General features: G+C 48.9%; 103 protein-coding genes and 1 pseudogene (1 of these 104 cut by a window edge). 54 read left to right on the top strand and 50 right to left on the bottom strand.

Features of this window, described 5'->3' with window-relative positions; translation table 11 throughout:
- From flxY to B160_RS30495, 4 genes are all read left to right on the top strand, one after another.
- Window positions 1-1,284, top strand: the 3' portion of a protein-coding gene (gene flxY / locus B160_RS0107580) for a flexirubin biosynthesis putative acyl-CoA ligase FlxY (RefSeq protein ID WP_018627297.1). Its footprint begins 12 nt before the window's first position; the window shows 1,284 of its 1,296 coding nt (coding positions 13-1,296); its start codon lies off the left edge, out of view; it ends in the stop codon at window positions 1,282-1,284.
- 81 nt (window positions 1,285-1,365) lie between these two features.
- Window positions 1,366-2,901 carry a flexirubin biosynthesis tyrosine ammonia-lyase FlxA gene (flxA, locus tag B160_RS0107575; RefSeq protein ID WP_018627296.1) on the top strand — a complete coding sequence of 512 codons (1,536 nt, stop codon included), beginning with the start codon at window positions 1,366-1,368 and terminating at the stop codon, window positions 2,899-2,901.
- Window positions 2,902-2,970: 69 nt separating this feature from the next.
- Window positions 2,971-3,699 carry a flexirubin biosynthesis SDR family reductase FlxB gene (flxB, locus tag B160_RS0107570; RefSeq protein ID WP_018627295.1) on the top strand — a complete coding sequence of 243 codons (729 nt, stop codon included), beginning with the start codon at window positions 2,971-2,973 and terminating at the stop codon, window positions 3,697-3,699.
- A 166-nt stretch (window positions 3,700-3,865) separates the two neighbouring features.
- A complete protein-coding gene (locus B160_RS30495) occupies window positions 3,866-4,366 on the top strand; it encodes an RDD family protein (RefSeq protein WP_157557946.1) in 501 nt (166 codons plus the stop codon).
- A gap of 191 nt (window positions 4,367-4,557) precedes the next feature.
- On the opposite strand, the gene B160_RS0107555 is transcribed toward B160_RS30495, so the two are convergent.
- From B160_RS0107555 to B160_RS0107545, 3 genes are read right to left on the bottom strand one after another with little or no spacing between them, the layout of a single operon-like run.
- On the bottom strand, window positions 4,558-5,808 hold the full coding sequence (locus B160_RS0107555) for an alkaline phosphatase family protein (RefSeq protein ID WP_018627292.1): 1,251 nt from the start codon (window positions 5,806-5,808) through the stop codon (window positions 4,558-4,560).
- 10 nt (window positions 5,809-5,818) lie between these two features.
- Entirely contained in the window at window positions 5,819-7,615 is a 1,797-nt protein-coding gene (locus tag B160_RS0107550; protein ID WP_018627291.1) for a RagB/SusD family nutrient uptake outer membrane protein, read from the bottom strand.
- 23 nt (window positions 7,616-7,638) lie between these two features.
- Window positions 7,639-10,884 (bottom strand): SusC/RagA family TonB-linked outer membrane protein, encoded by a 3,246-nt coding sequence (locus tag B160_RS0107545; protein WP_018627290.1) that lies wholly within the window; start codon window positions 10,882-10,884, stop codon window positions 7,639-7,641.
- Window positions 10,885-11,201: 317 nt separating this feature from the next.
- On the opposite strand from B160_RS0107545, the gene B160_RS0107535 reads away from it, so the two are divergent.
- Window positions 11,202-11,813, top strand: coding sequence for a TetR/AcrR family transcriptional regulator (locus B160_RS0107535; protein ID WP_018627288.1), 612 nt, complete (start codon window positions 11,202-11,204; stop codon window positions 11,811-11,813).
- Here B160_RS0107535 and B160_RS0107530 read toward each other — a convergent pair.
- The 5 genes from B160_RS0107530 to B160_RS0107505 form a co-directional block, all read right to left on the bottom strand.
- Window positions 11,794-12,069, bottom strand: coding sequence for a CBU_0592 family membrane protein (locus B160_RS0107530; RefSeq protein ID WP_018627287.1), 276 nt, complete (start codon window positions 12,067-12,069; stop codon window positions 11,794-11,796). The two genes, B160_RS0107535 and B160_RS0107530, sit on opposite strands and share 20 nt — an antisense overlap.
- Before the next feature lie 231 nt (window positions 12,070-12,300).
- Window positions 12,301-12,537: a hypothetical protein gene (locus B160_RS0107520; protein ID WP_018627285.1), complete on the bottom strand. Its 237-nt coding sequence runs from the start codon at window positions 12,535-12,537 to the stop codon at window positions 12,301-12,303.
- A gap of 11 nt (window positions 12,538-12,548) precedes the next feature.
- Window positions 12,549-12,845, bottom strand: a complete 297-nt coding sequence (locus tag B160_RS0107515) for a hypothetical protein (RefSeq protein ID WP_018627284.1) — start codon at window positions 12,843-12,845, stop codon at window positions 12,549-12,551.
- Window positions 12,846-12,930: 85 nt separating this feature from the next.
- Entirely contained in the window at window positions 12,931-15,195 is a 2,265-nt protein-coding gene (locus B160_RS0107510; protein ID WP_018627283.1) for a hypothetical protein, read from the bottom strand.
- A 60-nt stretch (window positions 15,196-15,255) separates the two neighbouring features.
- Complete coding sequence (locus B160_RS0107505) at window positions 15,256-16,575, bottom strand: hypothetical protein (RefSeq protein WP_018627282.1); 1,320 nt, start codon at window positions 16,573-16,575, stop codon at window positions 15,256-15,258.
- A gap of 311 nt (window positions 16,576-16,886) precedes the next feature.
- Between B160_RS0107505 and B160_RS0107500 the strand changes: the two genes are divergently transcribed.
- The 3 genes from B160_RS0107500 (at window position 16,887) to B160_RS0107480 (ending at window position 22,581) form a co-directional block, all read left to right on the top strand.
- Window positions 16,887-19,040, top strand: coding sequence for a heavy metal translocating P-type ATPase (locus B160_RS0107500; protein ID WP_018627281.1), 2,154 nt, complete (start codon window positions 16,887-16,889; stop codon window positions 19,038-19,040).
- Window positions 19,041-19,479: 439 nt separating this feature from the next.
- A complete protein-coding gene (locus tag B160_RS0107490) occupies window positions 19,480-21,396 on the top strand; it encodes a RecQ family ATP-dependent DNA helicase (RefSeq protein ID WP_018627279.1) in 1,917 nt (638 codons plus the stop codon).
- Window positions 21,397-21,891: 495 nt separating this feature from the next.
- On the top strand, window positions 21,892-22,581 hold the full coding sequence (locus tag B160_RS0107480; RefSeq protein ID WP_040679539.1) for an SMI1/KNR4 family protein: 690 nt from the start codon (window positions 21,892-21,894) through the stop codon (window positions 22,579-22,581).
- 26 nt (window positions 22,582-22,607) lie between these two features.
- Here B160_RS0107480 and B160_RS0107475 read toward each other — a convergent pair whose 3' ends face one another.
- The 6 genes from B160_RS0107475 to B160_RS0107445 form a co-directional block, all read right to left on the bottom strand.
- Complete coding sequence (locus tag B160_RS0107475) at window positions 22,608-23,309, bottom strand: lysoplasmalogenase (protein ID WP_018627276.1); 702 nt, start codon at window positions 23,307-23,309, stop codon at window positions 22,608-22,610.
- Between the two features lie 134 nt (window positions 23,310-23,443).
- Entirely contained in the window at window positions 23,444-24,400 is a 957-nt protein-coding gene (locus tag B160_RS28600; RefSeq protein ID WP_169540011.1) for a 2-dehydro-3-deoxygalactonokinase, read from the bottom strand.
- Between the two features lie 17 nt (window positions 24,401-24,417).
- On the bottom strand, window positions 24,418-25,734 hold the full coding sequence (locus B160_RS0107460) for an MFS transporter (RefSeq protein ID WP_018627273.1): 1,317 nt from the start codon (window positions 25,732-25,734) through the stop codon (window positions 24,418-24,420).
- A 59-nt stretch (window positions 25,735-25,793) separates the two neighbouring features.
- Window positions 25,794-26,942: a galactonate dehydratase gene (gene dgoD / locus B160_RS0107455; RefSeq protein WP_018627272.1), complete on the bottom strand. Its 1,149-nt coding sequence runs from the start codon at window positions 26,940-26,942 to the stop codon at window positions 25,794-25,796.
- Window positions 26,943-26,952: 10 nt separating this feature from the next.
- Window positions 26,953-27,579, bottom strand: coding sequence for a bifunctional 4-hydroxy-2-oxoglutarate aldolase/2-dehydro-3-deoxy-phosphogluconate aldolase (locus tag B160_RS0107450; protein WP_245562164.1), 627 nt, complete (start codon window positions 27,577-27,579; stop codon window positions 26,953-26,955).
- 23 nt (window positions 27,580-27,602) lie between these two features.
- Window positions 27,603-28,616, bottom strand: coding sequence for an SMP-30/gluconolactonase/LRE family protein (locus tag B160_RS0107445; protein WP_157557945.1), 1,014 nt, complete (start codon window positions 28,614-28,616; stop codon window positions 27,603-27,605).
- Between the two features lie 171 nt (window positions 28,617-28,787).
- Between B160_RS0107445 and ispG the strand changes: the two genes are divergently transcribed.
- Complete coding sequence (gene ispG, locus B160_RS0107440; RefSeq protein WP_018627269.1) at window positions 28,788-30,785, top strand: (E)-4-hydroxy-3-methylbut-2-enyl-diphosphate synthase; 1,998 nt, start codon at window positions 28,788-28,790, stop codon at window positions 30,783-30,785.
- A gap of 50 nt (window positions 30,786-30,835) precedes the next feature.
- Here the strand turns inward: ispG and B160_RS0107435 are convergent, their stop codons facing one another.
- Both B160_RS0107435 and B160_RS0107430 read right to left on the bottom strand, forming a co-directional pair.
- Complete coding sequence (locus B160_RS0107435; RefSeq protein WP_026309615.1) at window positions 30,836-31,402, bottom strand: hypothetical protein; 567 nt, start codon at window positions 31,400-31,402, stop codon at window positions 30,836-30,838.
- A 52-nt stretch (window positions 31,403-31,454) separates the two neighbouring features.
- A complete protein-coding gene (locus B160_RS0107430; RefSeq protein WP_018627267.1) occupies window positions 31,455-31,844 on the bottom strand; it encodes a DUF1801 domain-containing protein in 390 nt (129 codons plus the stop codon).
- A 184-nt stretch (window positions 31,845-32,028) separates the two neighbouring features.
- Here B160_RS0107430 and B160_RS0107425 point away from each other — a divergent pair, with 184 nt between their 5' ends.
- Together B160_RS0107425 and B160_RS0107420 are read left to right on the top strand one after the other, a co-directional pair.
- Window positions 32,029-32,394, top strand: coding sequence for a nuclear transport factor 2 family protein (locus tag B160_RS0107425; RefSeq protein ID WP_040679602.1), 366 nt, complete (start codon window positions 32,029-32,031; stop codon window positions 32,392-32,394).
- Window positions 32,395-32,430: 36 nt separating this feature from the next.
- Entirely contained in the window at window positions 32,431-32,811 is a 381-nt protein-coding gene (locus B160_RS0107420) for a DoxX family protein (protein ID WP_018627265.1), read from the top strand.
- Window positions 32,812-32,932: 121 nt separating this feature from the next.
- Here B160_RS0107420 and B160_RS31050 read toward each other — a convergent pair whose 3' ends face one another.
- The 3 genes from B160_RS31050 to B160_RS0107405 form a co-directional block, all read right to left on the bottom strand.
- Window positions 32,933-33,127, bottom strand: coding sequence for a DJ-1/PfpI family protein (locus B160_RS31050; protein WP_281163363.1), 195 nt, complete (start codon window positions 33,125-33,127; stop codon window positions 32,933-32,935).
- Between the two features lie 304 nt (window positions 33,128-33,431).
- Window positions 33,432-33,785: a TfoX/Sxy family protein gene (locus B160_RS0107410; RefSeq protein WP_018627263.1), complete on the bottom strand. Its 354-nt coding sequence runs from the start codon at window positions 33,783-33,785 to the stop codon at window positions 33,432-33,434.
- Between the two features lie 11 nt (window positions 33,786-33,796).
- Window positions 33,797-34,180, bottom strand: coding sequence for a nuclear transport factor 2 family protein (locus B160_RS0107405; protein ID WP_018627262.1), 384 nt, complete (start codon window positions 34,178-34,180; stop codon window positions 33,797-33,799).
- Window positions 34,181-34,281: 101 nt separating this feature from the next.
- On the opposite strand from B160_RS0107405, the gene B160_RS0107400 reads away from it, so the two are divergent.
- Window positions 34,282-34,689: a winged helix-turn-helix transcriptional regulator gene (locus tag B160_RS0107400; protein ID WP_018627261.1), complete on the top strand. Its 408-nt coding sequence runs from the start codon at window positions 34,282-34,284 to the stop codon at window positions 34,687-34,689.
- Window positions 34,690-34,700: 11 nt separating this feature from the next.
- Here the strand turns inward: B160_RS0107400 and B160_RS0107395 are convergent, their stop codons facing one another.
- On the bottom strand, window positions 34,701-35,588 hold the full coding sequence (locus B160_RS0107395; RefSeq protein WP_026309614.1) for an alkaline phosphatase family protein: 888 nt from the start codon (window positions 35,586-35,588) through the stop codon (window positions 34,701-34,703).
- 311 nt (window positions 35,589-35,899) lie between these two features.
- On the opposite strand from B160_RS0107395, the gene nadB reads away from it, so the two are divergent.
- The 5 genes from nadB to B160_RS0107370 all read left to right on the top strand — a co-directional run bounded on the left by nadB (window position 35,900) and on the right by B160_RS0107370 (window position 42,195).
- Window positions 35,900-37,516: an L-aspartate oxidase gene (gene nadB, locus B160_RS0107390; protein WP_018627259.1), complete on the top strand. Its 1,617-nt coding sequence runs from the start codon at window positions 35,900-35,902 to the stop codon at window positions 37,514-37,516.
- Window positions 37,517-37,592: 76 nt separating this feature from the next.
- A complete protein-coding gene (locus tag B160_RS0107385) occupies window positions 37,593-38,474 on the top strand; it encodes a lysophospholipid acyltransferase family protein (RefSeq protein WP_018627258.1) in 882 nt (293 codons plus the stop codon).
- Window positions 38,475-38,580: 106 nt separating this feature from the next.
- On the top strand, window positions 38,581-39,852 hold the full coding sequence (locus B160_RS0107380; RefSeq protein WP_018627257.1) for a TlpA family protein disulfide reductase: 1,272 nt from the start codon (window positions 38,581-38,583) through the stop codon (window positions 39,850-39,852).
- The gene (locus B160_RS30485; protein WP_018627256.1) at window positions 39,849-41,420 is read left to right on the top strand and encodes a sensor histidine kinase; all 1,572 of its coding nucleotides are present in this window, start codon (window positions 39,849-39,851) and stop codon (window positions 41,418-41,420) included. Before B160_RS0107380 ends, B160_RS30485 begins: the two co-directional genes overlap by 4 nt.
- Window positions 41,421-41,448: 28 nt before the next feature.
- A complete protein-coding gene (locus B160_RS0107370; protein WP_018627255.1) occupies window positions 41,449-42,195 on the top strand; it encodes a LytR/AlgR family response regulator transcription factor in 747 nt (248 codons plus the stop codon).
- A 22-nt stretch (window positions 42,196-42,217) separates the two neighbouring features.
- Here the strand turns inward: B160_RS0107370 and B160_RS0107365 are convergent, their stop codons facing one another.
- The gene (locus B160_RS0107365; RefSeq protein WP_026309613.1) at window positions 42,218-42,553 is read right to left on the bottom strand and encodes a cupin domain-containing protein; all 336 of its coding nucleotides are present in this window, start codon (window positions 42,551-42,553) and stop codon (window positions 42,218-42,220) included.
- A 221-nt stretch (window positions 42,554-42,774) separates the two neighbouring features.
- Here B160_RS0107365 and B160_RS0107355 point away from each other — a divergent pair, with 221 nt between their 5' ends.
- From B160_RS0107355 to B160_RS0107345, 3 genes are read left to right on the top strand one after another with little or no spacing between them, the layout of a single operon-like run.
- Complete coding sequence (locus B160_RS0107355; RefSeq protein ID WP_018627253.1) at window positions 42,775-43,350, top strand: RNA polymerase sigma factor; 576 nt, start codon at window positions 42,775-42,777, stop codon at window positions 43,348-43,350.
- Window positions 43,351-43,360: 10 nt separating this feature from the next.
- Window positions 43,361-43,705, top strand: coding sequence for a hypothetical protein (locus B160_RS0107350; RefSeq protein ID WP_018627252.1), 345 nt, complete (start codon window positions 43,361-43,363; stop codon window positions 43,703-43,705).
- Between the two features lie 33 nt (window positions 43,706-43,738).
- Window positions 43,739-44,104 carry an Hsp20/alpha crystallin family protein gene (locus tag B160_RS0107345; RefSeq protein ID WP_018627251.1) on the top strand — a complete coding sequence of 122 codons (366 nt, stop codon included), beginning with the start codon at window positions 43,739-43,741 and terminating at the stop codon, window positions 44,102-44,104.
- Window positions 44,105-44,133: 29 nt separating this feature from the next.
- On the opposite strand, the gene B160_RS0107340 is transcribed toward B160_RS0107345, so the two are convergent.
- Window positions 44,134-44,721, bottom strand: a complete 588-nt coding sequence (locus B160_RS0107340) for a Crp/Fnr family transcriptional regulator (protein ID WP_018627250.1) — start codon at window positions 44,719-44,721, stop codon at window positions 44,134-44,136.
- A 45-nt stretch (window positions 44,722-44,766) separates the two neighbouring features.
- Window positions 44,767-45,492, bottom strand: coding sequence for a ThuA domain-containing protein (locus B160_RS0107335; RefSeq protein WP_018627249.1), 726 nt, complete (start codon window positions 45,490-45,492; stop codon window positions 44,767-44,769).
- Window positions 45,493-45,649: 157 nt separating this feature from the next.
- Here B160_RS0107335 and B160_RS32090 point away from each other — a divergent pair, with 157 nt between their 5' ends.
- Window positions 45,650-46,267, top strand: coding sequence for a helix-hairpin-helix domain-containing protein (locus B160_RS32090; RefSeq protein WP_018627248.1), 618 nt, complete (start codon window positions 45,650-45,652; stop codon window positions 46,265-46,267).
- Between the two features lie 9 nt (window positions 46,268-46,276).
- On the opposite strand, the gene B160_RS28580 is transcribed toward B160_RS32090, so the two are convergent.
- Entirely contained in the window at window positions 46,277-47,359 is a 1,083-nt protein-coding gene (locus B160_RS28580; protein ID WP_018627247.1) for a COX15/CtaA family protein, read from the bottom strand.
- 160 nt (window positions 47,360-47,519) lie between these two features.
- On the opposite strand from B160_RS28580, the gene serS reads away from it, so the two are divergent.
- From serS to B160_RS0107295, 6 genes and pseudogenes are all read left to right on the top strand, one after another.
- Window positions 47,520-48,794, top strand: a complete 1,275-nt coding sequence (gene serS, locus B160_RS0107320) for a serine--tRNA ligase (protein ID WP_018627246.1) — start codon at window positions 47,520-47,522, stop codon at window positions 48,792-48,794.
- Between the two features lie 201 nt (window positions 48,795-48,995).
- Complete coding sequence (gene pnuC / locus B160_RS0107315; protein WP_018627245.1) at window positions 48,996-49,610, top strand: nicotinamide riboside transporter PnuC; 615 nt, start codon at window positions 48,996-48,998, stop codon at window positions 49,608-49,610.
- Window positions 49,591-49,704, top strand: a pseudogene (locus B160_RS32535) (hypothetical protein); the annotation flags it as partial. The gene pnuC and the pseudogene B160_RS32535, both read left to right, overlap by 20 nt.
- A 3-nt stretch (window positions 49,705-49,707) precedes the next feature.
- A complete protein-coding gene (locus B160_RS28575) occupies window positions 49,708-50,130 on the top strand; it encodes a hypothetical protein (RefSeq protein WP_018627244.1) in 423 nt (140 codons plus the stop codon).
- A gap of 289 nt (window positions 50,131-50,419) precedes the next feature.
- Window positions 50,420-50,737 carry a c-type cytochrome gene (locus tag B160_RS0107300; protein WP_018627243.1) on the top strand — a complete coding sequence of 106 codons (318 nt, stop codon included), beginning with the start codon at window positions 50,420-50,422 and terminating at the stop codon, window positions 50,735-50,737.
- Between the two features lie 95 nt (window positions 50,738-50,832).
- A complete protein-coding gene (locus B160_RS0107295) occupies window positions 50,833-51,162 on the top strand; it encodes a c-type cytochrome (protein ID WP_018627242.1) in 330 nt (109 codons plus the stop codon).
- Between the two features lie 117 nt (window positions 51,163-51,279).
- Here the strand turns inward: B160_RS0107295 and B160_RS0107285 are convergent, their stop codons facing one another.
- From B160_RS0107285 to B160_RS0107270, 4 genes are all read right to left on the bottom strand, one after another.
- Complete coding sequence (locus B160_RS0107285; protein ID WP_018627241.1) at window positions 51,280-52,032, bottom strand: glycoside hydrolase family 25 protein; 753 nt, start codon at window positions 52,030-52,032, stop codon at window positions 51,280-51,282.
- A 98-nt stretch (window positions 52,033-52,130) separates the two neighbouring features.
- Entirely contained in the window at window positions 52,131-52,667 is a 537-nt protein-coding gene (locus tag B160_RS0107280; RefSeq protein WP_245562163.1) for a hypothetical protein, read from the bottom strand.
- Window positions 52,668-52,973: 306 nt separating this feature from the next.
- Window positions 52,974-55,331, bottom strand: a complete 2,358-nt coding sequence (locus tag B160_RS0107275; RefSeq protein WP_026309609.1) for an ATP-dependent helicase — start codon at window positions 55,329-55,331, stop codon at window positions 52,974-52,976.
- Window positions 55,332-55,385: 54 nt separating this feature from the next.
- Window positions 55,386-56,342, bottom strand: a complete 957-nt coding sequence (locus B160_RS0107270; RefSeq protein ID WP_026309608.1) for a UDP-3-O-(3-hydroxymyristoyl)glucosamine N-acyltransferase — start codon at window positions 56,340-56,342, stop codon at window positions 55,386-55,388.
- A gap of 551 nt (window positions 56,343-56,893) precedes the next feature.
- Here B160_RS0107270 and B160_RS0107255 point away from each other — a divergent pair.
- The 7 genes from B160_RS0107255 to B160_RS0107220 all read left to right on the top strand — a co-directional run bounded on the left by B160_RS0107255 (window position 56,894) and on the right by B160_RS0107220 (window position 66,974).
- A complete protein-coding gene (locus B160_RS0107255) occupies window positions 56,894-57,769 on the top strand; it encodes a YicC/YloC family endoribonuclease (protein ID WP_026309607.1) in 876 nt (291 codons plus the stop codon).
- 214 nt (window positions 57,770-57,983) lie between these two features.
- Window positions 57,984-58,460, top strand: a complete 477-nt coding sequence (locus B160_RS0107250) for a gliding motility lipoprotein GldH (protein ID WP_018627234.1) — start codon at window positions 57,984-57,986, stop codon at window positions 58,458-58,460.
- Between the two features lies 1 nt (window position 58,461).
- Window positions 58,462-59,451, top strand: coding sequence for a sensor histidine kinase (locus B160_RS0107245; RefSeq protein WP_018627233.1), 990 nt, complete (start codon window positions 58,462-58,464; stop codon window positions 59,449-59,451).
- 24 nt (window positions 59,452-59,475) lie between these two features.
- Window positions 59,476-60,183, top strand: coding sequence for a response regulator transcription factor (locus B160_RS0107240; RefSeq protein WP_018627232.1), 708 nt, complete (start codon window positions 59,476-59,478; stop codon window positions 60,181-60,183).
- 16 nt (window positions 60,184-60,199) lie between these two features.
- Complete coding sequence (locus B160_RS0107235; RefSeq protein WP_018627231.1) at window positions 60,200-62,599, top strand: hypothetical protein; 2,400 nt, start codon at window positions 60,200-60,202, stop codon at window positions 62,597-62,599.
- 122 nt (window positions 62,600-62,721) lie between these two features.
- A complete protein-coding gene (locus B160_RS0107230; protein ID WP_018627230.1) occupies window positions 62,722-65,649 on the top strand; it encodes a serine hydrolase domain-containing protein in 2,928 nt (975 codons plus the stop codon).
- Window positions 65,650-66,452: 803 nt separating this feature from the next.
- The gene (locus B160_RS0107220) at window positions 66,453-66,974 is read left to right on the top strand and encodes a porin family protein (protein ID WP_018627228.1); all 522 of its coding nucleotides are present in this window, start codon (window positions 66,453-66,455) and stop codon (window positions 66,972-66,974) included.
- On the opposite strand, the gene B160_RS0107215 is transcribed toward B160_RS0107220, so the two are convergent.
- Window positions 66,971-67,861: a LytTR family DNA-binding domain-containing protein gene (locus B160_RS0107215; protein WP_169540009.1), complete on the bottom strand. Its 891-nt coding sequence runs from the start codon at window positions 67,859-67,861 to the stop codon at window positions 66,971-66,973. The genes B160_RS0107220 and B160_RS0107215 overlap by 4 nt on opposite strands.
- Window positions 67,862-68,102: 241 nt before the next feature.
- Between B160_RS0107215 and B160_RS0107210 the strand changes: the two genes are divergently transcribed.
- The 4 genes from B160_RS0107210 (at window position 68,103) to B160_RS0107195 (ending at window position 74,857) form a co-directional block, all read left to right on the top strand.
- Window positions 68,103-68,585, top strand: coding sequence for a lipocalin family protein (locus B160_RS0107210; protein ID WP_018627226.1), 483 nt, complete (start codon window positions 68,103-68,105; stop codon window positions 68,583-68,585).
- Between the two features lie 11 nt (window positions 68,586-68,596).
- A complete protein-coding gene (locus B160_RS0107205; protein WP_157557941.1) occupies window positions 68,597-69,226 on the top strand; it encodes a hypothetical protein in 630 nt (209 codons plus the stop codon).
- Window positions 69,227-69,482: 256 nt separating this feature from the next.
- Complete coding sequence (locus tag B160_RS0107200) at window positions 69,483-70,697, top strand: DUF2062 domain-containing protein (protein ID WP_211218057.1); 1,215 nt, start codon at window positions 69,483-69,485, stop codon at window positions 70,695-70,697.
- A 323-nt stretch (window positions 70,698-71,020) separates the two neighbouring features.
- Complete coding sequence (locus tag B160_RS0107195) at window positions 71,021-74,857, top strand: 1-acyl-sn-glycerol-3-phosphate acyltransferase (RefSeq protein WP_026309605.1); 3,837 nt, start codon at window positions 71,021-71,023, stop codon at window positions 74,855-74,857.
- Between the two features lie 56 nt (window positions 74,858-74,913).
- Here the strand turns inward: B160_RS0107195 and B160_RS0107190 are convergent, their stop codons facing one another.
- A complete protein-coding gene (locus B160_RS0107190) occupies window positions 74,914-75,654 on the bottom strand; it encodes an SDR family NAD(P)-dependent oxidoreductase (RefSeq protein WP_018627222.1) in 741 nt (246 codons plus the stop codon).
- Between the two features lie 92 nt (window positions 75,655-75,746).
- Here B160_RS0107190 and B160_RS0107185 point away from each other — a divergent pair, with 92 nt between their 5' ends.
- Genes B160_RS0107185 through B160_RS0107175 form a run of 3 tightly spaced genes read left to right on the top strand, consistent with a single transcriptional unit; the run spans window position 75,747 to window position 79,309 of the window.
- Window positions 75,747-76,136 carry a winged helix-turn-helix transcriptional regulator gene (locus B160_RS0107185; protein ID WP_018627221.1) on the top strand — a complete coding sequence of 130 codons (390 nt, stop codon included), beginning with the start codon at window positions 75,747-75,749 and terminating at the stop codon, window positions 76,134-76,136.
- A 10-nt stretch (window positions 76,137-76,146) separates the two neighbouring features.
- Window positions 76,147-77,649, top strand: coding sequence for a phytoene desaturase family protein (locus B160_RS0107180; RefSeq protein WP_018627220.1), 1,503 nt, complete (start codon window positions 76,147-76,149; stop codon window positions 77,647-77,649).
- Window positions 77,642-79,309, top strand: a complete 1,668-nt coding sequence (locus tag B160_RS0107175; RefSeq protein WP_018627219.1) for a C45 family peptidase — start codon at window positions 77,642-77,644, stop codon at window positions 79,307-79,309. The genes B160_RS0107180 and B160_RS0107175 overlap by 8 nt, the downstream gene beginning before the upstream one ends.
- Window positions 79,310-79,447: 138 nt before the next feature.
- Here the strand turns inward: B160_RS0107175 and B160_RS0107170 are convergent, their stop codons facing one another.
- The 4 genes from B160_RS0107170 to B160_RS31565 all read right to left on the bottom strand — a co-directional run bounded on the left by B160_RS0107170 (window position 79,448) and on the right by B160_RS31565 (window position 83,310).
- A complete protein-coding gene (locus B160_RS0107170) occupies window positions 79,448-80,746 on the bottom strand; it encodes a glycosyltransferase (RefSeq protein ID WP_018627218.1) in 1,299 nt (432 codons plus the stop codon).
- 259 nt (window positions 80,747-81,005) lie between these two features.
- Window positions 81,006-81,851 carry a hypothetical protein gene (locus tag B160_RS0107165; protein ID WP_040679537.1) on the bottom strand — a complete coding sequence of 282 codons (846 nt, stop codon included), beginning with the start codon at window positions 81,849-81,851 and terminating at the stop codon, window positions 81,006-81,008.
- Between the two features lie 129 nt (window positions 81,852-81,980).
- Entirely contained in the window at window positions 81,981-82,772 is a 792-nt protein-coding gene (locus tag B160_RS0107160; protein WP_018627216.1) for a M12 family metallopeptidase, read from the bottom strand.
- A gap of 364 nt (window positions 82,773-83,136) precedes the next feature.
- The gene (locus B160_RS31565) at window positions 83,137-83,310 is read right to left on the bottom strand and encodes a hypothetical protein (protein ID WP_018627215.1); all 174 of its coding nucleotides are present in this window, start codon (window positions 83,308-83,310) and stop codon (window positions 83,137-83,139) included.
- Between the two features lie 237 nt (window positions 83,311-83,547).
- Here B160_RS31565 and B160_RS0107150 point away from each other — a divergent pair, with 237 nt between their 5' ends.
- Window positions 83,548-84,123 carry a DUF6580 family putative transport protein gene (locus B160_RS0107150; protein WP_018627214.1) on the top strand — a complete coding sequence of 192 codons (576 nt, stop codon included), beginning with the start codon at window positions 83,548-83,550 and terminating at the stop codon, window positions 84,121-84,123.
- A 134-nt stretch (window positions 84,124-84,257) separates the two neighbouring features.
- Window positions 84,258-85,547: a sugar MFS transporter gene (locus tag B160_RS0107145; protein ID WP_018627213.1), complete on the top strand. Its 1,290-nt coding sequence runs from the start codon at window positions 84,258-84,260 to the stop codon at window positions 85,545-85,547.
- 74 nt (window positions 85,548-85,621) lie between these two features.
- Here the strand turns inward: B160_RS0107145 and B160_RS0107140 are convergent, their stop codons facing one another.
- Entirely contained in the window at window positions 85,622-86,518 is an 897-nt protein-coding gene (locus tag B160_RS0107140; protein WP_245562162.1) for a helix-turn-helix domain-containing protein, read from the bottom strand.
- 212 nt (window positions 86,519-86,730) lie between these two features.
- Between B160_RS0107140 and lpxA the strand changes: the two genes are divergently transcribed.
- Together lpxA and B160_RS0107130 are read left to right on the top strand one after the other, a co-directional pair.
- Window positions 86,731-87,537: an acyl-ACP--UDP-N-acetylglucosamine O-acyltransferase gene (gene lpxA / locus B160_RS0107135; RefSeq protein ID WP_018627211.1), complete on the top strand. Its 807-nt coding sequence runs from the start codon at window positions 86,731-86,733 to the stop codon at window positions 87,535-87,537.
- Window positions 87,512-88,138 (top strand): ABC transporter ATP-binding protein, encoded by a 627-nt coding sequence (locus tag B160_RS0107130; RefSeq protein WP_245562161.1) that lies wholly within the window; start codon window positions 87,512-87,514, stop codon window positions 88,136-88,138. Before lpxA ends, B160_RS0107130 begins: the two co-directional genes overlap by 26 nt.
- Window positions 88,139-88,247: 109 nt before the next feature.
- Here B160_RS0107130 and B160_RS0107125 read toward each other — a convergent pair whose 3' ends face one another.
- Window positions 88,248-88,577, bottom strand: coding sequence for a hypothetical protein (locus B160_RS0107125; RefSeq protein ID WP_018627209.1), 330 nt, complete (start codon window positions 88,575-88,577; stop codon window positions 88,248-88,250).
- Window positions 88,578-88,856: 279 nt separating this feature from the next.
- Here B160_RS0107125 and B160_RS0107120 point away from each other — a divergent pair, with 279 nt between their 5' ends.
- The 4 genes from B160_RS0107120 to B160_RS0107105 all read left to right on the top strand — a co-directional run bounded on the left by B160_RS0107120 (window position 88,857) and on the right by B160_RS0107105 (window position 93,324).
- Window positions 88,857-90,533 (top strand): tetratricopeptide repeat protein, encoded by a 1,677-nt coding sequence (locus B160_RS0107120; RefSeq protein ID WP_245562160.1) that lies wholly within the window; start codon window positions 88,857-88,859, stop codon window positions 90,531-90,533.
- Between the two features lie 178 nt (window positions 90,534-90,711).
- Window positions 90,712-90,894, top strand: a complete 183-nt coding sequence (locus B160_RS0107115) for a hypothetical protein (RefSeq protein WP_018627207.1) — start codon at window positions 90,712-90,714, stop codon at window positions 90,892-90,894.
- 245 nt (window positions 90,895-91,139) lie between these two features.
- Entirely contained in the window at window positions 91,140-92,756 is a 1,617-nt protein-coding gene (locus B160_RS0107110; RefSeq protein WP_018627206.1) for a right-handed parallel beta-helix repeat-containing protein, read from the top strand.
- 160 nt (window positions 92,757-92,916) lie between these two features.
- A complete protein-coding gene (locus B160_RS0107105; protein WP_018627205.1) occupies window positions 92,917-93,324 on the top strand; it encodes a cobalamin B12-binding domain-containing protein in 408 nt (135 codons plus the stop codon).
- A gap of 62 nt (window positions 93,325-93,386) precedes the next feature.
- On the opposite strand, the gene proS is transcribed toward B160_RS0107105, so the two are convergent.
- Window positions 93,387-94,862 (bottom strand): proline--tRNA ligase, encoded by a 1,476-nt coding sequence (gene proS, locus B160_RS0107100; protein WP_018627204.1) that lies wholly within the window; start codon window positions 94,860-94,862, stop codon window positions 93,387-93,389.
- 314 nt (window positions 94,863-95,176) lie between these two features.
- Between proS and B160_RS0107095 the strand changes: the two genes are divergently transcribed.
- Window positions 95,177-96,262, top strand: coding sequence for a hypothetical protein (locus tag B160_RS0107095; protein WP_018627203.1), 1,086 nt, complete (start codon window positions 95,177-95,179; stop codon window positions 96,260-96,262).
- Between the two features lie 31 nt (window positions 96,263-96,293).
- Window positions 96,294-97,805 carry an OmpP1/FadL family transporter gene (locus B160_RS0107090; protein ID WP_018627202.1) on the top strand — a complete coding sequence of 504 codons (1,512 nt, stop codon included), beginning with the start codon at window positions 96,294-96,296 and terminating at the stop codon, window positions 97,803-97,805.
- Window positions 97,806-97,906: 101 nt separating this feature from the next.
- Here B160_RS0107090 and mutL read toward each other — a convergent pair whose 3' ends face one another.
- Together mutL and B160_RS0107080 are read right to left on the bottom strand one after the other, a co-directional pair.
- A complete protein-coding gene (gene mutL, locus B160_RS0107085; protein WP_018627201.1) occupies window positions 97,907-99,754 on the bottom strand; it encodes a DNA mismatch repair endonuclease MutL in 1,848 nt (615 codons plus the stop codon).
- A 126-nt stretch (window positions 99,755-99,880) separates the two neighbouring features.
- Window positions 99,881-100,093, bottom strand: a complete 213-nt coding sequence (locus B160_RS0107080) for a PDDEXK family nuclease (protein ID WP_018627200.1) — start codon at window positions 100,091-100,093, stop codon at window positions 99,881-99,883.
- Between the two features lie 99 nt (window positions 100,094-100,192).
- On the opposite strand from B160_RS0107080, the gene B160_RS0107075 reads away from it, so the two are divergent.
- Window positions 100,193-101,167, top strand: a complete 975-nt coding sequence (locus tag B160_RS0107075) for a deoxyhypusine synthase family protein (RefSeq protein WP_018627199.1) — start codon at window positions 100,193-100,195, stop codon at window positions 101,165-101,167.
- 110 nt (window positions 101,168-101,277) lie between these two features.
- Here the strand turns inward: B160_RS0107075 and B160_RS0107070 are convergent, their stop codons facing one another.
- The 10 genes from B160_RS0107070 to B160_RS0107025 all read right to left on the bottom strand — a co-directional run bounded on the left by B160_RS0107070 (window position 101,278) and on the right by B160_RS0107025 (window position 113,254).
- Entirely contained in the window at window positions 101,278-101,826 is a 549-nt protein-coding gene (locus B160_RS0107070) for a hypothetical protein (RefSeq protein WP_018627198.1), read from the bottom strand.
- Between the two features lie 135 nt (window positions 101,827-101,961).
- The gene (locus tag B160_RS0107065) at window positions 101,962-103,503 is read right to left on the bottom strand and encodes a M28 family peptidase (RefSeq protein ID WP_018627197.1); all 1,542 of its coding nucleotides are present in this window, start codon (window positions 103,501-103,503) and stop codon (window positions 101,962-101,964) included.
- Between the two features lie 32 nt (window positions 103,504-103,535).
- Entirely contained in the window at window positions 103,536-103,991 is a 456-nt protein-coding gene (rpiB, locus tag B160_RS0107060; RefSeq protein WP_018627196.1) for a ribose 5-phosphate isomerase B, read from the bottom strand.
- 11 nt (window positions 103,992-104,002) lie between these two features.
- Entirely contained in the window at window positions 104,003-104,851 is an 849-nt protein-coding gene (gene tatC, locus B160_RS0107055; protein WP_018627195.1) for a twin-arginine translocase subunit TatC, read from the bottom strand.
- Between the two features lie 63 nt (window positions 104,852-104,914).
- Window positions 104,915-106,162, bottom strand: a complete 1,248-nt coding sequence (locus tag B160_RS0107050) for a hemolysin family protein (protein WP_018627194.1) — start codon at window positions 106,160-106,162, stop codon at window positions 104,915-104,917.
- A 40-nt stretch (window positions 106,163-106,202) separates the two neighbouring features.
- Entirely contained in the window at window positions 106,203-106,829 is a 627-nt protein-coding gene (gene gmk / locus B160_RS0107045; protein WP_018627193.1) for a guanylate kinase, read from the bottom strand.
- A 118-nt stretch (window positions 106,830-106,947) separates the two neighbouring features.
- Window positions 106,948-108,348 carry a peptidylprolyl isomerase gene (locus tag B160_RS0107040; protein WP_245562159.1) on the bottom strand — a complete coding sequence of 467 codons (1,401 nt, stop codon included), beginning with the start codon at window positions 108,346-108,348 and terminating at the stop codon, window positions 106,948-106,950.
- Window positions 108,349-108,504: 156 nt separating this feature from the next.
- Window positions 108,505-111,399 carry a translation initiation factor IF-2 gene (gene infB, locus B160_RS0107035; RefSeq protein ID WP_018627191.1) on the bottom strand — a complete coding sequence of 965 codons (2,895 nt, stop codon included), beginning with the start codon at window positions 111,397-111,399 and terminating at the stop codon, window positions 108,505-108,507.
- An 86-nt stretch (window positions 111,400-111,485) separates the two neighbouring features.
- Window positions 111,486-112,733 (bottom strand): transcription termination factor NusA, encoded by a 1,248-nt coding sequence (gene nusA, locus B160_RS0107030; RefSeq protein ID WP_018627190.1) that lies wholly within the window; start codon window positions 112,731-112,733, stop codon window positions 111,486-111,488.
- 50 nt (window positions 112,734-112,783) lie between these two features.
- The gene (locus B160_RS0107025; protein ID WP_018627189.1) at window positions 112,784-113,254 is read right to left on the bottom strand and encodes a ribosome assembly cofactor RimP; all 471 of its coding nucleotides are present in this window, start codon (window positions 113,252-113,254) and stop codon (window positions 112,784-112,786) included.
- A gap of 221 nt (window positions 113,255-113,475) precedes the next feature.
- On the opposite strand from B160_RS0107025, the gene B160_RS0107020 reads away from it, so the two are divergent.
- Window positions 113,476-113,706, top strand: coding sequence for a hypothetical protein (locus B160_RS0107020; RefSeq protein ID WP_018627188.1), 231 nt, complete (start codon window positions 113,476-113,478; stop codon window positions 113,704-113,706).
- A gap of 66 nt (window positions 113,707-113,772) precedes the next feature.
- The gene (locus B160_RS0107015; protein WP_018627187.1) at window positions 113,773-114,468 is read left to right on the top strand and encodes a hypothetical protein; all 696 of its coding nucleotides are present in this window, start codon (window positions 113,773-113,775) and stop codon (window positions 114,466-114,468) included.
- Window positions 114,469-114,830: 362 nt separating this feature from the next.
- Here the strand turns inward: B160_RS0107015 and B160_RS0107005 are convergent, their stop codons facing one another.
- Window positions 114,831-115,232: a MerC domain-containing protein gene (locus tag B160_RS0107005; protein ID WP_026309602.1), complete on the bottom strand. Its 402-nt coding sequence runs from the start codon at window positions 115,230-115,232 to the stop codon at window positions 114,831-114,833.
- Window positions 115,233-115,343 lie beyond the last annotated feature (111 nt).

Here is a 115,343-nt window from a genome sequence, read left to right as displayed (position 1 = left end):
CCATCCCTATCCTTTCAGCCGGCAGCGCAGATCAGGGCCTACCAGGAACAAAAACTGGTGAACCTGATGCAGTATCTTAAGATCCACTCGCCTTTTTACAGGAATTTGTTCCGGGAAAACAAGATCGACCCGGATACCATCCGGCATATTGACGACCTTGTCCGCATCCCGCCTACTGAAAAGGAGCACCTGCAATTGCATAATAAGGACTTCGTTTGTGTACCACAGCACCAGGTTGTTGAATATATGGCTACTTCCGGTACGGTGGGCAGCCCGGTAACCATTGCGCTTACCGAGAACGATCTGCAACGGCTGGCTTACAACGAGTACAGCTCATTTGCCTGTGCAGGTGGCAGCGCTTCCGATATTTATCAACTGATGCTGACTCTCGACCGGCAATTCATGGCAGGGATTGCCTATTATCTCGGCATCCGCAAGCTGGGCGCCGGCCAGGTACGCGTAGGCCCTGGAGTACCATCCCTGCAATGGGAGGTCATTGAACGGTTGAAACCCAACGCCATCGTAGCCGTTCCTTCTTTTATCGTAAAGCTGATCCAGTATGCGCTGGAAAACGGTATCGACCTGAACGGGTCCTCCGTAAAAAAAGCGATCTGTATCGGTGAGAATCTGCGTAAAGAAGATCTCAGCCTGAACATTCTGGGCAGCAGGATCACGGAGCACTGGAATATACAACTTTATTCAACGTATGCTTCAACCGAAATGCAAACCGCGTTTACCGAATGTTCCGCTGGTAAAGGAGGCCATCAGAACCCGGAACTGGTGATCCTGGAGCTTATCGACGACCAGGGCCGGCCCGTACCCTCCGGTGAGATCGGCGAAGTGACCATTACGACGCTTGGTGTGGAAGGCATGCCCCTGCTGCGTTACAAGACCGGTGATCTCTGCCGTGCCTTTTATGAGCCCTGTACCTGCGGGCGGCATACAACCCGCCTTTCACCTGTGATCGGCCGTAAAAAGCAAATGATCAAGTTCAAGGGCACCACCCTGTTTGCGCCCGCCCTTTTTGAGATCATTCATAAAATAGATGCCATTAAAGAATATGTGGCGGAAGTGTACAGCAACGAGATCGGGACCGATGAAGTGCTCCTGTATCTATTGCCCGCCAATACCTCCGAGGAAACCGATGGCAAGATAAAAACCTACTTGCAGGCCCGTTTGCGGGTAATGCCCCATATCAAATACCTTACCCGGGAAGAGATGCAGCGCCTGCAATTTCCGGATGGAGCCCGTAAGCCTGTTAAATTTATAGACAAACGTCTGTAAGCCCTCCCCCTAACAAATTTTTTGATTCCAGTGATATATTTCGTTTTTTTGCGCCTTGTTTAATAAATTACGCATACAAAAATGATCAAAGTAGGGGGAAAACGGCTTTCATTGCAGGATTTTAATGCAATTATAATTGACAGCCAACCTATTACGCTTGACGAAGCTGCCTTACAGCAGGTAAACACCAGTTTTGAATTTCTGAAACAATTTTCCAGTCATAAACTGATCTATGGCATCAATACGGGCTTTGGGCCCATGGCACAGTACAAGATCAGCGATGGAAATATTTTAGAATTGCAGTACAACCTGATCCGCAGTCATAGCAGCGGCGGCGGCCAGGTGCTTCGCCCCCTGCAAAGCAAGGCAGTAATGCTGGCAAGGCTCAACAACTTAATGCAGGGCTATTCCGGCATTGACCCCGTCCTGCCGCAACTGCTGGCAGCCATGATCAATAACGACCTCATCCCCTGCATTTACGAGCACGGTGGTGTAGGGGCCAGCGGCGATCTGGTGCAGCTGGCGCACCTGGCGCTTGGGATCATCGGCGAAGGAGAGGTATGGTACGAAGGTACCGTGCAACCGGCCGGCGATGCATTTCAAAAAGCAGGACTGCAGCCGCTGAAAGTGCAGGTACGCGAAGGGCTGGCTCTGATCAACGGCACATCGGCCATGACCGGCACCGGACTGCTGAACCTGTTGCAGGCGCAACAATTGCTGAACTGGTCGATCATGCTTTCGGCCATCACCAATGAGCTCATGGAAGTTTATGACGACCACTATTCCCATGAGCTGAATATTGTAAAACATCATACCGGTCAGCAGCATATTGCCCGCCAGATGCGCGCCATACTGGAAGACAGTAAACTCATCCGCAGCCGGTCCGAACATTTATACAATCCGGAGAATATCCAGCACGATGTATTTGAAGACAAGGTGCAGGAATATTACTCACTCCGGTGCATTACACAGGTGCTGGGTCCGGTATATGATACCCTGGCACATACGGAAGAGACCGTAGTGAACGAGCTCAATTCAGTGAACGACAACCCGGTGGTGGACGTAGCCAGTCATAACATCTTTCATGGCGGTAATTTTCATGGCGACTACGTGTCTTTCGAAATGGACAAAATGAAAATCGCTATTACCAAGCTGACCATGCTGAGCGAACGGCAACTGAATTACCTGCTGAATGCACGGCTGAACCAGAAGTTCCCGCCTTTTGTCAATCATGGCGTGCTGGGGCTGAACTTTGGCATGCAGGGCATCCAGTTTACTGCCACTTCCACTACTGCAGAAAACCAGACGCTTTCTTTTCCGATGTATGTGCACAGCATTCCCAACAATAACGATAACCAGGATATTGTAAGCATGGGCTTCAATGCAGCACAGCTCGCCAGGAAAGTGATCGAAAATGCGTATGAGGTACTGGCCATACAGGCAATGACGCTGCTGCAGGCAGTTGATTACCTGAACCGTCATGACCAGATGGCTTCAAAGACAATGGCCGTCTATAACCGGTTGCGAAACGTGTTTCCTAAATTCAGCAAGGACTACCCGCTTTATAAAGACCTGGCCAAAGTGCGCGATTTTATGAAAGCACATCAGCCATTTTAATTTACAATTTGAGGTCTATTGTTTGATGTTAACCTCAGACCTGGAATTTCAAACCTTAAACTTTAATATATGAACTGGGCATTGGTAACCGGAGGATCCCGCGGCATCGGAAAAGCGATTTGCATACAGCTGGCCCGCCAGGGTTTTCATATACTGATCAACTATAAAGGCAATAAAGAAAAAGCAGCGGCAACGCTGGCTGAAGTAGAAAAAGCCGGCGTCAGCGGCGAATTGCTGGCTTTTGACGTGGCAAACCGGGATGCGGTGCAGCAAACGCTCGGGGGCTGGATGGAAGCCAACCCGGACAAAATAATTGAAGTGCTGGTAAACAATGCCGGCATCAAAGACGATGTATTGCTGATGTGGATGAAAGATGAACAATGGGACGGCGTACTGAACACCAGCCTCGGCGGTTTCTTCAATGTGACCCGGCTGGTGGTGAACAGCATGCTGCGCCAGCGCTATGGCCGCATCATTAATGTGGTTTCGCTCTCCGGGTTAAAAGGTTTGGCCGGCCAGACCAACTATTCGGCTGCAAAAGGCGGCGTAATTGCGGCAACCAAAGCCCTGGCACAGGAAGCAGGCAAACGCAATATTACGGTAAACGCAGTGGCGCCAGGCTTTATAAAAACCGACATGACGGAAGATATTGATGAAGGCCAGATGAAACAGCTCATTCCTGCCAACCGCTTTGGGACACCGGAGGAAGTGGCACATGCCGTGGGTTTCTTTGCTACCCGGGAAGCCGCTTATATTACGGGGCAGGTACTTTCCATTAACGGCGGGCTCTATACCTGATTTTACAAAACAGTGGAATGATTTCCCTATCTTTATGACCGGCGTTACCTTGTGTGTAACACGGAACATGCGTTATCCTGACATAAAAAACAACCTGCTCAATTGATAATTGCTTTATGCACGATTATATGAAAACAACAACCTGCAATCCAATAAACACAAATCCATGAACCAGGAATCCACAACATCTCCTGAATTTTCGTTATTTGAAAACGATTTTTCCTATATGCGCGCAAGTACGGGTAAGCGTTTGCTGAATTACATCATTGATGTAATCGTTTTTTACGTACTGATCTTTATCCTGGCCTTTCTGCTGGCAGCCCTGTCTCCGCAAATCGCCGCATTTCTTATATCCGATGATCCGGGGCCTTCTTTGCTCAGCACCCTGTTTTATCTGGCATTATATGCGCTTTATATGGGATCGGCCGAGTCCCTGCTGAAAGGGAAAACACTGGGGAAATATTTAACCCGGACACGGGCTGTGAACCTGGACGGTAGCCCTATCTCCACAAGAACCGCATTTTTGCGTGGCTTTAGCAGGGCCACCCCCTTCTGTGCATTTAGTGCGCTGGGCAGCCCCTGCGACCCCTGGCAGGACCGCTGGACAAAAACCCTGGTAGTTGATGAACAGCAAAGCAACCTGCCGGGAAGTGATCTGAACGCTTAAATGTCATCGCCTGATTTTCGCAGGTGCGTTCCGGTTCAGCCTGCTTACCCGTCCGGATTGCTGATCCGGTCCGGGATTTCCGATAACATAAAAAACGGAAATGGTTTGGATCATCTCACTTTATTTGCGTGGCATCGCTGCCGGCAGGATCATTATACCGCTCATTTACCTTTTTCCGACAGCAGGGTGCGCTACTTTTTATTGTCCGGCACCACCCAGCGATTCAGGGAGTTATGAGCGCCTTCCAGCACTACTTTGTAAAAGCCCGGCGACCTGTCTTTTACGCTGATGGTAATATGCTTCTGCCGGAGCGGGACTTCAGCAGCCTGCCGGTATTGATCAGCGCCGCCCATCTTTACATTATTGGTCGTGCTTATCCAAACTTTTACATTGCTGTTTTCTTTGGCATCAAGCGGAAGCCAGGTGATATCCAGCTTATCCTGGAAATAATTTACCTTCATATCTGCCAGTGAAACCTTCCCGATCATGGGAACGCCATCCAGCTCACGGTCAACTGCGGAGGGAATGGTAATGTTCATATACCGCGCAATGGTTGGAAAAATATCTACCACACCGGGGGTATGCAGCTCCGGATAAGCATTCAATCCGGGGTCGTTGGTGATCATCCAGGCGCTGCGCTGCCGGGGTGACTGGCCGCCGTGCCCTCTTCCATCTGTTTCCGAGCGCCCGTGGTCTGTGGTAATGAAGATCATCCAGTCTTCCTGAAACCGGCGCTGCCGGTAGCGGATGGCCTCCCATACGCGCCCCATCTGCCGGTCCAGCATTTTAACGGCTCCATAAAATTCCGGGCCATCCCCGTAACCATGTCCCATATCATCGGTGTATTCCAGGTAGATCCACGAAAGGTCCGGCGCCTGTTCCCGGATGCTTCGTACGGCCCTGTCGGTCACCTGCTCATCAATGCGGTGCATCCGGTGCACGGGCCCTGCTTTTGGAAACTGCAGGGTGTCCAGCTCGAAGCCATCTGCAGCAATATCCACATGGATCCCGTTGGTTTGTGCGAGTCCGTCGCCCACCAGTTTGGTGCGGTTATCCAGCCAGCTCGAAAACACGGCGATCTTTTTTTGCGGGTACTGGTCTTTCAACAACCGGAATATCGTAGGATAATGATAATTGGGCGCAGCAATATCGTTATCCCAAACATTGTGCTTGTTGGCCCAGGTACCGGTAAGCAGGCTGTTATACCCTACAGCAGAGATGGTGGGCGTTTCCGAATAAGTTCCCTTGCCACCGCCTACATAGGCTCTGAAATACGCACCGGCATGCGCAATAGCGTCCATATGGGGCGTGGTAACAGATTCGATAACATCAGCAGGGATACCATCGGCAATCACAAACACCACTTTCTTCGCAGGTTGCGCAAGCAGGGTTACAGCGCAGGATAGAAAGCCTGTAACCATCAAAATCATTCTCTTTTTCATACTATGGTCTTTATTCCCATCCAAACGGTTGTTTCAGCCGGGGATTTTGGTTGGTCTCCAAAACCGGGATGGGCAGGTAATAATATTTTGGTTCAATAAATGTTCTCGGCGTAACACCGGTAACAACCGGACCTCCGCTTTCACCATTTTTCAGGTAGATCGTGGCACCCCCCTCTTTATATCCGCCAACTTTGTAATACACCAGATTCACACCGAGTGTATTTTTAATCTTGGCATCCTCAGCCGGGATCGTGGCCGACTTACTGATCAGGATAATATCGGGGATATCATCCCCGGTAAGGTCATACTGCCCCAGTCCTGGAAAATAAAGCCCTTCTGCATAACGGGCAAACTCCCTGCCGGCATGCCAGCGCAGCAAATCATCATACCGCTGGCCTTCCAATGCAAACTCTACCCTTTTCTCCCGCCGGATCTCCAGGATCAGGCCCTTATTGGCTCCCGAAACATCGGGATATTTTGTCATCAGTACCGGATCCGGGTTTGCATTTGCAGCCGCCATGCTCAGCAACGGCGCCGTATCTGAGTTCCAGGCCCGTTTCCGCAGCAAACCGATACTGTTATCCAGGTCATCCTGGGTAATGGTGCCCAGCTCTGCCGCCGCCTCCGCATATATCAATAGCACTTCCGCATAACGTATTGCCGGAACATCCACACTTCCAACAATAATATTGTCTGTACTGTTAATGTATCCTTTCAGCTGGTGATACCCGGTAAAACTGGCGCTCAGCTCCTGTATATACGGTTTTGTATCCGGCAGCTTTATAAACCCGGGTGTCATGAATGTTGCATAAATGCGCGGATCGCGATCCTTAAACTCCTCCACAAATTGCAGGGCCTGATAACCGGCATGATCGGTAAGCCGGGACCCATCCTTCATCAGGTAGGTCTGCACCAGGTCGCGGGAGGGAGATTGCTCATAGTTACCGCCAATGCCGATATTGTTACTTCCCGAAACACCTTTATTGACATCATAAACCGTATTCAGCAATACTTCCTTGTTGCCACTCAGGTCCTGGCTGTTAAACAGGTCGGCATAAGCCGCGCTGAGCGCAAACTTTTTTGAGGCCATAACATCACCCGCCTGTGTGCGGGCTATTTCAAGAAATTTGCCGGCGGTATTTTGCAGGCTGAGCTCGGGATGATATTTCCGATAAGTGCCTTCAAACAGCGCCATGCGGGCATACATGGCCTTTACAGCCCACAACCCGGGCGTGCCTCCCGGCGCTTTCTCCTTTACATTTGCTATTGCAAAGTCCATGTCGGCCAGAATGCTGTCCACGATCAGGGTCCTGGGATCGCTGGCCTTATAAAGGAGGACCGAGTCGGTCGGGTTCAGTGTTTCACCATACCAGGGTACATCCGAATAGTTTTTTACCTTGCTTAAATAGAACCGGGCCCGGTAATATCTTGCCAGGCCGGCATAATGATTCTTCACATCCTCCGCAACCTGCGCCTTCGAATAATTCTGCAAAAAATAATTGATGGTACGCAGCCGGCCCCACGACCAGCCATTGGGAGCATTTTGAGCGCTGATATTGCCCGATAAGATATTCTTCATCGTTACATTGCCCGTAGTAGCATAGTCATCCGTAGCCTGTTCCGATCCGCTGGCATAAAGACCCGTTCCCGGCTGGTCCAGCAGTCCGTTAACGTACAATGCCAGGTCGCTCTCCGAATTGAAGTAAAGTTGCGGAGAGATCTCCGTGTGCGGATAGCGGTCTAAAAATCCCTTCTTGCAGGAAAGAAACAGAACGCCTAAACAAAGTATGCAGCAATATTTTTTCATATTTTCTCTTTTTCAGGTGAAGATTAGAAAGTAAGGTTTATGCCTACCGAATATTTACGCTGATAGGGGTAAGCCCATCCATAACCGTCGACGATGGATTCCGGGTCCACATATTTTTTTATTTTAGAGAACTCGAAAATATTCTCACCGGTAAAGAACAACCGCAGCCGGCTGATCCGGACCCGTTCGGTAAGGCGTGCCGGGAAGGTATAACCGGCGGTGATATTCTTTATCCGCAGATAGGCGGCGCTGAGCAGGTATCGGGACTGTGGTATATCCAGCCCCGCAGGGTTGCCATTACCATCCTGGTAATTATTATCGGCCAGCCAGGATTGCAGCACCGGGTAATAAGCATTCGGATTTGCATCCGCCAGGCCTGCATCGATGTAAGCCTGCGGGTAAGTGGCGCGCTCTGCATCTGTTGCCGCCGAGGGTCGGTAAAAATCAAGCAGCCAGGGATACACATTGGCATAAGGCTGCTGGTAAAGCCCCCAAAAGAGATAGTGGTGCGGATAATAATCCATTTTTCCGACTCCCTGAAGAAATACCGACAGGTCGATATTATTCCAGGCCATATCCACATTCAGCGAATAACGCAGCCTGGGTTGTGTATTGCCGATGATCCGCAGATCTTTCGGGTCCTTGTCGCTCAGCCCCAGCTGAATTTTCTTATTCCCGTCCAGGTCTTTATATTTTGGCCACCCCGGCACAATATCCAGTTCTCCCCAGGGTATGACGGCCGAATGGTCAATGCTTGCAATATCTTCCTCGCTGGTAAAGAACCCATCGCTTTCCAATCCCCACAGTTCGCCAACAGTTTGCCCCTGCCGCCATCCTGCCCGGAACAAACCCAGCGGATTGTCGTACCGGGTAATGGTGCTCTTGCTGTCCCATACCTGCACCTTTGTATTCAGTGCAAAAGGTTTACCGGCTACGTCAAACAACGTGTTGTAACCCATGGTAAATTCCCATCCTCTTGTAACCATGTCTGCTGCGTTCTGCTGAGGAGCCGCAGTACCCAATACCCCGGGCAATACCCTGGCCGGGCCAAGCATTCCCTTTGTTTGCCTGCTGTAATAGTCGAACGCGATATTTACACGATCATTAAAGAATCCCATGTCGGTACCAACGTTGGTTGTGGCCACCCTTTCCCAGGTATAATTTGTAGGATCCACTTTTAACAGGGGGGCCCCAGTAACCGGCGGACGAACGCCATCTACCAGGTAACCGGAAGTGCTCAACGGCAGGTTCTGGATATATCCGTAATAATCTACGGACTGATTGCCCTGTTTTGCATAGGAGGCCCTTAGTTTGAAAGTGGAAAATACAGGACCGATCCCTTCCCAGAACCGTTCTTTACTAACCACCCATGCGCCGGAGATACCCGGTGTAAAAGCCCACCGGTCTTCGGGCGGAAACCGTGATGACCCGTCGTTACGCGCAATCAGATCAATGATGTACCGGTTTTTAAAAGAGTAGTTCAGGCGGCCAAAATAGCTCTGGACCGCATAGTCATAATATCTGGAGCCGAAGCCCGTTTGCGCAATGGATGGCTCCGTGCCTACCGTCAGGTGAATAAAAGGAAGACCGGGTGAGATCAACTGGTTCCGGCTTACATTCAGCGGATCCCACTGGTAATATTCCTGGTTGTAGCCCACGGTGAACTTAAACTCATGATCCCCGAAGTTTTTGCTATAATTCCCAAAGAGATCATAGATATCCTGCTTTACCGTTCCGTTCACAACAGAAACCGCTCCGGGGTTATTCACGGTACGCACATCGTCCGGCCCGTAGCCTACTTCAAAGGGCAAACTGGAAGCATCGCTCTTCCACAACTCCCGTTTATGGCTCAATGTTCCCGTAAATACCAGGTCACCGTCCAGGAAGGTTGCAATCCCCCGGAGGATATTGGTAAACCCAAAGCGTGTTTCCAGGTTCCGTCCGCCGTCAACCAGGCCGCCGGCAAGGATCCCTGCGCTGTTATTGCCCCAGGTACCGTCCGGGTTTTTAGGCACATTCACCGGCTGTGTGTAGTACACGTCCGTAACGTTATAGGCCGGCATATCCTTCACCAGCTGGTAGGTCGTAATGTTGTCCTCCACTTTCAGCCACGACAAAGGATTGATGCCCAGGTTTGCCCGAAGACCATAGCGGTTCCAGTCATTCTTGGTGATCTTTATCAGCCCGTTCTCCTTTGTATAATCCGCAGACAGGAGGTAAGTAATGGGGTTTTTACCAGCGGAGGATCCGCTGAAAGACAGCGTATGATATTGCGAAAAATTGCTGTTGCTGAAAAAGTAGTCATTAAAATTATAGTTCCCCATATAAGCCCATTCTGTGGGTTTATCCGGATTGGGCATTGCCTCGGGTGCTGATGAAGGATCTTCAGACCGCTGCTTTGCCCAGGTCTGCTCCCAGGGCAGGAACGTACCGTAGTTGGGGGTATTCCAGGGCGAATTGTCGATCGCTACCTTGCGCAATTTTTTGTAGATGAACGGATCCGTAACAGGGTCTGGCATTACGGTGCGCCGGGACAGGGCAAAATAATTATTATAGGAAATCGTTTGCCGCCCGCCCAGTTTTCCTTTCCGTGTAGTGATCATCAGCACTCCAAAAGCGGCCCGTGCCCCATAGATCGCGGCAGAGCCCCCGTCGCGCAGCGTGGTAATGGATTCCACATCAGCGGGGTTCAGACGTAGCAGATCATCATTCTGGGCCGCCACACCGTCGATCAATATCAGAGGAGAACCGCCATTAATAGATCCCATGCCCCGTATATTGATGTTGGGCATCGTTCCCGGGGCTCCCCCCGCGTAGGATATGTTTAAGCCCGCGCTCAGGCCCTGAAGGCCTTGCAGGATATTGGCAACCGGCCGCTCAGCTATCTTCTTCCCGGCGATCTGGTCAACAGCACCGGACACATTGATCCTCTTCTGGGTACCGTATCCGACCACTACGACCTCCTCCATACCCTGTTCCGTTTTTTTAAGAACAATGGTCAGCGTTTCCGAAGGTCCTACGGTAGCCTCCCCGGCTTCATAGCCTACAGAAGAAGCCATAATCCGGTCTTTTTCCCTGGCCAGTAATGTAAACCGCCCTGCAGTATCGGCCAGCACTGTAGTGCCCGCACCGCTTACCGAAAGTGTTGCATTCACCACCGGGGCACCGGTTTCGTCCGTAACCGTACCGGTTATTTTCTTTACCTGGGCCAGCACAGGGGAAATGGAAATAAAAAAAAGCAGCAGTACAAGAAGAATGGGTCTGATCATTGCAATTTGTTTTTAAGTGGCAAAAGTATTTAGATACCGGTGTAGAAATTATTACCTTAATGTTACGTTTTTATTTCAAAAAGAAAATAGCAAACAAAAGTGATTCCTCCTCTTAAAGTCAGGCTCATCGCGGGTACAAATATATATAAGGATCTTTTTTAAAAAAATATTTTGAATGAACATTTAATTAATTTATTTTTATTCAGGTATCACGGGGACCGGTTGCACACCCTGACCCCCGCAGTTTCCTTCTTCACTGTTTGGAAACCGGGAAATTTTTCCTATCTTAAACGGAAAATCAAAAAAGCAATACACATATGGGGCGTAAAAGTCTTAAAGAAACCCGGCAGAAGCAGATCATTAAAGCTTTCTATAAACTTGCCAAAAAAGAGGGCCTGGAAAATGCTTCGATCGCAAAAACGGCGGATCTCCTAAAGATCAACCCCAGCCTGGTGATCCACTATTTTAAAACCAAGGAGCACCTGGTATATGGCCTTGTGGAATATATCCTGGACCGTTACCTGCTCATCTTCGAGGTTCCGGACGAACGGCAAACCAACCCCAAAAAGAAATTGCTGGCCGTTATTGACAATATTTTTTCACATAAATGGAACACGCTTTTTGATGACAGTGTTTCCTATAGCTGCTATTCACTCAACTTCCGGGATAAGACGATAAAGAAAAAATACAAGCTGTTGCTGGACAGCCTGCGTGCAAACCTCGAGGCCCTGATCATCGACTGCAATAAAAGCGGGTACCTGCAGGTAAGCAATACCGCCGCCGTTGCCGACCTGGTCTTCATCCTGGTAGACGGGGCCTATTATTACCTAAGCCTTGTGAGCGATAAAAAAGAGTACGAAAAAAAACTGACCATATATAAAAAACGGGCCCTCGGGCTGCTGAACTTTTCTACTTCGACGGCTTCCTGATAATAAATACCGCTGCGGTAACAGCAATAATCCCCCAGGCCAGGTTTACCACCAGGTTGGGGTAGTCCTTTAAGTCTAGTGCATGAAGGATCAGCCCCAGTGCCCCGATCATGTTCAGCAAATGATACAGAGGTCTTTCTGCCTTAAGTTTGTTCAGACTTAAGAGCAGGTAAGCCAGCAGGTAAGCAATACTGCCCACCCAGCCTATGGTCGAAGACATCTGGTCTCCTGATAAAAAAAGATAGTCCGGCACCATGCCCCTTTTATTAAATTGATTCGGTCATTTTAACCGGCAATGCGCGTACGCGAACCGCATCCCGCTCATTGGCATTCCGGCCATAAAATTAACAGAAACATCTTTCCGGCCATGAATTATCCCGGAAGAATTTCATTGCCGGTATTTCGTTATTTCAGCGGGATATATTACAAAAGCGCCCTTTCGGGGGCGCTTCCGGCAGATGCCGGCGGAACCGGCCATTTTCTTTTGCTATTTCCGTTTTAAAGAGGGGACCAAAAGCATTTTCGCCGCATCCCGGTAATCCACCAGCAACACGGCGCCCCGCACTGCAAACCGGTATATGCGCCCGGTGATGAATCCTTTTACGGTTATGGCCGATCGTCCGGTATATTCAAACCATACATCGCTCCACATCCCTGTTCCCGGCACCGCCGGCCGGCCGTTGCTGAACGCCAGCCGGCCCCTCTTGTCACCACAATTACACATATAGGTCGGTTTTAATCTTCTTTATAAAAGGGAGCGTCCTGCTTGTCCGTTGCCCGTTCTAAAAGGCAGGCCGCTCCCGAAACTGCGAACCAGTACAGCAACCGTTCCCACCAAACAGAGCCCAGCCAGCAGCCAAAAGGAAGCGCTACCCAAATGCCCGCGCAATAAAAACAATCCATCAGCTTTCCCCAAAAGCCGTTGCCGGCCTTTTTCCGAAGGAGGAACACCACATCAAACGGCCCGTCTTCTTTTACAACCAGATGTGTGATCCTCCACGCAGCTAAAACAGAAAGCAAAAAATAAAGCATGTTCTTCGGGTTTTCCGGCATCCTGCTAATGATCTGTATGCATCCTTATCCGGTGCAGACCGGGAGGTTCTTACCGATGCACTTTTCAGGGCTCCAGCGCAAACGCAGCTACCCTGTAGGGTGCGTCTTTCCCGCTCTGGCGATAAGTGCCGTCCGTCGCCATCGCAATCACGGAAAGCGTTTCCGCAAAAGCAGCTTTGCCATTTCCGCCGGCATAGCAGCTATCCAATAACTGAACGGGAGTAAAATGCCTGCGGTAGATACCACCCGCCAGCGCATAGCCGGAGGCATCATCGATCACCATTCCCGCGGCACCGGCACCGGCTACCCCGCCGCAGGTGCCTTTGGACACGCCAAAGCTAAACACGGCGAAATCATTCGGATGCGTGGCCAGGAACGAAAGTTCCAGGTCTGCCTCCACACCTTCCGGTTTGTATTTTACAAAACCACAACAATCCGACGCAGCCGGCGCCCCGTTTACATTTACGGTAAAGATCGCTGAATTGCAGGCACTGTTATCCACGCGAACCAACATCCTAAAGGCATCTGCTGTCGTTGCCGTAGCACCGGCCAATAATGCATCTGGCGCATTTGCGCTGGTATCCGTATCATCAAAGTCCGGAATCTTGAATGTTGTTTTCGGAATATTTGTCAGCAGGGCTCCGGACTGGTCAAACAATTCCAGCTTAAATGCGTACAGGCCATCGCCGCCCAAAGCCGCGCCATTCTTCAATTGCGAAGAATCGATGCCGATGCTATGGGTATGGTGTGTGCGCTCATACCACTGAGGATCCGTTTGCGGGACATTGAACGGAGCCTGGCCGGGCCGCTCCGGGGGAATGATGTACAGGTTGTTTTCGCCGCCGATGGTAAACGGCCCCAGCTTCACCTTGTCGTGCCCGATCTGCTGATCGCCGTTCCCATCAATAAAAATAAAATCGTAATTTTTGTATTCCGGGGTATCTATTTGCTCCGTGGTGCTGCTTACCGGGGTCAGATCCGCGGCATTTACCTGCCGGTAGCTCCACCGGTAATAGTAAATATCATTGCGCGGCAAACCCTGTCCAAAGCCCATATAAAAATGGAAGGCGCCACCAAAAGGGCGTTTATAATCCCCCACCGATGTGTTGAAGAACCCGTCGCCAATGGCCGCAGCATCCGTAAGGCCAATGCGGTTGTAAGAAACCGATTGCCCGCCAGGAGCCTGGAGAACGCTTTGCTGGTTGATGTGTGCAACACTGGTACCGCCGATGCTCCGGATCATCACCAGGTCGCCGGGGAGCGGACAATTGCAGCAGCAATCCACCGGAACACGCGGATCCGTAATGTGGATGGACAGTTCGGTTCCGCAATCATAATTCCAGTACGTATTACAGGGCCTGGGCGGATTGTACACCGTGGTCCATACCCCGTTCACCAGGTATTCTACCCAGATATATACATCCGGTTTGTCGCCAAAGCAGCGATAAGAAACAGCAGCATCAAAATGCCCGCCCGCATCCGTGTACACCACTTTCCGTTCCGTACAACGGTAGAGCCAGGGCCACCACCAGGGCCGCAAACAAAACCACGGATGCAGCAACTCATAATTACCCGCAATGGTATTCCGGATCAGGTCCGGGTTCCCGGACAGGAGCTTTTGCTTTATATCCGCGCCGATATCCGGGAGCTTTTCAGCAGCCTGTAACTGCAGCTGCTCCGGCGATTGCGTTTTAAAAATATGCGGGTCCGGCGCAGCCGCTGTTTGAGCTGTTCGCAAAAACGGAGGCGGGTCCGGAAGGGGAATGGGATGCCGGATTACTTCGGCCGGGTCGAGGAACAGCTCCGGTATCTTTGCAATAACCGGATCCGGTATCCGGTGGATCCAGTAAATGATCGGATCGATTTCACAGATATGTACCCGGGCCCGGCACACCGGACGATCTTCCCAGGTATCTCCAAACCGGAACCACTTGGAAACCTTGCCGGTGACCCTGCACTGGCAAACGGGCCAGAAGCGGCTGACGGCGGCAGGCACCGGCAATATGGAAACCTGCCCGTCTTCTGCTATGCCGTTCAGCAACGCCTCATAAGGCTGCAGTTTTTCAAGATCCGCAATGGTTTTTAGTTGCCGCAGTTCTTTATCTGTACCGGGAACCAGGAACAGGCGCAGCTCACTGGCGCGCAAACCATTTCTGTCCGTCCGGAGTGCAGCCGCCTTTGAGAGATCAAATTCCAACAGGCTGTTCCGCACAGGCTGCACCTGCAGCAGCGGCCCGTTGCAGTAAAACAGAAATCCAAAAACAGACAGCTCTTTTTCGGGCGGCTGTTCATAATATACCGCAAGGGATAATTTTTTTATTGCTTCCATAAAATTTATTGTTTTTTGAGATTTGGGAATTGGGAATTGAGAATTTCCACATGTGTTGACCTATTCCTCCTGGTTGTCGTCATCTGCTACCGGGCAGCAGCGGTACTCCTGCGATTTTTCCAGCAGCTCGATCTGCTTCCGCAACAGGTCGTTCTCCAGCTGCAGGCGCTCCTTTAACAGGGGCTCGCAAACATCGCATTCATCCAGACAACCCTTTACAATAATGCCGGGCGTAGGCAGGGAGAACTCCGCTTCAAACTCGATCGCCCGTTTTATTTCATTGCTTACTTTCCCGGTCTTATCGATCAGGTTTTTTGCTGCCAGCTGTTCATCCACCTCTTTGAGTGCCTTCTGTCTTGTAGCATCGTCCACAGGGCTTCCCAGCTCTGATTTAATGCCGGAGGCAACAGCCGTAGTTCTCTGTGCCTCAAAAAGGGCACTGAAGTTGGTATTTACAGACAGGGGGGTCAGGCGGCCGGCCACTGCCGTTTCCGCTGCCCGGTTCAGGGCCACGGTAGCCGGAATATCCTGCGGCACCAATGCCACAGGAAGCCTTGCTGTACCGGGTTTGAGCACTCCTCCAACGGGGGCGTTTTCATCCAGCACCCGTCTTTCTATGGCAACCAGCTCAAATTTTATCCGTTGCTTTTTATTCAGCCGGTAAAACATATAGGTCACCGCATGGCATTTGTTCAGGTTGCTGAACTCTCTGGAGGACGCTTCAAAATGATCCTCCGATTCCCCCTCAATGTGCGTACGGCTGCTGACCTCTCCGATGGAGACCGTATGTGCTTTTTTTGATGCCTCCGCCGCCTGGGAAGCTGCGCTTTCCATATGCGAACGTTGCTGATTGAGATAATCAAAAGTGGAATGACTGTTGTGACTGCCACGGGCATTGGTGCTGGCGCTGGCGCTCAGGCTGAAGGGGTTCACACTGCCGCTGGCATCCCCGTGAAAATCCCATTTTCCCTCGGAGGCACTGTCGGCCTCGCCCGATTGTGCGGCGGAAGCATCGGCCATGTATTTTTGTACAGCCGACATATAGTATTGCTCTTCAGAGATCTGCTCGCTCCGGTAGCTCAGCTTTGTTTCGCTGTCATAACTGAAAGTGCTTCGCCGGTCCGTCGTGGATAACCGTACCTTCTCTCCGGGAAGCAGGGTAGTACTGTACACGGGGTCGCCCAGTACCAGCCCCAGGGTACACCTGGAGAACTTAAACCGGAGGATCACTTCTACAACCACATTTCTCCTGCCCGCAACCAGCGCGGCTGTTGGATAAGTAAGTGCCCGGCTGAAGTTGACCACATCGCAATGATCGTCGGGAATCAGTTCCGGGCAGCAGGGGATCACCGGCTCCTGGGCCGAAATATGTTTCGCCATTTTTATGAGTTTTAAAGATTAAATAAAAACAATAAGGGCTACAGTTTAAAGAGAGGCAGCGAAAGAACAACCAACGGTCCGGCCGGAATAAGAAGCTCATCATGCCATTCTGATAACATTTGCAACGTCTTTCCTTAAAGGCAGCTTTATACAAAACTACGGTCCCGGGCAAGCCAAGTCAATCGCCAAATGGAGGGATAAGGCGGTTTTTGAAACTGCGTTACAATAAAACACGCGGCTTCTGCAACAAGGTTTTAATAATAGTCAGCGTTGAAGCGCGCTGCCGTTGGGAGTTGTAGTAATTTTGCGATATGGAGACAGCAGAAAAGATCAAATGGAAAGTGGATGGTATGGATTGCCCCACCTGCGCGCTGACGATCAATAAATACCTGGAAAAAGAAGGCATGGAGAACGTGAAGGTGAACTTTGCAACCGGCGATGTCAGTTTTGAGCTAAAAGGGCAAAAGAACGAATCGGCATTATCGAAAGGGTTAACCGGCCTGGGCTATAAAGTGGTCGAAAACCAGGAAGATCATGCGCGGGCCCATGATCATGCACATGATCATGGCAAAGAAGGCGGCTGGTTAAAGACCCATATGCAGCGCTTCTGGTTCTGCCTGCCCTTTACGCTGGTTTTAATGCTGCACATGATACCGGCATTACGGCACAGCTGGCTGATGCAGCCCTGGATCCAGTTTACCATTACACTTCCGGTGTTGGCTGTAGGCATGTCTTATTTTGGCGTCAGCGCCATTAAAAGCATCCGCAACCGGATGCCCAATATGAACGTGCTGGTGACCATCGGGGCCCTGGCAGCATTTGTTTATAGCCTGTATGGCACCCTCACCGGCCAGCATGATTATATTTTTTATGAAACCGCAGCCACCGTTATCACCCTGGTATTCCTGGGCAATTATATGGAGGAGCATACCGTGTCCTCCACACAGGCGCAATTAAAAAAGCTGGCGCAAACACAGGTGGTAATGGCCAACATGATCGCCTATGATAATGAACACAATGAAAATATTTTCCCGGTAGAAAGCAACGCCCTGAGAACGGGCGACCTGATCCTCATCAAAAGCGGCGAGCAGGTACCGTCAGACTGCAAAATATTGTGGGGCAATGTGCAGGTGAACGAAGCCATCATCACCGGGGAAAGTGTGCCCGTAAAAAAACAGGGCAAGGATAAACTGATCGGCGGTAGTATGGTCGTAGACGGAACGGTGAAAGCCCAGGTAACGGCTGTAGGACAAGATACCGTAATGGCCGGTATCATCAACCTGGTAAACGAGGCCCAGGGCGAAAAACCGCCGGTACAGCAAATGGCCGACCGCATCAGTGCTGTTTTTGTTCCGGTGGTCATCGGCATTGCGCTGCTTACATTCATTATCAACTGGTTTCTCTTACAGGATCTTACCCCGGCATTGATGCGGGCCATTGCCGTGCTGGTCATTGCCTGTCCCTGCGCGATGGGATTGGCTACGCCTGCTGCTATTGCCGTTGGGCTGGGGCGCGGAGCGCGCAACGGGGTGTTGTTTCGCAATGCAACAAGCCTGGAAAACTTTAAAGACATCCGGCAGGTGGTATTTGACAAAACCGGCACCCTCACTACCGGAAGTTTTACCATTGCCGGTTTCCGGATCCTGGACAGCGATATGACCGAAGAAGCCTTTAAGAACATTGTTTACTCTTTGGAAAAATACTCCAACCATCCCATTGCCAAAGGCATAACCCTGGCCTGGAAAACCCGGAACGAGATCCGCTGGAAGCATATCACCGAAGAAAAAGGAAAAGGCATGTTGGCAACCGATAAAGAAGGCATCGAATACCGGGCCGGGTCTTTTGAGATCGCCGGCGGGCAAACCAGCGAAGCACAGCACAATATTTATGTAACCCGGAACGACCGGCTGATGGGTACCATCGACCTGAAGGACGAACTGCGGCCGGAAGCAAAAACAGTGATCAAATATTTTCACAGCCGCAACATCAAAACCATTTTGCTCAGTGGCGACCGTTTTTCAAAGGCCAAACAGATCGCAGATGAACTGGGGATCGATGAAGTGATCGCAGAAAAGACACCGGAAGAAAAACTGCGGATCATCGGCGAAAAGAATGCACAGATTCCCACCGCCATGGTAGGCGACGGCATCAATGACGCACCGGCGCTGGCCAAAGCCACCATCGGTATCAGTATGAGCGATGCCTCGCAGATCGCCATGCAAACCGCACAGGTAGTGCTCACCAATCATGGCCTGAAGAACCTTCCCCTGGCAATGGGATTGGGCAAACACACGTATAAAACCATAAAGGAAAATCTCTTCTGGGCTTTTTCTTACAATATCGTTGCCATTCCCGTGGCCGCAGTCGGCCTGCTCACCCCCATGTTCGGGGCGCTCATCATGGCATTCAGCGATGTGGTGCTGGCGCTCAATAGCGGGAGGCTGGCCGTCAAGAAGGTGGCATGACACATTTGTTCCAGGTTTCACGTTTCAGGTTCCGGGTTGGTGCCCGTTCGCTGACCAAAGCGCATCTCCCGGTTCGGGGACTGGTGGCTGATAACTGATCACTTAAGGCAAGCGGTTCCATGTTCATCCAAACGGATTTTTGGTCAGGTTGAGGCTCAATTCTCGATTCTCAAAACTGATAACTGATCGCTGGTTGTTGTTCCGGATCCCATCCGCCCTGATACCGGGTATTCGGTTTCCGATACCTGCTTCTGCATTCACTATCCCCTGCCGCCGGAGAAAGGTCTTCATTCCGACATTCCCAAATTTTCAAATTAAAGGTGAAAGCAATCGTGTTCCGGGTTAAACTTCATTTTAACTTTAAACCGAAAATCAGTGTACCTTTGAATCGTAAACGAACGGGGGATCAGCAATAAAGGTTATCAGAAGATCAAAATCCATGGAGCAGGCGTTGCGGGAAATTTTAAAAGAGTATTTTGGTTATGACCATTTTCGCCCCTTGCAGTTAGAAATCGTTCAGGCAGCCGTTCAAGGAAAGGATGTCCTGGCGTTGATGCCTACCGGCGGCGGAAAATCACTCTGTTACCAGGTGCCCGGCTTATACAAAGAGGGGCTTTGCCTGGTGATCTCCCCCTTGATCGCATTGATGAACGACCAGGTGCAGCACCTGCGCAAAAGAAATATCACCGCCCTTGCCATTCATACCGGCATGTCGCGCAAAGAGGTGATCAACGTACTCAAAACAGCTGCGCACAGCAATTGCAAATTCCTGTATGTTTCCCCCGAACGGTTAGAAACCAATTTATTTAAGGAATACCTTCCGGCGCTGGGCGTAAACCTGATCGCCGTGGATGAGGCGCATTGCATCTCCCAATGGGGATATGATTTCCGTCCGCCTTATTTACGCATCGCACGCCTGCGGGAGGAATTGCCCGGGGTGCCGGTCATTGCGCTTACGGCTTCCGCCACACCCAGGGTGCAGGATGACATCTGTGAAAAGCTGTCGCCCGAGGGGGAAAACAAATTCACGGTCTTCCGCCAGTCTTTTGAGCGATCCAACCTGTCTTACAGTGTTTTTAAAGTGGCCAGCCGCATTCACAAGATCCTCGAAGTGCTCCGGAACGTTCCCGGATCGGCCATTGTTTATTGCAAAACACGCAAGCACACCAAAGAGCTCAAAGACCTTTTACAAATGGAAGGTATTGCCGCCGACTATTACAACGCGGGGCTGCCTGCGGAAGAACGTACTCGCAAACAGCAGGATTGGATCACCAACAAGACCCGGGTGATCGTTTGCACGAACGCCTTTGGCATGGGGATTGACAAGCCGGATGTACGGGTGGTGATCCACGCAGATGTACCGGATTGCCTGGAAAACTATTACCAGGAGGCCGGGCGCGCCGGCAGGGATGGACAAAGATCTTATGCCGTGCTGCTGTACAATGATGCGGAGCTGGAGGTGCTGCACAAAATGCCGGAGCAACGTTTTCCAGACCTGGAAACCATTCGCCAGGTATACGGCAGTGTGGTACATTACCTCCAACTGCCGGAAGGAGAGCCGCCGGGCGAATTTTACGATTTTGATCTGAAGGATTTCATCAAAAAATTCGGGCTGGATGTAACCACTGCGGTCTACAGCCTCAAGGCCCTGGAACAGGATGGATGGCTCACTTTTAATGAACAGGTCTTTATACCCGCTACCGTCCGCTTCACTGTTTACAAGGAAGCCCTGTATGAATACGAGATTACTCATGCAGACTCAGAACCGCTGATCAAAACGCTGCTGAGGACCTATGAAGGCATCTATGATTACCCCATTGGCATTTCAGAAAGTTATGTTGCCTATTTAATGAAAACAGATGCGGCGCTCATAAAAGAACAGCTGTTCCACCTGCACGCCGATGGCATTGTCGATTATCAGCCCCGTAAGGAAGACCCGCAGCTCATGCTTACCCGTACCCGGATCCGTATTGCCGACCTGCAGATCAACATGAAGAATTATACCGCCCGGAAACGGCTGTTCACAGAACGGGTAACACAGATGAACAATTATATCATCGATGAAAAAGAATGCCGCAGCAAGATCATTGGCAACTATTTTGGCGATGCGGATATAAAAGATTGCGGGGTCTGTGATAACTGCTTAAAAAAGCGCAACAACCAGCTTACCCGTGAAGCCTTTGAAACCCTCCAGTCCCGCATCCGGGAAACACTTAAGGAACCCAGTACCATTCCGCAACTAATGACACAGCTGCAGGGGATGGACAAGGATCATATCTGGACCGTCATTAACTTTCTCACCCGGGAAGAAAAGATACAGATGCTGGAGGATGGCACCATCAGCTGGAAAAAATAACAGAAAATGCTGCTTAGTCCCGGACCAGCGTGGGTAACACAGCTGAATCCCGTGTGCGCACGACCTAAAAGGAAGGCCGATTGTAAAAACAATCAGCCGTTGCTAACCTATGAAAAACACCTAAGCCTAAAGGTACGAAAAAGATCGTCTGAAAAACAACGGTCTGCACATTTTATTTCCACCGGACAGACCAGGAAGAACAATACAACCAGGCAGCCGGTTTTCTTAAAAAAATGCCAAAATCAGCCAGTTCTATATGGCAGGAACGAGGCGCACCCGGCGCGGTTCTTCAGCCCGAACCCGCTCCTTAAAAAAATGGGCCTTGTATTTTAGCAAGTTAGCATTTACGTAATTGTGCCTTATTCAGAACCCGTTGGCAGTGACCCGCTGCAGGCCAGGAAATTTGCTCATCTGCAGGGGCAAAAAACCGGGTAATGGCTTGGTTCTTGTTATCATTAAACGAACCCTCTCTCCTCTTAACAAGTGAACACATATATGCAGCAATTAAACAGGATCTGGTTAAAGCTCAACCAGCTCAGTAATACCGACATAAAACGGGAATTATGGGGTGCGGGCACCCACCAATACCGGATGAACCCGGTATTAAGACCGGAGCAGATACAAAAATTTGAAGCAAAATACGGCGTGCAGCTGCCGGAGGAATACAGTGCTTTTCTCACCACGATCGGTGACGGAGGCGCCGGACCATTTTATGGTTTGCGTTCCCTGGAAATGAGCAGCATTTGCTTTTTTGATCATACGGAACAAGCCGCACATCAGTACTTTGATCTGACAAAACCCTTTCCGCATACAGAAAAATGGAACATGGAGGCAGAGCTGGAAGAGCTGGACGCCCAATTGGAGGCCGCATACGAAGCAGGAAACGAAAAACTGGAAGAACAGCTTTTTAAAAAAAAATGGGATCTTATCAGCGGAACGGAGCACGACCAGGGCCGCCTTTATATTGCTGATTTCGGCTGCGGGGCACAGATCAGTCTGATCGTGAATGGCCGGGAAAAAGGAAATATGTGGACCGATGACCGGATCAACGACAACGGCATCTACCCTTCTGAAGAGTTGGGCAATACCGGTAAAATATCGTTCCTGAACTGGTATGAGCTATGGCTTGACAAATCGCTTATAAAAATGCAAAACGCGCCCCGGGCAGTTGTTACAGAAATATGAGCCCGGTGCCCGGCCGGATAAAACAACTAAGGGTTTGCATCGATGTCACCGGGATGCCGGGCTCTTTTTATATACCGGATCATTCCCCGCGTAAGCAGCCATTGCGCGCCCAGGTAGGTGGACATAATGGCCCAGCCGCCCCATGCAGCTGGATGATAAAATTTATTGACCGCCAGTATTGAATCGGACACAACAAAGAGCACCGCACCGGTCAAAAGCATGCGTCCGGTCCTGTTGTCCTTCAGTTCATATAAATGCATGGCCAGCAGCAGCATAAAACTGATCACTATACCATAGATCAGTACCGGTATCTTTAGCGCGCCCAAATGGGGCAGTAAAAAACGCATGATAAAAAAGTAGTAAACGCCCACGATGATAGCCGGCTGCCACTTGCCTGGAACGGATTCCCTTACTTTCATAAAATGAAAACACCCGATATAAAAAACGTGCGCAATTAAAAAAGAGACCAGGCCCAGGATAAAATACCGCTCACTTGCATTGGCCAGCAATAACAGGCTATCCCCGCCAACAGAAAAGATGAGGGCACCGGTGATCCATTTTTTAAACCCGGACGGGATGCCCGCCGTTGCGGCTGTAAAGTACCCCAGCAGAGAGCTGACCAGCAGGGGTTTAAAAATATATTCAGCCACATCCAATTGCAGCGCCATTCCTGTAAAGTAGGCGATGGTAACGCAGATAAAAATAATATGCCAGGCAGCCGGTTTCATTTTAAAACTAAAAATAACAAATTCGCATTTAGCTACGGGGAACAATCCGCCGGCAAAAGAAGAACGTCTTCATCCAAAAAACACCGCGTATTTGCCGGGCCCTTTTTAAAGAGCGGCCGGGTTCCTCAGGCACGTTAAAATTTTTCACCACCCTGCACCGTCAGGTACCGCAGCAAAAGCCGTTGTTGTCCGCTGACCAGTGCAGCATCTGCATCCGGCAACGCCCCTGCATCGATGCCCAGGACCTCACAGGCCAGCATGTAAGACCGCAGATGCGTTCCGCCCCCCAGCAGGAACACCGGGCAGCCATCCGGCAAGGCATGAAGCTCTGCTCCAATGAGCAAACCACTGAGATAATGGTAGTTCTGCTCAGGCAGCATTCCCTCCAGCAGCTGGTTGGTGCGCACCCGGAATGCATGCTGCAATACAGCATGCCGGCGGCTGTGCTGCACGGCCTCTGTAAAAGCCCTATGGTTGGCCGGATCCGTAAGATCACCGCCCCTCTTTACCGACGCAGAAAGAATGCTGTTTTCAGACAATAGTCCAAAAAACTCACCGGTCATAAATGTTTGAAAAGCGATCACCTGGTGGTTACAGATCCGGACGTGCTTGGGATGAGTACCGGGCAGTATCAGCAACAGCTCCTGCCCGGTTTCGGGCAGGCCGGCTGCAGCACCCACGATCTTTGTTTCCTCGCCCCGCATTACATCGGTTGCCGTACGGGCCCCGGAGATCATCAGCAAAGGATTGGATCCGTTCGGAACGGGCTGCAGGAGCAGACCAGTACCATCAACAGAAAACGGCAGCTCTTTATAAGGCAGTTCCATCAACCCGACCGAAGAAGAAGCCATGCCGGACAGAACAACCGGAACCCCACCCAGTGATGTACCCAGCTGCCGTTCCAGTTCACCGATCTGCCGGTTTAAAAAAGCAATACCATACTCCTGGCGGCTCACACTGCCACCCTGTTGCTGCCAGGCCGCGATCATTTGACCAATACCATGCGGCTGCTGCAGGGTTGCCTGTATGGCGCCATTGCCGGTATGCACCAGCCGCAGGCGGAAGGTGCTGGTACCCCAATCACAACTCAAAAAAATATCCATCCGTTTTAATCGTTAAGGTCCAATGGTATCCGTACCGTTACCCGCTCCACATTTCCCACCAGGAAGAGATAAGCGCAGGCGCCCAGTCCGCCCAGTACGGCAACAAAAATAAGCGCCGGTGCAAAGTTGCCGCCGCTGGCCAGGAAACCGATCACAATAGGAACAACAATACCCGAAAGCTGGCCGATAAAATTAAACACGCCGCCGGTCACATCGATCAGGTGTTTTGGGGCCAGGGTAGATACAAAGATCCAGGTGATGGAGGCAAAGCCAACCCCAAAAAAAGACAGCGACATAAACAGGATGATCCAGCCCGGGGTATGCACATAGTTGGCCCCTACAATGCTTACAGACAACAGGAGCCCGGCAATGATGGGCCACTTGCGTGCCCGCGCAGCCGGCACTCCCCGGCGCATCAGGTAATCAGAAAGGAATCCGGAGCCAAGCACGCCTGCAAATGCCGCCAGATAAGGAACGGAGGCCCAGTAGCCCGACTGAATAAAATCCATGCCCCGGTAATCGACCAGGTATTTGGGAAACCAGGTTAAAAAGAACCACAAAGCTCCGTTTACCGCAAACTGTCCCAGGTAAATACCCCATAGTTTGCGGTGCGACAGCACTTCCCGGAGATCGGTCCACCGGAAAGCAGTTTTGGCCTGATCGTTAGCCTGGCTATCCAATATACCGCCTCCATTTTCGATATGTGTCAACTCGACTTTATTGACTTTTTGGTGTTTGAGCGGATCGCGGTAAAAGAAATACCATACCAATCCCCATACAATGCCGATCAGGCCCGTGATCACAAACAATCCCTTCCACCCCACCTGCAGCTGGATCCTTGAAAGCACCGGCATCAGGAAGGCCAGCCCCAGGAACTGCCCGGAAGTATAAACGCCGATGGCCGAAGCCCGCTCCTGGACGGGAAACCAGCTGCTGACCACGCGGTTGTTGATGGGAAAAGCGGGGGCCTCTAATGCACCGGTGGCCATCCGCAATCCAAAAAGGGACACAAAGCCTCTTGCAAAGCCCTGCAATACGGTGGCCAGCGACCAGCTGATCAGGCTAATGGCATACAGGACCCGCGGTGCAAAGCGTTTTACCAGGATACCACCTGGAATCTGGAACAACAGGTAGGTCCAGCTGAACGCGGAGAAGATCAGTCCCATCTGCACCGGTGTAAACCGGAATTCCTTCCCGATGGCTGAAGCCGCCACTGCAAGATTGCTTCGGTCCATATAATTGATGACCACGTTCACAAATACGAGGAACAACATCTGGTACCGGATCCGGGTCGGCTTTGCAGCCGGACTGCGTGCATTCATATTCCTTTTATTTTAAAGCGTTCGTCCGCTTTGCTGATCAATGTCGCATGCGCGTTATGTTACCATTCTGCAATGCTGCCATCGGTATGCCGCCACACGGGATTGCGCCAGTTGTGGCCGGCAGCGGCCATCTTACGGACATGAGCTTCATTGACCACAATGCCCAGCCCTGGCTGACCGGGGATGTTTACATACCCCGCTTTATATTCAAAAACGGTTTTATCTGTAAGATAATCCAACAGATCGCTGCCCTGGTTGTAATGGATGCCCAGGCTTTGCTCCTGGATAAATGCATTGTGACAAGTAGCATCTACCTGCAAACAGGCAGCCAGTGCAATGGGACCGAGCGGACAATGCGGAGCGGCGGCCACATCAAAAGCTTCGGCCATAGAAAGGATTTTTTTACATTCGGTGATGCCGCCTGCATGCGATACATCGGGCTGAATGATATCAGCATAGCCCGCAGTAAGCAGGGTTTTGAACTGCCATTTGGAAAACATCCGCTCCCCGGTAGCAATGGGTATCGACACATGTCGGGCAATTTCCCGCAGATCTTCATTGTTTTCCGGCAACACCGGTTCCTCAATGAACATCGGCCGGAAAGGCTCCAGCTCTTTTGCCAGGATCTTTGCCATGGGCTTGTGCACACGCCCGTGAAAGTCGATGCCGATACCAAAGGCCGGGCCCGTGGCCTCACGTACCGCAGCAATGCGTGCTACCGCCTGATCGATCTTATCAAAACTGTCCACGTATTGCAATTCCTCTGTCGCATTCATTTTTACAGCCAGGAAGCCCTGATCGGCCATCCGCCGGGCTGCCTCCCCCACCTCTGCCGGCCGGTCGCCGCCGATCCAGGAATATACCTTCATGGTATCACGGGCTTTGCCTCCCAGGAGCTGGTACACCGGCGCATTGTGATATTTTCCTTTTATATCCCAAAGTGCCTGATCAATACCGGCAATAGCGCTCATCAGGATCGGGCCGCCGCGGTAAAAGCCCGCGCGGTACATTGTGTTCCAGTGGTCTTCGATGGTTAAGGGATCTTTCCCCGTGAGGTATTCCATCAGCTCATCCACCGCAGCCTTTACAGTGGCTGCTCTTCCCTCGATCACCGGTTCGCCCCAGCCTGTGATCCCCGCATCCGTTTCGATCTTCAAAAACAACCAGCGTGGCGGTACCTGGAACAATTCATAACTCTTTATTTTCATGCGCTTCCGTTTAGGGTTGAATGGCCTGTATAAATTTCCGGGCGTTCTCTTTCAGTGTTTCCAGGTAAGCACCCGTTACCGGTTCCTTCGTATTCACCAATGCGCTGCCAATGCCAAACCCCACGGCCCCGGTCTTCAGATAAGCGCCGATATTTTCCGGCGTAATACCTCCGGTAGGCAATAAGGGAATATGCGGAAGGGGAGCTCTGAGGTCCTTAATGTAGGCGGGTGAAGTAGCGGGAAAAACCTTTACAATATCCGCACCGGCGCGGTGGGCCGTATAGATTTCGGTTGCGGTATATGCCCCCGGAATACTTACCGCGCCCAGCTTTCTGGCAGCGGAAATAACCGTAGCCTCCACTACTGGCGAAAGAATAAACCGTGCACCGGCACTGACAGCATCCGCAGCCATGCCCGCATCCAGTACCGTTCCGGCACCGATCACCAGACGATCGCCCAGTTTATGAGCCACCTGCTCTATGGCCTTTAGCGGCGCTTCCGAGTTCATGGTGATCTCCAGCAGCCGGATGCCTCCTTCATACAAGGCAGCGGCAATGCGCACCACATCCCGGGGATCGGCGCCTCTTAAAATGGCAACGAGCTTATTGCTGGTTATTTGCTGATAGACTGTCATCATTATTTTGGAAAAATTTGTTCCTGTTATTTTAACGCTACTTTGAGCACGCAATGCGCAGCGGTGATGAAGAGGGTTTTATAATTTCCGGAAAACGCACAATTGGAGGTAATGAGCGGGGTCCTGATCCTTCCCAACGGCCGGCCCTCCCTGCTGAAGATCCATACACCGCCAGGCCCGGGTGCAAAAACAACACCCTTATCATTGATCTTGATGCCATCCGGGGTACGGTGCTCTTTTTGAAAGATTGCGCTACCATCAAAGAAGATACGCCCGTTTGCAAGCAGCCCGTTACTGTTCAGGTCATAAAGATACCAATGCGGCTTTTGCGGATCTGAGTTGGCAATAAGTACCTGTTTTTCACCCGGAAAAAAGGCAATGCCATTAGGGCGGCTAAGACTATCGGTCAGCAAGGTAACTTTTCCGTCCTTTGCAATGCGGTATACCCCAAAAAAGGGCAGTTCCCTTTCCGGATCGTCCGGGCCCTTTTCAAGCCCGTAGGGCGGATCGGTAAAATAGATGTCGCCATTGCTTTTTATGGCAAGGTCATTGGGGCTGTTGAATTTTTTGTTGTTATAGCTGCCGGCAGCCGTGACGAACGTTGGTTGCGGATCAGCAACCGGCGCTTCCATGACCGCCACACGGCGGTCGCCATGCTGGCAAAGCACCAGCTGTCCCTGCGGGTTAATGGCCAGTCCGTTGGAGCCCAGTTCCTTACCCCGCGGCACGGCGGCCGTATATCCCGAGGGCTCCAAATACGGGCTTACACCCTTCTGCGCGGTCCACCGGCAGATCCGGTTCTTCATCACATCGGAGAACAACAACATTTTTTCGGATTCCACCCACAGCGGCCCCTCCACCCATTCAAAGCCATCGGCAATCACAGAAACAACGGCATGGGTATCTATAACAGCATCCAGACCGGGATGCAGCCTTTCAATGAAGGCCACCGGCGAATGCTGTTGCGCCGGAATGCTTCCGGAAAACAACATCAAAAAAACAGTAAGCGCGAATATCTTTAAAGGATCCTTAATAAACATGAAGGGCGTCGTTAACGAAGGGGAAAGATAAAGAGAAAAGGCGGAAAAGCCAATGCCGTTTATGGGCAGCGCTTCCCGGCCGGGTCGCACTGGTCTGTATATCCCGAAAAACAAGCGGGGCCCGCTTTCGCTGGTGCGTCCTGCCACCTAAACATTGGTTATCTTTGCAGCATGGAATTATACGCAGCATCGCTCACTTCATATAAAAGACTGTTAACCAAAGAGGTAAAGATCGGAGACCTGTTGTTGGGCAACAACCACCCCATCCGCCTGCAAACCATGACCACCACGGACACCATGGACACCATGGGCACGGTGGAACAGGCCATCCGTTGTATTGAAGCAGGATCGGAACTAGTGCGCATTACGGCGCCTTCGAAAAAAGAAGCGGAAAATCTGCTCAACATAAAAAACGAATTGCGTAAAAGGGGCTATCATACACCCCTGGTGGCCGATATCCATTTTACGCCCAACGCTGCAGAGATTGCGGCACGCATCGTAGAAAAAGTGCGGGTGAACCCGGGCAACTATGTTGACAAAAAGAAATTTGAACAGATCGAATATACGGATGCGGAATACGCAGAAGAAATTGACCGGATCCGCGACCGGTTCACCCCCCTGATCAAAGTGTGCAAGGAGTACGGCACAGCCATGCGGATCGGTACCAACCACGGCAGCTTGAGCGACCGGATCATGAGCCGCTATGGCGACACGCCCATGGGCATGGTGGAAAGCGCGATGGAGTTTTTACGTATTGCACGGAACGAAAGCTATCACCAGATCATACTGAGCATGAAGGCCAGCAACCCGATCGTAATGGTGCAGGCCTACCGCCTGCTCATCAAAACGATGGATGAAGAATTTGGCGAGATCTATCCCCTGCACCTGGGCGTTACCGAAGCCGGCGACGGCGAAGATGGCCGCATCAAATCGGCGGTTGGCATCGGCACCCTTATGGAAGACGGCATTGGCGATACCATCCGTGTTTCCTTAACCGAAGACCCGGAGCTGGAAATTCCGGTATGCCGGGATATTGTAAAACGGTATATGCTCCCTGCTCCCCGTGGGGGGAACTCCCTCACCTCCGGGAAGGGTTGGGGAGGGAGCTACAATCCCTTCCAATCGCAAAAACACAAGACCATCAGTGTCGGGAACATCGGCGGAGAGCAGGTGCCCGTAGTGGTGGCCGATCTCAGCAAGCTGCCGGCCATTACACCGGCATCATTGAAGGCGGTAGGATACACCTATGATGCCGCCAATGATAAATGGCATATCGCGGATGCAGCAGCGGACTATATTTATACCGCTAAAGCGGAACTGGATTTCGCCCTGCCCGGAACACTAAAAGTGATCACCACACCGGAGCATTGGGCCGCCGCGCAGGACCATACAAAATACTTTCCCATATACGAAGCGGATGCATTCATCAATGCCACCACCACAAGCGATATCCTCAATTTTGTAATGCTGGATGCAGGCGGTCTTCAGCACCTGGATGCCTTGGCCGGCCGGCCAAACACCGTGCTTTGCCTGAGCAGCACCAATAAGAATGCCCTGCAGTCCGTGCGGTGTATGTGCATCGCATTAGCGGAACGCGGCATCCGGCATCCGCTGCTCTTTGTTACCTGCAGCAACTGGAGCACGGCAGATGAGCACCTGATCCATTTTGCCACGGAAACCGGTGCACTGTTCCTCGATGGCTATGGCAACGGTATTTGCCTGGGCATGAGCGCGCAGGCCTATACTGATTTTAACGACGCACAGCTGAGCGGACGCCGCTATACCTCGGCCACAGACACCGGCGCTGCCGAACAGTTTATGAACAATACAGCCTTCAGCATCTTACAGGCCACGCGCACCCGTATCTCCAAAACAGAATACATTTCCTGTCCTTCCTGCGGGCGTACCCTGTTCGACCTGCAGGAAACCACTACAAAGATCCGGTCCGTTACCCATCACCTCAAGGGCGTTAAAATTGCCATTATGGGCTGTATTGTTAACGGCCCCGGCGAAATGGCTGACGCCGATTTTGGATATGTAGGCAGCGGCCCGGGAAAGATCACCCTTTATAAGGGCAAGGACGTGGTAAAACGGAATGTGAACAGCGACATTGCCGTAGACGAGCTCATCAACCTGCTAAAGGAAAATGAAGCCTGGATCGAGCCATAGCCCATTGCTCCTTTTCATAACCGCAGTGGGTGCTGCAGCCTTTATTACTGTTAAAAGAAATAATGCCGGAAGATATACGATATCTCATACAGGATGAAGAGGCCAGCCAGTACATAATGGAAGCGTACATTATAAAACCGTATCCCCAATAAACATAAAACGATATGTGCAAGATTGCGCACCGGGTATTCCCAGTTCAGCGACCGGAAGTACCCCGTTCCCTTTAGAAGCGTGTCTGCAAAATCGGCGATAAAGATGACGATCAGGAAAGAAAAGAACCATTTTTTCCGGGAGAAGAAATAATCCTTATAGCTTTTATAGTCGCTGATATTATCCGGAAAGATGAGAACCGACAGCGCGAAGTACATAGTCGTATAAAAGATAAGGAACAGATATTCCAGGAAATTCCAGCTGCCAACGCCGGTCAAACGGGCTTCCCACCACCAAAAATGAATGATCAGCAAAAAAGTATAGCCGACCCACAAAAGATGCAGAAGGTAGGGTTTTGCGCCCTTATTGTGATCGATCAGCTTTACAGCATTCTTCAGCAGCTGGGCGATCCCAAAGCCCAGGATAATGCTGATCATCGTTCGTACATGGGTAAATGTTTCCTCCATGGCGGTAAGGTTGTCGGGCCACGCAGCAGATCCGGGTAGAAAAAACTTTCTTTTATTTCAGCCGTTCCAATACGCCCTTTCGTTTCACGATGTTCTTATAATCCCATTGAATGGTTGCTGCCTTTTTCAGCCACCGCTTCAGGTGCCTCCTGTCCACTTCACTTTCATGGGTATAACGGGTTTCCGCAGCCTTAAAACTGCCCTCCGGATGCAGCCCCGGCTCATCAAAGGACTGGCCGCTCCAGAACAATAAACGGATGCAGTCCTTCAGCTTGCTATAACCAACAACAGGGTTTCCTTCCAGGAACCAGACCGGGTGCCGGTGCCAGATCTTGTTTTCGGCCTGCGGCAGATTGCTGTCAATTTCCCGCGCCAGCAGATCGCAGATCACCTGGTCTTCATTTACCTGGGCATTGTTGTAGGCTGCTACATCCGGGGTCATGGTCCAATTTTAAAGAAAGATACTGCATTTCTTTTACACCGCCCGGGAAGTGAAGCACGATCGTGTCTATTGGGACCACTGTCGCAATCTGCATTGAAGAACGACGCAAATGGCATCTGCTTCCGTTTTAACGACAATGTATCTTGCAGGTATCAATTTTCAATCATCCCATAAAAAAACAATTATGAACAATAGGGAAATCGTACAGGATGTTATCCATGCTTTTTTAAACGGCAACATTGAACAGGCATTGGCTCAGAGGAGCGAGGAAGTACAGGTTGGGTGGCCAGGGTTTTTGGAATTACCCGCGGGAAAAGAGGCCGTACGCAATTTTTTCAGGAACATGCCGGAGCTGGTATCGGGCCGGATCACGGGCCTGATCTCTGAAGGAAATAAAGTAGCCGGAACCGGTACCATTACCGGTAAGGATAAAGAAGGCACGTTCAGGAACAGCTTTTTCTGCGATGTGTATGAACTTGAAAACGGTAAGCCCGTTCGCCTTCAGAACTATATGGTATTTGAACAGTTGCAGGAAACGGCAGTTTACTAAACGATTATTTCCATGACCCCTCAAAAAAATCACAATATGAAAAAGAAACTTCTCTTTACTGCCTGTTTGCTTACAGGACTATTATTTATCAATGCCGGACTGAATAAATTCTTTAATTACCTGCCCATGCCTGAAGAAATGCCCGAAGCATCGCTGAAATTATTCTCCGCTATGATACAGATCTCCTGGCTCATGCCGCTGGTGGGCATTGCTGAAATTACAGGAGGTATTTTGTTTATTATACCCCGGTACCGCGCTCTGGGGGTCCTGATCCTCACTCCGGTTATGGCGGGTATTCTTCTTACCCATATCAGCGCCGATCCTGGTGGCTGGATCATGCCTACACTGATGGCCCTGGTGATGACCTGGAGCGTTATTGAGCAGCGGAGGCAATACCTTCAACTGATCGGACGGTAAAACAGATCCGTTTATCCGGCAGTCTGTCCCGGGCGTCTACGCCGCAGAACTTCCAATAAGCGGGAGATGCTTTGCCCTGAGAACTTGCAGGTTCAGGAAACCGCTCCTGCTGTTCCATAGTTCATCGATATCCTGCATGAACACCTTCCATGATCTCTTCCACCATCTTTTTATTAAATGCGGGCAGATCCCTTGGTGTACGGCTCGTAACCAATCCCGCATCCACCACAACTTCCTCATCCACCCAATCGGCCCCCGCATTAACAAGGTCCACACGGATGGCGGGCACAGAGGTCATCCGGCGGCCACCTACCACACCTGCATTGATCAGCAGCTGCGGACCATGACAAATGGCCGCTACCGGCTTCGGGACTTACGATCAGGGCTTCCCAGCCCTGTTGTTCCAGCTGTTCTTTGGGGGACTTCAATTCGCTTTCTTCAAAACCATGCGTGGCCAGAATAGCAATTCTCTTTTTCATGATACTGTATTTTTGTAGTTCATCATCTTATTTGCGGGAGCAATTACTGACGCCCCCGTTTATTGCCACAAAAACCAGTCCTGAGGCCCGGGCTCCTATTAGAATTCTGTTAAAAGAATTTCAGATGTTGTTAGGTTGCTATCAGTACGGCCGCTTCTTTGGCCTGCCTGTACCTGACAATACTTTGTTATATTCCAGCGCCAGTCTGATCCAGTAACCGAGGGCTGCTTTGTTTTGGAGCCCGGCTTCACTTACATGAATATATCCCCGGTAGACCCGCCCCTTCATGACCACCGTGCTGCATCCTTCCCTGGCAACAAGGGCATCCTGCATACCCGGGTCTATACGGCACATGATCCTTCCGGGGCCAACGGTAAGACACATTTTCCCATTGACCATAAAGGCAAGCCCGCCAAACATCTTCTTTTCCGCAACATCCGGCAATGATGCCAGGGCCTGTCGCATCCGTTTTGCAAGCGATTCACTGTATGCCATGATACGCCTTATTACAGGGGAGTGTTTTGCTGAAACGTCAGCGTGTCAAAAAATATGGTCAGGGCCTGTAATTTTCCGTGCCGTGCCTTCCAGATCTCCGCCACATCACCGGTCATATGCGCACCATTCGGGAACACATAATCATAAGTGCCGGTCACACAGGCCCGTTCGCCCTCAACGATCATTTCTTTTACCCGCATGGTTTTGAACAGTTTTGAAAACCGGGCGATCACCTGCCGGTAGGCCGCCCGGCCCACAACCGGTTCAGGCCGCATCATATCGCCGCCGGTAAATACAAAATCCTCGGCCAGTATGGACTCCCATCCTTCCTTCCGGGCAAAACCGGCATAATAACGTTCCAAAAGTTGTTTGGTGGCAGCTGAATAATCCATCATGTGTCGTTTTTAAGTGTTAAGCAATGCGTATCTTTGTTCTTGCACTTTGCAAGTACTAAGTTAGTAAAGTTATTGCAAATTGCAAGTACTTTATAAAAAACATGGATAAAAGAAGATCGGATTGCCCCATCAGTTGTTCACTGGATATTTTTGGCGACAGATGGTCCTTATTGATCATCAGGGATGTAATGCTCCGGGGCAAGTGCTCCTACAGCGAGTTTTTACAGTCTGAAGAAAAGATCGCCACGAACATCCTTACCAACCGGCTGTCTGTACTGGAAGGGGCGCAGATCTTATCGAAAGAAGTGTCCCCGGTCAACCGGTCAAAATACATCTACCGGCTCACGAGAAAGGGCGCAGACCTCCTGCCCGTCATCATTGAGCTGATGGATTGGGGCGCCCGCTATGATGCCCGCTGCCCGCGCAGGGAGCTGGGTAAAAAGATCAAAAAAGATAAAACTGCCGTTATACAGGAATATACAGAACGACTCAAAAAAGCCACCCGGTAGAAAAAGGGATATTACCGGAAGGCTTCTTTAACGGGCAATCCCCGCCAGCTTTCCGGTGTTTTCAGCTTCAGCAGCCAGGCAATGGTGGCGGCCGTATCATAAGTGATAATCGGGTGCTTCAGCGCCTGTCCTTTCTGCACACGCCGGCCATAGATCACCCAGGGGATCTGTACCTCATCCAGCGATTTGCCCCCGTGTCCTTTCCCTTTTCCGCCGTGATCTGCTGTGATGATGATCACCGATTCTTCCGCGATCCCCGCGTCTTCCACCGCTTTTACGATCTTCCCGATACGGGCATCCACTTTTTTCAATTCCTGGTAGTACTCGGGTGTACGATGGCCGACTTTGTGTCCCACACCATCTGGCTGATCCAGGTGCACAAAGGTCAGTACTGGTTTTTGGGCCCGGATGATCGCAGCAGCCGTATCGGCACAAAAATCGTCGTTATCCTTAGCGGGTACCCGTATGGTGGTTGCGGCTTCTTCTACAAGCGGGTTGATCCCCTGCCAGCTGTAGATCAATGCGGATACCGCTTCCGGCCGTTGCTCCTTTAGTAAAGAGAACACTGAGGGAAACAGGCCAAACCGGCTCGTATCTGCAGACGGAATTTCGGGAACAGCACTGTTCCATTCTGTATAACCATGCACCGTAGGCCCCGCACCCATCAGCATTGAAGCCCAGTTTACTGCGCTGGAAGAGGGCAGTACTGAACGCGCGGTTAAGGACCAGGCACCTCCCTGCATGAGCTTTTTCAACTGTGGCATCTCCGCCCCGGGCAACGCATAGGCCCCAAATCCATCACACCCGATGAGAATAACATGCTTTACTTTGGATGGCTGGGCCATTGCTGCAAACGGCAGCCAGCTGGTCATCAACACCATCCCTATTATTTTACGCATAGCACTCATAATTGTTTTCATTTTGAATTACCTGGGTAACGAAGATACACAAGAAGCGCTACCGGAACCATGACGGAACAGGACAACCGGTTGCGCTTTTCCCCGGCAGTGCATAAATATTGAGTAAGCCAATGATAGAACTCCATACTGAATACTACTGATCCGCTGCTGCGTTCCGCAATGATGCTGATCGTTAATCAGAAGCGGTCAGCGATTCTGTAGCAGTAAAATCCATGCGCCCGCTCCTGCATTTTTTTCGCCTACTTCCCAAACCCAAATAAATCTTATTTTTACTGTTTTAAACAGTACACATGCAGCAGGTTGATTTTCTGGTGATCGGAACCGGTATTGCGGGGCTTACCTACGCTTACAAGATGGCAAAACAGTTTCCCGACAAAAAAATATTGGTGATCACCAAGGCAGCAGCGGACGAAACCAATACAAAATATGCCCAGGGCGGTGTGGCGGTGGTCAATGACCCGGAGCACGACAGCTTTGAAAAGCATATTGAAGATACCCTCATTGCCGGCGACGGACTATGTAATAAAAATACTGTTGAGATCGTTGTAAAAGAAGGTCCGGACCGCATCAACGAAATGATCGCGCTGGGCACCAATTTTGACCGCGAGGCGGATGGTGATTATAAACGGGGCAAAGAGGGGGGGCACAGCGAATTCCGCATCCTGCATCACAAGGATATTACCGGGTGGGAAATAGAGCGCGCCCTGCTGGAAGCTGCTGCTTCCTGTCCCAACATCGAGATCGTCAAGCATTGCTTCGTTATCGACCTGATCACGCAGCACCACCTGGGCTACCTGGTTACCAAGGCCACCCCGGACATTGAATGCTACGGTGTTTATGTGCTCAACCTGAACACCAACGAAATTGAGACCATTCTGGCCAAAACCACCTACCTGGCATCAGGGGGCAACGGGCAGGTGTACCGGACCACCACCAACCCGGGCATTGCTACGGGCGATGGAGTGGCCATGGTGTACCGTGCCAAGGGCCGTATCGAAAATATGGAGTTCATCCAGTTTCATCCCACGGCCTTGTTTGAAGCCGGGCTTACCGGCCAGGCTTTTTTAATTACAGAAGCCGTCCGCGGTGATGGTGGCATCCTCCGCAATAAAGACGGTGAGGCCTTTATGGAAAAATACGATGAGCGCAAAGATCTTGCTCCGCGCGATATTGTTGCCCGTGCCATCGACAGTGAAATGAAACGGACCGGCACCGAGCATGTGTGGCTGGACTGCCGGCACTTTGAGCTGGAAAAATTCCTGGAACATTTCCCCAATATCTATCAAAAATGCAAAAGCATCGGCATCGATATCACCCGGGATATGATCCCGGTGTCGCCCGCGGCGCATTATAGCTGCGGTGGTATTAAAGTAGATGAATGGGGCCGCACCTCCATCCGGAACTTATACGCAGTGGGCGAGTGCAGCAGCACAGGACTGCACGGCGCCAACCGGCTGGCCAGCAACTCGCTGCTGGAAGCCGTGGTGTTTGCCCACCGCTGTTTTGAGCAGGTGTCTCAAAACGCGCACAACGGTGCATTGAACCAGCACCATTACCACGGCGAGATCCCGGAATGGAATGCCAGGGGAACCATGCAACCCAAGGAAATGATCCTTATTACCCAAAGCCTCAAAGAGCTGCGGCAGGTAATGACAGACTATGTGGGCATTGTACGCAACAACATCCGCCTGGAACGGGCTTCCAAGCGCCTGGACCTTTTGTGGGAGGAAACGGAACAGCTGTACCGTTCCAGCAAGGTTTCACCGCAACTGCTGGAGCTGCGCAACCTCATCACGGTGGGTTATCTTATTGTAAAGGCCGCCATATTCCGCAAAGAGAGCCGCGGACTGAACTATAATACAGATTATCCCGAAAAAAGCGCATTGGTGCAGAATGTGGTGCTGTAATTAAAAAGTTCATTGTTCAGAATTCGGAGTTTGCGATTTGAAATTTGTGATTTTTTATTTGTGATTTATTAGTTGAATGTATTTCGTCATTTACGGTTTTTTATATTTATGTTCCCTGCTGCCGTTGCCGGTGCTGTACCTGCTATCCGATCTTTTTTATGCGGTAGTTTATTATCTCATCGGGTACCGGAAAAAAGTAGTGCTGCATAACCTGGCCATTGCCTTTCCGGAGAAAACGATTGCAGAACGGAAACGCATTGCCAAAGACTTCTATCATAAATTCATTGATTCCTTTGTAGAAACCGTTAAGCTGCTCTCTGCACCCGATTCCTTTTTTGAAAAACGTTTTACCGGCAACTGGGAAGTGATCAACCGCTATTATGACCAGGGCCGCAGTGTGCAGCTGATACTGGGGCATACGTTTAACTGGGAGTGGGGGAACGTACAGGTAGTACGCAAGATCCGCCACCTGTTCCTCGGCGTGTACATGCCCATCAGCAGTAAACCTCTTAACCGTGTGTTTAAAAAGTTACGCTCCCGCAGCGGGGCCATACTGCTCAGCGCGCACAACATGACGCGCGAGTTTCTCCCTTACCGCCGCTCCCTGTACTGTCTTGGACTGGTAGCCGATCAAAGCCCCGGCGGGCGCATGAACAAGGCCCGGTGGTTCACTTTTTTTAACCGGAAAACAGCGTTTACCATCGGTCCGGCAAAAAGCGCCATCACCAACAACGCCGTAGTGCTGTTTGCCGCTATTGAGCGCCGGAAAAGAGGCTACTACCAGGTAACCTTTACCTTAGCGGAGGAAGATCCCGGCACCAATACCGACGAAAACACCCTGACAAAGAAGTTTGTAACCTTCCTCGAGGCCACCATTCGCCAGCACCCCGATATGTGGCTCTGGAGTCACCGGCGGTGGAAGCATGAGTGGAAAGAGGGAGATGAGATGGGAGAATAATGTCCGTTTACACATAAGCGACCGTCAATTACACAGTATCCGCTACCGGGTTTGCGCCTGCCTGTACTTTTGTTCTTCAAAAGACAAGTACTCAAAAATTCACCAGATGAAAAAGTTCATCTTTTTGTGCGCAGCATTGCTCATTGGATACAAAGGTCCGGCACAGGAAATACGGATCCCTGTTGCCCTGCAAAACGGATATGGCCCCTTTTACAGGACAATCAGTACGATCACTACGGATAGCATACCCGGCAACGGGTCCCTGTTAAAAGGAATACCCGCGAACCTCGATAGCGTTCAGCTACGGGTAATTACCATTCTCCCACACCAATATCAGTATCAAAACTTACTCTCGGCCAACGCTAAAGATCCCCGGCCCGATTCCTTGCCGGCCATCTGGCTTGCAAGGGTTGAAAAAGAAAAGCTTACCGGAAAGGAAATCAATTGTTTTTTTAATGTCGTCAGCGGCATTCATAAAGCAACCGGTAAATCCCAGGTGATCATTGACAAAAACCGCAATGATGACTTCAGTGATGACACCGCCTTTACGCCCGTCAGCTTAAAGAGCCTTAAAGACAAGCGAATGATGGAAAGGGCAACCTTCCCCATAACATTCGAACGATACAACGGCAAAAGGATCATTACAGAAAAAGCACGCCTTTTAGTAGCCATGAATTCCCGCAAAACGATCATGGTCAATTTTTCGCAATTCGGCAGTGCTGCCTGGAACGGTCATCATTTTTATATAAGTCCCCGGTATTTCATGAGCCTGTCCTACGTTAACAGCGACCTGATCTTCGGAAAGGGCCGTCTCGCAGCCGACAGTGTTCCTTCCGGTCAGATCATACAACAGGGCCGGTTCTTAAACATAAAAGGTCAATCCTACCAGTTTCTGGGAGTAGACATCCTGACGCAGCATATCCGGCTGAAAAAAATAAACGGAAAGGATAACCTGCACTCTGATCAAATTGGCTTCCGGGCGCCATCGCTTCAGGGAAGAAGGCTTTTGACCAGCCAGCTGATGAACATCGCCGGCCTGCCCGGAAAGTATCTCTTCATCGACTTCTGGGCTACCTGGTGCAAACCCTGCATTGCGCAGCTACGCTCCATCCAATCATACTATCAATTGGCCGATACATCAAAAATCGAATTTATAGGCGTTGGAATGGACAGCCGGAAAGAAGATCTGAAAGCGGTCATCAGCCGGTTTAAACTCAGGTATCCCCAAATAGTACCCGATAGCGGAATAGAGCAAACGTACAGCATCCCCGCCTTGCCTTCCAATCTTCTGATCGGGAAAAATAACCTTATTATTGCCAAAGATATTTCAATAGACAGTCTTGGTTCTTTTATCAAAAAAAACGGCCTGCTTCAATGAATAAATATTGCCTGCTCCTGTTCTTTATTTCCGTATTACCGGGGCTTCCCTGCCGGGCACAAAAAGCTCCATCCGTGGTTGATACAGGACCTGTTCCCTTCTTTGATTCAACAAGGATGCGTAAAGCCGTGGATGACGCGCCGTACCCCACGCTTTTCAATGTATTTCTTCTACAAAGATCTTTGCGGTTGCGGGAAAAAGATTATGCCGGCTTTACCGACACATCATTACAGAACAACATAAAAAAACTCAACGCCAATACCTACCGGATCGATGTAAATGACCTGTCTGAAAACATCATTTTGGTGAACTCCTTTGAAGCCGGCTATAGCTTCAAAGTGACTAATGACCAGGATCCGAATTCTGCAGCGATCAGCTGGCGGCCCTATGACGCGGCAAAGTTTAATGACAACCGTTCATTATCTTTCGATCCTTATTTTACCAGTTATGGTCTTTTTGACAACCGGAATAAAAAGATGCTGGTTCAATTCCTTTTTAATTATGTCTTTCCGGAACCCATTCCGATCTTAATGACCACCGACTCCGCTCTGATCGCGAAAAAGAAAAAAAATGCCGGATATCATTTCAGCCAAATAGTGCCGGCAGATAAAACTCCGCCTTATACCTCGTTTACAACAGACAGGAACGAGGTACTGATCTTATTTGAACACTTCTTAAGAAACGCCCGGTCCGGGAAATTAGATAAGCTGGAATACAAAATAAATGACGGCAACTGGGTCAGCACGGCATTGTCCTACACCCCTTCCATACTTCTTGAAAACCTGCAGCCGGGAAAATACTTGCTGTATGTAAAGTATTCAGCAGAAAAGGCGAAACCCCTGAAAATAGAATTGGAGATCCAACCGCTGAAACACTCCACCCTGTGGTGGGTCCTGGGCAGTGGGGCCTTATCCGCCATCCTCTTTTACCTTATTTATAAGATACGTTTAAACGCCGTCAAACAAAAGGCCAACAAGATCCGGCTGGAGCTTCAATCCATCCAGAGCCAGCTCAACCCTCATTTCATGTTCAACGCACTGGCGTCTATTCAATACCTGATGAACAAAAACGAAAATCAGAAAGCCAATCATTATCTCACTGAATTCAGCACTTTACTGCGCAACTCACTTTATAACAGTGAACAGGAACTCGTGCCCTTATCGCAGGAGCTGCAAACGCTGGAAACCTATATAAAACTGGAACAATTGCGTTTCAATTTTCGTTATACGATAAAGACCGATGAGTCCGTTGTGGCGGAGAACCTGATGACCCCATCGCTCCTGCTGCAACCTTTGGTAGAGAACGCGATAAAACACGGCATCTCATCGTTAAGGGAGCATGGCAGCCTTCAGATCTTCGTTTCGCAGGAGAACAGGAACCTGGAAATAGCCATACGGGACAATGGCAGCGGATTTAATACCAAACAGTATCACGGCGGATTAGGAATACGGCTGGTTAAGGAGCGCATCGCCGTTTTGAAAAAGCAGGATTTCCATATCGGATTCAGCATTTTTTCCAATCAAACAGATACGACCGTTGCCACCCTTACTTTTAAACATTGGTTATAATTGAAGCATTCTGATTTAATTTTAGGCCATGCAAGCAGTTATTGTAGACGATGAACCGAATAATATCAGCAACCTGCACCTGATGCTTTCAGAACATTGCCCTGAGATAAAGATCGTTGCCTCCGCTCTGAATGCAGCCGAAGGGCGCGAAGCCATTCTGCTGCATCGGCCGGCGCTCATTTTCCTGGACATACAGATGCCGGGGCAAAACGGCTTTGACCTGCTGCAATCTCTTCCGGCACAGGATTTTGAAGTGATCTTTGTTACCGGTTTTGACAAATACGGCATACAGGCGATTAAATTTTCGGCCATTGATTACCTGTTAAAGCCCATTGCCTTGGCCGACCTGATGACAGCAGTAGCCCGCGCCCGTCGAAAAATTGAAGAGAAAAAGCAGAACGAACAATTAAAAAATCTTTTACTTCATCTCCGGCAAACCGACCGGCAGGAACATAAGATCGCCTTGCCCTCAGCCAAAGAAATCCGGTTTATCCACCCATCAGATATCATTTATTGTGAAGCTAAAAATAATTACACCCTCTTTTACCTTCAAAACGATGAGAAGCTCACCATCTCCAGGCCGCTGCTTGAGTACGACCAGTTGCTGGAAGATTACGGATTTATCCGTTGCCACAACTCTTACCTCGTGAACCGGCATTTTATAAAAAGCATCCTCAAAGAAAATGGCGGCAGCCTGCTGCTGGAGAACAATGTACAGCTCCCCGTTTCCCGGCAAAAAAAGGAACAGATCCGGCAGGCCATGCTAAAAAGGTAGTTCCGTCATCGGGGTGCCCCGTTTAAAGAAAATCTTCCCGGCGGGGACTGAATGCATCGATCAGCATCCCGGCTTCCAGGCAGATACATCCATGCAACACATGCGGGGGAACATAAAAGCCATCCCCGGTGGTTACTATTCTCTTTTGATCGCCGATCGTTACCTCAAAAGACCCCCCTGCTACATAGGTTGCCTGAGCATGTTTGTGCTCGTGCGGGGTGCCTTCCGCCCCCCTTTCAAACTTCGCTTTAACCAGCATCAGATCATCTCCATGACCATATACCTGCCGCAGTACACCCGGCCCCGCATCCTGCCAGGGTATTTCGTTATCTACCTGAAAAAAAACACTTTGAACCATTCCGATTATTTTAATAGATCTGTTATGCGCCTTTTCCGACATGCATCCGCGCAAATTTATTAAACCCGGCGGTTTTGTGCCCCATAAATAGCCGTTTGCCCGCAAGTGCGCACCATTTTACCCTGTTTTACAGCCGGTAACGGGAAGTCTTCCAGAAAAAATTTAAAAATCAGGGGCTTTCTTTTAAAGTAATTTATCCGTTCAATCGTCTTATCTTTCTGATGCAGGAGCAAAAACTGGCAATATTGGCGGAGGAAAGGAAGCAAAATGTCATTCAGACCGTAAAGGATTACGGTAAGCGTCTCTTTGGGTTCATTCGTAAAAATGTAAACACCGATGCAGACGCAGAAGATATTTTGCAGGACGTCTGGTACCAGTATGCCAATGCCAGCACGAACCAGACTATTGAACAGGTAAGCGGCTGGCTGTTCAAAGTGGCCCGCAACAAGATCACCGACAAGTACCGCAAGAAAAAAGACAACCGGATCGATGACTACCGGTATGAGAACGAAGAAGGAGAGCTCCAGTTCAGAGAGCTGTTTTTTACACTCGATAATGACCCGGAACTGGCAGACATCAAAAAAATTTTCTGGGAAGAGCTGTTTTCCGCGCTGGATGAGCTTCCTGTAAACCAGCGGGACGTCTTTATCCTGAACGAGCTGGAGGAAGTTACCCTGCAGGAAATCGCCAACCGGTCCGGAGAGAACCTGAAGACCATCATCAGCCGGAAACGTTATGCGGTGCTGCACCTGCGCAGCCGCCTGCAGTATTTGTATGATGAATTAATGAACTATTAAAAAATATATTATGAACTACGGTAAAAAAGGCCGGCGGCCCCGTATTTTTTTATTCATTCTGCTGGGATTTGTTGCCCTCTTTGTTTTCGGGGGTCTCGTGATGCTTTTATGGAATGCGGTGCTGCCCGATCTGCTCGAGGTAAAAAGAATTTCCTTCTGGCAGGCGGTGGGGCTGCTGCTGCTTTCCAAGATCCTTTTTGGCATCGGCCATGGCAAGGGGCCGCACCGCCGTATGGGGCCTTCGGACCGCTTGCGCCGGAAGCTTAAAAATATGAGCGAGGAAGAGCGGAAAGCCTTCCGGGAGGCCTGGCGGCAGCGCTGTGGCCAGTGGCAACGATTTCACGATCAGGAATAAAAGAGCAACAACTCAAATCTATAAAACCATTCTATGCATACACAAGAATACCGGAGGCCCAAATACAATGTTCCGGTCAATATCGAAGAACGGGACGATTGTTACCGGCTAACCGCATATGTACCGGGTTTTCCGGAAGAAAACATCCGCACAAACATCGTTGACGATACGCTCGTCATTACCGGCAGCCGCGATGAGGATGACGCCGTTTTCGAATTTCTGAAACAGGAATTTCCGGTAAGGGATTTTGAGCGTAGCCTGCACCTGAATGGTTTGGTGGATACCAGCTGCATCAATACCCGCTTTAAAGAAGGGGTGCTCACCGTATTTTTACCCAAAAAACAAGAGGTTAAACTAAAGCATATCCGGCAACAGCTGGAAGCGGCGCTTCCCGGATAGATTGTCCCCGGCCCGAAACCGGTCCGTTTTCATGCCTTTATGTGAAGACGCGCCGTCCTTTTCCGGATGCGGCTGAGGCTCTCCGGTTCGATGCCCAGCATAGAAGCTATGTATTTTAAAGGTACGCGGTTGATCATTTCCGCATCATTTTCGAGCAATTCGAGATAACGGGTCTCCGGCGATTTTACCATTATATCTACCGTACGCTGAACGGTGGCTAAAAAGAGGGCTTCCGCCATTTTACGTCCAAAACGCTCAAACGCCTTTGCCCGCTCATATCCCTTTTGCATATGGTCGTAGTGCAGCTGGATGAGCACCGTATCTTCCAGCGTTTCTATATTCATAACCGATTTGGAACGGGTTAGAAAAGCCGCGTAGTCGCTTGCCCACATATCTTCCCGGAAGATCTTGTATGTGTGCTCCTTCCCCTCGATCTCGTGATAAAAACGGATCAGTCCTTTATCAATATAATAAACATAATTCGCCATTTCACCCACGCGCATTACTTTTTCTCCTTTTTTCACCGTTCTTATTTCCATAAATGGTATAAGAAAGGCAAGCTCGTCCTCTTCAAAGTGAAGATACCGTTCCAGGTTGGTAATAAGGTTGGTAAACATCGGGGTTTATCTTAAATCAAGGTATACAGGCAGCGGCGGGAATGCCTATTTCCATTTTTTATTTTTCCCGAGGGCATACCGGATCCCCCCCAGGATGTGCTTCAGGAACAACGGATCGGTATAAGATTCATCCACATGACCGAGCTCCGTATAAAAAACGCGCCCGCCTTCAAAATTGTGGTACCAGGCCATCGGGTGAAAATCGCCGTTCTTGCCGCCTTCATAACTTTTTTCGTCAATGGTAAGGAGCACTTTTATATCCTTGCTGATGTTTTTAAAATTATACCATTCATCCTTCCGGACCCATTGCGCCGGCAGGTGGCGGGTACTGATATGCTTTCTATCCACAATATTCAGCGTAGCGGTCTGTTGTTTGGGGTGGCTGAGGAACCAGGCGCCCATCATCTGGTTGTACCAGGGCCAGTCATACTCCGCATCCGTGGCGGCATGAATGCCTACAATACCTCCCCCGTTGTGCACATACTGCTGCAGGGTCTTTTGCTGGGCTTCATCAAACAGGGTACCGGTGGTGCTCAGGAAAATAATCGCTGCATAGTTTTTAAGATTGGCGTCGGTAAACGCTCCGGAATCTTTGGTACTGTCTACCAAAAAGCCGTTTTCGACGCCCAGCCGGTAAATGGCCGGCAGCCCCACTTCTATGGATTTATGATAAAAACCTGCGGTCTTATAAAACACCAGCACCCTTGGCCGGGCGGCCCAGGCTCCCGCTGCTGCGGTCAGCAACAACAGTAAAACGACTATTTTTTTCATATCAAATTTTAAACCATTACCAAATCCGTTTTAAAGATAATGCGCTTAATCTAAATATAACCCTATAAGGCTCATAATCTTAGCAGGAAATGCAAAATCAGGGGAAAAAAACGCCTGAAAACCGTTAATTTTGCGCTTTATATAAATTTTATTGAATATGAAGAACGTCGTATTCTCGCTCCCGGGCGAGGCGCTTGGAACGGCAAGTTCAGCCGTTTTACTGGGGGATTTCAACAACTGGGATATTGATAAGGCTATCGCCCTGAAACCGCATAAAGACGGAACATTAAAAGCCAAAGTAAAGCTGGAACCCGGGCAAACCTATGAGTATCGTTTTTTATTGAACGATGGGCGCTGGGTAAATGACTGGGCCGCACAAAGCTATGTGCACAAACACCATTTTGGGATCGACAATTCTGTGATCACTGTTGAAGCTGAAATACCTGTTGAGAAGAAGGCAAAGCCCCGGGCTGCCGGCAAGCAGAAGAAAACCACCTCAAAGACCGGGAAGGTTGCAGAGACTGTAAAGAATGACCTTACCAAAATTGAAGGGATCGGCCCTGCGATCGCAAAATTGCTGGAACAGGAAGGTTTTCACAATTTTAAAGATCTCTCCAAGGCCACCATCAAGAAATTAAAAGGTGTTCTGGACACAGCAGGCAGCAAATTTGCCATGCACGACCCTAAAAGCTGGCCCAAACAGGCAAAGCTGGCCGCCGCCGAAAAATGGGAAGAGCTGGAAGCCCTGCAGCAGGAGCTGACCGGGGGAAAATAAATAAAAGACTCAGGAGACAGTTGTTGGTACTCCCGCAACTGTTTCTGTTTCTGCAACGGGTGCCTTACGTACAAGGAATACCGTGATCACCATGCAAACCAATAACAACATTCCTATCAGCTGATGCAGGATGCTGAGCAGCAATTTATCGGGTGTGAGGTAGTTGACCAGGGCCAGAATGCCCAGGGTTACCTGTATGATCACAAGGGTCATTGGCCAGAAACGCATTTTATAAAGCAGGGTCGCCTTAGGCAATCGCGCCAGCCGCAGTGTAAAAAACACCATCAGTACGGTGATCAGGTAAGCCAGTCCGCGATGGATGAACTGGATGGTAATGAGGTTATGCGTGATATCGCTCAAAAAACTTCCCTCATTCAGCATCGACGCTGCCGGAACCATACTGCCATTAATGGTGGGCCAGGTGATGGCTGCTTTCCCTGCATGCGTACCGGCCATGAACGCGCCGTAGGTCAGCTGAAGCACAATGATCACCAGCAGGAGTATATTGAAGTTGCGCGTATATCCGTCTGTTGCGATCCGATCTGCACGTACGGTCAGTTTCAAGGCAAACCACACCACATAGCACAGCAGCAGCAGAGCAGCCAGGAAATGCACTGCCAGGCGGATGTGGCTCACGTACACCAGGTCGGTGCCCACCCCGCTTTTTACCATGATCCAGCCAATGGCCCCCTGAAGGCCACCCAACAGAAATAAAATGATCATGGGCCAGAGCATACTGCGATCTATTTTCTTTTTTACAACAAACCAGATAAAAGGGATCAGGAATACGATGCCGATCAGCCGGGCCCAGTCGCGGTGCAGCCATTCCCAGAAATAAATGCCCTTAAAGTCCGTCAGCGTAAAATGGTTATGAATGTATTTGAACTGCGCGATCTGTTTGTATTTGTCAAAAGCTTCGCTCCAGGCCTGTTCGTTCATGGGTGGCAATGCCCCCAGTATCGGCTGCCATTCCGTAATGGAAAGACCCGAGCCGGTCAGCCGCGTAAGTCCGCCCAGTAAAACCTGTATGATCAGCATGCCAGCGCCTACAAACAGCCAGGTAGCCACCGGTTTGTTCTTTTGTAATTGCATAACGCGCAAAAGTATTAAATTATTTGGGTTTCGGGAATCGAGACATGAGAATTCAGAATTGAGAATCGGGTATTGAGAATCCGGCACCAATGTCCGATATCTCGATTCTGAATTCTGGATTCTGAATTCTCGTTTATCTTTGCAAAAATTTTTTTGAAGCATGTTGCAATTACAGGTATTACGGCAGGACACAGAAGCTGTTAAAAAACGGCTGGCAGTAAAAAACTTTAAGGACCCCGGGCTGGTGGATGAAATCATTTCGCTGGACGATCAGCGCAAAAAGTCGCAGCTGGAGTTTGATACGACCCAATCCCTTGTAAACAGTGCTTCCAAAGAAATTGGCCGGCTCATGGCCAAAGGCGATAAAGAAGTGGCCGAAGCTAAAAAAGCGGAAGTGGCCGCCGCCAAGCAAAAACTACAACCCATCAGTGAGCAGCTGGCCCACGCGGAAAAAGAACTGCAGGAAAAACTGGTATTGCTGCCCAACCTGCCTTCACCCCTGGTACCGGAAGGCAATAGTGCTGAAGACAACGAAGTAGTGCGGGAGCACGGTGCCAAACCGGCGCTGAGCAGTGATGCGGTACCGCATTGGGACCTCATCAAAACATTTGACCTCGTAGATTTTGAAACCGGCGCCAAGATAACCGGCAGCGGCTTCCCCCTGTATAAAGGTCAGGGTGCCCGGCTGCAACGGGCGCTGGTACAGTATTTCCTGGACTACAACATTGCCGCGGGCTATACTGAATACCTGCCTCCTTTTATGGTAAACGAGGCCTCTGCTTATGGTACCGGCCAGTTGCCCGACAAAGAGGGCCAGATGTATCATATGCCCGCAGACAACTTTTATATGATCCCGACCTCGGAGGTCCCGGTAACCAATATTTACCGCGATACCATCCTGAAACAGGAACAACTACCGGTGAAAATGACGGCCTATTCTCCCTGCTTCCGCCGGGAGGCCGGCAGCTTTGGCAAAGACGTACGCGGACTGAACCGGGTGCATCAGTTTGAAAAAGTAGAGATCGTGCAGCTGACCCACCCGGATAAAAGCTATGAAGCACTGGAAGAAATGGTGGCGCATGTAGAACGGCTGCTGCAAAGCCTGGAACTGCCTTACCGGATCCTAAGACTTTGCGGGGGCGATATGTCGTTCACTTCTGCGCTCACTTACGACTTTGAAGTGTACAGCGCTGCCCAGGAACGCTGGCTGGAAGTAAGCTCCACCTCTAACTTTGAAGCCTACCAGACCAACCGGCTGAAGATCCGTTTCAAAGACGAGAACGGCAAGACCCAACTGGCGCACTCACTCAATGGAAGCTCGCTGGCCTTGCCCCGCATTGTGGCCTGCCTGCTGGAGAACAACCAGCAAGGTGATACAATTGCGCTGCCGAAGGTACTGGTTCCGTATTTTGGGAAAGAGGCGATTACAAAATAGACACAACAAACTGTATATAAGTAGTTTAATGAAGCCGTCCCGATTACTTTTGAGACGGCTTCTTCTCTTTCTCCGAGGCAGACCTCAGTGAAGCATATCAAAAGTTGAAATAACGTCATGAATAACTTGTAAAAGATAATCGGCTTTCTGAAAAATATTTTTGACATACAGACGGAGTTTTTCCACGCGCTGGGCTATTCCATGAGCTACCTGGAATTCTTTGGTGTGCTTACAGGACTTGCCGCCACCTGGCTTTCTGCCCGGGCCCATATCATCAGCTGGCCGGTGGGCATTGTAAATGTAGCGCTCTCTTTCTGGCTGTATTACCAGGTACATTTGTACCCCGATATGCTGCTGCAGGTCTTTTTCTTCGCCACCAACCTGGTGGGCTGGTGGCGCTGGGCGCACCCCAAAACATTTGAAGCCGATGCAAAAAAGGAACTAAAGGTCAGCTTTATGAAACCCGCACAGCTCACGCGCACCATCCTGCTGGCCGGCTCGGGCACTTTTTTGCTGGGAACCTTTGCGGGTCGCCTGCACGAATGGTTCCCCAAGGTCTTCCCGGCACCCAGCTCTTTCCCTTTTGCGGATTCCTTTATTATGGTGATGAGCATCCTGGCTACCTTTTACATGATCCAGAAAAAGATCGAATGCTGGATCATCTGGATGCTGGTAGACCTTACAGCCACCGTGCTCTATTATATAAAGGGCATCCGGTTCTACAGCCTGGAATACCTGGTGTTTACCGGCATCGTACTGATGGGCTTTCTTCACTGGGTAAAGGAATACCGCTCTTATTCATCAAAGCCGGTATGACACGGGGGCTCGTCATAGGAAAATTTATGCCCTGCACAAAGGACATATAGCGCTTATTGAATTTGCAGCCGCACATTGCGACGAACTGATCGTCTCAATGAGTTATACAGATAGCGACCCCATTGACGGCAATCTCCGTTTTTCATGGCTCCTTGAGCAATTCAGCTCCGATCCGAAAATAAGGCCGCATATTATCAAAGATGATTTTGATGACGAAACATTACCGCTGGAGGACCGTACCCGGGCATGGGCAAAAAAGATGAAGACCGTTTATCCGCCCATCCAAGTGCTCATCGGTTCAGAGCACTATGGCCCGCCCTTTGCACGGCATATGAATGCAACGCATATTTCCTTTGATCCCGGGCGGAGCCAGGTACCGGTTGCTGCAACTGCGATACGAAACCGGCCGCTTACCAACTGGAATTTTATCCCCGCACATATCCAGCCTTACTTTCTCAAAAAGATCTGTTTTTACGGCCCTGAAAGTACGGGCAAAACGACCCCAGATCGTTCCCGATAAAGAAAGGGACAATGCATATGGGTTTGGCGAATAGCGGATCCCGGCGGCACCTTTCATAAAGAATAACATAAGCGGTCTTTGAATTTTATGAGGTATTGTTCAAAACGGTGTGAAGTGATCGTTCGCAACAGGATCGTATGGCTTTCCTGCTTCAGGATAGCAATTACCAGCTGTCCGGCATATACCGGTTTCCCGGTATTCCGATCCCCGGAATATTAAATTAAAAAATAATTGTCATAGAATTGTAAGTTGGCTTATTTATTGTTATTTTTATAAAAACAATCCTTTTATGAAAAAGATAATCCTTTGCGCTTATATTGCCTTAACGGCAGCAGTTGCCTGTACGCCCAAGGCCTCTCCATCTACTACAGATGCCGTTATTCCCGAGGCCGCCAGTGTTAGCAGCGATCAGGCTTCCATTGATGCCGGCCATACCATCTTTACAACAAAGTGCACCAAATGTCATGGTGCCAAAGACAAAGCCGTTGCTTCTAAGTCTTATGAAGATTTAAGGCCCATACTGGCTTCCATGACTAAAAAAGCAAAACTCAGCAAAGAGGAGATCCAGCAGGTTTCCGCTTACGTTTATGCAAATGCCAAGAAATAACAGGAACCCCTTTTATATCAGAACCTCCTTTTAACAGGAGGTTTTTTATTTTTTAACTGCTTATAGTTAATATTGCAGAAACCATCCCAGAGAATATGAAGAAATTAGCAGGTGTACTTTTTGTATGCATCGTTATCATTTTCAGCTGCACCCGCAAAGCCGCGCCTACCATACCCAACCGGCCGGTGGAACCGGTTGCCGGTAACAAGGCCGATACGGCAGATTTTAATTCCAGCAATCCCCTTGTTGCCGGTAAGGCCATTTATGAAATAAAGTGTACCAAATGTCATAAGGCAAAGAACCTGTCCGACTGGACACCGGATGAATGGAAGCCGATCCTGAACTCAATGGTAAAAAAAGCAAAGCTCAATGACCTGCAGATATCACAGGTGACCCAATACGTAAATGCGCACGCAAAAAAATAGCGGCGCGGGGGCGGCCACCGGTATCCGTTCAATAGCCTGCGGGGTTGTCTGAAACAGGTTTGCTGCCGTTTTTTCCCGGAAAAGTTTTCCTGATCGCCCGGCTGGTATCCTGCAAGTCTATTTTATAAGAAACTCCCGGAATGCAACGGAGTCGCCGTTAAAAACATTAAAGTCAACTTTGGCATCAATGCCATTTACCTGACCTGCGTCATTGTGCTGCCACAGGGTCCAGTCACGCCGGATGTGCGGTTTTCGCTTTTCATAATAGTGGGCCACCCATAAAGGATAGTCATTAAACGATTTCCCCAGGTATTGATCATAAAAATCAGCGTTGGTATAGATCACCGGTTTTACCCCATAATGCTGTTCAACAAGTCGCAGCCATATCTTTGAGCGCTCCCGGATCACCGATGCCGGAAGATTATTGGTTTGCTCTACATCCAGCACGGGCGGCAGGTCGCCCGGTTGCAGCGAAACATTCCGGATAAAATTAACCGCCTGTTTGACCGGATCTTTTGAAGGGATAAAAAAATGATATGCACCCCGCGGCATGCCGTTCTTCCGGGTATTTCGCCAGTTGCGCTTAAACTGCACATCCAGGTCCCGCTCTCCTTCGGTAGCCTTGATAAATGCGAAGCCGATACCAATATGCTGGACCCTCATGGTCTTTACTTCTTTCCAGTTTATACGTTTCTGATACCGGGATACATCAATGCCATGGAGTGAATAGTCAACGGGGATTTCGATGCCAAACTCCGGGTACCGCTTTACCTCGAGTTCAAACCTCTGGCTCCAGTCCAGCGCAAAAAATACCCCGACCAATACCACCAGTACCAGCAGGGACCCTATCAGCCTCCACCGATACGTCATTTTTTTCTTTTTCTTTCTTCGCTTTTTCCTGACTGCCATAAAAAAACCGGATCCATCTTTGGACCCGGCAAAATTATTTGTTTAGCGCTGATATCTTCCTACCGCCTGTTAAATTTTGTTTTAAATACGCTTTTCCTGTTTTCGATATCATCCAGTGCCTGTTCTACCGCACTTAACCGTGCGACCTTAACCAATCCTTCCGTTCCCGTTTCATAGTCTGAAGCAGAGCTGTAAATAAAATCAGAAGCATACCGGACAATCCGTTCCTGCACGGGTATATTGTGGATCAGTTCCAGGTGATCTGCCATGATTTCCGGCCGTGCCAGGTCAATAGAAAGCATTTCCTTTACCCGCTTCCACACCTCCAGCTTTCTTTGTGTTCCCAGAAAACCATGGTTCTTCTGGAAATGCTCGGTCAGCCATTGCCGCCGCTCTTCCGGCTCATTATTTACAGCCTCTATGACCTTTTCGGTGGTAAACTGTTTAAAGGCCTTTCTTAATTCCTTAAAGGAGACATTTTTCTGCACCTGGCAGATGATGTATAGTTTATTGGGCATCAGGCACCAGCCATAAACGATCAATCCCTTGCTGCTGATATAATGATTGAGGGTATGCACAATGATCTGTTTGTACATAGGCCTGATAAAAATATCGGTAAGATCAACGGTCTCCAGTGTTAAAAAATAACACCCGTGATCATCAAATGATATAACCCGTTCAGTATCCATGACTATTACCCCAATACATGATTCAAGCACATCTATGCGCATTCAGAAGAATGTTCATTAAATGTTAATGTTTTAACAAGGCAAAACTTGTTCCAATTATTTTAAACGGAGTCAAAATTTTTTACCCATAAAATACAGGTATCACCGTCTCAATTTTATTTAATTAAGAATCAAGGAGTAAGAATAGATCTTTTTTTAATATTAAAAAAAAATTCAGGATAAAATTTTCAGACGCGCATAATTCAGGAGGATTTTCTTTTCCCCATTGGCGTCAAACCGGATCAGGGCCATCTTATTGTGCTGGTTCCCTTCCAACTTCAGTACTTCGCCAAATCCAAATTTCTGATGTTCCACTTTCCGGCCTACCGCTATTTCACTGATATCACTGGGCTGAAAATCTGCCGACGGTGTATGTTCAATGGTCTTTTTTGCTTCCGGTTTGGGGCCAAGATATTCCGGCGTTGTTTTTTTTGCAGGCGGAGGCCCGTATTTTTTTTCGGCGGCAATGGTGCCTCCCCCGCTGTTGCCCCGGCCTCCGCTCATCCGCTCATAAACAGATCCCGAACTGCCAAACCCGAACGAACGTTGCATTTTGGTACCTCCGCCGGCGTAGGTATTGTCGATATAGTCTTTGGGAAGCTCTTCAATAAAGCGGCTGGGCTCGTTTTGAACCAAGGATCCGAACTTATACCGGGTATTCGCATATGTGATCCACAGCCGGCTCTTGGCACGGGTTACCACTACATAGAACAACCGTCGTTCTTCTTCCAGTTCCTCCCTTGTATTAATGCTCATGGCATTGGGAAACAGCTGCTCTTCCAGTCCGGCGGCAAAAACACAGGAAAACTCCAGGCCCTTCGCAGCATGGATCGTCATCAGCTTTACGGTATCGGCATCCGGGTCCTTGTTATCGGCATCGGTCAGCAACGTGATCTGTTGCAGATAGGCGCCCAGGCTTTTGTCGATCACCTCGCCTTCTTCATTGTCCGGGCTTTCCACCCATTCTTTAATGGAGTTGAGCAGCTCCTGTATGTTCTCATAACGTTGCAGTCCTTCGGTACTTTTATCGTTAAAAAGCTCTTTCACCAGGTTGGTCTGCTTCCCCACGTGAAAAGCCACATCATAAGCATTTTGTTTTTTCAGCATGCTGGAAAAGCTTTGGATCATCAGCACAAAATCCTGGATCACATTCAGCGTACCGGCGCGGAAACCGAACTGGTCTGCCTTTTCCAGCACTTCCCACATAGTGATCTGATGGGTATTGGCCAGCAGCAGGATCTTGTCGATCGTTGTTTTTCCAATGCCTCTTACCGGGTAGTTAATGATCCGCTTCAGGGCTTCTTCATCGCGGCTGTTTACGATCAACCGCAGATAAGACACAAGGTCTTTGATCTCTTTACGCTGGTAAAAGCTGATGCCGCCATACATGGTATAGGGAATGCTCATGCGGCGCAGCGATTCCTCGAAGGCGCGGCTTTGCGCGTTGGTTCGGTATAAGATGGCAAAATCCCGGTTGGAAAAATGATTGCGTAATTTTTGCTCCTGGATGGTATCGGCCACAAATTTGCCTTCATCATTATCCGTCATGGTGCGCACGATCCGGATCTTTTCCCCACTGACATTCTCCGTAAACAGCACTTTGGGGATCTGGGCCTTGTTGTTGCGGATCACCTCATTGGCTACATGGATGATGTTTTGTGTGCTCCGGTAATTCTGTTCCAGCTTCACCACTTTTACATCGTCATAATCCTTTTGAAACTGCAGGATATTTTGAATGGTAGCGCCCCGGAAGCTGTAAATACTTTGTGCATCATCACCCACCACACAAACATTCTCATGCATCGCACCCAGCAGCTTAACGATCTCATACTGGGCTGGGTTGGTATCCTGGTACTCATCGATCATGATATACCGGAATTTATGCTGGTACTTGCTCAGTACTTCCGGAAAGCTTTTCAGCAATTCATAGAACTTCAGCAGCAGGTCGTCGAAATCCATCGCCCCGTTCTTAAAACAGCGCTTGCAATAGGCATCATAGATCTTGCCGATGGCCGGCCGGTTGGCGCGCATGTCTTCCTGCTGTATATGGTAATCAGTAACATAATCCAGCGGGCTTACCAGCGCATTCTTTGCAGCAGAGATCCGGTTATAAACCGTAGCCGGTTTGTACAGCTTATCATCCAACTGCATTTCATTGATCACCGTTTTTACAACGCTCTTGGCATCATCCGTATCATAGATGGTAAAGCTATTGGGATAGCCCAGGCGGTGGGCTTCTGCGCGAAGGATCCTTGCAAAAACGCTGTGAAAAGTTCCGATGTATAAATTCCGGGCCTCGTTGTTCCCGAGTATCCGTTCAACACGTTCTTTCATTTCCCTGGCCGCTTTATTGGTGAACGTAAGCGCCAGTATATTAAAGGCATCAATCCCCTTGGCCATCAGGTGAGCAATCCGTGTGGTGAGCACTTTGGTTTTTCCGCTTCCGGCCCCCGCTATGATCATCAATGGGCCATTAATATGTAGTACGGCCTCTTTTTGCCGTTCATTCAATCCTGCTAAATAATCCTGCATGGCCGCAAGGTACGAAGCAGAACGCGGGTATAAAAAGAAACCTTGAATTTTTTGCTAACTGGATGATTCGCTTTTGTTTAACCGGTCCCATATCTGGGGGATCCGTTTGATCCAAACAAGCTCTTTCTTTTTTTCATGGGCAGGAACAGCCGGGCTGCCAAAATATGCTCCCCCTCCTTTCAGGGAAGAAGCTACTCCGCTCTGTGCATTGATCACCGCACCTTTACCAATCGTCAGTGTTTTGCTCACCCCCACCTGTCCCCAAAGGATCACTTCATCTTCAATGACCGAGGCCCCCGCAATACCCACCTGCGCTGCAAACAAACAGTTCTTGCCCACCAGGGTATCATGCCCGATATGTACGAGGTTATCCATCTTGGTGCCGGCACCGATACGGGTAACACCGGTAACACCCCGGTCGATGGTGCAACCCGCTCCGATTTCCACATCGGCTTCTATTTCCACCCTACCGCAACTGATCATCTTTTTATAATGCACCGGCCGGTTGGTTTTTTTATTATAATAAAAAGCATCGCTGCCAATAACCGTTCCGCTTTGAATGATCACATTGTCACCAATGGTACAGTGATCCATAATGGTTACATTGGGATAGATCACACAATGAGCGCCGATCGTAACATGATTGCCCAGATATACATGAGGCATGATAACGGTACCGGGCCCTGTTTGTGCCGTTGCCGCAACCGCTTCCATGGAAGGACGGAACGGGCGGTAGGCAGATACGATCTTCAGGTATGCCTCAAACGGTTCATCAACGATCAGCAATGCTTTGCCTTCCGGTACCTTCTGCTCCGTATTGATGATGATAAAACTGGCTGCCGAATGAATGCTCGTATCATAATATTTAGGATGATCTACAAAAACAAGGTCGCCCTTTTCCACCTGGTGGATCTCATTGATGCCCGTTGCTGCAGCATCATGATCCCCTACAATTCTTGCCGCGATAAGCGCCGCTATTTCTGAAAGCGGAACAGGATTTTCGAATCGCATATCTTTTTTTTCAAAGTTAGGCGTAACTGGTTGTTGAAGTACAAAACGCCAAAGTTTTTCACATTCCGGAAATTTTCTGTACGCTTTCAAAAGATTTTTATGTTGTTATCCGGGATCAAAAAAGCCCGCTTTTATCAACCAAACAATCATCAAAACATCTTGCGCCTCCATCGAAATAAAAAATGCTTTCTTCATAAAACCCTTTATTCATCCATGTTCCAGCGGTTCTTTAAATAATGAGGAGACAAGACACTTTCTTTTCTTTGTTTTATCAGCCGGTTCCGGTGCTTCAAAATGAATGCTACATATCCACAGGCCGTTTTAAAATGTGAATAAAATTTGTAGTAAATAATTTTTGTATCGACGAAATAATATTTAATATTGTGGTGGGAAATTTTATTTTCCATACTTACTAACCCATCTTTATAAAATAATCCCTTCACTTTCGGAGGGATTTTTTTATACCCGGCACCGGGCCAGGAGCCTTCTCCTCCCCTCTTTTATTTTTTACAAGAGACGTTGCGAATAATTATCTTTACAAAAATCAATGTATGTTCAAATCAATGACAGGCTTTGGCCGCGCTGAAAAAACGATTGGCAACAAAACCTTCCTCGTAGACATCAAATCACTAAACGGAAAACAGTTTGACCTGTCATTAAGATTGCCTGCGCTGTTAAAATCGCAGGAATTTACTATACGGAAAACACTGGCGGAAGGATTGAGCCGGGGCAGTGTGGAATGCAGCATCAGCTTAAAAGATACAGGGGATGCAAAGCCTGTTACCATCAATACAGATCTTGCAAAAGCGTATTACCATTCTCTGTCCACCCTTTCCAGGGAATTGAACATAGATACTTCCAATATCCTGAGCGCATTGATCAAGCTGCCCGAAGTGATCACACCTACCAGTGAGACCCTGTCTGATGAAGATGCCACGGCCTTTACGGAACTGCTGAAAGAAGCGATCGCCGACCTGAACCAGCACCGGCTCAATGAAGGCGGGATCCTGAAAGAAGAGCTTACAGGACGCATCCGTAATATTGAAACCCTGCAGACAGAAGTAGAAAAGCTGGACCCCTCCCGCAAGTCCATGATCCGGGATAACATCGTGAAGCTGCTCGAAGAAAATGTGGGGAAGGAAAACTTCGACACCAACCGCCTCGAGCAGGAGCTGATCTATTACATTGAAAAAATTGACATCACCGAAGAGCTGGTGCGGCTCAAAAATCACTGCGCATATTTTATGCAGACCGCTCAGGAAGATATCGATATAAAGGGGAAGAAGCTTTCCTTTATCCTGCAGGAAGTAGGAAGAGAGATCAATACCACGGGGTCCAAGGCCTATCACGCCTCCATTCAAAAGCTGGTCGTTATGATGAAAGATGAGCTGGAAAAAGCGAAGGAGCAGGTGCTGAACGTTTTGTAACCGGCGGACCCTCCACTGAGAGATAAAAATGCCTTAAGATCTCTTTAACGAAATACCCCGGTCCTCCCTTAGCCTCCATACGGTTCATTCCACAGCTGCATTTTGTACTTCACTGAGGGCCCAGGCACACGCAAACACTAAAAAATCGTGAGCGGCCCCGTTTCAGCAATGGCGAATGAGCTGTATAATAGTACATTTGCAAAAATGCACCCCGATGGACCGGTTCGTTTATTGTTTATTTTTTGTTTTGATCAGCACTGTTTTTTCCTGCCGGCAGGTAAAGGTAACCGAGCGGATCGCCGATATACCCCGGCACGAGTGGCGGAAAAATGTGCCTGCCGTGATAGAACTTGACATAGCAGACACGGCAACATACCAGCTTTATTTACTGGTACGTCATACCCAGCAATACCGTTACAACAACCTTGTTGCAAGGATCTCCATTAAAGACACGGCCAACCAACCCATAACTTCCTTCCGGGTAAACGCATCTCTGGTAACCCCTTCCGGAAAATGGGCCGGGAACAATATTGACGACCTGTATGATCACCGTATCCGGTTAAACACCGATGTTCCGTTAAAAAAGAACCGGTACCGGTTCACCATCAGCCAGCTCATGAAAGACGATCCCCTGCTCTTTATTTTAAATGCAGGCATCGGCATCAAAAAGATAACAGCAATCCCCGAATGATATGGAGCAAAAGCGCAGGCGATATTCGAAGAAAGCAACCACCCTTTTTTATTTGCTGGTGGTTTATATTCTTGCCGCGCTGGTTTGGTGGTTTATTTCCCTGGAGCAGCAGAACAACCGCCTTCATCAATCAAAGATCGAGCATTTAAAGATTGCAGTGCCGGATACCGCCGCTGCCCGCTACAAAGACCAGCTGTACCTCATTAAAGATGAATACCGGAGGAACCGCGTAAAATATGCGGGGGAAGGCATCGTATTCCTCGGACTCATCCTTATAGGCGCCCTGTTCATCTACCGGTATATTACCCAGCAGGCCCGCCTGCAGCAGCAGCAGCAGAATTTTACCATGGCCGTAACCCACGAACTGAAAACGCCCATCGCCGTGGCAACGCTGAATCTGGAAACACTGCTAAAACACAATCTGGATGAAGGCAAACGGCGGAAGCTGATCGCGATGACCCTTGAGGAAACCGCCCGGCTTCATTTTCTTACCAACAATATCCTCGTATCGGCGCAGCTGGAAGGCCAGGGGCGCAAGATCAATAAGGAAGATCTGAATCTCTCCAACCTGCTTTCGGACCGCATCACCGAGTTCAAAAAACGGTTCCAGGATCGCCGGTTTGAGGAGATGATCGACCCGGATGCGGATATAAAAGGCGACCCTTTATTACTGGAGATCCTGATCAACAACCTCATTGAGAATGCGCTTAAGTACAGCCCCAAAGAAGGCCTCATAACCATCACGCTGACCCGGCAGCCCGGGCAGGTGATCGCTTCGGTTACCGACGAAGGGCCTGGCATCCCCGATGATGAGAAGAAAAAGATATTTACAAAATTCTACCGTATCGGCAATGAGTCCACACGTAAAAAGCAGGGCACGGGACTTGGGCTCTATTTATGTGACAAAATCGCCAAAGATCACAATGCAGACATTTCAGTGACAAATCATGAACCGAACGGGAGTACTTTTGCGGTTAAATTTCACACTTAGTCGTTCGACAAAAGACAACAGACTATGAACGGAGACAAAACGGCTACTATATTACTGGTAGAGGACGAAGAAAACCTTCACGAAGCATTAAAATTAAATCTGGAACTGGAAGGCTATGCCGTTACCTCGGCCTTTGACGGAGTGCAGGCCATAGAAGCGATAAAAAATGAATATTTCGACCTGGTCATATTAGATATTATGCTGCCCGAAATGGATGGCATTGCCGTTGCGGAAACCATTCGCCTGGGTAATAACGAAGTGCCGATCCTGATGCTGAGCGCCAAAAATACCAGTAACGACAAGGTGCTGGGCCTGAAAAAAGGAGCCGACGATTACCTCACCAAGCCGTTTAATCTTGAAGAGCTACTGCTCCGTATACAAAAACTGATCAATAAAAATCAACGGCTGCAGGAAAAGAGCACTGTTGGCAATTCCTACACTTTTGGCGACAATATCATCGACTTTAAAGCGCAGGAAGCCGTCACCAAGTACGCCGGCAAGATCCAGCTGAGCAAAAAAGAAGCCATGCTGCTAAAGCTCCTCATCGAAAACAAGAACGAGGTTGTACCCCGCGAAAAGATCCTGCAGGCAGTATGGGGCTACAATGTTTATCCGACCACCCGCACCATCGACAATTTTATTCTCAACTTCCGGAAATATTTTGAAAAAGACAGCCGCAACCCCAAATTTTTTCATTCGGTAAGAGGTGTAGGGTATAAGTACACCGAATAGTTATTTATCTTGTGGGATGCTCCGTCCTGCCATTATACTGCTGGCTCTTTTATTGCCTGCCTTTTGCACATCCGCACAGGCGCCGCCGGATGTTTCCGACCTGCTTCAAAGCAGACTCAACGCATACAATGCCCAACATCCCCGTCAGACACTGATCGTTATTGCCGACAAAAATATTTATGCCAAAAACGAAATGCTGTGGTTTGCCGGTTATATTCTTTCCCAACCGGAGTCGGTACAGGATACGGCCACCGTATTGATTGCCACCTGGGTCGACGACGTGACCCATAAAGTGCTGCTGCAAAAAAAATTCCCCATCCGCGATCAGATCTCAACCGGGAACTTCCTGGTGCCGGACAGTGCCCTGCCCGGCGCGCATCACATTGTGTTCAGCACCAACCTGCTGCATCACAACCAACCCATCGGGGAGTACCGTCTCCCCGTTTCCGTTAAAACCAATGCGATCCTTAACTATACAACAGCACTTACATTGCCGGACAGCTTAAATACGCCGGATAAAATCGGCGTCGGTATCGCCCTGGTGCCGCTTGTGTACCGGCAACTGATGCAGGGGGCAAAATTTTCTTACCAGCTGAAGGGGCAAAAGGAGCGGCATATTGAACTAAACAGGCTGGGGAAAGGAGTCGTTTTCATTGACAAAAAATGGATCCGCACCGGCAGCGATGTCCTGTACACCACCACCCGCTTCGAGGATGAAACATACCCGGTGAACATAAAGTTGCCGGCAGCGCAAAATGCAGACACCCTGAGCTTCCGGTTTTACCCCGAAGGCGGCAACCTGGTATATGGCCTGGAAAGCCAGGTAGCCTGCGAAGCCAAAGTGGCGGGCAGCGGGGTGGCCGTGACCGCAACGCTGCTGCAGAACGAAAAAGCCCTCTGCTCCGTACCCATAAGCACCGATGGAAAAGGGCTCTTTACCCTCCGGCCGCAAAAAGGCGCCCGCTATCTCCTGCAGGCGGTCTGGAACAACAAAAACTATCGCTTTGATCTTCTTCCCGCACTGGATGACGGGGTAGTGATAAAAATACCCACCGCCGTGGTGGATGATTCTTTACAAATAGAATTACAAAGCAGTGTTCCGCGTACCATTTCCATCACCCTGCACAACGCCGCCACCGTTATCGGTACACCGCCAATCCCCGTAAAAAGCAGCTCCAGGATCCTGATGCCGGTAAAAGAACGGAAGGGCATTTATGCGATCACCGTGTTTGATGATAAAGGACGGCCGCTGGCGGAGCGGCTGATCTTTGCGCGCTATCATCAGAAAGCCGGTGTGGACATCATATTTAACAAAGAATCTTTTGGTACAAGGGATCGGGTGGATGCCATATTAAACATCACCGGCGCCGGCAACCAGCCCACTTCATCCGTACTAACGGTCAGCTGTGTGGCAATGAACCGGATCGCCACGGATATACGAAAAGACCTTGAAAGCGTGTTTTACTTAGAAAATGAGCTGAAAGGCATCTCCCTGTACGACCGGCAGGGACGGCTCATGGACAACAGGCCGCTGCTGGAAGAAGCGCTTTTGCTCAAAGGCTGGCGGCGTTATACATGGCAGCAGTTGCAGCACATTGCCGGAGACACCGCCAAAATTGTAAAACCGAACGTAAGAGGTCAGTTGTTCCGGTTCGAAAAAAAGATAAAGAAGCCGGAAGAGCTGGTGCTCATTAAAGACAGCATTCTCGGTTTTGGAAACACGGATCACGAAGGAATTTTCTTTCTGAACGAGAACGACCTGCTGGTGAGGGATGGAAGAAAACTGTTTATCAAGGTCATGGGGAAAAACAAGGACGGTTTTCAATATAAGATCACGGACAGCCTTGTAAAAACCACAGCCGATGCTGCCGGCAGCCTGCATATTGACCGCCCCGTTGCCAGGTTGCGATCTGAGGATGAACTGCAGGATAAGATGGATACACAGGAAAGGGGTAAAACACTGGAAGCCGTTGTTGTACGTTCCCAAAAGAAATTCTATGCTTATGGCAGTAATGAATGTGGCGATTATGTTTGCCAATACGGCGTTTTAAACTGCATCAACCATCCTTATCCTTTTGCAATGCCGGTGGTAGGGCGCACCTACTATACCAATGCAAACGGCATATCCCGGCGGGTCGTATATATGGGCTGTAAGAACGGGCCGGTGATCAATACCGACTACTTAATTTACCGGTCCCGGGAATTTTATGGTATGGACAGTACTCTCATGAAACAGGGTACCGAAGAAATGATGAGCACGATTTACTGGAAGCCCCTGTTATATACCGATGCAACCGGAAAACTGGAATGCTCCTTTTTTACAGCCGACCTGAAGGGTGCGTACCTGATGACCGTTCAGGGAATATCCGCCGACGGAAGCCTGATCTTCAGGCAAAAATTACTGCGGGTTCAATAAGGATCACCTGCGGGCAGGCTACCCGCAAAAACCCGCAAATACAGACCCAGCTTCAAATTTCCCTCGTTGCACGTTCAATTATCCTAAATTTGCAACCATCTGTAACTGAAAAATAGCAACGCATGAAAAATAAAAGATTGTATGCATTATGGATCCTGATCCTTTTCACATGTCAATCTATCAACGCCCAAAACAACAGCAATCTTCCCGCAAACAAGTGGGTGGACAGTGTTTATAAGAGCCTCAGCAAGGACCAGCGCATTGCACAGCTGATCATTGTAAGAGCCCATTCCAATAAGGGCGCCGATCATATTGCCGCAGTGGCGAATGACATTAAAAAATACAATGTTGGAGCGCTCTGCTTTTTCCAGGGAGGTCCGATTCGCCAGGCAAAGCTTACCAACTATTATCAGCAGCTGGCCAGGACCCCCATTATGATCACCATCGACGGTGAGTATGGCCTTGGCATGCGTCTGGACAGTGTTATAAAATTCCCGTACCAGATGACGGTGGGGGCCATTGCCGATACCGGCCTGGCCTATGAAATGGGGCTGGCCGTAGGCCGTCAGCACAAACGGCTGGGCGTGCAGGTGAATTATGCGCCGGTGGTCGACATCAATAACAATCCCAATAACCCGGTAATCGGCTTCCGCTCTTTCGGAGAGAATAAATACAAGGTGGCCCGGATGGGTGTTGCCTATATGCGGGGCATGCAGGATGCCGGCATCATGGCCAGCGCCAAGCATTTTCCCGGGCACGGGGATGTGGCCGTGGATTCGCACCTGGATCTGCCGGTGATCAATAAAACCGTAGACCAGCTGCAGGAGCTGGAGCTCTACCCTTTTAAAGAACTGATCAAAGCCGGTGTACAAAGTGTAATGGTGGGTCATTTATTTGTACCATCCATTGACCGTACCCCTCACCGGGCCACTTCCATTTCAAAAAATGCGGTTACCGGCTTGCTACGTGACCAGCTCGGCTTTACCGGGCTCACGTTTACGGATGCACTGGAAATGAAGGGCGTTGCCAAATACTTTCCCGGCGGAACCATTGCAGTGGAAGCGCTGATTGCCGGCAACGATATGCTTTGCCTCCCGGAGAGCGTTCCGGGCACCATTAAGGCCGTGAACGAAGCGATCAAAAAGAAACGGCTGAGCTGGAAGGATATTGAAACAAAAGTAAAACGGGTATTGCTGGCAAAATATAATTTAGGGCTCAGCCAGCTGTCTCCGGTCAGTACCGACCATCTTACAGAAGATCTGAATGCAGCCACCAACCAGGTGCGCGAAAAAATAGCGCGCCAGGCGCTGACCATTGTCAAGCTCATCAATCCCGACGGCTTCCGGAATGAGTTTTTCAGCCGCCCGTTAGCCGGAAAAAAAGTGGCTTATGTTGGATTCAATAACGGAGGCTCCACGGCACTGGCACAACGCCTGAAACAGGATCTTCATGCAGACATCTTTTATATCCGGTACCCGGACGCTGCCGGAAAGGGAGGCACCGTTGTTAAAAAAATCTTAGAGGGCCGTTATGATGCGGTGATCCTGGGATTTCATGATATAGCCCTGCGCAAAGGCAGCAGCAACTATGGCATTTCCCAAAGTGCGCTTCAAAACTGGCGGCAGCTAAACCGCAACAATGCGGTAACCATGGTTTTTGGGAACCCCTTGTCATTGGGCAACTTCTGCATGGCCAGATCATTGATCGCTGCTTATGAGGACGACACCGTTTTTCAGGAAGTGGCAGCAGACTGGCTGACATCCAAATTCAATGCCAGGGGCACGTTGCCGGTTACCGTATGCAATTGGAAATACGGAACAGGTGTGATCCAGAAAGGGACGGAAGCAAGCTATATGCAGCCGATCGGCGACCAGCAGTTTGCCGCAGTAGATTCGATTGCAGAAGAGGGCATCAAAAAAAAAGCCTACCCCGGCTGCGTGGTACTGGCCGCTAAGGACGGGCAAATTGTTTACCACAAGGCCTTTGGCAACTACACATACGATGCCGTAAAACCCGCTACCCTCAACAGTATCTTTGACCTGGCCTCCGTTACAAAGATCTCGGCTACCACCGTATCGCTCATGAAACTGTACGAAGAAGGCAAGATCGATCTCAAAAAAAAATTGTCCGATTATCTTCCCTGGACCAAAAAAACCAATAAGGCCCGGCTTACTTTAGAAGACATCATCCTGCACCAGGCAGGAATGGTACCCTTTATTGCATTTTATAAAGAAACCCTCAATCCCGATGGAACGGTGCGGCCGGAGTTATACCGGAGCAGCCCAACAGAAGGATTCACTACCCAGGTGGCCCGGGATCTTTATATCCGGGATGACTATAAAGACTCTATCTGGAAAAAGATCCTGGACAGCCCCGTGGTGCCTCCCGGAAAGAAATACATTTACAGCGACAACGACTTCTGGTTTTTGGGCAAGATCGTGGAAACCATTACTAAAATGCCGCTGGAAGCATACGTACAAAAAACCTTTTATGAGCCCTTGCATATGACCACTACCGGCTATCATCCCCTGCAACGTTTTCCATTAGACCGCATCATGCCTACAGAAAACGAAACAGGTTTTCGCAACCAGCTGATACACGGAACGGTTCATGACGAAGGGGCCGCTTTGGCCGGCGGTGTAGCCGGACACGCTGGTTTGTTTTCAGACGCTTATGACCTGGGAAAACTATACCAGATGCTGCTGAATGGCGGGGAATTGAATGGCCTGCGTTTGCTTAAATGGGAAACCATCCAGCATTTTATCGGTTACCACAGCACGATCAGCCGGAGGGGCTACGGTTTTGATAAACCGGAAAAAGACAATGCTACCAGCAGCAGCCCCTACCCGAGTAAATATGCATCCCCGCAGGCCTATGGTCATACCGGATTTACCGGTACCTGTGTATGGGTGGATCCGAAATACAATATCGTGTACATCTTCCTTTCCAACAGGGTCTATCCTACGCGCAACAGCCCGGGCCTTAGCCGTTTAAGCATCCGGGGCCATATACAGGATGCCCTGTACAAGGCCCTCATCCCGAATCTTTAATTTTCATTTGTGTAAAAACAGGTAAGAAATAAGCCGCTTTGGTATGTTTATTGATAAATCGTTCCTGTTAAATCTCGTACAAATGAAAAAAATATTTTTTTTGACCGTGGTCATTGCTGTTGCAATGGCTGCAAATGCACAGTCCGGTTACCGCCATGCCATCGGTGCCCGCATCAGCTCACATACAGAATATGAGGCTTTTGCCGCTTCCTACAAGTTCTTTGTTACCCGGCCGGGTGCCATAGAGCTCAATCTCGGTTTTGGCGATCAACGGTACTGGTATGGTAATGACCGGAGAAATGCACCCAGTGTCAGCTTTTCGGGAACCTACCAGCATCACTTTCCCATTAAGCCCGTAGCCGGCCTCAAATGGTTCATCGGCGGGGGNATGGNATTTTTCAATACCAGTTCAAAACTGGACCGCTACGATGGCTTTGGCGTAGGCATTTACCCAACCGGCGGGGTCGATTATAAATTTGCAACCATTCCGCTGAACCTTTCTGCGGACTTCAGACCTACATTCCATCTTACCGCTCCGGATGCCTATGATACTTTTCATGGGCACGATGTGGGAATAGCAGCCCGTTATACGTTCTGACCTCTTTTTATTTTTAAGGGTATGGTTTTTGTACACGCAATAGTGGCATGTTTCGCCCGGTACATCACTACCCGTCAGCAGCAGGTGCGGATATCCTGATGCCCGGAACAGGTCCCCGATATAAGGCTCTTTAAAATGATCCCGGCAGGTGTTCCAAAATGCGCTATTCATATCCTGCCTCCTCTTAACCTTGTCTGTATCTTCAATGAAACAATCTATCCTGATCCTTGCCATTGTTTTGGTTGCCGGAGCACTCCAGGCCCAGGAAAAAAGCAGAAAAGCCGTCGGTATCCGGATCAGCTCTCATCTGGATTATGCTACTGTGGCGGCCTCTTATAAGTTTTATGTTTCAGAACCCGGGGCCATTGAGCTCAATGCCGGTTTTGGCCAGAGGAACCGGTATTCTGTATATGACCACCGGTATTGGAATACCACGGGCGTCAGTCTTTCAGGATCTTACCAGCACCATTTTGACATCAGCGCTGTTCCGGGTCTGAAATGGTTCCTCGGTGGCGGGCTGCTGCTGTTCAACTCCTTTTCGCGGCAAAGCTATTATGATGGTTTTGGTGCCGGCATTTTTGCAACCGGGGGTGCCGACTACCAGTTCAGCAATACCCCGCTGAACCTTTCGGCAGATTTCCGGCCGGTACTGCATATCGCAGCCCCCTCTGGCTTCGGAACCCTGCATGCCCATACTTTCGGCCTTGCCGCACGCTATACTTTTTAAACCCGGCGTTTGCCCGTGAGCATTTTCTTAAATGCCGCTGCATTCGACCGCGCTACCACCACCGGCGCAAGATCCGGATGCAGCAATACCTGGTACCCCGCAGCATTGCCCTGCACCTGCATGATCTTGTCCGTATTGATCACAAAAGACCGGTGGCAACGGAATAACTGGGGAAACAGGCCATGTGCCTCCATAAAATCATTTAAGGTATTTCTGATGCTAAGGGTAAAGACCTTTTCGTTATTCAGCACCTGCAGTTCCAGGTTATTGCCCCTGGATTCAGCATACAAGAGATCGTCAACCTTAACGGGATGATCCAGCCTGGGAATATTCAGATAGGCGGAGGCTGCCTCCGGCCCGGTCACTTCATTTTTTTGTGCCTGCAGCTCTTTTAACTGGTCATTCAGGGCCGTTACCTCTCTCAGATGATACCTTAATAAATAATTATGGCGGCCAAAAGTGGCAATAATATAAGGCAATATGCCGATGGTAACCGCAAGGAAAAGCGATTGGGCAAGGCTGGTATCTTCCGGTGCCAGCGCTCCCCGGAAATGGTTGATGAGCCAGATGGTCAGCCCGATGCTAAAGAACTGATACCCCATTACAATCAGCTCCCTTCCCAGGGTCCATTTTTCCGGCCGGAACCAGTTCCGGAACATCAGCAGCCATAAGGCATTCAGGGTCATGGCACACAAAGCGCCACCCGCATATACCGCCGCAGTGATGTAAGCGCTTCCCTCTATATTTCTTTCGCCGATCTTAAATGGCTGTAAAATGCTCAATATTAGAAAGACCACCAATACAATTCCCAGCACCGTGCGAAAATAAATACGCAGGTTTCCGTACCCCGGGTGTGGTTGTTTCAATGTATGGATCAGCCTGATCAAAAAAAACTTTATAAACGAAAATAAATATTTTTTGCAGCGAAATACATCGCGGCAATAAAAAGCCTTGCCATTCATCACCACAGCCTGCGGTCCGTCACCATTTTCTGCTATCTGTCACAACTCCTTGTTATCCGCCCTCAATAACTCCGAATCTATTGATTTGCATATTACTATTGCAGTGTCAACCTGCCGGCCTTTTGTCAACTGACCAGCTTTTCCGGAAACTCCAAAGATCTGATATATGAAAAAAATCACTTACCTATTGATCTTAATAGCACTCGCCGCTACCCTGCCCAACTGTTATAAGGGCAAACAGAAGCTCCATCTGCCCGACCAGATATTGGGATTGTGGTCACTGACCTCTTTCAATTACAAAGCCTATAAAGGATCAGCAATTATTGAAGAATACACAGAACCTGCCGGGGATAATGAGCAGATCACGATTCTGTTCTATAAAAACGGAACTTTTGAAACCTATGAGCGCAGACTGGAGGGGGGTAAATGGGTAACGACCGAACATGTAGAAGGAACCTGCCAGTACCTGCCCGGCACCGGAATCCTCGTCATGGAAGATGAGGCAAATGGAGAGCGGTCCGAAGCAAACGTGCTGACCCTTACTGATCAGCACCTGGTTTTTTCACAATCCGTTTCGCCGGCGTCCCATAATCCTGAAGCCGACAGAGAAACAATTACATCTGATTTTAAAAGAGGTGCCCTGCAATAAATACTCCTGTTATGCAAAAGCGAATATTCTTACTTATGTTACTGGCCGTTGCTAACGCTACCATAGCTCAAACTACAAAAAGAATGGCTCCATACCGGCACGCTTTCGGAATAAGGGCCAATGTTTTGGGAACAAAAGCCTATGACTTCTTTTCAGGATCTTACAAAGTATTTTTTTCACCCCGTTCGGCTATTGAACTCAACACGGGTATTTCCTATGAAGAATACATCTTAAGAAATAAGCAGGAAAATTTTGAAGGGGTGCAGGTTTACCAGCCATTTTTCGGTTCCCTCTCGTACCAGCTGCACATTCCCATGAAAGGAGGGTTCAGCTTTATTATCGGAGCGCAGGGCCATGTCCGTTTACTGAAAGACGATCTTCCGGACCATACCGGCTATGCGCCCCCTCCGGACGACCCCTATACCAAAACATTTGAAACGGCAGCAACCCAATTCAGCCTGGGATTTGGGCCGGTAGGCGGTTTCGATTTCAAATTTCCGAAGGCCCCCGTTAACATTACCCTCGACCACCGGCCGGCGTTTTTAAACGTCAACCGTCAATTTGATGGTGAAGTGGAGCTGCTAAATATCGCCCTGGCGGTGCGGTGCACATTTGGAAGGTATCCCGGCCAGAACCCATAAGTTTGATCTTCGGAGATCGGCCACCTTTTTATTACGGATCTTTACGGACAGGAAAACCGGAACAGACATTACTGACCGGGACGATCAGCTACCAGGGCATGCGGCAAATTCAAAAAAAGATAAAAATCTAAAGCGCATCCACGAAGATCAATTAGCTGCCAGTATCGCTCCCCAACCCGTTACGCTCCATCTTTATCGCTAAAATTTATGCTCTGAACCGCGAAAATCTACATACAAGCTTTATTTTTGGAGCTTCGTGAAACCAGCTATTTCCACCATACCAGTCGATGCCTCAGAACGCTTTTCCGCTCTGGGCGTATGCGTGATGATCCCCACTTATAACAATGCCACCAGCATTGAGCAGGTGATCACCGATGTGCTCCGGTATACCAGGCAGGTGATCGTGATCAACGACGGCTCTACGGACGGCACAGCAGAGATCCTGAAAAAATTTCCACAGCTAACAGTAGTGTCTTACACCCCCAATAAAGGAAAAGGCATGGCCCTGCGTGCGGGGTTTAAAAAGGCCGCCGAGCTGGGATACCGGCATGCCATTACCATCGATTCGGACGGGCAGCATTTTGCAAAGGACCTGCCGCTTTTCCTGGATCAGCTGGAAACAGAAGGGTCCGCGCTGATCATGGGCAGCCGGAACATGACCACCGCTGATAATGTACCGGGCAAAAGCAGTTTCGGTCATAAATTTTCCAACTTCTGGTTTAAGGTAGAAACGGGTATCGACTGCCCGGATACCCAGACCGGCTACCGCCTTTACCCCCTGGAACCCATTAGCCGGATGAAATTGCTCACCCGGAAATACGAGCTGGAAATTGAAGTGATCGTGCGCCTGGCCTGGGCCGGTGTACGGGTAACCTCGGTTCCCATCACCGTTTATTACCCCCCAAAAGAAGAACGCATCACGCATTTCCGGCCTTTTAAGGATTTCAGCCGTATCAGCTTATTAAACACTGTGCTGGTACTGATCACCTTCTTATATATAAAACCCCGCAATTTTTTCCGGCGCTTTACAAAAAAGAACTGGAAACAGGAGCTGAAACGGCTTCTTTCTAATCCCGGTGAATCTACCGTTACCAAGGCCAACTCAATGGCCTTTGGCGCCTTTATGGGCATCATACCCATTTGGGGGTTCCAATTGCTGGCAGGCATTCCGCTGGCACACTGGATGCGGCTGAACAAGGCGCTTTTTATTTTGGCAGCCAATATCAGCATTCCACCCATGATCCCCCTGATCGTTTTCCTCAGCTATAAAATGGGAAAACCCTGGATGGGTAGTCGCGCAGTGGATATTTCACTCAGCAAGCAACTCACTTTAAAATATATGGGCCAGAACCTGGAACAATACCTTTACGGAAGCATCACACTGGCGATTGTTGCGGCGGTTCTCTTCTGGGTCCTCAGCTTTGTGCTGCTTAAAATGCTATCGGGACAAAAAGGTGCAAATGTGGAATAATATTTTTGGCCGGAAGCCGGTGAGACGACAGACCAGTGGGTCCGTTCCTCTTTAAAAGGAGCCATCATTACCCGCTGAACCGGTAGCCTATTAAAAGCATTCCCATCCGGATGGATCAGCGTCTATGTCCTGATGGAAATGTCCTCAAGATCCCGGTTTATTTGTGCCGTAGGCACCACTCTTTTGTAGACCCCGGAATATCACAGGTGCTGCGTAGCAACTACCCTTGCTATCGCCATCAGAAATTGCAACCCGGAAATCAAAAATGTTATTCCCCCGGAGAACAGTGGGACGGTAAGCATTATTATCTTTGCCGGTTAGATATGCAGAACGTCTTTCTTACGATATACCAGTATTTTCTTACACGCAAACCGCTGTTGTATCTTCTTTTTTTATGCACGCTCGGTTTGTTCCTGCTATTGGCCAGCCGTATAAAGTTTGTTGAAGACGTATACGCCATCATTCCAAAGGACAAAAAAACAGAAAAAGTTGCGGAGGTCTTTGGCAATTCAAAATTTGCCGACAAGCTGGTGGTAATGGTCTCCTTAAAGGATTCCACACAAACAGCCCCCGACAGCCTGACAGTTTATGCCGATGCCCTGGGCGCGGCCCTGGAACAATCTGCGGCACCTTACATAAAAAACATCCGTTACCGGATCGAAGACGATTTTACCCTGGAACTGTTCCAGACCATACAGGAGCATCTTCCCGTTTTTCTTTCGGAAAAAGATTATGCAAAGATCGACACCCTGACCCAGCCTTCGGTTTTAAAGACCACACTGGAAAATGACATAAAATTGCTGAGCGGCCCCGGCAGCTTTGCCATCAATGATGTCATCAGCAGGGACCCCAGCGGCATTTCCTTTATCGCTTTAAAAAAACTGCAGGAGCTGCAGGTAGACGATAATTTTGAATTGTACGATAGTCATATCATCACCAAAGACCAAAAGACCCTCCTGCTCTTCATTACGCCCAATTTTACCGCCGGCAATACCGGCAAGAATAAACTGTTGTTTGATGCACTGAACCGGGACATCGACTCCGTCGGGAAGACCCACCCGCAGATCCGGGTTCTTTATTTCGGCAGCGCCCTTGTTTCAGAAGGGAACGCCGCGCAGCTAAAAAAGGATACACAGCTCACCCTGACCATCACCATCCTGTTCCTGGTATTTTTTATCAGTATTTATTTTAAAAAGAAGCGGGCACCGGTGCTGATCCTGGTACCTGTGATCTATGGCGCAGCATTTGCGCTGGGCTTTATTGCCCTGATCAAAGGGAGTATATCTATTATTGCATTGGGCACGGGCTCTATCGTGCTGGGGATCGTGGTCAACTACTCGTTGCACGTGTTTAATCATTACCGCCATACCGGCGATATGCGCCAGGTGATCAAAGACCTTTCATTCCCGCTGACCATCGGCAGCTTTACCACCATTGCTGGCTTCCTGACGCTGCAGTTCGCCACTTCGGATATGCTGAAAGACCTCGGATTGTTTGCGGGGCTGAGCCTGATCGGCGCGGTTTTGTGCTCGCTGATATTTTTGCCACATTTTATCGGCAGATCGGTAGCGGGGCCCGGGCAAAAACACTCCCGGATCGACCGGATCGCAGCCGTCCGACTGGAATCTAACAAATGGCTGGTGGGACTGATCTTGTTGCTGACCATCGTATTTGCTTTCTTTACCGGCAAGGTGCAGTTTGAGCCAGACATGATGCAGCTGAACTATATGTCCGGCGAACTAAAGCAGGCCGAGCAACAGCTGAACCGGATCAGCGGGGCCGCATTGAAATCCGTGTACCTGGTTACCGAAGGCCGCAATCTGGATGAAGCCCTCGTAAAAAGCGAGCGCCTGCAAACCGATATCGACGGCCTCCGTGCGGAAGGAAAGATCAGCAGCGCGGGCGGTGTATCCTCCCTGTTCCTTTCCGACTCCTTACAACGCGTTCGCATTGCCCGATGGGATGCTTACTGGACGTCAGAGAAGAAGGCACAATTGCTGTTGGATATCAAAACCGCGGGAACCGCATTGGGCTTTAAAGCCAATGCCTTTCAGAACTTTGAACAGCTGCTTACTACTTCCTTTAGAACCCTGGATCCTGCACAGCTTTCAGGCATCCGTAAAAGTTACCTGGACGATTATATTACCGAAACACCCGGCCGCGCTTCTGTGGTTACGGTGCTCAAAGTGCCCCAGGCATTCCGGCAGACCGTTGTCGACAGCATGGAGGCCGGCAATGATGCTACCATACTGGATCGCCAGTACCTGACCAGCCGCTTAACCCAAATGGTGAACCAGGACTTCAACCGCATCGCCTGGATCGTTTCCATCCTGGTAGCCGTGGTGTTGTTCCTCACCTTTGGACGGATAGAACTCATGCTGATGGCCTTCATCCCCATGTTCATCAGCTGGGTGTGGATCCTCGGCATTATGGGATTGGTGGGCATCAAGTTCAATATTGTAAACATCATTGTATCTACCCTTATTTTCGGACTGGGTGATGATTACAGCCTTTTCGTGATGGATGGATTGTTATCCGAATACAAAACCGGAAGGAAATTGCTGGGGTCGTATAAATCATCGATCCTGATCTCCGCCATCACCACCATTGCCGGGCTGGGTGTACTGGTATTTGCCAAACACCCCGCCCTGCGGTCCATTGCCTTTATATCCGTAACCGGTATTGTTTGCGTGGTATTGATGTCACAGATCTTAATTCCCTTCCTGTTCCATCTTTTTATAAAAAGCCGGGTAAAAAAACAATTTCATCCCTGGACCCTGTGGAGCTGGCACCGGTCTTCCTTTTCATTTGTTTATTTTGCCTCTACCAGTGTACTGCTGACCATCGTTGGTCTTTTCCTGGTGCGTCTGAACCCTTTTAACCGGGAAAAAGGGAAATACATCTACCATGTGCTACTGTCCAAATTCTGCATGTCGGTATTGTACATCATGGGCAACTTCCGCAAAAAGATCCATAATCCCCAGCACGAAACATTCGAAAAACCGGCCGTGGTCATCGCGAACCACCAGTCGTTCCTGGACATTTTAAAGATGGCCATGCTTAACCCAAGGCTGATCCTGCTAACCAACCAGTGGGTATGGAAGTCGCCGGTATTTGGCTGGGCCATCCGTATGGCCGATTTTTACCCCGTTGCCAATGGCATCGAAAACAGTGTTCCGTTGCTGAAGACGCTTACCGACAAAGGTTACTCTATTGTTGTATTCCCCGAAGGTACCCGCAGCACCCGCCCGCCCATGAAACGCTTTCATAAAGGCGCTTTTTACCTGGCAGAAAAACTGCAGCTGGATATTGTGCCGGTATTATTACACGGCCTGGGCTATACCATGACCAAGGGCGATTATCTGTTAAAGAACGGCCCCATAACCGCACAATACCTGCCAAGAATCAAAGCAGATGATACACGCTGGGGCGCCAATTATCAGGAACGGACCAAATCCGTTTCCAATTATTTTAAAACGCAACATACGCAGCTGACGAAAGAACTGGAACAGCCCAGGTACTTTAAGGAGCATTTGTTCTTTAACTACATTTATAAGGGCCCGGTATTGGAATGGTATTTAAAAATAAAACTGCGACTGGAAAACTATTATCAACAATTTCATGAACTGATGCCCGCGGAAGGGCGCATCCTGGACCTGGGCTGTGGTTACGGGTTTATGTGTTATATCTTATACTGGAGCAGCCAGGAAAAACGCAGGATCACGGGCGTGGATTACGATGAGGATAAGATCGAAACGGCCAGCCACTGCTTTAGCAAAACGGATGACCTGCAGTTTATTCATGCCGACATCAGCCGTTTTGTTTTTGAGCAGTATGACGGCATCGTGATCAGTGATGTGCTGCATTACCTGCAACCGGAGCAGCAGGTGGCCGTTATTGAAAAGGCCGTTCACAGCCTGTTACCCGGCGGCGTACTGGTGATCCGTGATGGAGATAAGGATCTTGAAGAAAAGCATAAAGGCACGAAACTCACCGAATTCTTTTCTACCAAAGTATTCTCCTTTAACAAAACGGTGAACGGTTTGCATTTTCTATCCGGACAAATGATCAAAGATCTGGCAGACAAACATGGACTTTCATTTGAGCGGATCGATCATACGAAGTATACTTCAAACGTCATCTGGGTGTTACGAAAATAAGAGTGGTGCATTTTACCACTCTTATTTCATAACGACATTGCCGCAACAGGGCTCATTTAAATATTTGTTCCGCCATCAATCAAAAAGCCAGACCCGGTTATATACCCGCTTTCCGGCCCGGCCAGATAAGCCACCAGGGATGCAACGTCATCACCGGTACCAAAAGCATCCAACGCCATCAGCGAACGTTGAAAATCCGCAGCAGGTCCGTTTGCCGGATTCATATCCGTATCCACAGGACCGGGATGCACCAGGTTAGCGGTAATCCCTTTCGGCCCCAGATCTCTTGCAATACCCTTTGTAAACCCTACAAGCGCGCTTTTGCTCATTGCATAAAGCGCTCCACCCCGGCCGGGCATCCGTTCCGCCTGACAACTGCCGATGGTAATGATCCGGCTGCCGTTCTTCAAATAAGGCAATGCCGCCGTTACTGCCATAAAAACAGCCCGTATATTTACCGCTACGATCTCATCAAAATCATCTATGGTAAATTCACTGATGTCTTTATAAACACCAATACCTGCATTATTGATCAGAACATCCAGCCCACCCAGTTCCTTTACGGTTGTTGCTACTGCATGCACAATGGCCTGGGGATCGGCACTATCAGCCTGAATTGCGATCGCGCTCCCGTTTTGTGCTTCGATTGCCTTTACCACCCCGGCTGCTTTTTCCGGAGAAGCCTTGTAGGTCAATGCAATCTGTGCGCCCTCTCGTGCAAGCCGTTGTGCAATTGCAGCTCCTATTCCCCGGCTGCCCCCTGTTATCAATACCGTTTTGCCCTCTAATTGTTTCATAGTATTTTTTTAAATTGAGCAGTAAAATTGAGTGAATATTTATATTTTTACAAGTACTGATAAAATTGTTAAGTACTGACAAAAAAGTAAGTATGCGAAAAACAAACTCCACAAATGCACTGAATGAAGCGCAACTGATCCGGAATTGCGGGGTGGTACACGCCCTTTCCATCATCGGCGGCAGGTGGAAGCCGACCATTCTTTTCAACCTGCTATACGGAAAGATGCGGTACAATGAATTATTAAAATCGATCCCCGGTGTATCAGAACGCATGCTGATCGCACAGTTAAGAGAGCTGGAGCAGCATGGCCTGATCAAACGCATTGTTTATCCGGAAGTACCTCCAAAGGTAGAATATGAGTTAACCACTGTGGGCAAATCAGCAGGTCCTATGCTGCAGGGCATCTCTGATTGGGGCAATAAGCTGCGGAATAAAAAAAATACTGTCACCAAAAAAATGGTCAGTATTTCTCCTGCATGATCTGAAACTTATGAAACACGAAGTTGTCATCATCGGAAGCGGTTTAGGCGGCCTTTTGTGCGGCAGCATCCTGGGCAAGGAAGGGTGGCGGGTCTGTGTGGTGGAAAAGAACAAGCAGCTGGGCGGTAACCTGCAAACTTTTGCCCGGAACAAACAGCTTTTCGATACCGGGGTGCATTATATCGGCGGACTAAGCAAAGGCCAGAATCTTTACCAGGTATTTAAATATGCCGGTATCATGGATCAGCTACGGCTCGAAAAAATGGAAGCCGCCTTTGATCATATCCTGCTGGAAAATGATCCAGAGGTATATGTGCAAAGCCAGGGTTATGATGCCTTTATCAGCAACCTTGCAGCGGCCTTCCCGGAGGAAAAGGAAGCGATTACCCGTTATTGTGAGAAAGTAAAAGACGTGTGCGGCAGGTTCCCGCTCTATCACTTAACCATGGATGATGCATCTGCAAAAAATGAAGTCCTGGATCTGAGTGCTGAAGAAACAATCGCGGCGATTACCCCTAATAAGAAATTACAGGCAGTGCTGGCCGGCAATAACCTGCTCTATTCCGGCGTTGCCGGTAAAACCCCGTTTCACGTACATGCGCTGATCCTAAACAGCTATATCGAAAGCAGCTGGAAATGTGTGGATGGCGGTTCACAGATCGCAAAACTGCTGGCGGCGGAAATAAAAAAACAGGGAGGAACGATCATCCGGAATTGCGAAGTAAAAAAGATCGTGGAAACCGGTGGCGCCATTTCCCATATTGAAACAGAGGGGGGAAAGAACATCAGTGCCCGCCATTTTATTTCCAATATCAACCCGGCGACTACATTGTACATTACAGACTCGGCACTGTTAAAAAATGTATACCGCAAACGGATCACCGGGCTGCCCAATACGGTATCATCCTTTTCGCTACATCTTGTTTTAAAACCACGGTCCGTTCCTTACCAAAACCACAATTACTATTTTCATAAAGAAGGGCATTTATGGAATATGAATGATTATACGGAAGCCAGCTGGCCCCTGGGTTATGGACTGTACCTTACTCCTGACCGGAAGGATCCCCGTTATGCCGCTACGATATCCATCCTCACTCCTATGTGGTTCAGGGACGTGGAGCAATGGAAAGAGACGTATAACCGTGTTGGAAAAGACGCGGAACGCGGCCAGGAATATGAAGCCTTTAAAGCACAAAAAACAGATCAATTGCTGACCCTCGTAAAAGAGCGGTTCCCGGAAATTGTTGAGAATATCCGGCACAGCTATGCCGCCACCCCCCTCACCAACCGGGATTATATCGGCCTGGAAGATGGCTCCATGTACGGCATCCAAAAAGATTATAATAACCCTTTGCAAACGGTGATCAGCCCGCGCACCAAAATTCCCAACCTGTTTTTAACAGGCCAAAATCTCAATTTGCATGGAATTTTAGGAACTTCGCTTTCCGCAGTATTGACCTGCACCTTGCTGCTCAATGATCATACGCTGGCAGATAAAATAAGAAATGCTTAAAAAGAGTAAATTTTTACGAAGATTATTACGGGTACTGGCAGTGATCGTTTTACTGTTCGGTTTACTATTCGCCTACCTGGTATGGGTTTCCGATATTCCCGAGCCCAAGATAAAAGATACGGCTGCTTTACAATTACAACGGCAACAACCCGATACCGGTTTATTTACCATCGGTAACAGCTGGTTCCGGAAAAGTAATTCCGGGTTGTATGAATTGTATATAGAGGGAGAACCCTTTGAACGGGGCGTGATCAATGGGAAACTGAGCAAGGAGCTGGTACAATTGCAGGAAGACTATTTCAGCGCGCAGATCAATAAGCTGGTACCCTCAAAATTCTACCGGCATTTTCTAAAATACTTTATCGGCTTTTTTAACCGAAAATTGCCGGATTATGTAACGGAGGAATACAAAGAGGAGATCTATGGTGTATCCCGGTCGGCCTCCGATAACTATGGCTATATCGGCGACAAATATCAGCGTATTCTCAACTACCATTCGGCGCATGACATTGGTCATGCCCTGCAAAACCTGGCCCTGGTTGGCTGCACTTCTTTTGGTACCTGGGGTACGGCTTCGGCAGACAGCACGATGATCATCGGCCGCAATTTTGATTTTTACGTAGGGGATGATTTTGCAAAGAATAAGATCGTGGAGTTTGTACACCCTTCTTCCGGCTATAAATTCATGAGCGTAACCTGGGGCGGGTTTATTGGTGTGGTTTCGGGTATGAACGACCAGGGGCTTACCGTAACGATCAATGCTGCCAAGAGCAGCTATCCCACAGGCGCCGCTACCCCCGTTTCGCTGGTGGCACGCGAGATCGTTCAATATGCAAAGAATATCGGAGAAGCCGTGGCTATTGCCCAAAAACGGAAAATGTTCGTATCGGAGTCCTTCCTCGTCGGTTCCGCAGCCGATAATAAAGCCGTGATCATTGAAAAGACACCCGACTCACTGGCTATATACGACCCTAATAAAAACGCCATCCTTTGTACCAACCATTTTCAGAGCAGTACGTTCTGGAACTCGGAGCCGAATAAAGAAATGCGGGAGAAAAGCGCTTCGGTTTACCGTTACAACCGACTGAACCAGCTGTTAAACGGAAACGGAAAGAACTCGGTGCAAAAAACCATTGACATCCTCCGCAACTACAAGGGCATGAACAATGCGGATATCGGCCTGGGAAATGAAAAAGCGGTAAACCAGTTCATCGCACACCACTCCATTGTTTTTGAACCACAAAAATTGTTGGTTTGGGTTTCCACCGCACCCTGGCAGCTGGGGCCCTATGTATGTTACGATCTTAAAAAAATATTTACCCTGCGGGGAATGCAACAGAACCAGGAAGTCAATGAAGCGCCCTACACCATACCGGCCGATCCCTTTATTTATACTCCTGAGTTCAAACGTTTTGAGCAGTTCCGCCATTACCGGGCGGCGATCCAGGAGGGTAAAAAGATCAACCCCGACAGCCTGGTAGCCGAAAATCCAAATTTTTACAACAGCTATATCATTGCCGGCGATTACTCTTATCAGAACAGGGATTATAAAAAAGCCATCGGGTATTATCAAAAAGCCTTAACGCTGGAAATTGCCAACCACGGCGAACGGGAACATGCGGAAAGTATGCTCAAGAAGGCGCTGAATAAAGCACTGTGATCCTTTATTCCTATCCGTACCACCGGCACTTTTATGTTTACCACTACCATGCAGCATAATTGCCGGGAACGATCTGAAAATATACATACCCGACGATCTCCCGCAGATAACCCGGGTTTTGCGCAGATTTAAACAGTTTTAAGAACCCATTTGCATCCGCAGCACTTGTTCCGGTTCTTTAAAATACGCCTCCAGCTTTGAAACAGCTTCTGCCGCTCCGTTTTCCCGCTCCATCATGCTGCCAGTTCGCAGAACGGAGGCCCTGATCGCATCCTGATCAGCCTCCTGAATTGCATTTAAAAGTTTTGGAGCCGTTAGTTTCTTAAACGGCAAATGCGCCCCCCAACCTTTCCTTTTAAGAAATCTTCCCCAGATCGGCTGATCACCTAACACGGAAACAATCACCACAGGTATTTTAGCGCGGAGCACGGCCCCTACCGTTCCGATTCCGCCATGAACAACGGCCAGCTTGCATTGAGGAAATAACCAGGAATGGTCCACAGCTTTTACTTCAAAAACCCGCTGACTTTTGGGCAATCCGGCGGGCTGGCTCCAGCCCTGGCAGAAAATATAACGTTCTTCTGTGTAGTTCAGTAAATGTTCCAGGATCCCGTAAAAAATTGTCGGATCCGGAACCGGGAAGCTCCCAAAACCAATATAAACGGGCGGTGCACCCTGTGCCAGCCAGTTACTGATCGTGTCATCCGTGCCCCGGTCCTGCCCGGCCAGTGGCGTTTTTACCCCTGCCATGTCTAAAAACCCGGTGATCGCAGCCTCTTCCGGCCAGTCGGAAGGCCGTTCAAGAAGAAAACGGCTGAATGCATGTAACTGCAATACCCGTTGCTCATCGATCTTTTTCGGCAGTGATTTTTTAAGAGGTGGCAGTTTTAACAATGCCCGCTGTTCCTGTATATCTTTTTTATGTTCCGTCCAAAAAAACCATCGCATCAGCCGGTATGTAAACCGGTTATAGACGGGCGAATTAAAAAAGTCGAGCCCAAGGTACGGAAAGACCGCCGTTGGCACGGAAGGAACCGTTAACTGAACAATCGCCCACGGCTTTCTCAAACGTTCCGCTACCGAAAACACCCATGCTACGGTCAGCGGGGCGGCTACAAGTACATCAAAAGTTTCGCAATAACCGACCATCTTTTGCAGAACGGCTCCCTGACCTTTCCGGATCAATTTCCCCAGCTCCCGTAAATAGGTGATCACATTCCCGGATTTAAGAATCCCCGCTATTTCCGGTGACTGCAGCATTTTTTGCGTGTCACCCGGAAGCGGATAAAAGGGGATGCCATATTTCGGCACAAAATCGGAGAAATTTTCATTCCCCACAATGCTCACACTATTTCCTTGTTCCAGAAGCTCCAGGGCCAATGCTATATAGGGCTGTACATCTCCCCTGGAACCGAAAGTAATGATACCATAATGCATCGTTCAGCTAATTAGTTTTGTTAAATAAATACAATTTAAACGCTCACAATCGCAATAAAAATAGTATTTATTCATAAATAAAGACAAAAAATTAATTTTATCTAAAAATAAGGGGGATCGCCGGGCTGGAATCCATTAAAGTACGGGCCGGTGATCAAACGCGTAATGGCATTTCAATGCCTGGTTTAGAACATAATGCCTGAAAAAGGCAGGAAGCAGTTAAAAAAAGAGAAAATAAGGTCCGTGACCTGCTTTGGCGCTAAAACAGATAGCCCAATCCTGCTCCAAAAGCAGTGTTGGTAGTGGTTACCCAGTTCAGCCGGGTATCGATCGTGCTGCCATCCGTATAATAAGCCCTGTCGGTACCCTTCCAGGCATCTGAGTGCGCTATGCAGTAGTAGCTCATGACCCTTAATTTCCGGCCCAATGTATAGCCCAGCTCCAACTTTCCTTTTAGCTGGTAAGCCTCTGTATAATGCCGGAAACTTACCGGCTTTGCAAATTCGTCGATCAGGTTCCACAGTGCCTTTGCATGATACTTTAAAAGCCCGCCGGAAAGATCGATGCGCAGGTCCAGCCGGTTAAATGCCCTCGCTGCATTTATTCCGGCCTGCCCCCCCTCCCACGTGGTTTTATAAGAGCTGTGCAGGTCACGCACCCTTTCCGCATCTCCCAGTAACAGCGCCTCCTGTTTTTCTAAAATATAACCGATAAAGGGGCGGATCTGAAACCCTGATAGGTTTCCTGCGTAATAGTTCAGCACCGCGTTTAGGTTGATGCTTTTACCCTGGCTGTTAAACGATTCATTATAATAGTTCTCCTGCCGGTCATCCTGCGCATAGTCCTTATCCGTTACCGTTCCCCTTTTCAAATCGTGATACCCCCCGCTGAGCTCCATTCCCCATCTTTTATTAAAGGAATACCGTACGCCCGCATTCCAGGCCGGTCCCCGCAACCGGCGCCACACCAGTTCGGACAGGATATCCGGATCTTTGCCGTCCGAATTTCCCGCTATGGACCAATGCAGATCGGCTATGCCGTACCCAGCTGAAACGAGGATCTCGTTCCTTTGTGCGTTCAGGCAAAAAGCAGCACTATACTGCAAGAGCAGGAAAAGGCAAATTATTCTGACGGGACACATATAAAATAAAATTACCTTTTTTCTGCATGGTTTAAAAAAAATACCCGGCAGTAATCGTTCTGCCAGGTATCACCAATAGCATATATACGCTGCTTACTTCGGATAAACGGCACCGATAAACGATTTATCAGTACTGGAAAGCACCGTATTCCAGCCAACGGAAAAGTTGCCGATCGTCAGCTCTTCTTCCACCGGGTAATGCATAATTGAAGTTTTGTCATATGCACTGAAATTTGTTTGAGAAGTCGAATATTTTTGAAAGAGGTTCACATCTACCTGCTGCGTGGTCCAGCCCTGGGTTTGCTTGTAGTACTCGTAAACTTTAGGCTTATCCCAGGGTATATCGGCCAGCGGATGCTGATGTTCATGGATCATGCCCAACGCATGTCCAAATTCGTGAATAGCCACACGGCTGAACTCTTCATCCGGAGTAGCATTATCGAACCATCCGAAATTCATGGTGGCTTTACCCCCTTTTATGGCATAAGCATCTGTGCCAATATAAGACCAGGAACCGCCGGGTGAAAAGGTAACCCGGATGGTAGCTTTCCGGTCTTTGGTCACAAAATTGAATTTTATGTTCGCATAGGTCTCCCACTGTCTGGCAAATTCAATGACCTTGCTTCGAACAAATGCGGTACCGCCATTCAGGCTTACTTTAAGAATAGTTCCGTTTGGCCATTGCTTGGTCTTAATGGTAGCACCTCTCGGGGATGTTCCTTCGGGATAAAGTTCGGTGCATACCTTCAGATGCTGAAATTCCGGAGAAATAGCGGCCATCGTTTCGGGAACCGGTTCATTTTGTTCAGTCAAACCGGTCTTCTGACAGGCAGTGAAAACACTGCTCGTGAGTAGCAACAATGCCGCCGTTTTAAAATGTTTCATAACAGGGTATATTGATTTAGTGAATAATACGTAGAATGGATCAAAAGGGCCTTACTTCCACGGCTTTCTCTCATGTAAAATGCTCACAAAACCGTTGCTACAGATTAAACAGCCTTCATATGCTGAAAGCCCTATAAATATACATTTAATATTCCTAAAAAAACATGCTTCAGCCTGACTTAAATAGGGTATTGACACGGCACCGGCACCGATATCGGGGCATCTGCCAAACAACCGGAAGCCCCTTTCCCTTCATATTCCACGGCCTCATTAAAAAAGGGCTGTCTTCCGTATTTTGAAAAACAGCCCTGTTCCAAAAACGGTCGTCTATAGTTATTATCCGGTAGTCTTTGCCAGCATCAGCTCAATAACCGGTGCCTCGTATGGCGGCTTCTGAACCGGCATAGGCTATTTTGCCTTTAAAGCCCGGCAGCACCAGCCTTCCATCCGTTGGGCAGGTATAGTTGTATATCGAACGCTGGTTGGCAGTCATCTGGTATCCCAGGCTGTCCAGCGCCCCTGTTGGCCCGGTAATCAAATTATTCTCACGTATTTTAAAAAGGATATGGCCATGTCGCCCGGTAATACCGTATTCAGAAGCGGCACGACGCGGATAACCCGAAACTCGGGTAAATGGCCACCGCTTATCAGGCAATATCGGGGCTAAGCTCCTTTTTCTACAATTTAAATGCGTTTGCCCGGTCTCAAAAACAGCTTTTTGAACCAATTCCTAAAAGTTGTTTACTTTTACACTATATAAACTTCATTTCGGATCATGAAAGTAACAAGTAAATTCTGGATCATTACATTGATGATATTGGTGGCCGCCTTAAGCCGCATTCTCCCCCATCCCTATAATTTTACTCCGTTGGTGGCCATGGCCTTGTTCAGCGGTGCCACTTTTGATAAAAAACAGTGGGCATACATAATGCCGCTGCTCGCCTACCTGCTCTCGGACCTGGTCATCAGTCTTACAGGATCGAGGGGCTTTTACGGCATCAGCCAGTTATTTGTTTATGGGGGTATGCTCCTGGTAACCGCGCTGGGCACTATGCTCCGCCAGCCAAAAGCAATAAAGATACTGGGCTATGCGCTCACCGGCTCCGCCATTTTCTGGATCATCTCCAACTTTGGCGTGTGGGTTGCCAGCGGTATTCCCGGTAGCGTGGAATATGAGCCCGGCCTTACTCTGGGCATGACCTACTTAAGGGCATTGCCCTTTTATAACCAGTTCAGCAACCAGCTGTTCCTGGGAGCCTTTGGCGGTGATCTTTTTTACAGCGCTGTTTTGTTTGGAGTATATGCCCTGGCTCAAAAGCGCCTGCCTTCATTACGGTATTCAAAAGCCTGATATATAAATCTAAATCATGAAAGCATGAACCGGTCATTCATGCTTTTTTTATGCGCAATCGGTTGCAGCAATTGCCATTCTCAGCAATAATTTCCCTATTTTTAGAGCCATTAATTCATTTTAAACGATTTGTAATGGCAGGAACCAATTCCAATTCCCAAAACATTTTGCTTCCATTGGCTACGATCTGCGGGCTTTTTTTCATTTTCGGGTTTATAACATGGGCAAACGGAACGCTTATTCCCTTTTTTAAATTGTCCTTTGGCCTTTCGGATATACAAGCTTTTTTGGTTACGTTTTCCTCCTATATGGCCTATTTCGTGCTGGCCCTCCCTTCTTCCTGGATCCTGAAAAAGACCGGCTTTAAGACCGGCCTGGTGCTGGGATTGGTCATACTGGCCCTGGGTTCCCTTATTTTTATTCCCGCCGCTAAATCCAGATCGTTTGAATTATTCCTTACCGGTATTTTTGTACAGGGTGCTGCACTTGCACTGTTGCAAACAGCGTCCAATCCCTATCTTTCCATCATCGGCCCCATCGAAAGCGCGGCCAAAAGGATCAGCATGGCCGGTATCTGTAACAAATTTGCAGGAATGATCGTGCCGTTTATCATGGGCGCTGTGTTTTTAAAAAATGCGGCTGAAACAGAGGCTAAAATTGCTGCGGCAACCGGTACAGAAAAAGAACAACTACTGAATGATGTACTGGGCCGGGTAAATACGCCTTATATTGTACTGGCCATTGTATTTATCCTGTTTGCGGTATTGATTAAATTTTTGCACCTTCCGGAAGTAAATCCCGAAGAAGATGTGATAGATGAAGCCAGCGGAGAAGTGGTACATCACAGAAGCATTTTCCAGTTTCCCCATCTTTTCCTGGGAGCGCTTTGCATTTTTGTGTATGTAGGAGCCGAGGTAATGGCGGGCGATATCATCGGGGTATACGGAAAAGAGCTGGGTATCCATGCAGACCAGGCCAAATACTTCACTTCATTAACCCTTGGTGGTATGCTGTTGGGTTATGTGGTAGGTATTTTCACCATTCCCAAAATCCTTTCACAACAGGCAGCGCTGCGGATCTGCGCTATCCTGGGTATTGTATTCTCTATTATCGCTTATTTCAGCTCCGGTTATACATCTGTGATCTTTATTGCATTGCTGGGACTGGCAAACTCACTCATGTGGCCGGCTATTTTTCCTTTAGGTATCAGTCATTTGGGTAAATTTACCAAGATCGGCTCCGCCATCATGATCATGGGTATTGCCGGAGGAGCCATTTTGCCCATATTATATGGCTTTTTAAAAGACAGCCTGCATATCAATTTTCAGTTGTCTTACTTTATTTTGGTTATGCCCTGCTATCTCTATATCCTGTATTTTGCGATCAGCGGTCACAAAGTGGGTCTTGGCAGTTTGAAAAAGTAATTGCTGCGCGTGGCGCAAAACCCAGCCTATAAGGTTTTCCGCCACGTCGGATCAATTAAACCTTATAGGTTTTTTTATTTAGAGGCAAACAACAGCTCGCAGGGTTTCAGTCCCGTTAGCCGTTTGAACGCGGTGCTGAAATGTGAGATGGAAGAATACCCCAGCATCATGGAAACATCGGTTACGCTCAGTCCTTTTTCATAAAGCAGGTATTTTGCATGCTCCATGCGCTGGTTCTGGTAAAAATCAAAAATGGTAGAGCCATACATTTCCTTGAACCCTTTTTTGAGATAACACTCATTCATGGCCACTTTCCGGCTCAGCTCCTTAATGGTGATGGGCTCACCGATATGCCTGATCAGGATTTCCCGGGCTTTCTCCACCTTATCCTTATCCGCTTCGTTGGATAGGAATTTACAGCTGATCACCTCCAGTTGCTTATCGTCCGCCATCGAATCCATGGTCAGCAATAACAACATTTGCAGCTGCGCATTCACATAAATGTTTTCCAGGGTACCGTCATAACTGTGCTCCAGCAACCCTTCGATCACCGTTTTGGTTTTGCAGCACAGGGGTAGTGTACGGGTAAAAGATACTTTGTGCTTAAATTTCAACAGGGAATCGCTAAAACTGTTTGAGGTCCTCGTTTTTATAAACTGGGACAAATGCGCCGGCGTAAACTGAACGCTTACTACATCAAGGCTGTCCTTACTGTTTTCACAATCTTTGGATTGCCCCACTGTGCATTTACTGCAGTTTTCCCGGGAACAATACATATTTCCGGCGATGCAAAACTTCAGCTTCAGGTTATTTTCCTTTGGTTTCTGGCTATTGTATTCATACACCAGCATTCCCATATCCTCGGTCAAAATATTCACCGACCGGCTGTACCGCCGGATCTCATATTGAACCGCTCCGGGGATCTGCTGCCCCCGCTGCATCATTAGTTCCAGCGAAGAAGGGCGATCCAAGTCCTTGAAACTTAATCTTATAATATCCTCAGCATCCGTCATAACAGGGAGCAAAGGTATTCGCAATCTGTTATAAAGCCAACAAAAGAATGTCAATTCTTGGTAATAATAGCTGATTTGCAACCTATTATTAAAAAAATAATTACAATTAGTTGTTGAATGTCTAAATTTGCGCCATTATTTTATTTAATATTGGTTGACCCTGTAAGTACATGATCCATTTTAATTCATATATACATCCGGATGCAAAAGTTGCCCGGAATGTAAAGATAGACCCGTTTACTGTGATCCATCAGGATGTTGAAATCGGTGAAGGTACATGGATCGGTTCAAACGTAACCATACTGGAAGGCACCCGGATCGGAAAGAACTGTAAGATCTTTCCCGGAACCGTAATCGGTTCGGAACCTCAGGATAAAAAGTTTGAAGGGGAAAAGACCACGGTAGAGATCGGGGACGACTGTGTGGTACGGGAATTTGTCACTATCCACCGCGGCACCCGCGACCGCTGGAAAACAGTGGTGGGTAAAGGCTGCTGGATCCTGGCCTACAGCCATATCGGCCACGACTGTGTGATCGGCGATTACTGTACCCTCAGCAACAGCACACAGATCGCCGGGCATGTGATTTTAGGAAGTCATGTAGGATTTGGCGGCGTATGTGCCGTGCACCAGTTTGTAAAAGTAGGCGCTTATGCCTTCATCAGCGGCGGATCGCTGGTAAGCAAAGATGTTCCGCCCTATATTAAAGCAGCCCGGCAGCCATTGAGCTACGCCGGCATCAACTCCGTTGGGCTCAAACGAAATGGTTACTCTGTAGAAAAGATCAATCATATCCTGGATATTTACCGGGTGATCTACAACCGGGGGCTCAATGTAACCCAGGCGGTACAGCTTTTGGAAGAGGAATTTCCGGTTACCGATGAGCGGGATGAGATCCTGACATTTGTTCAGGAAAGCACGCGTGGCATTATCAAACGATATACCAAAGGAAATGGCGATGACGATAGCCTTGAATAAGGCTGGAAAACGGTTCAACCGCGACTGGATCTTCCGAAACCTCTCCTGCCGGTTCGAATCCGGGAACAGCTATGCCATCATTGGGGCCAACGGCTCCGGAAAAAGCACTTTTTTACAGGTCATTGCCGGCGCGCTGCATTTAAATGAAGGCAGCTGCAGCTGGACCGCCGGGAAGCCCGTTCCTCCGGAAAAAATTTACCGCCACATCGGCTGCTGTGCCCCGTATCTTGAGCTGATCGAAGAGATGACCCTCCTGGAATTCCTGGATTTTCATCAGCAGTTTAAGCCTTTTATTGCCGGGTTCACCACAAAGAAGATCATAGCGGAACTTGGATTACAGGCCGCAGCCCACAAGCGCATCCAACAATTTTCCAGCGGCATGAAGCAGCGCGTCAAGCTGGCGCAATGCATTTACTCGGACACTCCCGTTGTACTGCTGGATGAGCCCTGCACCAACCTCGACCGGCAGGGCATTGATCTTTACTATACACTGATCGAACAATACTGTAAGGACCGGCTGGTATTGGTAGGCAGCAATGATGAGGTAGAATATCAATTCTGCAGGGAAAAGCTCAGTATGATGGATTACAAGTTGTTTTGATCTCTGACCCGGCGTTAGCACTCCAGTCAGCAAACTTGCGTCGCACACTTCAGGGACCGTCTATATCCTGGCTGTCTGGTTATCGGTCCGGGCCACATTTTATCCCTTATTATAAATCAAATGCCTGCCTAAGCTGGTCGGGCAGGGGAAATCCGTATTCCTTTGCTTTTACAAAATAAGGGCGTGCGGCTTCCTTGCCCGTCATACCCGCCCCAGCCACCAACCCGGTATGGAACTGTATTTCTCCGTAATGCTTCTGCATCTTCTTAAAAGAAGCACTATTCAGCGGAAAGATCTTTAAAAGCAGGGAATCGGATCTTTGGAGCAGCTGCCAGGCCTTTGTAAACCGTTTTTCCCGTGCATAAAGTTTTCCATAGTCGAGGCAGCTTTTCCAGCTCTTTGCGGCGTCCGCCAGATGGTGAACTTCTTCAAAATACATAAAAATAATGCGCGATTTTACAAATCGTACACGTTATGCAAAGCTTTAAGTTTTGCATAATGACCGGCTTCAGTGTTGCTATCAGCAACGGTTGTGCCACCCACTTCGGCGTTTGGAGAGTAGTCGGCCGCTTAGTCCGCCCTGCCCCGGAACGTTAATGTATAACCGAATTGAAAAATTCAACCTAAATTTGTACCCGGATAGACGCAATCTGTATGTCCTTTATAGAGAAAACTTAAAGTGCTGAAAGCCAAAGCAAAGTTCTGTTTAGAATTCCGGATGAAAGCCATATTCCTGGTCGTCTTTTTTATCGGATGCTCATTTTTTTCAATGGGACAGGATCTTCCTGTTTCCGATTGGGTAAAGCGGCTGGACGATAACAGTAAATCACAGGTTATTAAGCACTACTCCGTTTACTACGATATCACGAAGATCGATTCTGCTTCAAGGGTCAAAGCTGCCTTCGAAATAGAGAAAGCTTGTGCTACCGGAAACAAACGGCTGCGGCTTATGGGCCGGTCGGTAAAGGCAAAACTGCTCTTTTATTACCTTAAAGAAGGCGATTCCCTGTACGCAGCACAGATGAAAACATGCCTGACTGAGGCCGTTGAAATGGAAGACCCCTATTTGCAGGCAGAATTTGGCCGGTGGTACGCCGAAATGTTGAATTCCCTGAACCAAACGGCACTCGCTGTTCAATATGCCACCACTTCGCTGCAGTTACATCACTACCTTGGTTTAGAAAACTTTGCAGCCGTAAGCATTTTTTACATGTGGGTGGGCGAAGCCCTGCTTGTTGACGGCTATCCCCGGGATGCGATCGATTACCTGCGTACGGGTTTGAAGCTTGCAGACACGCTGGTAAAGCCGTTCCGTTTTATGTACACGTACAATAATCTTGGGCTGGCCTACCGGGAACTGCAAAAACATGATTCGGCGCTGTTCTATTTTGAAAAGCTCCAAAAATATTGCGCTGAAATTAAAAAAGCAGCTTGGCAGGAAATAGCCTATAAGAACCGGCTGCCTTCATTTGTTGCACTGGATATGCTGGATAGCGCAAAAGCGATTGATGCCCGCCTTTTTGAAATTGCCACGCACAGCAGGGAACCGGAAGATTCATTGATCGCTTATGAGATGATGGGTAAAATAGCCATGAAGGAAAAAGATTTTCAAAAAGCGATCCCGTCCCTGCTGAAAAGCGCCGCATTGAACAAGGGAAGGTACCAGGAATTATTGAACCGGGTATATGAAGCCCTGGCCGTCTGTTATGAAAACCTTGGGCAGCCGGGTAAAGCATACCCCTATTCAAAGCTTGTGCGGAGTTATAATGACAGTGTGAGCCGTGCCCGCGAACTGCGTACCAACCGCTACGTTTTTATAAAGGCAGCCTATGAAAAAGAGCAGCTGGCATTAAAAGAAATGACCGAAGAGAAACGCCAGGCCATCAATAAAAGAAACAGGAGTATTGCGCTGCTTGTTTTTATAGCAGCCATCGCAGCCTGGTGGTTGAACCGAAGCCGGAAAAAAGCAGAAAAACGGCAGCAGCTGGCAGCCGGGGCACTGGAATCGTTTAAAGAAGAAATCATAAAAAAGAACAGCCGGATCGAAGAACTGCAGGCAAGCATTGAGCTGCAGCAGCATAAGCTATATGATGCACAAACCATCGAAGAACTGAGCCGCCAGATGATATTGACCGAAAATGACTGGCAGCATTTCAAATCGCTTTTTGAAAAAACATACCCGGCATTTTTCAAACTGCTCCGCGATAAAGCACCCGGCATTACCGAGGCGGAGCAACGGATGGCTGCGCTGGTAAAGATCCGGCTCAATACAAAGCAGATAGCCGCCATGCAAGGTATCGGTGCAGACAGTGTGCACAAAACCCGCCACCGCCTGCGGCAACGCTTTGGTACCGCCACCACAAGTGAGCTGGAAACCATTATTGCCGCGATCTGATAACCCGTCAAAAAATAAAATCCGATCGTTCCTGTCGGACCCACTCTTCTTTTATAAGCCGTTTACGATCAGCCTTCCAATCCCCCTGACAGGATTTTGACAGGTAGCTGACAGGCAATTGCCAGCCAAAAAACTTGCAGACCAGATCACTCCGGGCGTAAATTAGGTGAAACGTATCATGCACTTTGTTAAAAAATACAGCAACCTGATCATTATACTGCTGCTCGTACTGGTATTGATCCTGCTGCTGGTCATTTTTACAGATATACACGTGGCAAAAATTAACCGGGAAATAAAACAGACCTCTGTTATAACCAGGGTGAAAATCCCCTCTGGCAACTTTAAAACTTTTAAACAATAACGATTATGCAAAAGATTTTATTATCCCTGTAACAAAAATGTTGCGTCCACAACGGACAATAGTAACAGCTACAAATACATCCGTATAACAGAGCAGGATCTTGACGGTACAAAGAAAATGTCTGGCGTAATAAGCGTGGTGGAGGATTAATTGTGCATTATGATTTAGCAGTAGTGTTGTCTGGTAAGACTTAATGGCAGGGTTGATGTTTCGTATTCAAAATCATATAAAAATAAATAACCCGGATGAGAATATTTCTTTTAATTGTATTGCTGCTAGGTACAGCAGCGGCTTTTGGGCAAACCATTCACTATGTAGCCGTCGATGGCTCGGGAACGGGAACTTCCTGGAACGATGCCTCCGGTAATTTGCAAGGCATGATTGATGCTGCGGTTACCGGGGACCAGGTTTGGGTAAAAGCAGGTGTCTACAAGCTCTCCGCCTCTATTCAAATGAAAGAAGGCGTAAAAATATATGGCAGCTTTACCGGCACGGGAACCGAAAGGCCGGCCATAAACCCCGTAAACGGTATAAACCCCACCACCATTTTAGACGGACAAAGTACCCTAACCGTAATTACCAACCATAACAACGGCCTTACAGCGGCGGCGCTATTAGATGGCTTTACGATTACCAACGGCAAGGCGGCCAGCTTCGGCGGCGGCATCACCAACATCTCATCCTCGCCCACCATCAGCAATTGTACCCTTTCGGGCAATACAGCCGGCAACTCCGGCGGTGGCATCAGCAACGATAAATCCTCACCCGGCATCAGCAATTGTCTCTTTTCGGGCAATATAGCTACCTCCACCGGCGGCGGCATAGAAAACTTCTCCTCCTCGCCCACCATCAGCAATTGTGCCTTTTTGGGCAATACAGCCAGCTATTACGGCGGCGGCATCAGCAACACTTCCTCTAAGCCCACCATCAGTAATTGTATCTTTTCGGGCAATAAGGCCAGGTCCTATGGCGGTGGCATATACAACTACTCCGCCTCCTCGTCCACCATCAGCAATTGTACCTTTTCGGGCAATACAGCCAACTCCGGCGGCGGCATCAGCAACACCAGCTATTCCTCGCTCACCATACATAACAGCATTATTTTGGGTAATAATACGGGTATTTATAACAACAACTCCACCGCAACGATTACATACAGCCTGGTGCAGGGTATGGCTGCCAATGTCGGCAATCATAACTTAGATGGCAGCAACATTACCGCGGCCGATGTATTTGCAGGGCCTGTGGGTGCCGATATGGCGCCTACCACAGCAGGCGATTATCGTTTAAAAGCAGGAAGTATCGCGATAAACGCGGGAAATAATAGTGATGTACCGGGTAATAGTACAGATATAACCGGCGGTCCACGCATAGTGGGCAATGCTGTCGATTTGGGCGCTTACGAATATACGGCCGTATTGCCTGTAAATTTTTCGCAGGTTTTTGCCTATATCCAAAATAACCGCTTATACATTAACTGGCGTACGACAACCGAAACGAACAACGATCATTTTGACATAGAAGCTGCTACCGATGGCCGTTCGTTTTATAAAATAGGCACCGTCCTTTCTAAAGCCACCGGGGGCAATAGCACTATGGAATTAGACTATGCGTTTTCGGCAAGCGCCGCCTCCTTATTGGCTGCACCCGCCGTATTGCTATTCGTGTTGGCCGGGTTTAAAAAACGCCGCAATCAATGGGCCATGGCGCTCGTATTGGCCGGCGTGCTATTGGTTATAAGCTGCACTAAAAACGATGCCCCTGCAGATATAAATGCGAAGGCGCTATTTATAAGGATAAAACAGGTAGATAAAGACGGCAGATTTGAATACAGTAAAACAGTAAGAGCGATAACGGAGTAATGGCTGTTGCAGTAGGATAGATACACAGTATACAATGACAAAACGAGGAGGCATAGAAGCTCCGGACCCTTTATCGCACTTCGATTATAAATTCAACACTAAAAAATCAGGAAGATGAGCAACTGCCTGGCATAGCAACTAAATACATACATTTGTATGCATGAACAGACCCATTCGTGTTTTAGTTGCCAAGATCGGCTTGGACGGTCATGACCGTGGCGCCAAAGTGATCGCCACCGCCCTGCGGGACGCCGGTATGGAAGTGATCTATACCGGTCTGCGGCAAACACCGGAAATGGTCATTCATGCGGCTATCCAGGAAGATGTCGACGTGATCGGCATCAGCATCCTGAGCGGTGCACATATGACCGTGTTCCCCAAAGTGCTGGAGCTGATGAAAGCAAAACAGATGGATGATGTGCTGCTGGTGGGCGGGGGCATTGTTCCGGAAGATGATACCACACAACTAACCGCCTTGGGCGTAGGCCGGATCTTTGCACCCGGCAGCACCACGCAATCCATAGCAGATTATATTAAGACGGAGGTTGCTAAGAGGCGGAATTTTTAATTTTTTATTTCAGGCTTCATAGTTCCAGGTTTTTCGAACGTGAAACCTGGAACCTGAAACAATTAATAAGCTCTCGCAAACAACACCCGTTCTTTAGACGGTTTGCCAGATAAGATACAAATCCCTTCTTCCTGCGGATTGTTTAAGGGAATACAGCGGATGGTGGCCTTTGTTTTTTCCTTGATGGCGGCTTCGGTTTCTGCTGTGCCGTCCCAGTGAGCCGCAACAAACCCTCCTTTTTCATCCAGCGTTTTTACAAAATCGTCCCAGGTATCTACAGGCGTGGTCTTTTCCGTGGTAAAATTCCGCGCCCGTTGCAGCATCTCAAACTGTATTTTTATAAGCAGTCCGTCCACGTATTGCGAAATGCCATCCAGGTTTACCGTTTCCTTTTCCCGCGTATCGCGCCGGGCCACTTCAATTTTATTGTTTTCGAGGTCACGGGCACCCAGCACCAGCCGTACAGGAACGCCTTTCATTTCATATTCCGCAAATTTCCACCCGGGGCGGTTGTTGTCATTGTCGTCATACTTCACACGAATGCCCTTGCTCTTCAGGTTCTCCATGATCTCGTTGGCCTTTGCATCGATCAGTGTTTTCTGATCTGCTCCTTTATAAATAGGGATGATCACTACCTGCAGGGGGGCGATCTTAGGCGGCAACACCAGACCTTCATCATCGCTGTGCGCCATGATCAGGGCTCCTATCAGGCGGGTGCTTACGCCCCAGCTGGTAGCCCATACATATTCCAGCTGATTTTCTTTATTCAGGAATTTTACATCAAAAGCCTTTGCAAAATTCTGCGCCAGGAAATGGGAGGTACCGGCCTGTAGTGCTTTGCCGTCCTGCATCAGCGACTCGATACAATAGGTATCTTCAGCTCCTGCAAAACGTTCGCTGGCGGTTTTTACGCCTTTTATTACCGGAACAGCCATAAATTCCTCGGCAAAAGTGGCATATACATCCAGCATTTTACGCGCTTCCTCCACCGCCTCCTCCTTTGTAGCATGTGCGGTATGCCCTTCCTGCCACAAAAATTCCGCCGTGCGCAGGAACAGGCGGGTACGCATCTCCCACCGCACCACGTTGGCCCACTGGTTTACCAGCAGGGGCAAATCGCGGTAAGACTGGATCCAGTCCTTATAAGTGCTCCAGATGATGGTTTCGCTCGTTGGTCTGACGATCAGCTCTTCTTCCAGTTTTGCTTCGGGATCTACCACCACTCCTTTCCCGTCGGGGTCATTTTTTAACCGGTAATGGGTAACCACGGCACATTCTTTGGCAAATCCTTCCACATGGGCCGCCTCTTTACTCAAAAAGCTTTTGGGAATAAACAACGGGAAATAGGCATTAACGTGGCCGGTATCTTTAAACATCTTATCCAGTGCGTCGCGCATATGCTCCCAAAGGGTGAAGCCGTAGGGCTTGATCACCATACATCCCCTTACTGCGGAATAATCGGCCAATCCGCCTTTGATCACCAGGTCATTGTACCATTGCGCATAATCTTCAGCTCTCGAAGTAACTTCCTTGCTCATATAATAGTTAATAGTTAATTATCCAGGTCGAATAGTTTTATACATGGACGAACAACGGTAAAAAAGACGCCAAAAATACCGGACGCCAGGCTAAAAACCCTAAACGGCCCACCCTGTTGCGTTTTGAACCTTTTTTACGTTAAACTCGTTGTGAATTAACAACATATTATGCATCTTTTTTCGCAAAAGAACGTCAATATTAACGTAACTTTATCAGCAATTGCAAATGTATATTTAAAAGGGTAACAATTAGCTGCAATTGGTGATTAATTATAACAATCTGATTCATAAACTATTTAAAATATCGCCAAAAAATGAACATCAGAACATTGATACTGCTGCTCGGCTGCGCTTTCTTTATCGGAGGCTGTACCACAGCATACAAGACCGGCCAGACACCTGACGATGTTTACAGTTCTCCGGCTCCGCCTCAGGATGAATATGCCAATGTAAAAAAGTCGGATGAAAGACGTTATCGCGACTACGAATCTTATGATGATGAGGAGTATGCCGACTACGATGACCGTTATTTACGCATGAAGGTGCGCAACCGCTACCGGTGGTCCGACCTGGACGACTGGTACTATTATGGCAACCGCTATAATTTCAGCTACTACAACAACTGGTATTACTGGAACGACCCTTTCTACTGGAACAGTCCCTGGAGCCCGGTAAGCTACTGGAACATGTACTATAACCCCTACTATTCCGGCTGGTACGGCGGCTGGGGAATGGGCATGGGCTATGGTTGGGGGGGCGGATGGTATAACCCCTGGTACGGTGGCTACTATGGTGGCTGGGGGTACGGGTATGGCTGGGGGGGCGGATGGTACGATCCCTGGTATACCGGCTGGTGGGGTAGTCCCTATTACTACGGCTACGGACCGGGCGTTATCGTAGGGTCCCGTGTAAACTATGGCCAGCGCCGCACAAACCTGAATACCTACAATCCCAATATACTCAACAGGGGGAATGCACAAAACAGGGGTTCTTACAGCGACAGGAGCGGCAATACCCGTACCTATGGTGCCGAAAGAGATACCCGGAATGCGATCATCACCCGAAGAAGCACCGGCAATTACGGTACCTATGGTGTACGGTCAAACCAGAGCGTGAACACCAATAGCTCAAACTCCAGTGCCCAGGGCCGTTCCAATGCGGTCAGGGGGCGCTACTCCGGCAACAGCAGCACCAACGGCAGGATCAGCAATAGCCGCTCTTCTTCGTCTTACGATCGTTATACGCCTCCCAGCCGTTCTGAAAGCTACAGCCGGCCCAGCGTAGAGTCCCGCTCGTCTACTCCCTCCTATTCACCCCCGGCATCCTCCGGCGGAAGCAGTGGAAGCAGCGGCGGTGGCGGCGGACGCAGCAGTGGCGGCGCATCGGGAAGACGTTTTTAATTTATCAAAGACCTAACAACAAAAAATCTATATGAAAAAAATAATCGTAGCCGCTCTTATTCTTTCTGCTGCGGGCACGGTAAATGCGCAGGTACCGGAAGATGCCCTCCGGTACTCCTGGCAAACTGCCTCCGGAACGGCCCGTGTTCAGGCCCTGGGAGGCGCCAGCGGATCTATCGGGGGTGAGATCTCAACACTTTTTTCCAACCCGGGAAACCTCGGGTTCTATAAATCAGGCGACCTGGTGATCTCGGGGGGAGTTAACATCAACAGCAACAGCGCCAACTACTTTGGCACCTCAAACAGTGCAAATAAAACAGCAGGATTTTTCGGAACCTCCGGAGTCGTGTTCGGAAATGAGCACCGGGGCAACCGCTCCATCCGGAGTTCGGCGTTCAGTATCGGCGTTTCACGGATCGCAGACTTCAACAACGTTGTCAAGTTCGGAGGCGTGAACACTAAAAGTTCCATGGCCGATATGTTCATTGAAGACTACAATGCCTTTGGGGATTTCAATGATTACGGATCCGGGCTTGCTTACGACGTGCATTGGATGACACGAAAAGATGCAAACAGCCCCATGTTCTCTCCTGCCAGCCCCCTGGCAACAAGTACCGGCCTTATTCAGGAAGGGACATTAAAAACCAATGGGGGCATTACAGAAGTAACCATCGGAGGCGGTTTGAACCTGAATGATAAGGTGTACCTGGGCGGCTCAGTAGGACTTCCTGCCCTGCGCTATGGTGCCACCCGTACATTTGATGAAGTAGATCCTACCCAGGATGTAAATATGTTTGACGCAGCGCAGTTTGACGACGACCTGGTAACCAAGGGTATGGGGGTGAATGTAAAGCTTGGTGCCGTGTTTACACCCACTCAGAATTTCAGGATCGGTATTGCCGCCCATACGCCAACATGGTATTCGCTTACAGACCGTTATGACGCCCGCGCCTGGGCAAATACGGAGAACCTGCCCGAAAATGAAGGTCAAAACGAGGTAGAATCCATCCCCAGGGAATCGCTGGTGTATGATTATTCCCTGCAAACGCCTTATAAACTGCTGGGAAGCGTTACCTATCTTTTTGGTGATGTGAACAATGTTTCCAGCCAGAAGGGCCTGGTGACGGCAGATGTGGAATACGTGAACTATATGGCATCCCAGTTCAAGGCCTATGATGCAAACGGCATTGCTGATAAGAACTATTACCGAGGCCTGAACAGTGCCATCGACGATGCTTATAAAGGCGTCTTAAATGCCCGTTTGGGAGCAGAATTAAAATTCAATACCATTATGGCCCGCGTGGGCGGCGCCTATTATGGCAACCCCTATAAAGACCTCGCAGGCGAAAAAGGCAATATTTACCAGGGCACTGCGGGCCTCGGTTACCGCAACCACGGATTCTTTATCGATCTCGGATATATTTACACGGCAAAAGATGACGTGTACTATCCCTATCGCTTGGAAGACAAAAGCGCGTTCAGCCCCGCTACACTTAAAGCAAACGGCTCAAGGGTGGTGCTGACACTGGGCTTTAAAATCTAAGCATATCTTTCTCTGATGATTTAGTTATTGGCCCCGGATCTTCCGGGGCTTTTTTATATATACCTGTTAAGTTTCTAAAACCTAACAGGTATATATAAAGCCTACCGCCCGAACATCTTTTCGATCTGCTCCTGCTTGAACTCCAGGTAGGTCGGATTCCCGTCCGGAGCCATATTGAATGGCTCGCACTGAAACAGGTCCGTTACCAGCTGCCGCATCTCCCGCTCGGTTAAACGGTTCCCGTTCTTTATAGCCCGCTGGCGTGCCAGGGAGCGGATCAGCTTCTCGCGGTTGGAAACACGGATATCGCTGCTGAAATGCTTGTATTGTTCCAGCGTAAAATCGATCAGGTGCTTCTCATCCGTATCCTCCAGGTCGGCAGGTGTGCCCTGTACCACAAAACTGTTCTTGCCAAACGGTTCTATTTCATACCCCAGCAATAACAGATCCGGTAACAGCTCCTGCAGCAACACGGCGTCGGCCGGGGAAAGTTCCAGGGTTACGGGAAACATTGTTTTCTGAATCGTGACCGGGGCTCCGGATGCAGCCCGCTTCATCTGCGCATACAATACCCGCTCGTGCGCCGCCTGCTGGTTGATCAGCAGAAAGCTCTTTTCCGCAGGCATGATGATATACGTGTTCAGTACCTGGTTCAGCTCTGTATCCGCATCTATTTCAAAGCGGTGCTTTTTGTTCTGAACGACCAGGTTTTCCTGCTGTTCCGTTTTCTCATAATCAAAAAGCGCGTCCTCCTTTGGCAGAGGTGCATAAAACTCCCTCCAGCCTTTCAATTCCTGGCCAGAGGGTTTTTCAATAAAATGCGCCTGGTGCTTTTGTGTAAAGCCCTGGTATAAGGAAGATCCGGATGCTTTTTCCTGTTTTTCACTGGTAAACGGCTGGCTTACCGAAGGCAACTGCTGAATGGAGGCGTCCAGGTCAAAATCCAGGGTAGGAGTAATGCTGAACTGCGCCAGCGCATGCTTTACTGCCGCCTGCACAAATGCATATACGATCTTCTCATCTTCAAATTTGATCTCCTGCTTGGTAGGATGCACGTTCACATCCACCTGTGCGGGATCCAGGTCAATGAACAATACATACATCGGAAAGCTGTCTGCAGGAAGCAGCTCCTGGTAGGCGTTCATCACCGCATGGTTCAGGTAAGCGCTTTTAATAAACCGGTTATTTACAAAAAAATACTGATCGCCCCGGGTCTTTTTGGCCGTTTCCGGCTTACCCGTAAACCCGTGAATGTTCATATAGTCCGTTTGCTCCGTTACGGACACCATTTTGGCGTTATAGCTGTTGCCCAGCAACTGCACGATCCGCTGTTTCAGGCTTCCCGGCTCCAGGTGCATCAATTGCTGCCCGTTGCTGGTAAGCGTAAACAGGATATGAGGAAATGCCATGGTCACCCTGGTAAACTCTTCCACAATATGCCGCATTTCTGCAGCATTGCTTTTCAGAAAATTCCTTCTGGCCGGCACATTAAAAAAAAGGTTCTTCATCGCAATGCTGGTGCCATTGGGCGCCGCAACCGGCTCCTGATTTACCACCACGCTATTGGCCACTTCAATATAGGTTCCCGTTTCGTCCTCCGCCCGTTTTGTTTTCAGCTCCACCTGTGCCACCGCCGCAATAGAGGCCAGCGCCTCTCCCCGGAACCCCATGGTGTGGATATGAAACAGGTCATCAATTTCCCGGATCTTGGACGTGGCATGCCGCTCAAAACACATACGGGCATCCGTTTCGCTCATGCCACCGCCGTTGTCGATCACCTGTAACAGGGTCTTGCCTGCATCCACCACGATCAGCTGCACAGAAGTAGCGCCTGCATCCACAGCATTTTCCAACAGTTCCTTTACCGCACTGGCCGGGCGCTGGATGACCTCACCGGCGGCTATCTGGTTCGCAATATTATCGGGTAATAAAAGGATCTTGTCAGCCACTGTATCTAAAAATTTGAATCAGTAAAGGTACGCTTTACCATGAATATCTTTTACGTTGAGGCAGGAAATCCCCTTCACGAACGCCCGGGGCATGGGGCGCAATACTTATGTGCGCAATACGGTTGATCAGAAGACGACCGTCTTCCGCAGCAGCTTTGATTTTACCTTTCCTTTCCGGGCTTCCTGTAAAACGAATTTCTTCCCGTCAAAATAGTAAGGGGCCCCTTCTTTATCGGCGGGGTTCACAATAAAATATGCTTTTACTCCAAAGGTTTCATAGAGTTGCTTCTTTGGCTGCAGATCGTGCTTTTTGTTGCCGGATAGCAATTCTACCGTCACAAAGATTTCATCACGCCCGTTTTCACCAAATCTTTATTTTTGCCCTTCGCAATGTCTCACCCTATTGTGATCTGAAGGCGTAATAAATTCAAAAAAATTATGAGCAAAGGACCTGTTTCTCAATTTATTGAACATCATTACCGGCATTTCAACGCAGCGGCGCTGATCGATGCTGCCAAGGGCTATGAAGCCCATATGGAAGCCGGAGGCAAAATGATGATCACCCTTGCCGGCGCCATGAGCACCGCTGAGCTGGGTATTTCGCTGGCGGAAATGATCCGGCAGGACAAGGTACAGATCATCTCCTGTACGGGTGCCAACCTGGAAGAAGATGTCATGAATCTGGTGGCACATTCACATTATAAACGGGTTCCGAACTACCGCGATCTGACGCCGAAGGATGAATGGGACCTGCTGGAAAACCACTACAACCGGGTCACAGATACCTGTATTCCCGAGGAGGAGGCTTTCCGCCGTCTTCAGAAACACCTTGTAAAACAATGGAAGGAAGCCGAAGAAAAAGGCGAACGCTATTTCCCGCACGAATTCCTGTACAAAACGGTGCTCAGCGGGGACCTGGTACAGTACTACGAAATTGACCCGAAAGATAGCTGGATCGTTGCCGCAGCCGAAAAGAACATCCCGATCGTCGTGCCCGGATGGGAAGACAGCACCACCGGAAATATTTTTGCCAGCTATGTGATCAAAGGCGAGCTGAAAGCCGGCACGGTAAAAAGCGGGATCGAATACATGACCTGGCTGGCCGACTGGTACCGCAACAACAGCAGCGGCAAAGGCGTTGGCTTTTTCCAGATTGCCGGTGGTATTGCGGGCGATTTCCCCATCTGTGTAGTACCGATGATGTACCAGGACCTGGAGTGGCATGATGTTCCGTTCTGGAGCTATTTCTGCCAGATCAGCGACAGTACCACCTCCTTCGGGTCTTACTCGGGAGCCGTTCCCAATGAAAAGATCACCTGGGGAAAACTGGATATTGACACGCCCAAATACATCATCGAAAGCGATGCCACCATTGTTGCCCCACTGGTATTTGCCTGGATCCTGGGCTGGTAAGCCCAATAATATTATTCAATCCAAAAGGGCCTGTCGGCCCTTTTTTGCTATTGCCTCAAATGCAAAAAAAGAGGAGCACGGCCCCCCTTTTTCAAACATGAAATGAACTACTATTCCGCCGAAAAACTGGCTGAAGCTCCCGCCGAAGCCACTACCAGTATATCCGGTGTAAGCTGGTTTACGACCCATATTACTTTGTTGGAAGATGCCCCCTTTATCGTAAGATCACCGGAAGCATCTACCTGCAACAAGCTACAATAGGCCTGTACAAATGCGTTGAATGCTACAAGTCCTCCCGCGTAAGCGTCTACAACGGCCTTCAAATCAGCGGTGGTATTGCCATTGACCCGATAGCCGACAGCAATATCGGAGATCACAATATTGCTTCCATCGTAGCTCCACTTACCGGTAATGTCCGCACCAATATTGCTGTAGCTGCCGGCACCGGAAACGGCGCTGTTCAGGCTCAGGCTAAAGTCGTGATTAGCATTAAAGGTAGCTACCGGCTTTTGTTCATCAGTTGTCGCTGCCGTATTTGTTTGCTGCCAGGAGCTGGCAGTCAGTTTTTCTTCATTAGCGGGCCCGGAGTCCTCCTTGTCTTTGCTACAGGAAAAAAGCAGCACCACCAGGAGCGCCGGTAAAAGGAATTTTACACGCATGGAATAAGATTGAATAGATAAATAAAGGGATTAAGGTAGTGCCGTATTATGAAAAAAAAGTGAAGTCTGCGAATTGAAGCATAAAAAGGGGGGCATCAAAGCCTCCCAAAATATTTATTCTCAAACATTTGACTGTTACTGCGCCTGTTCAGGCAGCTTCAGATCCCGCTTCAGCATCTGATCCCTGTTGGCCATTTCCCAGGCGGTGTAAAAGATCATCTGTGCCCTTTTAGCCATCAACGGGAAGTTGATCTTTTCAATGGTATCGGTGGGCTTGTGGTAATCGGCTTTCAGCATCCCGTCATAAAAGAAAAGGATCGGAACGCCTTTCCGCGCAAAATTATAATGATCGCTGCGGTAATAGATCTGTTCTTTATCATTGGGATCATCAAACTTGTAATCCAGCACCAGTTTGGTGTATCGGTTATTCATACCCTCGTTGATCACCGGAAGATCAGTGCTTAGTTTATCATGTCCGATCACATAGACGTAGTTCAGGGTATCGGCGCTCATTCTTTCGGTATCGATACGGCCGATCATATCAATATTCAGGTCGGCCGTGGTTTTATCCAATGGGAAAACAGGGTTTTCCGAATAATATTCCGAGCCCCACAATCCTTTTTCCTCACCGCTTACCGTCATAAATACAATGGTTCTCCGGGGACCCTTCCCTGCTTTTTTTGCCAGCGCAAACGCTTCGGCCATCTCCAGAACACTCACGGTTCCGGAACCATCGTCATCCGCACCGTAATAAATATTGCCCTCTGCATCCTTACCAACATGATCATAATGCGCCGTAATGAACAGGTATTCATCTTTTTTATCGGTGCCCTCTATTACCCCCAGTACATTGGATGCAGCAGCCCTGTCTTTTTGCAGCTGATAATGCAGCATTACAGTGGCCTCACTGATCTCCGGTGCTGCCTGGCCATTGTCCAGGGCTGTTTTTACCTCTTCATAACTATGGCCGCTTACTTTTTCCACTACGTTGGCGCCTATATAAAAAACCGGAGGTGCATCAGCCGGAGCAGTTCTTTCCCAGTCTGGCCTGTAAACAACGGGCCTTTCAGCACGGGAAGGGATCTGCCTGGTGGCGATCAGTACTGCAGCAGCACCTTTGAGCAGGGCATTTCTAACTTTTGCCGTCATAGTGGTTGAAGCCTGCCTTCCCTCTGTTGACGGTATAAAGCCCTTGGGGCTGCCGGCGATGATCACTACCAGCTTACCTTTAACCTCCATACCTGTATAATCATCCCTGTTCTGATCCACGATCCCATATCCCGCAAAAACATATTCTTTAAAATCCAGGTCGATCTTTTCTCCCTGCACCCATAGGGGCGCTATATCTTTAAATGCCTCAAACGGTATTCCGTTAACAGACAGGTCCAGCCTTACCAGCGAGTCCTTCGATAACCCGAATGTTTGCCGGTAACTCCCGTTATTACCGGGTTTCAGCCCCAGCTTCTTAAAATGTGCGGTAATATATGCTGCCGCCTTTTCCAGCCCGGGAGAAGGCGTATCCCGCCCCTCCATCTCTGCACTGGCAATGACACCCAGATGGCTTTTCAGATCCTTTGTGGTAATGGTGCGCGCAAAAACAGCGGGGTTGGCTTTTTTTTGAGCCATCCCTGTTGCCACTATAAAAGCAGCAGCCGCTGCTAAAATAAATTTCCTCATATTGATCTTTTTCCGTGTCCGCAGCCCCGCCGCTACCCGCAGCTGATCTTGGATACCCTGTTCTCATGACGGCCGCCTTCAAATGCAGTATCGATGAATGCTTCTACCATCACTTCGGCTACGTCTTCAGGAATGAACCGGGCCGGTATGCACAAAACATTCGCATTGTTGTGTTTACGGGCCAGCTCAGCAATTTCCTTGTCCCAGCAGAGCGCGGCCCGCACCCCCTGGTGCTTATTGGCGGTAATGGCAACCCCGTTGCCGCTGCCACAAAGCAGGATGCCAAAGGCATAATCCCCGCTTTCAACAGCCGCAGCCACGGGATGTGCAAAATCCGGGTAATCAGCCGATTCCGTAGAATGAGCCCCAAAATCCTTAAACGTCAGCCCTTTCCCTTCCAGAAAAGAAATTACATACTGCTTGTACTCAAAGCCCGCATGATCACTGCCAATGGCAATGGGCTTTTGGGTGTCAAATATTGCTTCCATAACAAGTATTTTTAACTCCACTCCTGTGGATCTTCCAATAATCGTTTTCGTTCAATTTTTGAGGCCAGCGCCACGCTTACTTCAAAAAGGATGTACAGCGGAGCGGTAACAACTGCAAGGCTAAACGGATCCGTTGTGGGAGTAATGATGGCCGCTGCTATCAAAACTACAACAAAGGCATGCCTGCGGTATTTTTTCAACATCGATCCGGTAAGAATTCCGGATTTTGCCAGCAACAGCACCACCAGCGGCAATTGGAAAAGCAGCCCAATGCCCACTGTTGTATATACCACATTCTCCAGGTAATCTGTAAAGGTAGGAATGATCTCGATCTGCGCGCTCAGCTTATAGCTAAAGTAGAAGTTCACCATCAGCGGGGTGAGGATAAAATATCCGAATGCTACCCCTAAAAAGAACAAAATGGAAACCCACAAAATAATACCGCGTGTTCCTTTTGTTTCTTTATCCGACAAGGCCGGCTTTACAAAACGCCATATTTCCCAGAATATATAGGGGAAGGCCAGTATAAAGCCTCCTACAAAGGCGACGGTAAAAGAAGCGATGAACTGTCCCGTCATCGTGGTTTCCTGAAACCGGGGCTCTACCTTAAGGCAAAGTCCATCAATGCCCATTTTCTGGCCCAGCTTACAAAGCCATTGCACAGAGATAAAGTCCGGACGCGTTGGCCCGAAAATGATGTCGTCCACAAAAAAATTGGAAAATATAAAAACGAGGATCGCGCAAACCAGTACGGCGATCACGCTACGTATCAAATGCCATCTTAAAACTTCCAGGTGATCTATAAAGGACATCTCATCCCCGCCACCACTTCTTTTCTTTAAAAAATCCAGTAAAGCCATTGTATATCAAAAATGGAGGACAAAGATGCGTATAAAATGCTCAAAAGTCAGGCTTTGGTACATCTATTTTAATTTTTTCATTTTCACCATCTCTATCCGGGTATCGTTTACCCCAAGAATGTCAAATTCAAAATCGCCGATAATGATCCGCTCCTTCTGAGCGGGAATGGTTTCATAAAAATTGATGATATATCCTGATAAGGTTTCCGAATCGTCCTTATCCTCAAATTCAAAGTCATATTTCTTCTCCAGGTGGTCCAGCTCCATCCTCCCGGAAAAAATATATTCATCTTCCGAGATCCTTTTTTCTACAAACATCTGGGTATCATACTCATCCCATATTTCACCGAACAGCTCCTCCAATACATCCTCCATGGTGATGATTCCTGCGGTACCTCCAAACTCATCCACTACCCAGGCAATGCTTTTCGATTCCTTGCTGAATTTATTGATCAGCCCCACAGCGGTCATGCTTTCCGGAACGGCAATAATGGGGATCAGGATCGACGCAATATCCCCCGGCTTTTTAAAAAGGTCCAGTTCATGGACAAACCCGAGGATATTGTCGATGTTGGATTCGTACACAATGATCCGGCTTCTTTTGGTCTCCATAAATTTTGCCATCAACGTCTCAACCGGGGCATGGACCTCAACGGCTATGATCTCTTTGCGGGGCACCATGCTCTGCCGGATTTTGATATTGGCCAGTTCCTGTGCATTTTCAAGAAGGTGGGTACTGGTTTCCTCCCGAAGGGTCGTCCGGCTGTCTCGGAACATAAATTGCAGATCATTACGGGCAAAAGGCGATTTACCTTTGTCCAGCCGCACGTTGAATACATACTTCAGGATCCAGTTCGCCATACGGAACAGCGCAGCTGTAATGGGGTACAGCAGCCACAGAAAGAAATTGATGATCACCGCCAGGCGGCTGAGCAGCGTATTGCTGTTGGCCCTGAAAACCGCCCGGGGTATGAATTCCACAAATATCAGAATGATGAGTGTGTTAAAGGCGATCTCCAGCAGGATCTGGGCCGTTCTTGAGCTGATCCCGCTTTTTTGCCAGAAAGGGATGAGTACTTCACTGGTTTGCAATACAAAAATGGTGAGGGCCGTAATGTATCCGATTACGGTAGTTCCCCAAAAGATCGCCGGTGTGTCAACAAATTTACCAAGCAACCTGCCTGTAAAGCTTCCCTGTTTCCGCTTCAGTTCGATGTTCAGCCTGCTGGCTCCGTAAAATGCCATTTCCACGCCGGCAAAGAAGATCATGAACAGCAAAGAAACGATCCACATTAATAGCTGCCATTCCATAAGATAAAGATATATAAAATGCTACATGAAACGTTTTTGTTTAGGCAGGTATATTCAGGAATTTTCGCACCAGGGTCTCCGTTTCGGTGCAGGCTTCTTCCAGGTCATCATTTACCACCACCTTGTTAAAATAATTGATAAACGACAGTTCGTATTCTGCCTTGTTCAGACGGGTCTGCAACGACTCTTCACTCTCGCTGCCCCGGGAGATCAGGCGCCTCCTCAGCTCTTTTACAGAAGGCGGCTCTATAAAAATAGAAAGGCTCTCTTCAGGATACTGCTGCTGCACATGGATCGCACCCTTCACATCAATATCCAGCAAGGGGTATTTGTCCTTCTTCCAAAGGCGCTGCAACTCGCTTTTCAGGGTTCCATAGTATTTCCCTTCATAAACCATTTCCCACTCTACAAACTCATTGGCCTTGATCTTTTCAGTAAACGCTTCCTCACTGATAAAATAGTAATCGCTGCCGTCTACCTCCCCGCTGCGGGCCTCCCTCGTAGCTGCAGAGATGGAGAAGGACAGCTGCGGGATCTTCTTTAACAAATGATGGGTGATCGAAGTTTTTCCGGCACCTGAAGGAGCCGTAAGAATAATGATCTTATGATGCTCTTTTGAGCCGGAGACAACCGGAGCATACAAAAACGGACGATTGGCTAATATCATGCACCCGCAAAATACTAAATTATAACGACAGGACAAACAATATCCTTCCATCCGAAACCGGCTTTTGCCGGAACAAAAACAGCCTGAAATGACCGTAGCAGGCCCCTTCCGGTACGGATTAAAAACCCCTGTTCGCCGTGGTCTGGTACTTTAAAAGACTCGGGCAGCCATTGGTCTTTTCCTTATCTACCAGGATATAGAAAGTAGGTATCTTTTTTTGCAGCCATTTATCCAGTTCCTCATTCTTCTTCTGGTTCAGTGCCATGTCTGCGATCTTGGCATAGTCATCATTGAGGTTTAACCGGTGTGGCTCCGAACGGGATTTCAGGTACACCAGCCTTACACCTTTTTTACCCTGGTCGTTGGTAAAGTTCACGGGTTGCGACAGGTCGCCCACCTTCATGTTTTTTATCGTGTTCACCATATCCTTGTCCAGTGCATCGATATTCACGTAGGTAGACCCATCCCTGTTTAACACAAATGGTCCGTAGTTCTTTACATTTTCATCATCACTGTATTTATAGGCGGCGTCCTTAAAACTGATCTTTGGGGACTCGATCTCTGCACGCACAGAGTCCAGCCGTACACGGGCCTCTTTCAATTCATTTTCGGTAACGGGCGGCACGCGGAGGATCATTTTGACCTGGGCATTATCGCCGCGCCGGCTCACCTGCTGGATCAGGAAATAGCCAAACCGGTTGGATTTTACCGGCTGTGAGATCTCGCCGGCTTTTAAACGGAAAGCTGTAGAAAGGAATACGGGATCCCAGGTAGATTTGTCGGACCGGTTGATCTCGTACGTACCTCCGCGCTCACGGCTGCCGGGGTCTTCGGAAACCCGTTTTGCCAGCGCCTCGAAGGTGGTGGTACCCGCCTCTATCTGCTTTTTATAGTTCAGCATTTCGTTATAGATATACTCCTCTACATCCTTCGATGCCGGCGGCAGGATGGAGATCTGTCCTATCTCAAGCTCCGACTCCAGGAACGGAAGGCTGTCTGTAGGAACCTTATCAAAAAAGGCCTTTACTTCTGTGGGGGTAATATGCACACCGCTAACGACCTTGTTCCGCATACGTTCCCCAAGCATCTGCTCTTTGATCAGCGGACGCTGGTCGTCCTTCAGCTGATAAACGGTCTTCCCGGCAACGGCTTCGAGCTCCGCCTGGCTGCCGAACCGCATGATCCACTCACGCACGCGAAGGTCCATCTGCGCCTCCACTTCTTCTTCCGTAAGCGGTATGGAATCCCTTTCTGCCTGCAACGCCAGGATCTTTGAAAGCATGATCTGCTCCATGATCATACAATCCGCTCCGGCAGGAACTTTTTCGCCATTGCGTTCCATATCCTTAATCGAATTCTGAACATCGGAATTCAGGATGATCCGGTCTCCTACCACCCCGATGATTTTGTCAATGACCTCTTTGCTGGACTGGCCCTGCGCCATCCCTGTGACGGAAAGCAATACACCCAAAGCAGCCAGCATTCCTTTTACTGAAAAAAGACCTGTTCTTTTATTCATAATAAACATAGCTCAAAAATAATCCTGCCCGGGGCATCCTGCTCCAAACAGTACCGTATTTAACAAATATTTTGTTGCCCGTTGCCGCACAACGAAAAACACCAGCCGGGTGTGCCGGCTGATGTTTTAATGATATTTTACTGTTGGGGAGCCTCCTTACAAGGTACGCTTTACTTCTTCCAGCTCATACGCTTCTACCACATCCCCTATCTTAATGTCATTATAGTTCTTAATGGTCAAACCGCATTCCATTCCTGTCAGCACCTCTTTTGCATCATCTTTGAACCGCTTTAGCGAGCCCAGTTCGGCCACCGCATTTTCACCCGTCGGATAAATCACAATACCATCCCGGATCAGGCGGATCTTATTATCGCGTTTAATGCGGCCATCCAGCACAAAACATCCGGCCACTACGGCTTTATCAAATTTGAACACTTCACGGATCTCCACATTGCCCACGATCTTTTCCTTCATGGTAGGCTCCAGCATACCCTCCATTGCGCTCTTCACTTCATCGATCGCTGTGTAAATGATCGAGTACATTTTGATTTCGATGCCGGCGTTGGCAGCCAGCTGCGATGCCTGCTGCGACGGACGCACGTTAAAGGCGATCACAATCGCATCCGAAGCTTCTGCCAGTACGATGTCACTCTCATTGATCTGACCCACGCCTTTATGGATCACATTTACCAGGATCTCTTCCGTTGAAAGTTTCTGCAGCGAGTCGCTCAGGGCCTCTACAGAACCATCCACATCCCCTTTGATGATGACATTCAGCTCTTTAAAGTTACCCAATGCCAGGCGCCGGCCAATTTCATCAAGGGTAATATGTTTCTTGGTACGCATTCCCTGCTCGCGCAGGATCTGCGAACGGCGGTTGGCAATGCTCTTGGCTTCTGCTTCTTCCTCGTACACTTTAAATTTCTCACCAGCCTGGGGAGCACCGTTCAATCCCAGCACCACGGCCGGTGCGGAAGGGCCGGCGGCATCTTCCCGCTTGTTCCGTTCATTGAACATCGCTTTTACCCGTCCAAAATACTGACCGCTTACGATCAGATCACCGGGTCGCAGTGTACCATTCTCCACCAGGAGCGTGGCTACATAGCCCCTTCCTTTATCCAGGGTTGCTTCAATGATGGTACCCGTAGCTTCCCGGTCGGGATTGGCTTTCAGATCCAGCAATTCTGCTTCCAGCAATATTTTTTCCAGTAACTTATCTACATTCAGGCCTTGTTTGGCGCTCAATTCCTGGCTCTGGAATTTACCGCCCCATTCTTCCACCAGGATGTTCATCTGCGACAACTGCTCATAGATCTTCTGGGGGTTGGCACCGTCCTTATCAATTTTGTTAACGGCAAAGATCATGGGCACACCAGCGGCCTGCGCGTGGCTGATCGCTTCTTTTGTCTGCGGCATCACGGCATCATCCGCAGCCACCACGATCACGGCAATATCCGTAACCTTTGCACCACGGGCACGCATAGCGGTAAAGGCTTCGTGCCCCGGTGTATCCAGGAAGGTGATGTCCTTTCCGTCGGCCACTTTTACCCGGTAGGCGCCGATATGCTGTGTAATACCCCCGGCCTCGCCCGCAACCACATTGGCATTGCGGATATAGTCCAGCAGCGAGGTCTTACCATGGTCAACGTGTCCCATGATCGTAACGATCGGGCTTCTCGGGATCAGGTCGGCCTCATCATCCACTTCATCGGCCTCTTCTTCCATCTCCATCTGCTGTTCCATATCAATAAAGGATACATCATACCCGAATTCACTGGCAACCAGCTCAATCACTTCCGCATCAAGACGCTGGTTGATGGAAACCATGATCCCGAGGCTCATACATTTGCTGATCACATCTGCAAAGCTTACGTCCATCAGGCTTGCCAGCTCGCTTACGCTGATGAATTCCGTTACTCTTAATGTTTTATCAACCCCTTCTTCCTCCATCGCTTCGGCAGCCTCGTTGCGTTTGTCCCTGCGTGCTTTTGCGCGCATGCTCTTCTGCTTGTTACCACCGCCACCGCTCAGTTTGGCCTGGGTTTCCCGTATCTTTTCCTGGATCTCTTTCTCGTCGATCTGTTTTTCCTCACGGTGTGGCCGGTGCCGGTCCCTGAAGTTTCCTTTTCCGTGATGGCCGCCGCCATGCTGATGACCGCTCCGGCCGGCCTGGTTCTGCTGACCACCACCGTGCGCCCTGCGCTGGTCCGGATCTGCTTTTACCTCTTTTTTCTCGATCGGGATGCGTTTCCGTTTCCGCTTTTCATCCCGCTTGGGCCGGGTATCGCTGTCTACAGGCAGCTCGATCTTTCCGAGGATCTTTGGTCCTTCAATTTTTTCAGCCTGGATATTGGTGATCTGCACTTCTGCGGGTTTTTCCTCCTCTGCAGGCGTTTCCTTAACCGGAGCTGCAGTTTCAGCAGGTGGCGTTTCAGCCACCGGCTTCTGGGCTGTAACCGGCTCTTCTGCCTTCTGCTGTGGTGTTTCCGCCGCCGGGGTTTCCTTTTTCGCCGCCTTTTTCGGCCGGGTCGAAAAGTCAATCGCCGAAAGGTCAATCTTACTGATGATCTTCGGGCCTTCAATATCAGGAGCCTGTACTTTCGCCACAGGCACTTCTTTTTCCGCTTCTGTATTTTCCTTTATCTCAGGTTGCGGCGCGGGTTCCGGCTCAGCCGCAGGCAGTTCTGCCTCTTTAACCGGAGCTTCGGGGGCTGCAGGAGCGGCCTCAACAACCGGAGGGGGCTCGGCAGCCGGCTCTTCCTTGGTGGCCGGTCGCGCTGCCGGTTTTGGCGACTCTTCCTCCTCGCGACGTTTTTTGTTCTCTCCACCCAATCCCTTTGGTAAATCAACCTGGTCGCTGATAATCTTTGCGGCTTTATCACCATGAAATCCCTGTTGCAGGGCAGCATACATCGCATCTGTCAGCTTAGTGGAGGGTTTCAGCTCGTCCCGATCAAAACCTTTACCTGCTAAGAACTCAACAAGTGTATCCTGGCCAATGTTAAATTCCTTAGCCGCTTGTAATAATCTTGGAAGTTTCTTTTCTGCCATAAAATTTTTTATCCCTTGTTCCGCTTTAGCAGAACCTTTTGTTTATCGTTCACACAAAATCCGCTAATGATGCCGGGGTAGCATCATCATTCCCGCTCCAGTTCTTCTTGTAAAATTTTTCGAACATCATCTACCGTCTCTTTTTCCAGATCGGCCCTTTTTTCAAGCTCGCCGGGCGACATGCGCAATACACTGCGCGCCGTATCGCATCCTATTTTCTTTAACGCATCGATCACCCATTCATCAATTTCATCTGAAAATTCTTCCAGGTCCACATCAAACTCTTCTTCTTCATCTTCAGTATCGCGGTATACGTCCAGCTCATATCCTGTAAGATCTGAGGCCAGTTTAATATTGACCCCTCTTTTTCCGATCGCCAGTGAAACCTGGTCGGGTTTTAAAAAGATACTGGCATGCCGGCCTTCCTGATCCAGGCTCATACTGGTGATCTTTGCGGGGGTCAGCGAGCGCTGGATCAGCAATTGCATATTGGTGGTCCAGTTGATCACATCAATATTTTCGTTCTTTAACTCCCGCACGATACCGTGGATCCGGCTTCCTTTCATACCTACGCAGGCGCCCACCGGGTCAATGCGGTCGTCATAAGATTCCACCGCCACTTTTGCCCTTTCACCCGGTTCCCTTACGATCTTTTTTATAATGATCAGCCCGTCAAAGATCTCGGGCACCTCTATTTCCAGCAGTTTTGCCAGAAAATCGGGAGCCGTCCGGGAAAGAATGATCACCGGGTTGTTGTTCTTCAGATCCACCCGGGTCACCACTGCACGGATGTTTTCCCCTTTCTTAAAGTAGTCCTGGGGTATCTGCTCGCTTTTGGGAAGGATCAATTCATTACCTTCCTCATCCAGCAATAAGATCTCTTTCTTCCACACCTGGTACACTTCGGCGCTGATGATCTCACCGATCCGGTCTTCGTATTTCTTAGCCAGTACGTTCTTCTTTAAATCGCTGATGCGCCCGGCCAGCGTTTGTTTCGCAGCCAGGATGGCTCTGCGGCCAAAATCGATCAGGTCAATTTCCTCATACAGGTCTTCTCCCACTTCATAGTCCGGTTCCAGCTTCACCGCCTCGGAATAGGCAACCTGGGCCAACGGATCCTCCACTTCTCCATCTTCTACAATGGTACGGTGCCGCACGATCTCCAGGTCTCCCTTTTCTGCATTCACGATTACATCAAAATTTTCATCGCTTCCGTATTTCTTGCGGAGTAATGTTTTGAATACGTCCTCAACGACTTTCATCATTGTAGGGCGATCTATATTTTCTGCATCTTTAAAATCCTGGAATGCCTCAATTAAATTAATACTTGCCATAATGAAGTACGATTTACCTTAATGAAATCACAGCCCCTGAGCTGTTACTTTTAAAATTTAATTTGAATTTTTGTTGTTTTAATCGTTTCCAATAAAATAGTATGTTCTGTTTTTTCCATTTTCTTTCCATGGCCGCTGATCGCTTCCACCACAATTGCTGCATCGTTCACAGATAACAGCACTCCCTCCGTCTTTTGTCCGTCTGATTGAATGACCTCCACATGACGTCCCGTATTTTTTACATACTGCCGGTGCAGTTTCAGCGGTTCATCCAGCCCCGCTGAAGATACTTCCAGCGAAAAATCGCCTTCCGGAAATAACCCCTCTTCTTCGATCTGCTTATACAGCGCCCGGTTATACTTTACAAGGTCATCAATGCCCACGCCATTATCACCGTCAATAAATATTTTAAAGTTATTGGTAGGTTTTATACGGATATCTACTAAAAAATGAGACGGGTTTTCCGTCAGCAACGCAACTACTTTTTCCTGTAACTTTTGAATGATTCCCTCTTTATCCATATTTCTGAAAAAAGAAGAAGGGAACGCCTCCGTTCCCTCAATCTCCTTTTCTGCCGCAAAATTAAGACAATTATGGCAAAAAGCGAAGTTTTTGAAACTATTTTCTAAAGGGCGTGAACGCAGGCGTCGATTCCCCGGGATCTTTCATAAAAATACCCGCCGCAACAACAATTTCACAGATACTGCGTTATTTCTGTGTAATTTAGTACTTCTTTCAGCGCATGTCTGTTATTTTATACGCCATATTGTTTTTTTTCCTTTACAATCTTATTGTAAAAGTGATCCTGCCCGTGTACCGGACCACCCGCCAGATAAAAAAGCAATTCTCGCAGATGAAACAACAGTACCAGCAGCAGGAGGGCAACCCGCAACCGGGCCCCGCACCTCAAACACCACCCAAAAAGGAAAAATCCAAGCTGGGGGAATATATCGATTTTGAGGAGGTAAAATAACCAGAAAAGTGCCCCCTATTGTTGCAAACGGTTCTTTTTCTGCGTTTGGTATTGAAACTTCCCAATATGAGAAAATCCGCCGCCCTTTCTGTACTAACGCTGTTCTCCTTATTATCATTTAACTTTCAATGCGGAAAGGACAGGGAATTACCGGCCAAACAGGAGAAGCCGATAATTATAGAAATACCGCTCCGGATTTACCCTGTTAAAAAAGCATATGCCGTTGGCGATACCATTTGGATAGAGGCCGCCCTGTCATCCAAAACACTGCCGGATGTAAAAAATAAAACAGCAATCCGGGTCGACACCGTCAGGTTTGATATTCCCTTCATTTATAAAGTGCTTACGAAACAAACATTGGTTCCGCCAGGCGGGTTTTGTCAGTTTATCAATCCCCTCCAGCTTCCCCTGTCAGTTTCCTCGGGTTACTACGATCCTCAATACAATGTATACTGGAACTATAACACCGGCACTGTTCAGCACTTCAGCTTTAAAGAAACGGGTTATCAATTCAAAATCGGCATCAGGCTCAATACCAGGGGCGCTTTTTACATCGGTTTGTCCGGAAGTTTAGTAAATAGCATTATCCCGGGCAACAACCAAACTGCTAATCAATATGCCTCTTTCAGGTTTGAGACACCCGATGTAAACCAGGATGTGTACAACGATTTACCAAAGCTTTCCGAAACAAATCCCTATTGGATCGGGTTTGATATGAAGACATTAACAGAAAATAAAGCGTTTGTAGTTCGGGTGGATTAACCGGGATACGCCCATTTATCATAAAGACGATTGCCCTTTTGAAAGAGACGACACATAGACCCCTAAAGGACCTTAACGCTATATATCCCTCTAACTGCTGTGATCCTGGATGATCCTCCAGTTTCCCGATATCTTTTTAAAAATCAGGGTAAAATGCCCCTTAAGGTCACCCAGATTTCGAAAAAGTTGCCATTTTCCAACCACATTGTAAAAACCGGTGCCCAGAGGCTGTATTTTCAGGAGTATGGCCGAAAACTGATGACCGCAAGCTGTTCCAGGTTTCTGGTTTAAAGTTTCAGGTTCGCTCCGGAAATGGATGGCGATTAAGACAAGACGCTGAAAGCTAAAAACTCATCGCTCCCCTAATAATGATCATGATCACAATCGTCTGCGTGCGCATGATTGTGACTGCGGCAATACCGGTAATTGACCAGATGTGCCGTTATGATCAGCACCACCGCGGGCACCAGCAGCAGGGTATGATACTGAAGAAATACCTGCTTCAGCACTAAAAAAAGAATGCCGGTGGCAAACAGCAGGATCGGCCATTTATTATGATGGTGATATTTATACCCGTGATGCAACGCATAAATGCCGATCAAAAATGCCAGGAGGATCATTCCCAGCTCAAAAGCCACATTTTCAATGATATTGATGCCAAAAAGCGGGAGGCTGGCCATAAAAAGAGGCAAAATAGCGCAATGAATGGCGCAAATCACGGAGGCCGAAATGCCCAAGGCATCCCAATTGATTTTTGATCGCATGTTGCAAAAATAAAAAAAGAAACGTTGTTGCAAATATTTAATTTACTTCCAGTGGAATAAACGTTTTCAGGCGTCAATTGTTAAACTGTTGGAATACATTTGCACTTCAAT

The sequence above is a fragment of the Niabella aurantiaca DSM 17617 genome (assembly GCF_000374125.1).
GTDB classification, from domain to species: domain Bacteria; phylum Bacteroidota; class Bacteroidia; order Chitinophagales; family Chitinophagaceae; genus Niabella; species Niabella aurantiaca.
Note: the sequence above shows the minus strand (reverse complement) of the source record. Positions and strands in the feature narration are given on the sequence as shown.

Coding starts and splice junctions, on each gene's coding strand:
- flxA (WP_018627296.1), top strand. CDS start 1,366: ATGATCAAAGTAGGGGGAAAACGGCTTTCATTGCAGGATTTTAATGCA.
- flxB (WP_018627295.1), top strand. CDS start 2,971: ATGAACTGGGCATTGGTAACCGGAGGATCCCGCGGCATCGGAAAAGCG.
- B160_RS30495 (WP_157557946.1), top strand. CDS start 3,866: ATGAACCAGGAATCCACAACATCTCCTGAATTTTCGTTATTTGAAAAC.
- B160_RS0107555 (WP_018627292.1), bottom strand. CDS start 5,808: ATGAAAAAGAGAATGATTTTGATGGTTACAGGCTTTCTATCCTGCGCT.
- B160_RS0107550 (WP_018627291.1), bottom strand. CDS start 7,615: ATGAAAAAATATTGCTGCATACTTTGTTTAGGCGTTCTGTTTCTTTCC.
- B160_RS0107545 (WP_018627290.1), bottom strand. CDS start 10,884: ATGATCAGACCCATTCTTCTTGTACTGCTGCTTTTTTTTATTTCCATT.
- B160_RS0107535 (WP_018627288.1), top strand. CDS start 11,202: ATGGGGCGTAAAAGTCTTAAAGAAACCCGGCAGAAGCAGATCATTAAA.
- B160_RS0107530 (WP_018627287.1), bottom strand. CDS start 12,069: ATGGTGCCGGACTATCTTTTTTTATCAGGAGACCAGATGTCTTCGACC.
- B160_RS0107520 (WP_018627285.1), bottom strand. CDS start 12,537: ATGTGTAATTGTGGTGACAAGAGGGGCCGGCTGGCGTTCAGCAACGGC.
- B160_RS0107515 (WP_018627284.1), bottom strand. CDS start 12,845: ATGCTTTATTTTTTGCTTTCTGTTTTAGCTGCGTGGAGGATCACACAT.
- B160_RS0107510 (WP_018627283.1), bottom strand. CDS start 15,195: ATGGAAGCAATAAAAAAATTATCCCTTGCGGTATATTATGAACAGCCG.
- B160_RS0107505 (WP_018627282.1), bottom strand. CDS start 16,575: ATGGCGAAACATATTTCGGCCCAGGAGCCGGTGATCCCCTGCTGCCCG.
- B160_RS0107500 (WP_018627281.1), top strand. CDS start 16,887: ATGGAGACAGCAGAAAAGATCAAATGGAAAGTGGATGGTATGGATTGC.
- B160_RS0107490 (WP_018627279.1), top strand. CDS start 19,480: ATGGAGCAGGCGTTGCGGGAAATTTTAAAAGAGTATTTTGGTTATGAC.
- B160_RS0107480 (WP_040679539.1), top strand. CDS start 21,892: ATGCAGCAATTAAACAGGATCTGGTTAAAGCTCAACCAGCTCAGTAAT.
- B160_RS0107475 (WP_018627276.1), bottom strand. CDS start 23,309: ATGAAACCGGCTGCCTGGCATATTATTTTTATCTGCGTTACCATCGCC.
- B160_RS0107460 (WP_018627273.1), bottom strand. CDS start 25,734: ATGAATGCACGCAGTCCGGCTGCAAAGCCGACCCGGATCCGGTACCAG.
- dgoD (WP_018627272.1), bottom strand. CDS start 26,942: ATGAAAATAAAGAGTTATGAATTGTTCCAGGTACCGCCACGCTGGTTG.
- B160_RS0107450 (WP_245562164.1), bottom strand. CDS start 27,579: ATGATGACAGTCTATCAGCAAATAACCAGCAATAAGCTCGTTGCCATT.
- B160_RS0107445 (WP_157557945.1), bottom strand. CDS start 28,616: ATGTTTATTAAGGATCCTTTAAAGATATTCGCGCTTACTGTTTTTTTG.
- ispG (WP_018627269.1), top strand. CDS start 28,788: ATGGAATTATACGCAGCATCGCTCACTTCATATAAAAGACTGTTAACC.
- B160_RS0107435 (WP_026309615.1), bottom strand. CDS start 31,402: ATGGAGGAAACATTTACCCATGTACGAACGATGATCAGCATTATCCTG.
- B160_RS0107430 (WP_018627267.1), bottom strand. CDS start 31,844: ATGACCCCGGATGTAGCAGCCTACAACAATGCCCAGGTAAATGAAGAC.
- B160_RS0107425 (WP_040679602.1), top strand. CDS start 32,029: ATGAACAATAGGGAAATCGTACAGGATGTTATCCATGCTTTTTTAAAC.
- B160_RS0107420 (WP_018627265.1), top strand. CDS start 32,431: ATGAAAAAGAAACTTCTCTTTACTGCCTGTTTGCTTACAGGACTATTA.
- B160_RS0107410 (WP_018627263.1), bottom strand. CDS start 33,785: ATGGCATACAGTGAATCGCTTGCAAAACGGATGCGACAGGCCCTGGCA.
- B160_RS0107405 (WP_018627262.1), bottom strand. CDS start 34,180: ATGATGGATTATTCAGCTGCCACCAAACAACTTTTGGAACGTTATTAT.
- B160_RS0107400 (WP_018627261.1), top strand. CDS start 34,282: ATGGATAAAAGAAGATCGGATTGCCCCATCAGTTGTTCACTGGATATT.
- B160_RS0107395 (WP_026309614.1), bottom strand. CDS start 35,588: ATGCGTAAAATAATAGGGATGGTGTTGATGACCAGCTGGCTGCCGTTT.
- nadB (WP_018627259.1), top strand. CDS start 35,900: ATGCAGCAGGTTGATTTTCTGGTGATCGGAACCGGTATTGCGGGGCTT.
- B160_RS0107385 (WP_018627258.1), top strand. CDS start 37,593: ATGTATTTCGTCATTTACGGTTTTTTATATTTATGTTCCCTGCTGCCG.
- B160_RS0107380 (WP_018627257.1), top strand. CDS start 38,581: ATGAAAAAGTTCATCTTTTTGTGCGCAGCATTGCTCATTGGATACAAA.
- B160_RS30485 (WP_018627256.1), top strand. CDS start 39,849: ATGAATAAATATTGCCTGCTCCTGTTCTTTATTTCCGTATTACCGGGG.
- B160_RS0107370 (WP_018627255.1), top strand. CDS start 41,449: ATGCAAGCAGTTATTGTAGACGATGAACCGAATAATATCAGCAACCTG.
- B160_RS0107365 (WP_026309613.1), bottom strand. CDS start 42,553: ATGGTTCAAAGTGTTTTTTTTCAGGTAGATAACGAAATACCCTGGCAG.
- B160_RS0107355 (WP_018627253.1), top strand. CDS start 42,775: ATGCAGGAGCAAAAACTGGCAATATTGGCGGAGGAAAGGAAGCAAAAT.
- B160_RS0107350 (WP_018627252.1), top strand. CDS start 43,361: ATGAACTACGGTAAAAAAGGCCGGCGGCCCCGTATTTTTTTATTCATT.
- B160_RS0107345 (WP_018627251.1), top strand. CDS start 43,739: ATGCATACACAAGAATACCGGAGGCCCAAATACAATGTTCCGGTCAAT.
- B160_RS0107340 (WP_018627250.1), bottom strand. CDS start 44,721: ATGTTTACCAACCTTATTACCAACCTGGAACGGTATCTTCACTTTGAA.
- B160_RS0107335 (WP_018627249.1), bottom strand. CDS start 45,492: ATGAAAAAAATAGTCGTTTTACTGTTGTTGCTGACCGCAGCAGCGGGA.
- B160_RS32090 (WP_018627248.1), top strand. CDS start 45,650: ATGAAGAACGTCGTATTCTCGCTCCCGGGCGAGGCGCTTGGAACGGCA.
- B160_RS28580 (WP_018627247.1), bottom strand. CDS start 47,359: ATGCAATTACAAAAGAACAAACCGGTGGCTACCTGGCTGTTTGTAGGC.
- serS (WP_018627246.1), top strand. CDS start 47,520: ATGTTGCAATTACAGGTATTACGGCAGGACACAGAAGCTGTTAAAAAA.
- pnuC (WP_018627245.1), top strand. CDS start 48,996: ATGAGCTACCTGGAATTCTTTGGTGTGCTTACAGGACTTGCCGCCACC.
- B160_RS28575 (WP_018627244.1), top strand. CDS start 49,708: ATGAGTTATACAGATAGCGACCCCATTGACGGCAATCTCCGTTTTTCA.
- B160_RS0107300 (WP_018627243.1), top strand. CDS start 50,420: ATGAAAAAGATAATCCTTTGCGCTTATATTGCCTTAACGGCAGCAGTT.
- B160_RS0107295 (WP_018627242.1), top strand. CDS start 50,833: ATGAAGAAATTAGCAGGTGTACTTTTTGTATGCATCGTTATCATTTTC.
- B160_RS0107285 (WP_018627241.1), bottom strand. CDS start 52,032: ATGACGTATCGGTGGAGGCTGATAGGGTCCCTGCTGGTACTGGTGGTA.
- B160_RS0107280 (WP_245562163.1), bottom strand. CDS start 52,667: ATGTACAAACAGATCATTGTGCATACCCTCAATCATTATATCAGCAGC.
- B160_RS0107275 (WP_026309609.1), bottom strand. CDS start 55,331: ATGCAGGATTATTTAGCAGGATTGAATGAACGGCAAAAAGAGGCCGTA.
- B160_RS0107270 (WP_026309608.1), bottom strand. CDS start 56,342: ATGCGATTCGAAAATCCTGTTCCGCTTTCAGAAATAGCGGCGCTTATC.
- B160_RS0107255 (WP_026309607.1), top strand. CDS start 56,894: ATGTTCAAATCAATGACAGGCTTTGGCCGCGCTGAAAAAACGATTGGC.
- B160_RS0107250 (WP_018627234.1), top strand. CDS start 57,984: ATGGACCGGTTCGTTTATTGTTTATTTTTTGTTTTGATCAGCACTGTT.
- B160_RS0107245 (WP_018627233.1), top strand. CDS start 58,462: ATGGAGCAAAAGCGCAGGCGATATTCGAAGAAAGCAACCACCCTTTTT.
- B160_RS0107240 (WP_018627232.1), top strand. CDS start 59,476: ATGAACGGAGACAAAACGGCTACTATATTACTGGTAGAGGACGAAGAA.
- B160_RS0107235 (WP_018627231.1), top strand. CDS start 60,200: ATGCTCCGTCCTGCCATTATACTGCTGGCTCTTTTATTGCCTGCCTTT.
- B160_RS0107230 (WP_018627230.1), top strand. CDS start 62,722: ATGAAAAATAAAAGATTGTATGCATTATGGATCCTGATCCTTTTCACA.
- B160_RS0107220 (WP_018627228.1), top strand. CDS start 66,453: ATGAAACAATCTATCCTGATCCTTGCCATTGTTTTGGTTGCCGGAGCA.
- B160_RS0107210 (WP_018627226.1), top strand. CDS start 68,103: ATGAAAAAAATCACTTACCTATTGATCTTAATAGCACTCGCCGCTACC.
- B160_RS0107205 (WP_157557941.1), top strand. CDS start 68,597: ATGCAAAAGCGAATATTCTTACTTATGTTACTGGCCGTTGCTAACGCT.
- B160_RS0107195 (WP_026309605.1), top strand. CDS start 71,021: ATGCAGAACGTCTTTCTTACGATATACCAGTATTTTCTTACACGCAAA.
- B160_RS0107190 (WP_018627222.1), bottom strand. CDS start 75,654: ATGAAACAATTAGAGGGCAAAACGGTATTGATAACAGGGGGCAGCCGG.
- B160_RS0107185 (WP_018627221.1), top strand. CDS start 75,747: ATGCGAAAAACAAACTCCACAAATGCACTGAATGAAGCGCAACTGATC.
- B160_RS0107180 (WP_018627220.1), top strand. CDS start 76,147: ATGAAACACGAAGTTGTCATCATCGGAAGCGGTTTAGGCGGCCTTTTG.
- B160_RS0107175 (WP_018627219.1), top strand. CDS start 77,642: ATGCTTAAAAAGAGTAAATTTTTACGAAGATTATTACGGGTACTGGCA.
- B160_RS0107170 (WP_018627218.1), bottom strand. CDS start 80,746: ATGCATTATGGTATCATTACTTTCGGTTCCAGGGGAGATGTACAGCCC.
- B160_RS0107160 (WP_018627216.1), bottom strand. CDS start 82,772: ATGAAACATTTTAAAACGGCGGCATTGTTGCTACTCACGAGCAGTGTT.
- B160_RS0107150 (WP_018627214.1), top strand. CDS start 83,548: ATGAAAGTAACAAGTAAATTCTGGATCATTACATTGATGATATTGGTG.
- B160_RS0107145 (WP_018627213.1), top strand. CDS start 84,258: ATGGCAGGAACCAATTCCAATTCCCAAAACATTTTGCTTCCATTGGCT.
- lpxA (WP_018627211.1), top strand. CDS start 86,731: ATGATCCATTTTAATTCATATATACATCCGGATGCAAAAGTTGCCCGG.
- B160_RS0107130 (WP_245562161.1), top strand. CDS start 87,512: ATGGCGATGACGATAGCCTTGAATAAGGCTGGAAAACGGTTCAACCGC.
- B160_RS0107125 (WP_018627209.1), bottom strand. CDS start 88,577: ATGTATTTTGAAGAAGTTCACCATCTGGCGGACGCCGCAAAGAGCTGG.
- B160_RS0107120 (WP_245562160.1), top strand. CDS start 88,857: ATGAAAGCCATATTCCTGGTCGTCTTTTTTATCGGATGCTCATTTTTT.
- B160_RS0107115 (WP_018627207.1), top strand. CDS start 90,712: ATGCACTTTGTTAAAAAATACAGCAACCTGATCATTATACTGCTGCTC.
- B160_RS0107110 (WP_018627206.1), top strand. CDS start 91,140: ATGAGAATATTTCTTTTAATTGTATTGCTGCTAGGTACAGCAGCGGCT.
- B160_RS0107105 (WP_018627205.1), top strand. CDS start 92,917: ATGAACAGACCCATTCGTGTTTTAGTTGCCAAGATCGGCTTGGACGGT.
- proS (WP_018627204.1), bottom strand. CDS start 94,862: ATGAGCAAGGAAGTTACTTCGAGAGCTGAAGATTATGCGCAATGGTAC.
- B160_RS0107095 (WP_018627203.1), top strand. CDS start 95,177: ATGAACATCAGAACATTGATACTGCTGCTCGGCTGCGCTTTCTTTATC.
- B160_RS0107090 (WP_018627202.1), top strand. CDS start 96,294: ATGAAAAAAATAATCGTAGCCGCTCTTATTCTTTCTGCTGCGGGCACG.
- B160_RS0107075 (WP_018627199.1), top strand. CDS start 100,193: ATGAGCAAAGGACCTGTTTCTCAATTTATTGAACATCATTACCGGCAT.
- B160_RS0107070 (WP_018627198.1), bottom strand. CDS start 101,826: ATGCGTGTAAAATTCCTTTTACCGGCGCTCCTGGTGGTGCTGCTTTTT.
- B160_RS0107065 (WP_018627197.1), bottom strand. CDS start 103,503: ATGAGGAAATTTATTTTAGCAGCGGCTGCTGCTTTTATAGTGGCAACA.
- rpiB (WP_018627196.1), bottom strand. CDS start 103,991: ATGGAAGCAATATTTGACACCCAAAAGCCCATTGCCATTGGCAGTGAT.
- tatC (WP_018627195.1), bottom strand. CDS start 104,851: ATGGCTTTACTGGATTTTTTAAAGAAAAGAAGTGGTGGCGGGGATGAG.
- B160_RS0107050 (WP_018627194.1), bottom strand. CDS start 106,162: ATGGAATGGCAGCTATTAATGTGGATCGTTTCTTTGCTGTTCATGATC.
- gmk (WP_018627193.1), bottom strand. CDS start 106,829: ATGATATTAGCCAATCGTCCGTTTTTGTATGCTCCGGTTGTCTCCGGC.
- B160_RS0107040 (WP_245562159.1), bottom strand. CDS start 108,348: ATGAATAAAAGAACAGGTCTTTTTTCAGTAAAAGGAATGCTGGCTGCT.
- infB (WP_018627191.1), bottom strand. CDS start 111,399: ATGGCAGAAAAGAAACTTCCAAGATTATTACAAGCGGCTAAGGAATTT.
- nusA (WP_018627190.1), bottom strand. CDS start 112,733: ATGGCAAGTATTAATTTAATTGAGGCATTCCAGGATTTTAAAGATGCA.
- B160_RS0107025 (WP_018627189.1), bottom strand. CDS start 113,254: ATGGATAAAGAGGGAATCATTCAAAAGTTACAGGAAAAAGTAGTTGCG.
- B160_RS0107020 (WP_018627188.1), top strand. CDS start 113,476: ATGTCTGTTATTTTATACGCCATATTGTTTTTTTTCCTTTACAATCTT.
- B160_RS0107015 (WP_018627187.1), top strand. CDS start 113,773: ATGAGAAAATCCGCCGCCCTTTCTGTACTAACGCTGTTCTCCTTATTA.
- B160_RS0107005 (WP_026309602.1), bottom strand. CDS start 115,232: ATGCGATCAAAAATCAATTGGGATGCCTTGGGCATTTCGGCCTCCGTG.